At 67.3% G+C, this 111,593-nt stretch carries 109 protein-coding genes (1 of these 109 only partly in view); 46 read left to right on the top strand and 63 right to left on the bottom strand.

The features are described from left to right. The first annotated feature begins 51 nt into the window (after positions 1 to 51). Entirely contained in the window at positions 52 to 237 is a 186-nt protein-coding gene (locus tag GGR36_RS21950; RefSeq protein ID WP_183635468.1) for an oxidoreductase-like domain-containing protein, read from the top strand. Between the two features lie 3 nt (positions 238 to 240). Here the strand turns inward: GGR36_RS21950 and GGR36_RS14590 are convergent, their stop codons facing one another. Continuing rightward, on the bottom strand, positions 241 to 831 hold the full coding sequence (locus tag GGR36_RS14590; protein ID WP_183635466.1) for an HD-GYP domain-containing protein: 591 nt from the start codon (positions 829 to 831) through the stop codon (positions 241 to 243). A 155-nt stretch (positions 832 to 986) separates the two neighbouring features. Between GGR36_RS14590 and GGR36_RS14585 the strand changes: the two genes are divergently transcribed. Beyond that, positions 987 to 2,219: an HD-GYP domain-containing protein gene (locus GGR36_RS14585; RefSeq protein WP_183635464.1), complete on the top strand. Its 1,233-nt coding sequence runs from the start codon at positions 987 to 989 to the stop codon at positions 2,217 to 2,219. A gap of 6 nt (positions 2,220 to 2,225) precedes the next feature. Here the strand turns inward: GGR36_RS14585 and GGR36_RS14580 are convergent, their stop codons facing one another. From GGR36_RS14580 to GGR36_RS22130, 5 genes are all read right to left on the bottom strand, one after another. Continuing rightward, on the bottom strand, positions 2,226 to 2,723 hold the full coding sequence (locus GGR36_RS14580; RefSeq protein WP_183635462.1) for a RidA family protein: 498 nt from the start codon (positions 2,721 to 2,723) through the stop codon (positions 2,226 to 2,228). Beyond that, positions 2,720 to 3,328, bottom strand: coding sequence for a glutathione S-transferase (locus GGR36_RS14575; protein WP_183635460.1), 609 nt, complete (start codon positions 3,326 to 3,328; stop codon positions 2,720 to 2,722). The genes GGR36_RS14580 and GGR36_RS14575 overlap by 4 nt, the downstream gene beginning before the upstream one ends. Positions 3,329 to 3,348: 20 nt before the next feature. Next, a complete protein-coding gene (locus GGR36_RS14570) occupies positions 3,349 to 3,993 on the bottom strand; it encodes an alpha/beta hydrolase (RefSeq protein WP_183635458.1) in 645 nt (214 codons plus the stop codon). After that, positions 3,990 to 4,301, bottom strand: a complete 312-nt coding sequence (locus tag GGR36_RS14565; protein WP_183635456.1) for a (2Fe-2S) ferredoxin domain-containing protein — start codon at positions 4,299 to 4,301, stop codon at positions 3,990 to 3,992. Before GGR36_RS14565 ends, GGR36_RS14570 begins: the two co-directional genes overlap by 4 nt. A 235-nt stretch (positions 4,302 to 4,536) precedes the next feature. Then, the gene (locus GGR36_RS22130) at positions 4,537 to 4,665 is read right to left on the bottom strand and encodes a hypothetical protein (RefSeq protein WP_276510012.1); all 129 of its coding nucleotides are present in this window, start codon (positions 4,663 to 4,665) and stop codon (positions 4,537 to 4,539) included. Between the two features lie 22 nt (positions 4,666 to 4,687). Between GGR36_RS22130 and GGR36_RS14560 the strand changes: the two genes are divergently transcribed. Further along, a complete protein-coding gene (locus GGR36_RS14560) occupies positions 4,688 to 5,728 on the top strand; it encodes a polysaccharide deacetylase family protein (RefSeq protein WP_183635455.1) in 1,041 nt (346 codons plus the stop codon). Positions 5,729 to 5,743: 15 nt separating this feature from the next. Here the strand turns inward: GGR36_RS14560 and GGR36_RS14555 are convergent, their stop codons facing one another. Next, entirely contained in the window at positions 5,744 to 6,202 is a 459-nt protein-coding gene (locus GGR36_RS14555; protein ID WP_183635453.1) for a hypothetical protein, read from the bottom strand. 304 nt (positions 6,203 to 6,506) lie between these two features. Here GGR36_RS14555 and uvrA point away from each other — a divergent pair, with 304 nt between their 5' ends. Next, positions 6,507 to 12,209, top strand: a complete 5,703-nt coding sequence (gene uvrA / locus GGR36_RS14550; RefSeq protein WP_183635451.1) for an excinuclease ABC subunit UvrA — start codon at positions 6,507 to 6,509, stop codon at positions 12,207 to 12,209. 90 nt (positions 12,210 to 12,299) lie between these two features. Here the strand turns inward: uvrA and GGR36_RS14545 are convergent, their stop codons facing one another. Further along, positions 12,300 to 14,132 carry an SEL1-like repeat protein gene (locus tag GGR36_RS14545; RefSeq protein ID WP_221229592.1) on the bottom strand — a complete coding sequence of 611 codons (1,833 nt, stop codon included), beginning with the start codon at positions 14,130 to 14,132 and terminating at the stop codon, positions 12,300 to 12,302. Positions 14,133 to 14,493: 361 nt separating this feature from the next. On the opposite strand from GGR36_RS14545, the gene GGR36_RS14540 reads away from it, so the two are divergent. From GGR36_RS14540 to GGR36_RS14520, 5 genes are all read left to right on the top strand, one after another. Next, positions 14,494 to 14,742 (top strand): hypothetical protein, encoded by a 249-nt coding sequence (locus tag GGR36_RS14540; RefSeq protein WP_183635448.1) that lies wholly within the window; start codon positions 14,494 to 14,496, stop codon positions 14,740 to 14,742. Between the two features lie 246 nt (positions 14,743 to 14,988). Next, on the top strand, positions 14,989 to 15,432 hold the full coding sequence (locus tag GGR36_RS14535; RefSeq protein WP_183635446.1) for a glutaredoxin family protein: 444 nt from the start codon (positions 14,989 to 14,991) through the stop codon (positions 15,430 to 15,432). Between the two features lie 151 nt (positions 15,433 to 15,583). After that, entirely contained in the window at positions 15,584 to 16,174 is a 591-nt protein-coding gene (locus tag GGR36_RS14530) for a hypothetical protein (RefSeq protein WP_183635444.1), read from the top strand. Between the two features lie 224 nt (positions 16,175 to 16,398). Then, positions 16,399 to 19,323 carry a M48 family metallopeptidase gene (locus GGR36_RS14525; RefSeq protein ID WP_207064448.1) on the top strand — a complete coding sequence of 975 codons (2,925 nt, stop codon included), beginning with the start codon at positions 16,399 to 16,401 and terminating at the stop codon, positions 19,321 to 19,323. After that, a complete protein-coding gene (locus GGR36_RS14520; protein WP_183635443.1) occupies positions 19,320 to 20,036 on the top strand; it encodes a hypothetical protein in 717 nt (238 codons plus the stop codon). Before GGR36_RS14525 ends, GGR36_RS14520 begins: the two co-directional genes overlap by 4 nt. A gap of 76 nt (positions 20,037 to 20,112) precedes the next feature. On the opposite strand, the gene GGR36_RS14515 is transcribed toward GGR36_RS14520, so the two are convergent. The 4 genes from GGR36_RS14515 to GGR36_RS14500 form a co-directional block, all read right to left on the bottom strand. Further along, positions 20,113 to 20,880, bottom strand: coding sequence for an alpha/beta hydrolase (locus GGR36_RS14515; RefSeq protein ID WP_183635441.1), 768 nt, complete (start codon positions 20,878 to 20,880; stop codon positions 20,113 to 20,115). Between the two features lie 49 nt (positions 20,881 to 20,929). Next, the gene (locus GGR36_RS14510) at positions 20,930 to 23,209 is read right to left on the bottom strand and encodes a TonB C-terminal domain-containing protein (protein ID WP_183635440.1); all 2,280 of its coding nucleotides are present in this window, start codon (positions 23,207 to 23,209) and stop codon (positions 20,930 to 20,932) included. Between the two features lie 103 nt (positions 23,210 to 23,312). Next, on the bottom strand, positions 23,313 to 23,675 hold the full coding sequence (locus tag GGR36_RS14505; RefSeq protein WP_207064447.1) for a GFA family protein: 363 nt from the start codon (positions 23,673 to 23,675) through the stop codon (positions 23,313 to 23,315). An 85-nt stretch (positions 23,676 to 23,760) separates the two neighbouring features. After that, positions 23,761 to 24,651, bottom strand: a complete 891-nt coding sequence (locus tag GGR36_RS14500; protein WP_183635435.1) for a LysR family transcriptional regulator — start codon at positions 24,649 to 24,651, stop codon at positions 23,761 to 23,763. Positions 24,652 to 24,784: 133 nt separating this feature from the next. Here GGR36_RS14500 and GGR36_RS14495 point away from each other — a divergent pair, with 133 nt between their 5' ends. After that, positions 24,785 to 25,162, top strand: a complete 378-nt coding sequence (locus GGR36_RS14495; protein ID WP_183635433.1) for a cupin domain-containing protein — start codon at positions 24,785 to 24,787, stop codon at positions 25,160 to 25,162. A gap of 44 nt (positions 25,163 to 25,206) precedes the next feature. On the opposite strand, the gene GGR36_RS21675 is transcribed toward GGR36_RS14495, so the two are convergent. The 4 genes from GGR36_RS21675 to GGR36_RS14475 form a co-directional block, all read right to left on the bottom strand. Next, complete coding sequence (locus GGR36_RS21675; RefSeq protein WP_207064446.1) at positions 25,207 to 25,713, bottom strand: GNAT family N-acetyltransferase; 507 nt, start codon at positions 25,711 to 25,713, stop codon at positions 25,207 to 25,209. A 140-nt stretch (positions 25,714 to 25,853) separates the two neighbouring features. Beyond that, on the bottom strand, positions 25,854 to 28,052 hold the full coding sequence (locus GGR36_RS14485; RefSeq protein WP_183635431.1) for a S8 family serine peptidase: 2,199 nt from the start codon (positions 28,050 to 28,052) through the stop codon (positions 25,854 to 25,856). 168 nt (positions 28,053 to 28,220) lie between these two features. Further along, complete coding sequence (locus GGR36_RS14480) at positions 28,221 to 30,860, bottom strand: TIM-barrel domain-containing protein (protein ID WP_183635429.1); 2,640 nt, start codon at positions 30,858 to 30,860, stop codon at positions 28,221 to 28,223. A gap of 131 nt (positions 30,861 to 30,991) precedes the next feature. After that, positions 30,992 to 31,675, bottom strand: coding sequence for a GNAT family N-acetyltransferase (locus GGR36_RS14475; RefSeq protein WP_183635428.1), 684 nt, complete (start codon positions 31,673 to 31,675; stop codon positions 30,992 to 30,994). Positions 31,676 to 31,914: 239 nt separating this feature from the next. Between GGR36_RS14475 and GGR36_RS14470 the strand changes: the two genes are divergently transcribed. Both GGR36_RS14470 and GGR36_RS14465 read left to right on the top strand, forming a co-directional pair. Next, entirely contained in the window at positions 31,915 to 33,054 is a 1,140-nt protein-coding gene (locus GGR36_RS14470) for an ABC transporter substrate-binding protein (protein ID WP_183635427.1), read from the top strand. A 116-nt stretch (positions 33,055 to 33,170) separates the two neighbouring features. Beyond that, the gene (locus GGR36_RS14465; RefSeq protein WP_183635426.1) at positions 33,171 to 33,518 is read left to right on the top strand and encodes a hypothetical protein; all 348 of its coding nucleotides are present in this window, start codon (positions 33,171 to 33,173) and stop codon (positions 33,516 to 33,518) included. A 45-nt stretch (positions 33,519 to 33,563) separates the two neighbouring features. Here GGR36_RS14465 and pssA read toward each other — a convergent pair whose 3' ends face one another. Then, the gene (gene pssA, locus GGR36_RS14460; protein WP_183635425.1) at positions 33,564 to 34,181 is read right to left on the bottom strand and encodes a CDP-diacylglycerol--serine O-phosphatidyltransferase; all 618 of its coding nucleotides are present in this window, start codon (positions 34,179 to 34,181) and stop codon (positions 33,564 to 33,566) included. An 18-nt stretch (positions 34,182 to 34,199) separates the two neighbouring features. Next, positions 34,200 to 34,946, bottom strand: coding sequence for a polyphosphate--glucose phosphotransferase (ppgK, locus tag GGR36_RS14455; protein ID WP_183635424.1), 747 nt, complete (start codon positions 34,944 to 34,946; stop codon positions 34,200 to 34,202). 167 nt (positions 34,947 to 35,113) lie between these two features. Here ppgK and GGR36_RS14450 point away from each other — a divergent pair, with 167 nt between their 5' ends. Both GGR36_RS14450 and GGR36_RS14445 read left to right on the top strand, forming a co-directional pair. Further along, positions 35,114 to 36,253: an SLC13 family permease gene (locus GGR36_RS14450; RefSeq protein ID WP_183635423.1), complete on the top strand. Its 1,140-nt coding sequence runs from the start codon at positions 35,114 to 35,116 to the stop codon at positions 36,251 to 36,253. Then, positions 36,250 to 37,134, top strand: a complete 885-nt coding sequence (locus GGR36_RS14445; RefSeq protein ID WP_183635422.1) for a trypsin-like serine protease — start codon at positions 36,250 to 36,252, stop codon at positions 37,132 to 37,134. Before GGR36_RS14450 ends, GGR36_RS14445 begins: the two co-directional genes overlap by 4 nt. Before the next feature lie 54 nt (positions 37,135 to 37,188). Here the strand turns inward: GGR36_RS14445 and GGR36_RS21670 are convergent, their stop codons facing one another. The 3 genes from GGR36_RS21670 to GGR36_RS22125 form a co-directional block, all read right to left on the bottom strand. After that, entirely contained in the window at positions 37,189 to 37,800 is a 612-nt protein-coding gene (locus tag GGR36_RS21670) for a PEPxxWA-CTERM sorting domain-containing protein (RefSeq protein ID WP_207064445.1), read from the bottom strand. Between the two features lie 334 nt (positions 37,801 to 38,134). Beyond that, positions 38,135 to 39,049: a LysR family transcriptional regulator gene (locus GGR36_RS14435; protein ID WP_183635421.1), complete on the bottom strand. Its 915-nt coding sequence runs from the start codon at positions 39,047 to 39,049 to the stop codon at positions 38,135 to 38,137. A 10-nt stretch (positions 39,050 to 39,059) separates the two neighbouring features. Further along, complete coding sequence (locus tag GGR36_RS22125) at positions 39,060 to 39,182, bottom strand: hypothetical protein (protein ID WP_276510011.1); 123 nt, start codon at positions 39,180 to 39,182, stop codon at positions 39,060 to 39,062. 138 nt (positions 39,183 to 39,320) lie between these two features. Here GGR36_RS22125 and GGR36_RS14430 point away from each other — a divergent pair, with 138 nt between their 5' ends. Both GGR36_RS14430 and GGR36_RS14425 read left to right on the top strand, forming a co-directional pair. Beyond that, complete coding sequence (locus tag GGR36_RS14430; RefSeq protein ID WP_183635420.1) at positions 39,321 to 39,962, top strand: NAD(P)-dependent oxidoreductase; 642 nt, start codon at positions 39,321 to 39,323, stop codon at positions 39,960 to 39,962. Positions 39,963 to 39,986: 24 nt separating this feature from the next. Continuing rightward, positions 39,987 to 40,682 (top strand): DsbA family protein, encoded by a 696-nt coding sequence (locus GGR36_RS14425; protein WP_183635419.1) that lies wholly within the window; start codon positions 39,987 to 39,989, stop codon positions 40,680 to 40,682. A gap of 17 nt (positions 40,683 to 40,699) precedes the next feature. On the opposite strand, the gene GGR36_RS14420 is transcribed toward GGR36_RS14425, so the two are convergent. Beyond that, positions 40,700 to 41,461 (bottom strand): substrate-binding periplasmic protein, encoded by a 762-nt coding sequence (locus tag GGR36_RS14420; RefSeq protein ID WP_183635418.1) that lies wholly within the window; start codon positions 41,459 to 41,461, stop codon positions 40,700 to 40,702. Between the two features lie 212 nt (positions 41,462 to 41,673). On the opposite strand from GGR36_RS14420, the gene GGR36_RS14415 reads away from it, so the two are divergent. The 9 genes from GGR36_RS14415 (at position 41,674) to GGR36_RS14375 (ending at position 49,655) form a co-directional block, all read left to right on the top strand. Further along, entirely contained in the window at positions 41,674 to 42,339 is a 666-nt protein-coding gene (locus GGR36_RS14415) for a TetR/AcrR family transcriptional regulator (RefSeq protein WP_183635417.1), read from the top strand. Next, complete coding sequence (locus GGR36_RS14410) at positions 42,336 to 43,292, top strand: HlyD family secretion protein (protein ID WP_183635416.1); 957 nt, start codon at positions 42,336 to 42,338, stop codon at positions 43,290 to 43,292. The genes GGR36_RS14415 and GGR36_RS14410 overlap by 4 nt, the downstream gene beginning before the upstream one ends. After that, entirely contained in the window at positions 43,289 to 44,263 is a 975-nt protein-coding gene (locus GGR36_RS14405) for an ABC transporter ATP-binding protein (RefSeq protein WP_183635415.1), read from the top strand. Before GGR36_RS14410 ends, GGR36_RS14405 begins: the two co-directional genes overlap by 4 nt. Before the next feature lie 81 nt (positions 44,264 to 44,344). Beyond that, positions 44,345 to 45,484 (top strand): ABC transporter permease, encoded by a 1,140-nt coding sequence (locus GGR36_RS14400; RefSeq protein WP_183635414.1) that lies wholly within the window; start codon positions 44,345 to 44,347, stop codon positions 45,482 to 45,484. A gap of 107 nt (positions 45,485 to 45,591) precedes the next feature. Further along, complete coding sequence (locus GGR36_RS14395; RefSeq protein WP_183635413.1) at positions 45,592 to 45,996, top strand: hypothetical protein; 405 nt, start codon at positions 45,592 to 45,594, stop codon at positions 45,994 to 45,996. 253 nt (positions 45,997 to 46,249) lie between these two features. Beyond that, positions 46,250 to 47,671, top strand: a complete 1,422-nt coding sequence (locus GGR36_RS14390; protein WP_183635412.1) for a circularly permuted type 2 ATP-grasp protein — start codon at positions 46,250 to 46,252, stop codon at positions 47,669 to 47,671. A gap of 5 nt (positions 47,672 to 47,676) precedes the next feature. Beyond that, complete coding sequence (locus GGR36_RS14385) at positions 47,677 to 48,624, top strand: alpha-E domain-containing protein (protein ID WP_183635411.1); 948 nt, start codon at positions 47,677 to 47,679, stop codon at positions 48,622 to 48,624. Positions 48,625 to 48,635: 11 nt separating this feature from the next. Beyond that, positions 48,636 to 48,818 carry a hypothetical protein gene (locus GGR36_RS14380; protein ID WP_183635410.1) on the top strand — a complete coding sequence of 61 codons (183 nt, stop codon included), beginning with the start codon at positions 48,636 to 48,638 and terminating at the stop codon, positions 48,816 to 48,818. 102 nt (positions 48,819 to 48,920) lie between these two features. Then, positions 48,921 to 49,655 carry a proteasome-type protease gene (locus tag GGR36_RS14375; protein ID WP_183635409.1) on the top strand — a complete coding sequence of 245 codons (735 nt, stop codon included), beginning with the start codon at positions 48,921 to 48,923 and terminating at the stop codon, positions 49,653 to 49,655. A gap of 45 nt (positions 49,656 to 49,700) precedes the next feature. On the opposite strand, the gene GGR36_RS14370 is transcribed toward GGR36_RS14375, so the two are convergent. From GGR36_RS14370 to GGR36_RS14250, 25 genes are all read right to left on the bottom strand, one after another. Further along, positions 49,701 to 50,759 (bottom strand): branched-chain amino acid ABC transporter permease, encoded by a 1,059-nt coding sequence (locus GGR36_RS14370; RefSeq protein WP_338086702.1) that lies wholly within the window; start codon positions 50,757 to 50,759, stop codon positions 49,701 to 49,703. Between the two features lie 4 nt (positions 50,760 to 50,763). Then, positions 50,764 to 51,660 carry a branched-chain amino acid ABC transporter permease gene (locus tag GGR36_RS14365; protein ID WP_183635408.1) on the bottom strand — a complete coding sequence of 299 codons (897 nt, stop codon included), beginning with the start codon at positions 51,658 to 51,660 and terminating at the stop codon, positions 50,764 to 50,766. A gap of 18 nt (positions 51,661 to 51,678) precedes the next feature. Further along, positions 51,679 to 52,902: an ABC transporter substrate-binding protein gene (locus GGR36_RS14360; protein WP_183635407.1), complete on the bottom strand. Its 1,224-nt coding sequence runs from the start codon at positions 52,900 to 52,902 to the stop codon at positions 51,679 to 51,681. 72 nt (positions 52,903 to 52,974) lie between these two features. After that, positions 52,975 to 53,691, bottom strand: coding sequence for an ABC transporter ATP-binding protein (locus GGR36_RS14355; protein ID WP_183635406.1), 717 nt, complete (start codon positions 53,689 to 53,691; stop codon positions 52,975 to 52,977). Beyond that, entirely contained in the window at positions 53,684 to 54,436 is a 753-nt protein-coding gene (locus GGR36_RS14350) for an ABC transporter ATP-binding protein (RefSeq protein WP_183635405.1), read from the bottom strand. Before GGR36_RS14350 ends, GGR36_RS14355 begins: the two co-directional genes overlap by 8 nt. Positions 54,437 to 54,554: 118 nt before the next feature. Continuing rightward, positions 54,555 to 56,654: a D-(-)-3-hydroxybutyrate oligomer hydrolase gene (locus GGR36_RS14345; protein ID WP_183635404.1), complete on the bottom strand. Its 2,100-nt coding sequence runs from the start codon at positions 56,652 to 56,654 to the stop codon at positions 54,555 to 54,557. Positions 56,655 to 56,724: 70 nt separating this feature from the next. After that, entirely contained in the window at positions 56,725 to 57,465 is a 741-nt protein-coding gene (gene phbB / locus GGR36_RS14340; protein WP_183635403.1) for an acetoacetyl-CoA reductase, read from the bottom strand. Between the two features lie 48 nt (positions 57,466 to 57,513). Next, the gene (locus GGR36_RS14335; protein ID WP_183635402.1) at positions 57,514 to 59,115 is read right to left on the bottom strand and encodes a malonate decarboxylase subunit alpha; all 1,602 of its coding nucleotides are present in this window, start codon (positions 59,113 to 59,115) and stop codon (positions 57,514 to 57,516) included. Positions 59,116 to 59,342: 227 nt separating this feature from the next. After that, positions 59,343 to 60,812 carry a sigma-54 interaction domain-containing protein gene (locus tag GGR36_RS14330; protein ID WP_183635401.1) on the bottom strand — a complete coding sequence of 490 codons (1,470 nt, stop codon included), beginning with the start codon at positions 60,810 to 60,812 and terminating at the stop codon, positions 59,343 to 59,345. Between the two features lie 258 nt (positions 60,813 to 61,070). Then, entirely contained in the window at positions 61,071 to 63,038 is a 1,968-nt protein-coding gene (locus GGR36_RS14325; protein WP_207064443.1) for a tetratricopeptide repeat protein, read from the bottom strand. 168 nt (positions 63,039 to 63,206) lie between these two features. Then, positions 63,207 to 63,653 carry a response regulator gene (locus GGR36_RS14320; protein WP_183635400.1) on the bottom strand — a complete coding sequence of 149 codons (447 nt, stop codon included), beginning with the start codon at positions 63,651 to 63,653 and terminating at the stop codon, positions 63,207 to 63,209. Between the two features lie 214 nt (positions 63,654 to 63,867). Further along, a complete protein-coding gene (locus GGR36_RS14315) occupies positions 63,868 to 64,416 on the bottom strand; it encodes a type II secretion system protein (RefSeq protein ID WP_183635399.1) in 549 nt (182 codons plus the stop codon). Further along, entirely contained in the window at positions 64,413 to 64,787 is a 375-nt protein-coding gene (locus GGR36_RS14310; RefSeq protein WP_183635398.1) for a type II secretion system protein, read from the bottom strand. The genes GGR36_RS14315 and GGR36_RS14310 overlap by 4 nt, the downstream gene beginning before the upstream one ends. Before the next feature lie 2 nt (positions 64,788 to 64,789). Next, a complete protein-coding gene (locus tag GGR36_RS14305; protein ID WP_183635397.1) occupies positions 64,790 to 65,263 on the bottom strand; it encodes a type II secretion system protein in 474 nt (157 codons plus the stop codon). After that, entirely contained in the window at positions 65,263 to 67,278 is a 2,016-nt protein-coding gene (locus tag GGR36_RS14300) for a secretin N-terminal domain-containing protein (protein ID WP_183635396.1), read from the bottom strand. The genes GGR36_RS14305 and GGR36_RS14300 overlap by 1 nt, the downstream gene beginning before the upstream one ends. Then, the gene (locus tag GGR36_RS14295; RefSeq protein WP_183635395.1) at positions 67,271 to 67,774 is read right to left on the bottom strand and encodes a hypothetical protein; all 504 of its coding nucleotides are present in this window, start codon (positions 67,772 to 67,774) and stop codon (positions 67,271 to 67,273) included. The genes GGR36_RS14300 and GGR36_RS14295 overlap by 8 nt, the downstream gene beginning before the upstream one ends. Continuing rightward, the gene (locus GGR36_RS14290) at positions 67,771 to 68,328 is read right to left on the bottom strand and encodes a hypothetical protein (RefSeq protein ID WP_183635394.1); all 558 of its coding nucleotides are present in this window, start codon (positions 68,326 to 68,328) and stop codon (positions 67,771 to 67,773) included. Before GGR36_RS14290 ends, GGR36_RS14295 begins: the two co-directional genes overlap by 4 nt. After that, positions 68,325 to 68,831, bottom strand: coding sequence for a hypothetical protein (locus tag GGR36_RS14285; RefSeq protein ID WP_183635393.1), 507 nt, complete (start codon positions 68,829 to 68,831; stop codon positions 68,325 to 68,327). Before GGR36_RS14285 ends, GGR36_RS14290 begins: the two co-directional genes overlap by 4 nt. Further along, positions 68,828 to 69,568, bottom strand: a complete 741-nt coding sequence (locus tag GGR36_RS14280; RefSeq protein ID WP_183635392.1) for a hypothetical protein — start codon at positions 69,566 to 69,568, stop codon at positions 68,828 to 68,830. The genes GGR36_RS14285 and GGR36_RS14280 overlap by 4 nt, the downstream gene beginning before the upstream one ends. Next, complete coding sequence (locus GGR36_RS14275) at positions 69,565 to 71,250, bottom strand: GspE/PulE family protein (protein WP_183635391.1); 1,686 nt, start codon at positions 71,248 to 71,250, stop codon at positions 69,565 to 69,567. Before GGR36_RS14275 ends, GGR36_RS14280 begins: the two co-directional genes overlap by 4 nt. Further along, entirely contained in the window at positions 71,247 to 72,416 is a 1,170-nt protein-coding gene (locus GGR36_RS14270; protein WP_183635390.1) for a type II secretion system F family protein, read from the bottom strand. The genes GGR36_RS14275 and GGR36_RS14270 overlap by 4 nt, the downstream gene beginning before the upstream one ends. Before the next feature lie 12 nt (positions 72,417 to 72,428). After that, positions 72,429 to 72,869, bottom strand: a complete 441-nt coding sequence (gene gspG, locus GGR36_RS14265) for a type II secretion system major pseudopilin GspG (RefSeq protein ID WP_183635389.1) — start codon at positions 72,867 to 72,869, stop codon at positions 72,429 to 72,431. Between the two features lie 115 nt (positions 72,870 to 72,984). Further along, the gene (locus tag GGR36_RS22120) at positions 72,985 to 77,706 is read right to left on the bottom strand and encodes a carbohydrate binding domain-containing protein (RefSeq protein WP_183635388.1); all 4,722 of its coding nucleotides are present in this window, start codon (positions 77,704 to 77,706) and stop codon (positions 72,985 to 72,987) included. 672 nt (positions 77,707 to 78,378) lie between these two features. Then, on the bottom strand, positions 78,379 to 78,837 hold the full coding sequence (locus GGR36_RS14255) for an outer membrane lipoprotein (RefSeq protein WP_183635387.1): 459 nt from the start codon (positions 78,835 to 78,837) through the stop codon (positions 78,379 to 78,381). Between the two features lie 124 nt (positions 78,838 to 78,961). Continuing rightward, positions 78,962 to 79,618, bottom strand: coding sequence for a glutathione S-transferase family protein (locus GGR36_RS14250; RefSeq protein ID WP_183635386.1), 657 nt, complete (start codon positions 79,616 to 79,618; stop codon positions 78,962 to 78,964). A gap of 193 nt (positions 79,619 to 79,811) precedes the next feature. Between GGR36_RS14250 and GGR36_RS14245 the strand changes: the two genes are divergently transcribed. Continuing rightward, positions 79,812 to 80,720 carry a LysR family transcriptional regulator gene (locus GGR36_RS14245; RefSeq protein ID WP_183635385.1) on the top strand — a complete coding sequence of 303 codons (909 nt, stop codon included), beginning with the start codon at positions 79,812 to 79,814 and terminating at the stop codon, positions 80,718 to 80,720. A gap of 21 nt (positions 80,721 to 80,741) precedes the next feature. On the opposite strand, the gene GGR36_RS14240 is transcribed toward GGR36_RS14245, so the two are convergent. The 4 genes from GGR36_RS14240 to GGR36_RS14225 form a co-directional block, all read right to left on the bottom strand. Continuing rightward, entirely contained in the window at positions 80,742 to 81,278 is a 537-nt protein-coding gene (locus GGR36_RS14240; RefSeq protein WP_183635384.1) for a chromate transporter, read from the bottom strand. Continuing rightward, the gene (locus tag GGR36_RS14235) at positions 81,275 to 81,838 is read right to left on the bottom strand and encodes a chromate transporter (RefSeq protein ID WP_183635383.1); all 564 of its coding nucleotides are present in this window, start codon (positions 81,836 to 81,838) and stop codon (positions 81,275 to 81,277) included. Before GGR36_RS14235 ends, GGR36_RS14240 begins: the two co-directional genes overlap by 4 nt. 127 nt (positions 81,839 to 81,965) lie before the next feature. Continuing rightward, a complete protein-coding gene (locus tag GGR36_RS14230) occupies positions 81,966 to 82,661 on the bottom strand; it encodes an ankyrin repeat domain-containing protein (RefSeq protein WP_183635382.1) in 696 nt (231 codons plus the stop codon). A gap of 215 nt (positions 82,662 to 82,876) precedes the next feature. Beyond that, complete coding sequence (locus tag GGR36_RS14225; protein WP_183635381.1) at positions 82,877 to 83,653, bottom strand: ferredoxin--NADP reductase; 777 nt, start codon at positions 83,651 to 83,653, stop codon at positions 82,877 to 82,879. Between the two features lie 154 nt (positions 83,654 to 83,807). Here GGR36_RS14225 and GGR36_RS14220 point away from each other — a divergent pair, with 154 nt between their 5' ends. After that, positions 83,808 to 84,146 (top strand): antibiotic biosynthesis monooxygenase family protein, encoded by a 339-nt coding sequence (locus GGR36_RS14220; protein ID WP_183635380.1) that lies wholly within the window; start codon positions 83,808 to 83,810, stop codon positions 84,144 to 84,146. Here GGR36_RS14220 and GGR36_RS14215 read toward each other — a convergent pair. From GGR36_RS14215 to GGR36_RS14205, 3 genes are all read right to left on the bottom strand, one after another. Next, complete coding sequence (locus GGR36_RS14215) at positions 84,143 to 85,387, bottom strand: multidrug effflux MFS transporter (protein ID WP_183635379.1); 1,245 nt, start codon at positions 85,385 to 85,387, stop codon at positions 84,143 to 84,145. The genes GGR36_RS14220 and GGR36_RS14215 overlap by 4 nt on opposite strands. A 75-nt stretch (positions 85,388 to 85,462) precedes the next feature. Further along, positions 85,463 to 86,860, bottom strand: coding sequence for a M28 family peptidase (locus GGR36_RS14210; RefSeq protein ID WP_183635378.1), 1,398 nt, complete (start codon positions 86,858 to 86,860; stop codon positions 85,463 to 85,465). Positions 86,861 to 86,915: 55 nt separating this feature from the next. Next, positions 86,916 to 87,962 (bottom strand): CobW family GTP-binding protein, encoded by a 1,047-nt coding sequence (locus GGR36_RS14205; RefSeq protein WP_183635377.1) that lies wholly within the window; start codon positions 87,960 to 87,962, stop codon positions 86,916 to 86,918. 107 nt (positions 87,963 to 88,069) lie between these two features. On the opposite strand from GGR36_RS14205, the gene GGR36_RS14200 reads away from it, so the two are divergent. Next, positions 88,070 to 88,870: a YaeF family permuted papain-like enzyme gene (locus tag GGR36_RS14200; protein ID WP_207064442.1), complete on the top strand. Its 801-nt coding sequence runs from the start codon at positions 88,070 to 88,072 to the stop codon at positions 88,868 to 88,870. Positions 88,871 to 88,939: 69 nt separating this feature from the next. Here GGR36_RS14200 and GGR36_RS14195 read toward each other — a convergent pair whose 3' ends face one another. Further along, complete coding sequence (locus GGR36_RS14195; protein ID WP_183635376.1) at positions 88,940 to 89,689, bottom strand: energy transducer TonB; 750 nt, start codon at positions 89,687 to 89,689, stop codon at positions 88,940 to 88,942. A gap of 443 nt (positions 89,690 to 90,132) precedes the next feature. Here GGR36_RS14195 and GGR36_RS14190 point away from each other — a divergent pair, with 443 nt between their 5' ends. Continuing rightward, a complete protein-coding gene (locus GGR36_RS14190; protein WP_183635375.1) occupies positions 90,133 to 91,146 on the top strand; it encodes a hypothetical protein in 1,014 nt (337 codons plus the stop codon). Positions 91,147 to 91,174: 28 nt separating this feature from the next. Here the strand turns inward: GGR36_RS14190 and GGR36_RS14185 are convergent, their stop codons facing one another. Together GGR36_RS14185 and GGR36_RS14180 are read right to left on the bottom strand one after the other, a co-directional pair. Next, positions 91,175 to 92,755: a GGDEF domain-containing protein gene (locus GGR36_RS14185; protein WP_183635374.1), complete on the bottom strand. Its 1,581-nt coding sequence runs from the start codon at positions 92,753 to 92,755 to the stop codon at positions 91,175 to 91,177. An 84-nt stretch (positions 92,756 to 92,839) separates the two neighbouring features. Then, positions 92,840 to 93,388, bottom strand: a complete 549-nt coding sequence (locus GGR36_RS14180; protein ID WP_183635373.1) for a cytochrome b — start codon at positions 93,386 to 93,388, stop codon at positions 92,840 to 92,842. Positions 93,389 to 93,540: 152 nt separating this feature from the next. Here GGR36_RS14180 and GGR36_RS14175 point away from each other — a divergent pair, with 152 nt between their 5' ends. Together GGR36_RS14175 and GGR36_RS14170 are read left to right on the top strand one after the other, a co-directional pair. After that, on the top strand, positions 93,541 to 94,128 hold the full coding sequence (locus GGR36_RS14175) for an ACP phosphodiesterase (protein WP_183635372.1): 588 nt from the start codon (positions 93,541 to 93,543) through the stop codon (positions 94,126 to 94,128). Positions 94,129 to 94,240: 112 nt separating this feature from the next. Next, positions 94,241 to 94,678: a pullulanase-associated domain-containing protein gene (locus GGR36_RS14170; RefSeq protein WP_183635371.1), complete on the top strand. Its 438-nt coding sequence runs from the start codon at positions 94,241 to 94,243 to the stop codon at positions 94,676 to 94,678. Positions 94,679 to 94,732: 54 nt separating this feature from the next. Here the strand turns inward: GGR36_RS14170 and GGR36_RS14165 are convergent, their stop codons facing one another. Continuing rightward, positions 94,733 to 95,977, bottom strand: coding sequence for a DUF1615 domain-containing protein (locus GGR36_RS14165; protein WP_183635370.1), 1,245 nt, complete (start codon positions 95,975 to 95,977; stop codon positions 94,733 to 94,735). 85 nt (positions 95,978 to 96,062) lie between these two features. Here GGR36_RS14165 and GGR36_RS14160 point away from each other — a divergent pair, with 85 nt between their 5' ends. Then, positions 96,063 to 96,281: an RNA-binding S4 domain-containing protein gene (locus GGR36_RS14160; protein ID WP_183635369.1), complete on the top strand. Its 219-nt coding sequence runs from the start codon at positions 96,063 to 96,065 to the stop codon at positions 96,279 to 96,281. Further along, on the top strand, positions 96,278 to 96,595 hold the full coding sequence (locus GGR36_RS14155; RefSeq protein ID WP_221229591.1) for a DUF3301 domain-containing protein: 318 nt from the start codon (positions 96,278 to 96,280) through the stop codon (positions 96,593 to 96,595). Before GGR36_RS14160 ends, GGR36_RS14155 begins: the two co-directional genes overlap by 4 nt. A 15-nt stretch (positions 96,596 to 96,610) precedes the next feature. Here GGR36_RS14155 and GGR36_RS14150 read toward each other — a convergent pair whose 3' ends face one another. Next, positions 96,611 to 97,180 (bottom strand): hypothetical protein, encoded by a 570-nt coding sequence (locus GGR36_RS14150; RefSeq protein WP_183635368.1) that lies wholly within the window; start codon positions 97,178 to 97,180, stop codon positions 96,611 to 96,613. Positions 97,181 to 97,343: 163 nt separating this feature from the next. Here GGR36_RS14150 and GGR36_RS14145 point away from each other — a divergent pair, with 163 nt between their 5' ends. The 3 genes from GGR36_RS14145 to GGR36_RS14135 are packed head-to-tail and all read left to right on the top strand — an operon-like array spanning position 97,344 to position 99,624. After that, on the top strand, positions 97,344 to 98,285 hold the full coding sequence (locus tag GGR36_RS14145; RefSeq protein ID WP_183635367.1) for an isoaspartyl peptidase/L-asparaginase family protein: 942 nt from the start codon (positions 97,344 to 97,346) through the stop codon (positions 98,283 to 98,285). Next, entirely contained in the window at positions 98,282 to 98,689 is a 408-nt protein-coding gene (locus GGR36_RS14140) for a VanZ family protein (RefSeq protein WP_183635366.1), read from the top strand. Before GGR36_RS14145 ends, GGR36_RS14140 begins: the two co-directional genes overlap by 4 nt. Further along, a complete protein-coding gene (locus GGR36_RS14135) occupies positions 98,674 to 99,624 on the top strand; it encodes a DMT family transporter (protein WP_420847493.1) in 951 nt (316 codons plus the stop codon). The genes GGR36_RS14140 and GGR36_RS14135 overlap by 16 nt, the downstream gene beginning before the upstream one ends. A 27-nt stretch (positions 99,625 to 99,651) precedes the next feature. On the opposite strand, the gene GGR36_RS14130 is transcribed toward GGR36_RS14135, so the two are convergent. Beyond that, positions 99,652 to 100,401: a GGDEF domain-containing protein gene (locus GGR36_RS14130; RefSeq protein ID WP_183635365.1), complete on the bottom strand. Its 750-nt coding sequence runs from the start codon at positions 100,399 to 100,401 to the stop codon at positions 99,652 to 99,654. A gap of 126 nt (positions 100,402 to 100,527) precedes the next feature. On the opposite strand from GGR36_RS14130, the gene GGR36_RS14125 reads away from it, so the two are divergent. Continuing rightward, positions 100,528 to 100,920: an S-adenosylmethionine decarboxylase family protein gene (locus GGR36_RS14125; RefSeq protein WP_183635364.1), complete on the top strand. Its 393-nt coding sequence runs from the start codon at positions 100,528 to 100,530 to the stop codon at positions 100,918 to 100,920. Here GGR36_RS14125 and GGR36_RS14120 read toward each other — a convergent pair. Then, positions 100,911 to 101,879, bottom strand: a complete 969-nt coding sequence (locus GGR36_RS14120; protein ID WP_183635363.1) for a helix-turn-helix domain-containing protein — start codon at positions 101,877 to 101,879, stop codon at positions 100,911 to 100,913. The two genes, GGR36_RS14125 and GGR36_RS14120, sit on opposite strands and share 10 nt — an antisense overlap. Before the next feature lie 99 nt (positions 101,880 to 101,978). Here GGR36_RS14120 and GGR36_RS14115 point away from each other — a divergent pair, with 99 nt between their 5' ends. From GGR36_RS14115 to GGR36_RS14105, 3 genes are all read left to right on the top strand, one after another. Next, on the top strand, positions 101,979 to 102,404 hold the full coding sequence (locus GGR36_RS14115; protein WP_183635362.1) for a rhodanese-like domain-containing protein: 426 nt from the start codon (positions 101,979 to 101,981) through the stop codon (positions 102,402 to 102,404). After that, positions 102,397 to 102,633, top strand: a complete 237-nt coding sequence (locus GGR36_RS22325; protein WP_183635361.1) for a DUF1272 domain-containing protein — start codon at positions 102,397 to 102,399, stop codon at positions 102,631 to 102,633. Before GGR36_RS14115 ends, GGR36_RS22325 begins: the two co-directional genes overlap by 8 nt. Positions 102,634 to 102,737: 104 nt before the next feature. Continuing rightward, on the top strand, positions 102,738 to 104,132 hold the full coding sequence (locus GGR36_RS14105; protein WP_183635360.1) for a DUF1996 domain-containing protein: 1,395 nt from the start codon (positions 102,738 to 102,740) through the stop codon (positions 104,130 to 104,132). A gap of 292 nt (positions 104,133 to 104,424) precedes the next feature. Here GGR36_RS14105 and GGR36_RS14100 read toward each other — a convergent pair whose 3' ends face one another. Next, complete coding sequence (locus GGR36_RS14100; protein ID WP_183635359.1) at positions 104,425 to 105,369, bottom strand: LysR family transcriptional regulator; 945 nt, start codon at positions 105,367 to 105,369, stop codon at positions 104,425 to 104,427. 126 nt (positions 105,370 to 105,495) lie between these two features. Between GGR36_RS14100 and GGR36_RS14095 the strand changes: the two genes are divergently transcribed. The 6 genes from GGR36_RS14095 (at position 105,496) to GGR36_RS14070 (ending at position 110,773) form a co-directional block, all read left to right on the top strand. After that, on the top strand, positions 105,496 to 106,644 hold the full coding sequence (locus GGR36_RS14095) for an iron-containing alcohol dehydrogenase (protein WP_183635358.1): 1,149 nt from the start codon (positions 105,496 to 105,498) through the stop codon (positions 106,642 to 106,644). Positions 106,645 to 106,702: 58 nt separating this feature from the next. Continuing rightward, positions 106,703 to 107,287, top strand: a complete 585-nt coding sequence (locus GGR36_RS14090; RefSeq protein WP_183635357.1) for an NAD(P)H-binding protein — start codon at positions 106,703 to 106,705, stop codon at positions 107,285 to 107,287. After that, positions 107,284 to 108,702: an MFS transporter gene (locus GGR36_RS14085; protein WP_183635356.1), complete on the top strand. Its 1,419-nt coding sequence runs from the start codon at positions 107,284 to 107,286 to the stop codon at positions 108,700 to 108,702. Before GGR36_RS14090 ends, GGR36_RS14085 begins: the two co-directional genes overlap by 4 nt. A gap of 29 nt (positions 108,703 to 108,731) precedes the next feature. Beyond that, on the top strand, positions 108,732 to 109,157 hold the full coding sequence (locus tag GGR36_RS14080) for a (R)-mandelonitrile lyase (protein WP_183635355.1): 426 nt from the start codon (positions 108,732 to 108,734) through the stop codon (positions 109,155 to 109,157). A gap of 34 nt (positions 109,158 to 109,191) precedes the next feature. Next, a complete protein-coding gene (locus tag GGR36_RS14075) occupies positions 109,192 to 110,190 on the top strand; it encodes an aldo/keto reductase (RefSeq protein WP_183635354.1) in 999 nt (332 codons plus the stop codon). 412 nt (positions 110,191 to 110,602) lie between these two features. Next, positions 110,603 to 110,773, top strand: a complete 171-nt coding sequence (locus GGR36_RS14070) for a hypothetical protein (protein WP_183635353.1) — start codon at positions 110,603 to 110,605, stop codon at positions 110,771 to 110,773. A gap of 129 nt (positions 110,774 to 110,902) precedes the next feature. Here the strand turns inward: GGR36_RS14070 and GGR36_RS14065 are convergent, their stop codons facing one another. Next, positions 110,903 to 111,593 carry the 3' portion of a hypothetical protein gene (locus GGR36_RS14065; protein WP_183635352.1) on the bottom strand. The gene runs 35 nt beyond the window's last position, so the window shows 691 of its 726 coding nt (coding positions 36-726); the start codon falls outside the window, past its right edge; its stop codon occupies positions 110,903 to 110,905.

The following is a 111,593-nucleotide window of genomic DNA, read 5'->3' as shown; positions in this document are numbered from 1 at the left end:
TGACCCCGTGCCGGTAAGCTTCGCGCTGCCGGCACATTCACTTCTCGCACCGTGACCCACGACGACGTTTTCGACCCGCAACCTGAGCCCCCCGAACCGCCGCACGATGGAGAATGCTGCGAGAGCGGCTGCGGCGAGCAATGCGTGTGGACCCGCTACAACGCAGAGCGTGCCGAGTTCGAGCGGCAGATCACCGCCTGGCGCGCCCGCCACCCGGCGGACGCACACTTCCGCTGAACGCTACATCGCCCGCAAGGGGCTGCGCTCGATCAGCCGGGCGAAGCGGTCGAACAACCAGGGGTCGAGCTTCACGCCACGCTCCTGCTCCATGGTTGCCATCGTCGAGTGGTGCGGTTGCGCGTCGCGATACACCCGTCGGGTCGCGATTGCGTCGTAGGTATCGGCCATCGCGATGATGCGTGACACCACCGGGATCGCCTCGCCGGCGAGCCGGTCGGGGTAACCCTGCCCGTCGAACTGTTCGTGATGGTGGCGGATCGCCAGACCGACCGAGTCGGCACGCGATACGCCCAGCGACGCAAGAATGCGCTGGCCGCGCTCGGGGTGGGTGCGCATCGTCGCCCAGGACTCGGCGTCGAGCGGCCCCGGATTGTGCAGCACATGATCCGGAATGCCGAGCTTGCCGATGTCGTGCAGGCAGGCGGCGCTGTGCAACACGCGCAGATCGCGCCCGTCAAGGCCGCAACTGCGACCGAGCAGGTCGGCCAGCGCGACCACCCGCTCGCAGTGCGCGCGGGTGCCTTCGTCCCGCTCGCCCAGGGCGGTGACCAGGGTCCGGGTGACGCGGTGGGTGATCGGATCGTGACGCATGTTTCGGTGGGGGGAGCGGCTGATGGTGGGAGATTACACGCTGCAAAGCGCGACCGGGTTCGGGATTGAGCCGCAAATGCCCGGCCGACGCGACTTTCGCATGCTGTAATGGGGTATGGGCCGGGCACGGCCGCCACCGCAATCGGGAGGGACACATGCAGGTGATGCTCGCGGATATGGTGTTTGCCTTGTCCGAGGCCGTCGATCTTGTCGGTGTCGACGACGACCTGCATGGCAGGCGGGTCGCGGTGATGGCGGCCGAATGCGCGCGCGAGCTGGGCTACGACACGGCCCACCGCTGGCGCCTGCTGCACGCCGGCATGCTGCACGACTGCGGTGTTTCCTCCACCCGGGTGCATGCCAACCTGGTGAACGAATTCGACTGGCACGGCGCGCAGGCGCACTGCGTGCTCGGCGAGGCACTGCTGGCGAGTATTCCGGTGCTGGCCGATCTCGCGCCGATCGTGCGCTGGCACCACACCCACTGGTCGGCGATGCCGCCAGGGCTCGATCCGGACGTGGCACGCGACGCCAATCTGATCTATCTGGTCGACCGCGTCGACGCGCTGACCGCACCCAGCTACGGCGCGCCCGACTACCTGCTGGCCAAGGAAGCGAGCCGCCAGCGGATCGCTGCGGCTTCAGGGCGCGAGTTCTGCCCCGCACTGGTCGATGCCTTCCTCGCCGTCTCGCGCCGCGAGGCATTCTGGCTCACGCTGGAGCGGCGCCACCTCACCCGCTACCTGAACCACGCTGCCGCAGAGAGCCTGCAAGGCGAACTCGACCTGGCCGGCATGCTCGCGCTGGCGCGCGCCTTCTCGCAGATCGTCGACGCCAAGAGCCCGTTCACCGCTGAACACTCGCTCGGCGTTGCCCGTCTCGCACTGCATCTGGCGCAGCGCGCCGGGCTCGATCAGCCGACCTGCGCACGCATCGAAATCGCCGCCCTGCTGCACGATATCGGCAAGTTGCGGGTGCCGGACGAGGTGCTCGAAAAGCCGGGGCCGCTCGATCCGCAACAGCGCGCCTCGATGCTTTGCCACAGCTTCGAGACCTACCAGATCCTCAGCGCGATCCGCGGCTTCGACGACATCGCACTGTGGGCCTCGTGCCATCACGAAAAGCTCGACGGCTCGGGCTACCCCTTCCACTTCGAAGCCGGCGAGATTCCGCTCCCGGCCCGCATCATCGCGGTGGCCGACATCGCTCAGGCGCTGGTGCAGAACCGGCCCTACCGCGGCTCGATGCCGGACGATGCGGTGATGGCGCACCTTCAGAAGCTGGTCGCCAATGGTTTGCTCGATGGTGAGGTCGTCGGCCTGCTCGACGCCGATTGCGCGGCCTCGCTGGCCATCGCGCGCGGCGCGGCGGCCAGCGCGCTGCACTGAGACGTCTCAGGCCACGCTGGGCCGAACCGCCGCGGTGAGATCGATTTCGACCGTCGCGTCCTTCGGCAACTGCGCGACGCCGACCGAGGTTCGGGTGTGGCCGCCATCCGGTGCCAGCAGCGCATACAGGATGTCCGACGCGGCGTCGGCGACCTCGCTCTGCTGTGTGAAATCGGCTGCCGATTGCACGAACACGTTCATCCGCAGCACCCGCACGAGGCGATCCAGCGAACCGATTTGCTGGCGCGCGATCGCCAATGCGCGCAGCACGCAGATGCGGGCGGCGCGACGGGCATCCTCCAGCGACACCTCACCTGCGCGGCCGCACACCGCGAGCTGGTCGCCGACGCGCGGGATCTGGCCGCTGATGTAGAGCGTCTCGGCATGAAGCACCGCCACTTCGTAGCGTGGCACTGCGCGGAAGGGCGTGTCGATGTCGAGTCCGACTTCCGCTGCCAGCTGCCGCAGGGTCTCGTCGCGGCTCGAGGGTGCGGACGTACTCATGCCGGCGGTTGCGTTTGCACGAAGGCCGGGCGTGCAAGCAGCATGGCACCCCAGGCGGCCAGGGCCGGATAGCGCGACGCCAGATCCGCCTGCGGAAAGCGGAAGTTGAGCCAGCCCCACATGCAGCCGACGGCAATGTCGGCCAGCGTCATTCCGCTGCCGACGAACCAGTCACGGCCGGCGATGGCGGTGTCGAGTGCGGCGAGGCCGTGTTCCACCTTGCCCCAGTGCCGCGCGCGCCAGGCCTCGCTCTGCTGAGCGGCGGGGCGACGAGCTTCGAGCAGCACCAGCACGCCGGCATCGGTAATGCCGTCGGCGAGCGCTTCCACCTGTTTCACCTCGACCGCCGCGAGGCGATCGGCCGGCAGGAAGTAGGGCGCGGCGGCGAGCGTTTCGAGGTACTCCGCGATCACCGGCGAATCGAACCACGCGCGGCCATCGTCCGCGATCAGCGCTGGCACCTTGCCGAGCGGGTTGTGCTGGCTGACCATGTTCGCCGGCTCGTGCGGGTTGTCGGGAATCAGCGCGAAGGGCAGGCCCTTTTCGTGCAGCAGCACGCGGATCTTGCGGGCATAAGGGCTGGTGAGCGAGGCGATCAGTCGCATGAGAGGTCTCCGGAAGGGTGCTACTCGCGCCAGGCGCGCACGATGATGTCGCGCAGGATGTGAAGGCGGGTGTGGAAGAAATGGTCCGCGCCCGGCACCACCACCACCGGCACCTGCAGCGGCTCGGCCCAGGCCAGCACGTTTTCCAGCGGCACCGTTTCATCGCGATTGCCGTGGATCACGATGGTGTCGGGCGTGACCGCCTCGGTGTCGTAGGTGCGCGCGCCTTCGATGAAACCCGACGCGGTGCCGACCAGGATCAGCCGCTTCACAGGCCGCCCGGCTGCGGCAAGCCGTTTTGCAACGCGGGTCTGCACGAAGGCGCCGAAGGAGAACCCGGCCAGCACCAGCGGGCCATCGCCGTACTGCGCCTGCGCCCAGTCGATCAGCGCCAGCAGGTCGCCGGATTCGCCGTCGCCATGGTCGTGCGTACCGGCGCTTTCGCCGACGCCGCGAAAATTCGGTCGCAGCGTGCAATAGCCCAGATCGCGCAGCGTGCGCGCCAGCGTATGCGCGACCTTGTTGGTGTTGGTGCCGCCGAAGAGCGGGTGCGGGTGGGCGACGATCGCGAGCCCGTGCGCGCCTTCGGGGGTGTCACGCAGCACCTCGATCTGGCCCGCCGGCCCATCGACGAGCAGCTTTTCGGTTGCAAGTGCCTTCCTCATTTGAGCTTCAGCCGTTCCACAACCTTCCCGCCGACGATGTGCGAGTCGATGATTTCATCGATGTCAGATTTGTCGACGTAGGTGTACCAGGTCTCGTCCGGGTACACCACCAGCACCGGCCCTTCGTCGCAGCGGTCCAGGCAGCCGGCCTTGTTCATGCGGACCTCGCCCGGCCCGTTGAGTTTCAGTGCCTTGATGCGGTCCTTCGCGTAGGTCTGCAGTGCGACCGCGCCGTGGTTGGCGCAGCAACTTTCGCCCTCCGGGCGCTGGTTGCAGCAAAAGAAGACGTGGTGCTTGAAGTAGCTCATTCGCAATCTCCGAAAGTGGCAATTATCGCGCAGCCCGCGTCACGACGGGTGTCGCGGGGCCGGCAAGGCGCTGTCACGGCAGTAACGATTCTGACGATTTTGACGACTCAGGCGGCCGCCTGACGCCTGCAAACCGGGATGCCTGACAGGCGCGTTCTGCCATTTGCAGCGCGTGGGTGCATTTCCCATTCCCCGTAATCCGGGTGCGGCGTTCGTGTGTTTTTCCCGGGGCCCCTCACGCGCGCATCGGGAAGCGCGCCGCAATGCCAATTAGTTCCACTTGCGGCGTCTTCAATTTCCCTAAAGTTGGGAAATCCGTCGATCCATTCGGCTCACCTGACCACAGGCAGGCGATGTCCAGCACCGCAGCCCTCATCGAGAAGCGCATGACTGTGCCAAAAGCCCAGCCGCCCGTTTGCCCGGCCGTAACCCGCGTCTCCCCGCCGCGTGCGGATGCGCCGTGCACCGACGTCGTGCTGGGTTTCGACGTCGAGGTCTGGGCCGACGGCTGGGGCAACGTCGATGCCACCGTAGGGGCCGCATTCCGGCGGCGCATCTACGGCCACTCCCGCGAATCCGGCGCCGGTCTGCAGGCGGCGCTTCGCATACTGAGCGAGAACGGGCTGCACGCGGTCTTCTTCGTCGAGCCCCTGTTCGCCGCGCGCGTGGGTGAAAGCTACCTCGCCGAGATCGTGGAACTGATCCTGCGCCACGGACAGGAAGTCCAGCTGCACATGCATGCGGAATGGGCCTATGAACTGCGCGACCGCCAGTTCCGCGGCGTCACTCTGCTCGCCCGCACCCGCAACATCTCCGACCTGCCGGTTGAGGCACAACGCACCGCGATCCGGCTCGGGCTCGATCTTGTCGAAGGTTGCGGCGCCCCACGGCCGATCGCCTTCCGCGCCGGCAGCTACTACTTCCGGCGCGAGACCCTCGGGCTTCTGGCGGAAAACGGCATCCGCTTCGACTCCAGCCTCAACCTCAGCGAGAGCAGATCGGGGCCGGATCTCGGCGAATACCGCGTGCCGCGGGTGAGCGCCATCGACGGCCTGATCGAAGTACCGATCGCGCAGGTCGTGCCATGGGTAATGCGCGCCCGCCAGGCGCAGATTGGGGGCTGCGGACTGGCCGAACTTACCCGTTTGGTACGCCATGCCGCCGACACGCAGTCGGGGCCGGTCGTCATTGTGTCGCACAACAATGAGATGCTGCACCGGGTGAGCGGTCGGCCGGACGCCTATGTCGTGCGCCGTTTCGAGGCCTTCTGCCGCTGGCTCAGCCGCACGCCGGGTATCCGCACCACCGGCTTCACCGACATGAGCGATGCGGTGCTGGGCGGCGACGTCCCGGTGCTGCGCCACGCCCCGCTGGCCAACCTGGCGCGGGACATCGAGCAGCGCTGGCGTCGCTGGCGCTACTACTGAATCCGGCCCGCGACCTCAGTCGTCGCCGTGGCCCTTGCCATGGCCTTTACCCTTCCCCTGGCTGTTGCCTTTCCCGTTGCCGTGTCCGTGACCGTGCTCATCGTCGTAGTCACCGCCGTGATGGTCCCCATCGCCATAGCGGGTGCGATAGGCCGGGACATATTCCCGTTCGTACCAGTCGCCATGCACGAAGAAGACCGGGCGTCCGCAGGCGCGGTATTCGTCGCAATGCTTTTCCCAGTGTTTTTCGTGGCCGGGGGGCACGCGCAGGTACACCGGCCCGCCGTAGCTGTGTCCGCGGTCGATGATCACCGGCTGCGGATAGATCACCCGCGGCTGCGGGAAGTTGCCGATGTCGATCTGGCCGTAGAAGCCCGGCTGGCCGATGCTGATCGACACGCCGACATCGGCGGCCAGCGCCTGGCCGGCGCCCAGCGCCAGCGCGACGGCGCAGAGTGATTGCTTGAAGGACATGCGTTTCCCCCGTGTTGGTTCGTTTCTGGCGGGTTCCCACCCGGGCGCCGCCCCAGAGTGCGGAACCTTCCCGCCATTTACGGCATCAACGTCCAGGCGGCACAGGGTGATGACGCAGCCACCGTAAGCGAAAATTCGCCGGCCGTCTGTGCGGCGCCTGACTGCGCCGGCTTGAAGCGCTGGCCGGATCGGCCCAGCATGGCGGGCTTCCCGGTGATGGCTGCGCCAGCTTCTGCGCATCGCGCAATTAACTGTTATTTTATACAGCCATACCCGCCTCCTGCATCAGAAAGCCAGGCTAGCCATGACGACCCCCGGTCCCGACACGATCCAGATCCGCGGCGCCCGCCAGAACAACCTGAAGAACCTCGACCTCGACATCCCCACCGGCGAGCTGGTCGTGGTGACCGGGCCGTCCGGTTCGGGCAAGAGTTCGCTGGTGTTCGACACGCTCTACGCCGAGGGCCAGCGGCGCTACGTCGAGACCTTCTCGCCCTACGCGCGGCAGTTCCTCGACCGCATGGACAAGCCGCAGGTGGACCGCATCGACGGCGTGCCGCCCGCGATCGCCATCGACCAGACCAACCCGGTGCGCACCTCGCGCTCCACGGTCGGCACGATGACCGAGCTCAACGACCACCTGAAGCTCTTGTTCGCCCGCTGCGGCCACCTGCACTGCAAGCGCTGCGGCGCGCCGGTGAAGCGCGACAGCTCGGAGAGCATCGCGGCGGCGCTGGCCGAGCGTACCCAAGCTGAAGACCCGCGCCTCGCGCTGGTCGCGCCGGTGGCGATTCCGGCCAACTTCAGCGAGGCCGAGATCCGCGCCGCGCTCGAAGCGCAGGGTTATGCGCGGATGCAACCGGTGGGCGAGCGCACGATGGCGGTGGTGGTCGACCGCTTCCGCTTCTCCAACGCCGAGCCCGCACGTCTGGCCGAGGCGCTGGAGGCGGCGCTGCGGCTCGCGAACGGCCGTGTCGAGGTGCATGTCGGTGGCGAGGTCGTGGCCGATGCGAGCAAGCCGGTCTGGAAGTTCTCCAGCGATCTGCACTGCGCCGAGTGCGACATCCACTACGCCGACCCCACGCCGGCGCACTTCTCCTTCAACAGCGCGGTGGGCGCCTGCGAGGCCTGCCGCGGTTTCGGCCGCGTCATCGGCATCGATCCCGGCCTGATCATCCCCGACGAGTCGAAGAGCCTCGCCGATGGCGCGATCAAGCCCTGGCAGACCGAGAGCTACAAGGAATGCCAGACCGACCTCGCCAAGTTCGCCAAGAAGCGCGGCGTGGCGATGGACATCCCCTGGCGCGACCTGCCCGAGGAGCACCGCCGCTGGGTCTTCGAGGGCGACGAGGGCTGGGTGAATTGGGACAAGTCCTGGCCGGGCAAGTGGTACGGCGTGCGCCACTTCTTCGACTGGCTGGAGACCAAGGCCTACAAGATGCACATCCGGGTGCTGCTGTCGCGCTATCGCGCCTACACCCCCTGCACCGTGTGCGACGGCGCGCGGCTCAAGACCGAGCCGCTGCTGTGGCGCGTCGGCAGCCGCGAAGAAGCAGATCGCGCGCTGGCGCCGAACCTGCGCCGCTTCCGTCCGCACGGGGTAACGATGCGCGCCGAGGTCCTCGACACGCTGCCCGGCCTGAACGTGCAGGACGTGATGCAGCTGCCGATTGCGCGCGCCAAGCAGTTTTTCGACACCCTCGCGCTGCCCGGCGCACTGGACCAGGCGACCGAGCAGCTGATGGGCGAGATCCGCAGCCGCCTCGGCTTCCTCTGCGACGTGGGGCTGTCATACCTCACGCTGGACCGCCAGAGCCGCACGCTCTCCGGCGGCGAGGTGCAGCGCATCAACCTCACCACCGCGCTGGGCACCTCGCTGGTAAACACGCTCTTCGTGCTCGACGAACCCTCCATCGGCCTGCACCCGCGCGACATGGACCGCATCAACGGTGTCATGCACCGCCTGCGCGACGCCGGCAATTCGTTGATCGTCGTCGAGCACGACCCGGCGGTGATGTTCGCCGCCGACCGCATTCTCGACATCGGCCCCGGCCCGGGCAAGCAGGGCGGCGAGATCGTGTTCTGGGGCTCGCCTGATGAACTGCGCGCACGCACCGACACGCTCACCGCGCAATACCTCGGCGGCCACCGTCGCGTCGATGCCGGCCTCACACCGCGCGAAGTCGCCGACTGGACGCCGCGCCTCACGCTGCGCGGTGCAAGCGCGAACAACCTGCGTGGCGTCGACCTCGCGCTGCCACTGCACCGCTTCGTCGCGGTCACCGGCGTGTCGGGCTCGGGCAAGTCCACGCTGATCCAGGACGTGCTCTACCCCGCGCTGCAGAAGCATTTCGGCGAAGCCACCGAAGCGCCCGGCGCCTTCGACGCGATTGACGGGCTGGACGAAATCACCGGCGTCGTCATGGTCGACCAGACGCAGATCGGCAAGACCACGCGCTCCAACCCGGCCAGCTACGTCGGCGCCTTCGACAGCATCCGCAAGCGCTACGCCGCGCTGCCCGAAGCCGCACAGCGTGGCTACACCGCAGGCACCTTCTCGTTCAACGCCGGCGACGGCCGCTGCCCCACCTGTGGTGGCAACGGCTTCGAGCACGTCGAGATGCAGTTCCTCTCCGACGTCTACATCCGCTGCCCGGACTGCGACGGCCGCCGCTTCCGCGCCGAAGTCATGGAGGTGAAGCTCGAAGGCAGATCGATCGCTGACGTGCTCGACATGACGGTGGCCGAAGCGCTGGACTTCTTCTCGAAGGACGGCGAACTCGCCCGCGCGCTGCAGCCGCTGGTCGACGTGGGGCTGGACTACCTCACGCTCGGCCAGCCCGTGCCCACGCTCTCCGGCGGCGAGGCGCAGCGCCTCAAGCTCGCAGGCCACCTCGCGCAGACCGCCGAGGCGCTGTACCGCAAGGGCGCGGCGAAGAAGAAAGCTCCGGCGAAAGAGCACCTGCTGTTCCTCTTCGACGAACCCACCACCGGCTTGCACTTCGATGACGTCGCCAAGCTGCTGCGCGCGCTCTCCAAGCTCGTCGATGCCGGCCACTCGGTGCTGGTGATCGAGCACAACCTCGATGTGATCGCCGCCGCCGACTGGGTGGTGGACCTCGGCCCCGAGGGTGGCGACGGCGGTGGTGTCATCGTCTTCGAGGGCACCCCGTCCGCCCTGCAGCAGTCCGACACCCACACCGGCCGCGCGCTGGCCGATTACCTGGTGCGCCTCACCGCGCCCGCGCAGCTCGGCAAGGCCGCAGGCAAAGCCAAGCGCGTGGGGGCCGCTGCGGCGGCTAACGACGTGAGCGCCCGCCTCGTCGCCGAACCGAAACACCGCTACCTGCCCGCGCGGCGCGACGCCATCGGCGTGGTGCGCGCACGTGAGCACAACCTGAAGAACGTTTCGGTCGAGATTCCGCACCGCCGCTTCACCGTGGTCACCGGCGTGTCGGGTTCCGGCAAGTCCACGCTGGCCTTCGACATCGTCTTCGCCGAAGGCCAGCGCCGCTACCTCGAATCGCTCAACGCCTATGCGCGGCAGTTCGTGCAGCCGGCCGCCAAGCCCGATGTCGACGCCATCCACGGCATTCCGCCCACGGTGGCGATCGAGCAGCGCACCAGCCGCGGCGGGCGCAAGAGCACGGTCGGCACGCTCACCGAAATCCACCACTTCCTGCGCCTGATGTTCGTGAAGCTGGGCACCCAGCACTGCCCCGACTGCGACTGCGCGATCGAGCCGCAATCGCCAGACGCCATCGCCGCGCGCCTGCTGCGCGACTACAAGGGCCGCGAGGTCACGCTCGCCGCGCCGCTGGTCATCAACCGCAAGGGTCTCTACACCGACCTCGCGAAGTGGGCCGCCAGCAAGGGCTACGCCCAGCTGCGGGTGGACGGCGACTTGCTGCCCACCAAGCCCTGGCCGCGTCTGGACCGCTTCAAGGAACACATCATCGAGCTGCCGGTCGCTACGCTGAAAGTCGGCGCCCGCAACGAGGCCGAGCTGCGCGACGCGCTCGCCAAGGCGCTGGAGTTCGGCAAGGGCGTGCTGCACCTCATCGACGGCGAACAGGTCGTTGTGTTCTCCACCAAGCGTGCGTGTCCGAGCTGCGGCATCAGCTTCCCGGAACTCGACCCGCGCCTCTTCTCCTACAACTCCAAGCACGGCTGGTGCCCTGACTGCATGGGCACCGGCAACACGCTGCCCAAGTGGCTGCGCGACGCGATGCGCGACCCCGAGGGCGACGCCACCGCGGCCGAGTTCACCGGCCTGCGCTACGAAGGCGAAGCGGGCGAAGACGAAGAGGTCGAGCCCGAAACTGAATGCGCCGCCTGCGAAGGTGCGCGGCTTAACCCCACCGCGCTGGCGGTGCGCTACCGCGACAACAGCATCGCGGACTATGCGCACCTGTCGGTCGAAGGGCTGGCCAACTGGATCGGCACGCTCAAGCTCGCCGGCCGCGAGGCCGAGATCGGCCGCGACATCGTCGCCGAACTCAAGTCGCGCCTCGCCTTCCTGAAAGACGTAGGCCTCGGCTACCTCGCGCTCGATCGCGCCGCGCCCACGCTCTCGGGCGGCGAGGCGCAGCGCATCCGCCTTGCCTCGCAGCTGGGCACCAACCTGCGTGGCGTCTGCTACGTGCTCGACGAACCCTCGATCGGCCTGCACCCGCGCGACAACGCCATGCTGCTCGACACGCTGCACGCGCTCGAAGCCAAGGGCAACACCGTGGTCGTGGTCGAGCACGACGAAGAGACCATCCGCCGTGCCCACCACGTCATCGACATGGGCCCCGGCGCCGGCACGCGCGGCGGCAACATCGTCGCGGAAGGCGATGCGGCGGCGCTGATGGCGGTGCCCGAATCGGTCACCGGCCGCACGCTGCGCGCGCCGCTCGCGCACCCCCTGCAACCGGCGCGCAAGGTCGATGCCGAGACGCCCATGGTCACCGTCGAAGGCGCGGCGCTGCATAACCTGAAGAACGTCACCGCGCAGATCCCGCTCGGCCGCCTCATCGTCGTCACTGGCGTGTCGGGTTCGGGCAAGTCCACGCTCGCGCGCGACGTGCTGCACAAGAACCTGCGCCGCCTCGTCGCCACGCAGGCCTTCAACAGCCGCACCAAGGGCGCCAAGGTGGTGCTGGAAGGCTGCGAGGCGGTCACCGGCTGGCAGCCGGTCGGCCGCGTGCTCGAAGTCGACCAGACCCCGATCGGAAAAACGCCGCGCTCCTGCCCGGCCACCTACATCGGCTTCTGGGACGCCATCCGCAAGCTCTACGCCGACTCCGAAACCGCGCGTCTGCGCGGCTGGGCGCCGGGCCGCTTCTCCTTCAACACCGCCGGCGGCCGCTGCGACGCCTGCGACGGCCAGGGCCAGCGCACCGTCGAGATGAGTTTCCTGCCCGACGTCAAAGTGCCGTGCGACGTCTGCAACGGCGCGCGCTTCAACACCGACACCCTCAGCGCCACCTGGCGCGGCAAGAGCATCGCCGACGTGCTGGCGATGGAGATCGACGAAGCCGTCGACTTCTTCGCCGCCCACCCGGTCATCCAGCACCCGCTGAAGCTCTTGCAGGACGTCGGCCTCGGCTACCTCACCCTCGGCCAGCCCTCACCCACGCTCTCCGGCGGCGAAGCGCAGCGCATCAAGCTCGTCACCGAGCTGGTCAAGGTCAAGACCGACCCCGCCGCGCGCGCCCGCGCCAGGACCCCGCACACGCTCTACGTGCTCGATGAACCGACGGTGGGCCTGCACATGGCCGACGTCGAAAAACTCATCCACGTCCTCCACCGCCTCGTCGACGCCGGCAACACCGTGCTCGTCATCGAACACGACCTCGACGTCATGGCCGAAGCGGACTGGATCGTGGACCTCGGTCCCGAAGGCGGCGACGGCGGCGGCGAAATCGTCTTCGCCGGGCCGGTGGCGAAATGCGTCAAGGCGAAGACGCATACGGGGCGGGCGTTGAAGGGGTTTCTCGCTTCGCGGGTGCGACAAATGTAGGTTGGGCTGAGCAAGGCGGAGCCCAACGGTTTTCGAACGACCGGCCGTGGTGGGGGCGTTTGGCTTCGCTTGCGCAGTCCAAGCAGCGTGCTAGGGTCCTGACATAGTTGTGGGCTCACTCCGGCGCTCCAGCGTATCGCCGGGACGCCACGCTTCGGCCAAGCGCCGCGCCTCTTCGATTTCCGTGGCAGTCATCCGGTTGATTACTTCGGCGACCTCGTGGTCGGCGTCCGATTGAGGACTACCTCCTTTGTTCGCAATGATCAGCCAAGCGTATCCGGTAACGGTGTCTTTTCGGACGTCACGCCCGGTCAGGAACTGCGCACCAAGGACGCGTTGGGCGTCGGCATAACCGCCTGTTGCAGAAATCGTCAAATAACGCAGAGCAGTGACGCTATCCAGTTCGACACCTGTTCCGCTGGCATACAGTCGAGAGAGGTGAAAGCTAGCCTCGGCGTCATTTTGGTCCGCGGATTTTCTGAACCATTCGGCGGCCAATTTTGCATTCTGGTCAACGCCAAACCCGTCACGATATGCTCGTCCGAGATTGCTCTGCGCTTCCTTATTTCCCGAGTTTGCCGCTTTGCGATACCACGCTATCGCTTGGCTGGGGTCCATAGGAACTCCCAACCCATTTTCGTAAATATGGCCGATATTGTTCTCGGCGCTCGCGTTGCCGTCGGCGGCCCCCTCGATAAACAGACTGAGCGCTTTTCCGTAATCTTGACCGACGCCGCGGCCCTTCATGTACGCCATGGCTAGGCTTCGTTGTGCGCCGCGATCTCCTTGGTCTGCGGCTTTGCGGAACCACGCAACCGCCTCCACTAAGTCTTGTCCAATGCCAGCACCATCGCGATAGGCACGGCCGAGGCAAAACTGGGCATCGCGGTCGCCCTGTTCCGCAGACTTCCGGAACCAGAAGACGGCTTCTTTCAGGTCCAAAGTTACGCCATGCCCTTTCAAGTACATCATGCCAAGGTTGAATTGTCCGACGGCATCTCCACTCTCCGCAGCTTTGCGATACCAGGACGCAGCGATCGATTGATCCTTAGGAATGCCTTTGCCTTTGTTATACATATCGGCAAGGTTGATCTGTCCATCTGCACTGCCTTGCTCTGCCGCCCTGCGATACCACTCGACCGCTTTGTGGTCGTCTCGCTCTACGCCAAGGCCCCGTGCATAGCTCAAACCTAAGTGATACTGGCCGCTGGCGTGACCTTGTTCAGCGGCTTTACGGAACCAGTATGCCGCGCGAGAGAAATCTTGAACGACGTTTTCGCCACGAACGTAGCAAAGGCCGAGTAAGTTTTGAGCATCGCTGTTCCCTTGTGCAGCGCTCTTCTGAAGCCAGTTCATCCCAGCAGCAACGCGCTCTTCGCTGACCATGGTCTCCTTACGAAGCATCGCAAGGTTGACCGCAGCGCGTACGTCGCCGCTATCCATTGCCTTCTCGTACCACATGGCCGCTTGTTGAGGGTTATGCGCGACACCTACCCCGGTGTCGAAGAGCACGCCAAGGTTGAAAGCTGCGCCACTGTGTCCTTGCGCGGCTGCCTTTCGCAGCCACTCGACGGCGAGTGCTTGATCCTTTACAACGCCGCGGCCATGGGAATAGCAGACGCCTAGCGCGTTTTGCGCTTCTGCGTGCCCACTTTCGGCGGCCTTGCGGAACCACTCGGCAGCAGTGCGTGCGTTTGGCGGAACGCCAATGCCTTCCAGATAGAGCACGCCAAGCACGTATTGCGCGTGGGTGTTCCCCTCTTCTGCTGGCTCTATCAATTCAGTCGGTGTTTGCTCCCCGGTGACCCGAGAAAGATCAAAAGTGGGTTGATCAAAACGAGCCTGCGCCCCGCTGAGAGCAACGAGGCACCAGATAAGTGTTGCACCAAGGTGCAATAGAGTGCGCTTGATTAGCGAATTCATGAAAGGCGAGTTGATGGACAATTGATATGCGCTGCTTCTGGCAAGAAAGACGACGTTTGGCGTGCTATTGAACATGTAGTGCGTTTGCTAAGGCAAACCCAGCCTTCACAGCGACAAATAGCACATGGGGGCATCCCACTGGAACCTTAGTTCCGTGGTCCAGTGACATTTGTTCCGTAAATGCGATGTGCCCTCGACGGGCTAGCCCTGTATGGCTGGTCGTTTCGACCCGCGCTGGCCGAGCCCGCTAGCTGTGCGCGCCGGACGATGACGCGGCGCAGCCGATGCCGCGCCGGGTGCGCATATGATTCGTCCCTCGCCCAGCGCAATAACATTGCGCCCGCCAAAGAAGGGACACCTCTTGCTGAACTACTTCCTGCCCGTCCTCATCTCGCTTGTTTGCCTGTTCACGGCCACCGGCCTGGCGAGGCACTTCACCAAATCGGCGGCCTTACGAAGCACGCTCTCCGTCGTCCTGGTGATCCTCGGGCTGCTGATCTCGTTCTTCTTCTTTTTCGGTCTTGGCACCCTGCGGCGCGGCCATCAGCAACCGGCCCCGACGCACGGCAGCATTGAAGCGCCCGCGCTGCATTCACCAGCACAATCCTGATTCCCGATGTGGCAACTCGGTCCCGCGCAGCGTGCCATTGGTGACGCTGTAGCGAGCCGGGCGCAACAGAGCCTTGCTGGGTGACGGTCACCCGTTTGTTGCATCGATGCGCGCGCCATTGGATGATTGGCGCGAACTATTCCGAGAGCGTGTTCATGCGAACAGAACCTGCCGCCGAGCGTGGCGCATCCGTCGAGTTGGTCAGCAAAGGCCCGTCAGCGCGGACCGTGTGTGCGAGGCAGCGCCATGGCTGAGACCTCGCGCAAACCGTCATCACGCACGGCGTTTCGTGCGGCATCTGCGAGCGCCCGCAAGGACAAGGGATTTTCCCTGCTGGGCTTCCTGTTGCTGCTTTGCCTGGGGTACGGCATTTATGCGTTCGCTTTCAAACCCGGCAACAAGGCGGCAAAGGAAGAGACCGAAGCAAGTGCGCCCGCGGCGCCGCAGATCGTGATCTACACCGGCTCGTCGTGCGAGCCGTGCGACCGTGCCAAGGTTTGGCTGACGCAGCGGCATCTGGCCTTCGACGAACGCAATGTCGATACCTCATCGGCGTACGAAGACCAGTTGAAGCAGTACAAGAGCCGCATCGTGCCGGTGATCGTGATCAACGGCGAACCGCAGTACGGCTTCTTGCCGGCGTATCTGGAAGACGCGTTGAAGAACCCGGGAAAACCGCGCCGCGATTGAATCAGGCTGATGAACCCGGCGCGCGGCGCGCCGGTAGCGCCTGAACTCTGCGTCGCAATGTGCGGCGAAAGTGGGCCGCACCGCCATCGCCCCGAACCCGCCCTTCCGGCACAAACCTAGTTCCGGACGAGGGCCAGCATCTGGATTCCGCATGTCATCGATCAACGGCATTGGCACCACCTATATCGGTTGTTCTGCCATCGGGCGAGACGGCTCGTATGTGACGACGAAGTGGCTGAGCATCGTGATGCCGATCGTCCCGCTGGGCTCGTACCGGATCCTTCCGCAGTCCCACGAAACACGCCATTTCCCGATCTACCATTCGAGCGCCGAGTTCCTGGCCACGCCGGTGCCGCTGTGCTGGTTGCACCTGCTGCAGGTGTACGGCACCTATCTCGCGATCGTCGTGTTCCTGTCCGCCATCGATCTGGTGGACCGCAACAACGCGGCGGGCCGCGTGGCGCTGCACCCGTTTCTTTCCGCGATCCTGGCCGCGGCGTTCTCGGTGCTTGCGGTTCGCATCACCCGCGGCATACGGCGGATCGGCACGCTCACGAACATCATCATCCTGCTCGCGGTGCTGACTTTCTCCTTCCTGCTCGCATCGGGCATGTCGAAAGTGCCGGAGCAATCCTGGAAGACCATGTACTTCTTCTGGGGTGGCTACGCCTTGTTGGCGCTGATCGGTTTTCCCGGCGGCAAAGGGGCCGGGCATGCACAGCGAAAACCCTCGCGGCGCTGACCGGTGTTCGCCCCGCCCAGCGCCCCGCCGACCCTGCCTGCGGGGTTGTCGCCGCCGCTGGGTACCGCGAGCGACCTCAAGCGTGGCCCAGACCACCGGCGCTGTAGGGCCAGCAAACGAAATCATGGAAATGTTCAAGATTGTGTAAAAACATCGGCCCGGGTTGATTGGCGCAAACCGGCGCGAAAGCTCGCGCTGCAGAATGCCCGGTTGATGCGTAGCCCATGTCGACGGGAAGCAGCCGCCCACGTCGCTGCGCGCCCATCGACCTCTCTCCCCCGACCGACATGGACGACCTCTACCCTGCTGGCCCCTCTGAAGTTCCGAAAGACCTGACGACGCCTTCGCCCGCCTACTGGCTTCAGGCCTGGCTGGCGACGCTGAGTTTGGTCGTGTTCGTGCTGGGCTACTTCGCTCTCTCGGGCTGGTTCGTCTACACCGCCTGGCGCACGCTGGCCGAGCAGGGCAGCAGTTCGGAAGGCAGCTTCATGAACCAACTGGTCGGCTGCTCGTCGGCCTTCCTCGCGCTGTTCATGCTGAAGGCGCTTTTCTTCGTGAAGCGCGGTGGCGCGCCGGACGCCGTGGAGATCACCGAGGCGGAACAGCCGCGCCTGATCGCCTTCCTGCATCGCCTTGCGGACGAGGCCGGTGCGCCGCGACCGCGCAAGGTCTTCGTCTCCGCTCGCGTGAATGCGGCGGTGTTCTACGACTTGTCGATCCTGAACCTGCTCTTCCCGTCGAAGAAGAATCTGGAGATCGGGCTTGCGCTGGTGAATGTGCTGAGCCTGAGCGAGATGAAGGCGGTGCTGGCCCATGAGTTCGGCCACTTCGCCCAGCGCAGCATGGCGATCGGCAGCTGGGTGTACATCGCCCAGCAGGTGGCCTCGCATGTGATCGCCAAGCGCGATGCGCTGGACGAACTGCTGCAGTTCATCGCGTCGATCGACTTGCGGGTGGCCTGGGTCGGCTGGCTGCTGCAGTCGATCGTGTGGTCGATTCGCTCGCTGATGGACATGCTGCTGCGGGTGGTCGTGCTGGCGCAGCGCGCCTTGTCTCGCCAGATGGAGTTCCAGGCCGATCTGGTCGCGGTGTCGCTGACCGGTAGCGACGAACTCGTTCATGCGCTGCACAAGCTGCAGGCTGCCGATGACGCCTGGAGTCGCACGCTCGGATTTGCGAACGCGCAGATCGGGCAGGGCCGTATCCCGCACGACCTGTTCGAGGTGCAGACCACCGTCATTGAGAAGATGGCGCGGATTCTCGATGATGAACACTATGGCCAGGTGCCGCCCACCGGCGAGCGCCCCGAAGCGCATCGCGTGTTCGCGAACGGCTTCGCGCGGCCGCCCCAGATGTGGTCGAGCCACCCCGCGAACGCAGACCGTGAACAGAACGCCAAGCGCAGCTACCTGCAGGCCTCGCACGACCCGCGCAGCGCCTGGTTGCTGTTCGATGACGCGGAGAGGCTGAAGGCGCGCGTGGTGGCGCTGATGACAAGCAAGCTGGCGGCCGAGCCGGCCACGCGCGAAGCCACGCTTGCGGCGCTCGATGAGCGCTATGGCCTGCTGCAGTACCAGCCGTGCTATCGCGGCGCCTACCTTGGCCGTTCGCTGACCCGCTACGCCAAAGACCCGGCCGAGCTGTATACCGACGCGGTGCGCCCCGGGCAGGTGCCCCAGCTGCTCGACACCCTCTACAGCCTTGCGCTCGCCGATGATCTGACCCACCTGCGCGAGTTGCTTGAAGAGCGCGCCATGCTGCGCGCGGTACATGGGACGGTCTTCTTGGCCACCGGCGGGCGCATCGTGTTTCGCGGCCGGGAGATTGCGCGCAAGCGGCTGCCCGAAGCGATCAAGGCGGTGGAGGCCGAAGCGGAGGCGGTGCGTGCCCGCGTATTCGCACACGACCGCGCCGTGCGGGCTACGCATCTGGCCGCCGCAGAACTCGTCGGCAACGGCTGGCGCGAGTACCTGATCGGCCTGATCCGCGTGCTGCACTATGCCGAGCACACCCTTGCCGATCTGCACGATGCTCACGGGCTGATGGGCAACGTGGTGGCTGCTGTCGCCGCGCGCGGCAAGGTCAGCTCGTCGGGGCTGTCGCGACTGCTGACAACGGCGAACGTGCTCTACGGCGTGCTTGACGAAATCCATTCGCGAAAGGTGGATGTCCGGCTAGACGCCACGCTTTGCGAGCGGCTGGAAATCAACGCCTGGAGCGAGGCGCTGGAGGAGTTCAAGCTCGTACCGGCGAGCAAGGAGAACCTCAACAACTGGATGCAGGCGATCGACGGTTGGGTTAACGCTGCGGCTGGTTTGCTCTCTGCACTGGAAACGCAGGCGCTCGAAGCCTTGCTCACTGCCGAAGCGGCGCTTGCTACGCACGTTCGCCAGGGGACGTCGCCCCCACCCGCCCCTGAACCGAGCCGAACGCCGAAGAACTACGAGCCGCTCATCCCGGGTTCCGAACGCCCACGCCAGACTAGGCAGGATCTCTGGAGCCGCTTCCAGACCGCCGATGGGCTGCTTGCGAGCATCGGGCGTGTGGCCGTTGCGGGCGGCATCGTCGCTTCGGTGCTCGGCGCCGGCATGCTTACCGCCAGCAATTCGACCCTGAGCATCTACAACGGCCTGGGCCGTCCAGTCAGCGTGAAAGTGGGCAACCAGTCGGTCACCGTCGCTGCCTTTTCGGCGACGGAGCTTTCGATCCCGATCAGCGGCCCGCTGCCAGTCGAAGCGCGCAGTGGCGACGGCCGCCTGATCGATAGCTACCAGCCCGATCTGAGCGGACACGGCGCCCACTACGTCTACAACGTTGCCGCTGCGAGCCCCCTGGTCGAATGGACCGCGTCCTACGGTTCAGCCCCCAAGGTGCCGCCGCACATGCTGGGCGCGCGGCACTGGTTCAGTACCCATGTCGACGTCTACTTCGGCGACGCCCCGCAGAGCGTGAGCACCAAGGGGAGTGGCGCCACGCGCACCGTGCTCAGCGGTGTCGGCGAACGTGAGCCACGCGAACAGCTGGGCCTGGTCGAGCAGGACGACGAGCGCATCCGCATCGTGCGCCTGCACGCGCAATGGGATGAACCACACCAACCGAACACCGAGCAGTGGAAGACGATCGCGCAGCGCGTCGGCACGGGTTCATGAGCGGCTGTACTCGAACCATGCAACGCGGGTCACCCAGAACTGCGCTGCATGACCGGATCGTGTCGAGCCCCGCGGTGCCGAGCGGTTTGCACGACGGCGCCTCTGCTGATGCAAACCGCGGCGATCACTGGCCCGATAGCGTGTTGTTGACGAACAGAAAAGGAGCGCATTTCGTGCGATGGTTTCTTCTTCCTCTCGTGGTTCTTGTCGCGCTGCCTACAGCGGTTGGCGCGGTGCAACCGGGCACTTCGGCCAGGCCCGCGCAGCCTCCCTACCCGAAGCTGCTGACCCGCGCCGAACTCAGGGCGTGCATGCTGCGCGAACGGGACATCGATGCCCGCAGCGCGGCGCTGGAAGCGGAGCGCGCCACGCACGACGAGGCGCTGGCACTTGCGGTGGCGGAGGCCAAGGAACTCGCCAGGGAGTTGAGCGCTGTGCCGCCCAGCGACGAGTCGGCGGTCGATCGTTACAACGAGAAGCTCGGCAAACATAACAAGGTCGTCGATGCGATCAACAAGCAGGCTGCCGCCCTGAACGCGACCTTGGTGACGATCCAGGCGGATTCGGTCGACTACATGAATGACTGCGCAACAAAGGTCTTCCACAAGACCGACGAGGACGCGCTGATCAAGGAGCTCGGGCCACGCACGAAGCCCCGGCCCGCGCGGCCGCCGGAACCGACGCCGGCGCAGTCCCGGTCGACAGCGGTCTAGACGAGACGCATCAGCCTTGCCCCAGATGCGGCGGGTTGTGCCTTTGGCCAACCTGCCGTGTGCCTTCGCGTGTTGGTCAATTCCCCGGCGCCTTGATCCACGCGCCTATCACCCCCACCGCCTCGCGCTCCATGCCGATATAGCCGTGCCAGTGCAATGCCTCGCAGACGTTGCCTGTGGGGTTGTCGCCGCCGCTGACCATGACGAGCTTTTTCACGCGCGCGTTTGTCAGGCCGCGCAGGATGGCCGGTACGAGGCCGGGATCGCAGACCGGGCAGGCGTCCTTGCTGTGGTGGAGGACGAGTGTCGGCATGGTGACGGCGGCGAGGTTCTGCGTCGGCACCGCGCCCGGCTTCTTGCTGCTGACGACGCTGGAACTCAGTACCAGGCCGGCGATCTGGTCGCCATGGCGGATCGCCGCGGCGGTGGCCGAGACGGTGCCGCGGCTGGTGCCGACCAGCCACACCGGCAGCGGCGACTGCTCGCGCACGAAGGCCAGCATGCGCGCGACGTCCGTCATGTGGGGCTCGGCGATGCGGTCGGCGTAGTCGAGATCCTGCGAATCACTCGGGCGGCCGAAGATCGCGACGTTGAAGCCCTGCGCGACGAACTCGGCCTCGCTGCGCACGAGGAAGTTGCGGCCGGTCGGCTTGCCGTTTTCGACCTGCCCGAAGCCGCCACCCCCGCCCGGGAACAGCAGCACCGTGGCGGAGGCGCCCGGCGTCGCTTCCCAGAATACGGTGGTGGTGATGCCCTCACGCGTCGGAACGCGGAACAGCGTGCCGTCGGCGCTGGCTGTGGCCGCGCAAAGGCTGAGTACGATGCACAGGACGATCCGGATCATGGCGTCTCCAGGTCAGGCCTCGTCACGGCTGCGGCGTGCCCGGGCCTGCTCAGTACAGCCGCACCGCGCTGTCGAATTGCCAGGTGCGACGGATCTCGACCACGTCGTACTGGCGCGCGAGGATGGGCGGGAAAGCGGGGTAGGGGGCGTGGCTTTCGATGATGCGGCGGATCGCGTTGTCGACGTCGGGCGAGCCGCTGGAAACGGCGAAGTTGATCGACTCCACCGTGCCGTCGCTGCGCATCGCGACGGTGACCATGGGCGGCGTGTGCGGGCGTTTTGCGAGATCGCGCGCGGTGTCGACCGGGGTGTTCATCTGGATGCGGCGGGCCCAGGCTTCGGCGTACTGCACCAGGTCGACGTTCGGGTCGCTGCGGCCCCACAGCCGCACCCGCCGCGCGGTGCTGAGCGAGTAGGGCAGGCTGTCGGGCGTGCGGGTGCTGGCCTTGGCGGCGTCGCGCTGGGCGGCTTCTTCGTCGAGCTGGCGACCCATCGCGCGGCGTCGCGCTTCGCGGCGTTCGTTCTCTTCCTGCTCGGCCTTGGCGGCGGCAACGCGCGCCGCTTCACGACGGGCGGCTTCCTGGCGTTCGCCCTCCGCCTTGGCCGCCGCCACCCGTGCGGCCTCGCGCCGTTCGCCTTCGATTCGATCCGCTTCGGCGCGTGCTGCGGCCTGGCGGGCATCTTCGGCCCGCTTGGCTTCCGCCTGCGCGGCGGCGATGCGCGCCGTTTCACGACGCTCGGCCTCGACACGTGCGGCTTCCGCAGCGGCTGCAGCCTGGCGGGCTTCCTCTTGTCGCGCCGCTTCGGCCTTTGCCGCGGCAACGCGCGCCGCCTCCCGACGTTCGGCTTCGAGGCGTTCGGCCTCGGCGCGAGCGGCGGCCAGTCGCGCTTCTTCCTGCCGCTGGGCTTCGAGTTTCGCCGCGGCGACACGGGCGGCTTCGCGACGTTCGGCTTCAAGGCGTTGTGCTTCGGCGCGCGCGGCCGCTTGCCGCGCATCTTCGAGTCGCTGCGCTTCGGCCTTGGCGGCGGCGAGTCGTGTGGCTTCGCGGCGTTCCGCCTCAAGCCGCTCCGCTTCCGCGCGCGCCGCGGCCTGGCGGGCGTCCTCCTGGCGTTGGGCTTCGAGTTTGGCGGCGGCCAGCCGCGCGGCTTCACGACGCTCGGTTTCCTTGCGCTCTGCATCGGCGCGCGCGGCCGCCTGCCGCGCCGCCTCGACCCGCTGCGCCTCGGCCTTTGCGGTGGCGAGCCGGGTGGCCTCGCGGCCTTCCGCTTCGAGTCGCTCGGCCTCGGCGCGCAGGGCCGCCTCCCGCGCTTCTTCAAGACGCTGGGCTTCGAGTTTTGCCGCCGCCAGCCGTGCGGCTTCGCGTCGCTCTGCTTCGAGGCGCTGGGTTTCGGCACGCGCCGCGGCCTGACGGGCTTCTTCCTGTCGGGCGGCTTCGAGCTTGGCGGCGGCGGTGCGCTCGGCGTCGCGCTGCTCGGCTTCGAGCCGCCCAGCTTCCAGGCTGGCCGCGGCCACGCGTTCGGCCTCGCGGCGTTGGGCGGCGAGGCGTTCGGTTTCGGCGCGCGCCGCGGCTAGCCGCGCCTCTTCCAGGCGCCGCGCTTCCAGCCTGGCGGCGGCGAGCCGTTCCGCTTCGCGACGTTCGGCGTCGAGGCGCGCGGCGTCGGCGCGTGCGGCCTCCATCTGTTCCGCCAGGCGTTGTGCCTCGCGCGCAGCGGTGTCGACTTCGGGTGGCTGGGGCTCGGGCGCCGCCGGCGCGACGTCGGCGCGCGCGACGGCGCTGTCGTCCGGGCGCGGTGCGTCCGGCGCGTCGGTGCTGGGCGCGTGCGGGCCGAGGACACCGCCCGGGCTGGAGACCGCAGGCGGCGTCGGGACGAAGAAGGCGGGGTCGTCGGCGCGTTCCACCGCGATCACGGCGACCCGCGGCACTGCGCTTGGCGCTTCGGCGGGCAGGGGCGTTTCGGCCATCTGCTGGTTGCCGGAATCGGGTGTGAAAGCGGCTGGCGCTCGGGGGATCAGGGTTTGCCGGGCAAGGTTCAGGGCGGGCGCCGCGGCGTTCGCTGCGGATGCCGCCGCAGCGGCGTTTTCTGCCTCCCCGACCGAATCCGGCCATTGCGATGTGGTAAGCGGCGGGAGCGCCGTTTGCCCGTTCTCGACCGGCGCCGGCCGCAACACGACATGCAGATCCGGCACGGTGGCCCAGCGCTTCTGCCACGGGAATACCAGGCCCGGCAGCCCGAAGCCCTGACCGCCGAAACTCAGGCTCAACAGCATCGCGTGCGCGAGCAGTGAGATCAGCAGCGAGAGGGTCAGCCGTCTGCGTTCAGCGTTCATGCATCAGCCAGGCAAGGGTTGCAGCCGGCGCAGCCGTCAGGCGCGCCGCCCGCGCTGGAGCGCGGGAACGGCAAGCATAGTGCCAGATGTCCGTTCAGGCACGTCAGGGCATCGATGCGCCGATCGCCTGCCGTACCGGGATGCCTGTCGGGTCGAAGCCATCGAGGCAATGGACGTTGATGCCAAAGTTGTCGGGCGTCACCCGCTTGCGGTGGAAGGTGTAGATGCCGCAGACCTTGCAGAAGAAGTGGCGCGCGGTGCGGGTGTGGAACTGATATTCGGTGAGCGAGGCTTCGCCGGCCAGCAGGCGGAAGTGGCTTTCATGCACCTTCACCATCAGCGCGTTCTTCTTGCGGCAGATCGAGCAGTCGCATTGCGTCAGCTCGGGGAAGTCGGTGTCGATCTCGAACTGCACGGCGCCGCAGTGGCAACTGCCGCGGTAGGTCTGCATCGGGCGGGAAGACATGAGGCGGGTTCCTTGTGAACGGGTTCGGTCGGGCCGGCCGCTAGCTGGCGATTCGAGGGGGCGGTACGCTGCGGCCGGGGCGATTCTACGGAGTTCGCAGGCCTTCAAGGGTTTCGATCAGCGCGCGCACCCGCGCCGGCTGCAGGCGGCCAGATGGCATCACGATGCTGATTGGCATGCGCGCGGGGCGATAGTCGGCAAGCACCTCCACCAGGGCGCCGCGGGCCAGTTCGTCGCGAATCATGTTGTCCGGGATCTGCCCCAGGCCCAGCCCCTGCAAGACCAGCGCGACCATGCCCTCACCGTCGTTCACCTGGATGCGGTGCGTCGGTTCCAGCGTGATCTCGCGCGGCCCTTCGCGCAGCTGCCAGGGGCGGTTGCGCCCGCTCGTCGGCATGCGGAACAGGATGCCGGTATGCGTGGCGAGATCCCCCACCTTGCCGGGCGTGCCTTGCGTGGCCAGGTAATCCGGGCTGGCGACCAGCATCAGTTGCTGCCAGTCGAAACGGCGTGCCACGAGCGAGGAATCGCGCAGCTCGCCCACCCGCACGGCGGCGTCGAGGCCGTCGCGCACCAGATCGGCATAGTCATCGCGCAGCCGCGCGTCGAGGCGCAGTTGCGGGTGCTGGCGCAGCAAGCCCGCCAGCAGTGGCAGCAACACCCGGCGCCCGTAGGTGATCGGCATGTCGATGCGCAAGGTGCCGCTGATTGCGCCGCGCGTGCCGGCTGCATCGGCGTAGAGGTCTTCGAGTTCGGCCAGCACCCGTTCACAGCGCTGAAAGAGCCGTTCGCCATCCGCCGTGAGGTTCACCTGCCGGGTGGTGCGGTGAAAGAGCTGCACGCCGAGCGATGCCTCCAGCCGCGCGACACTCTTGGCAACGGTGGAAGGCGTCCCGCCGAGATCCCGTGCAGCCGCGGCAAAGCTGCGCCGGCGCGCTGTCTGGGCAAATGCGACGAGTGGATGCAAGCCTTTCATGAGTGTCCGATTCACGAAAAACGTTCGGCAATGTTACGACACTCGCGCATCTACCGAATCACCGCTCGGCTGCGGAAAATGGCCTCCATCCAAGGCGCCCTGGATATCCCCGATTCCCACTCAGGAGCAAGCCATGAACGTGATCGAACAATCCCGCCCGACCTCCACTCCCATCCCCGGCGTGGCGCATGCCACCTGGGTCGGCCATGACGAGGGCGTGTCTCAACTGTCGATGTGGCGGCAGACGCTGCAACCCGGCGCGGCGACCCCGCCGCACCGCCACGACTGCGACGAAGTGGTGCTGTGCCTGTCCGGTTGGGGCGAGCTGGTGGTGGATGGCCAGACGCAGCGCTTCGGTGCCGACAGCACCGTGGTGCTGCCGCGTGGCCGCGACCACCAGATCTTCAACCCCGGCCCGCAGCCGCTTGAGATCCTCGGCGTGTTCGGCGCATCGCCGGTAGCCACCTTCCTGCCCGACGGCAGCGCCATCGATCTGCCCTGGCGCAGTTGAATGCCGCAGGGGGGGGCTGGCACAGCACCGGCCCCCTGCCCGGATCAGGATGTGGTGAGCCCCTTGGCCAGTCGCACCATCATCGTGCCGGTCAGGTCGTTCGGGCCGCGCTCGGCCTCGCTGTAACCGTTACGGGCGTAGAGCCCGATCAGCGGCCGGTTGGTGGACGAGGTCCAGGTGCAGCACTGCGGCACCCCTTGCGCGCGGAACCACGCCTCTGCGCATTCGAGCAGCGCCTGCGCGACGCCGTGGCGGCGGAACGCGGGCAGCACATAGGTCGTCGAGATCAAGCCGAACATGCCGCTGGCGTCGTGCTCGATGCGGAAAATCGTGTGCCCGGCAACCGTGTCACCGTCCGCCAGTGCCAGCACCACCCGTGCGCGGGTGTTGGCAGGGTCGAGGTGCCAACGCACCCGGTTTTCAAGCCACGCCATCGTGTACATAGCGGCGCCGCGCTCTGCGCCTTCCACCTCGACCAGCGTGTCGCGCATGCGTTGGGCGACGAGCGCAATCTCGTCGGCGTTGAATGGATCGAGGTCACGTAGCTGCATCGGGCGCTCCGAACGGGAATCGCGCGCAGTGTAGTCGCTGTCCGCCGGGGCAGCGTTGCCCCCGGTGCCAAAGCGAAGCTCTTTGCGCGGCGGGCACCGGGGAAGGAGTGGGGCGCCCGAGACTGGGTGCCCCGTGAGGCTTACTTCACCAGGGTGTAGAGCACTGCATGGGCGACCGGCGTGCCGCCGCTGCTGATCCACAACACGGCCTGTTTGCCACCTGCTGTTGCGCCTTGTGCGGCGTTGGTGCTGACGCTGACAGTGGTGCTGGCGCCGGCGGCCAGGGTCACGCTCGGTGTCGAGACGCTGAAACCGACGCCGCTGCCACTGACCGGGCTGACGGCGAGCGAGTACGTCTGCGCCGCGCCGCTGAGGTTGGTGAGCGTGACGGTGGCGGAACGCGTCTGGCCGCTGCCCGAGGGCTCTGCACCGAATGAGACGCTGACCGGATCGAGCGCGACCTTGGCATTGACCGCCGCGGCGAGGTTCTCGCGGCCGGCGCCGGCGGTGTTGCCGTCGTAGACGATCGTGCTGCCGTTGCTTGCGGCCTTCAGCACACCCCAGTCTGCGGTGTTCACGATGGCCGAACGCACGTTTGCGGCAGACCAGTCCGGATGCTGCTGGCGCACGATCGCCGCCGAGCCGGCGAGGTGCGGCGTGGCCATCGAGGTGCCCTGGAAGAAGGCGAAGCAGGGCGGGGCGCTGCAGAACTGATGCGGGATCGAACTGAGCACGTTGACGCCGGGCGCGACGACATCCGGCTTGACGCGCACATCGACATCGGTCGGCCCCTGGCTGCTGAAGCCGGCCATGATGTCCGCGTTGGCGCTGCTGGTGAGGAAGTAGGCGGCGCTGTTGCTGATTGTCGTGGCGGCACCGGCAGCGGACTTCAGCGACATGCCGTCCTCCAGCGCGACCATGTAGGCGGGGATCGTCGGCTGCCCCGCGGTGCCGTCGGTGCCCATCGCGATCGGCGTGCCGGCAACGTTGTTCGACACCACCACGGCGGCGGCGCCGGCGCCCTGCACATTGCGGATCTTGGTCGAGAAGCTGCAGCTGCCGCGCGTGATCAGCGCGATCTGGCCGCTCAGGCTGCCGGCAGGCAGCGCCGAACACGCGGTGCTGAGGCCGTTGACGCTGCCGGTGACGACGGCGAGCGGGGCCGTCAGCGGCGCGGTAACGGTGCCGAAGTCGCCGGTCGCACCGCCGTAGCTGCCACCCGCCGCGCTGATCGGTACGCCAACGAAGTGCGGCACCGTGCTGGCGCCGGCGGAGAGCGCGCGGGCCGCCATGCCCGGTGATTCGACGGTGGAGAAGCCGGGGCCCGAATTGCCGTTGGCCACCGCGACCACCATGTTCGCCTGGTCGAGGTTGTCCACCGCGACGGTCAGCAGATCCTGCGCGCCATGCGAGCCGCCACCCAGGCTCATGTTTGCCACGTCAAAGCCGTCGGCGTAGGCGGCTTCGAGCGCGTTGAGGATGTCTTCCGAGCGCGCGTTGGCGAGGTCGCCCGGGAACACGTTGTAGTTGCCCAGCAGTGCGCGCGGTGCGACACCCGAGATCCCGTACGGGATCGTCACGTTGCCGACCTTGGCCGGCGTTGCGTAGTTGCACGCCACCGTGCCGGCGACATGGGTGCCGTGTTCGCCCACCGCTTCGGCGGTATAGCCGCGCTGCGGCGTGCGGTTGCTGAAGACCTTGGCGGCGATCACCTTGTTGTTGGTGAAGCTGCGGTCGCCGACCTGGGTTTGCGCCGGGTAGCCGGTATCGGCAAAACACGGGTGGGTGGTGTCGATGCCGCTGTCGACGATTGCGACGCGGATGCCATCACCTGCCGTGGCGCTGCCGCCCGCCGTGGCCCAAGCGGCCGGCGCCGAGATCAGCGCGAGATCGGGGTCTGCCGCGCTCGGGTAGTAGAGCGCCTGATACTGCGCGGATTTCACCATGCTGGTGCCCGACACCTGCGCCAGGCTGGCGCCATTGAGCTGCACCGCCACCGCATTCAGGGCGATATCGAATTCGCCGGTGACCTTGGCGCCGGGCACGTTCGCGCGCAGCCAGGCCTTGTAGTCGTTGCGCAGCGCGGAGAGCTGGGCACGGTACGCCTTCACGTTGGTGTTGCCGAAGTCGATCTTCTTGCCCTTGGCGGGCTTGGTCTTCACGTAGGTCGAGAGCGGATCGCCGTTGAGCACCACCAGCGCGACGCTGGTGTCCTGCGTGGGGCGCGCGGCGGTGTTGTCGCTGTTCTGCCCGGCCACCGCTGGTACGCTCAGCGCACCGAGGCCAAGGGCGGCGATTGCGGTAGCCATCGCCGCCATGCGGAAGGCGTTTCTTGTCATCGTGAGGATCCTCTCTGTGGACGTGAAGCGGCGTGCCGGCACCGGATGGGCACCAGCCCGGTGAAAGGACCCAGCCTAGTGATCGCTGCGCTGCGTCGTCCATGGGCGATCCCGAGAAAATGTGAAAAATTCCCGGGGTTGTCTGGGCAGCAGACTGCCCTGGCCCCTTTACCGCAGCGTCGCGGCTCCCGCACCGTTGGCATCGAGCGGCAGCGTTTCGGTGTGCAGCCGGCCCGCGAGCCGCACCCCGATCGTCGGCGAGGGGCCTTGCATGCCCTGGTGCGGCGTGTGGATCGATAGCGTGCGGGTGGCGTCAGACCAACGGATGGCGCGAGTGGTGTAGGCGCCGCGCTCGTACGCGTAGCCGTCGCCATCGTCTTCGTACAGCGTGAACGCGGCGTCGGCGCCGGGATAGACCACCAGCTCGATCGGCGCGCCGCGTTGCGCGTCGCTCTGCGTGACGACCGGCCCCAAAGGCAGGACGCTGCCGGCGCGCACGAACAGCGGGATGTGCGAGATCGGCGTCGGCACCGTCAGCGTTTGCCCACCGGGGTGGCGCGCGCCGCTGTGGAAGTCGTACCAGTCGCAGCCGGCAGGCAGGTAGACGCGGCGCTCGGCCGGCACCAGCTCGGATTTGGGCGCATGGCCGGGGCGGCGCCACGAGAGGCTCATCTGCGCGGCGCCGTGGCGGTGCAGGTGCTCGACGCGTAGGCGGATCTTCGTGCCGGCGGCGAGCGTCCGGCGGAGCGTGGTGGTCTGCATGCCCTGCGCCTGCCACGCGTCGATCACCGGTTCGTCGTCGAACCACATGCGGCGGCCGTCGTTGCCGTAGAGCAGGAACTCGTAGTCGCCGCTGTCGGGTACGGTCAGTTCGGCATCCCAACGCAGGCGGTAGCCGGCGAAGGGCAAGCCCGGCGGCGGGCCGCCGGCCCAGCTGCCGTTGAGTTCACCGACCGGCTTGGCGAACACGGCATCGTCGGATGCTTCATCGGCATAGCCGCGCCAGATCAGGCCATGCCCGCCCTCGGGCGCGCGCAGGAAGTCGGCCGCGACGATCTCCGCTTCGCGGCGCGGCTCATGGAACATCGGCGCGAGCACCGGGCAGACCAGGATCGCCGGGCCGAACATGAACTGGTCGGCGATGGCGTAGGTGGCCGCGTCGTCGCGGAAGTCCATCGCCAGCGGGCGCATCGGCGTACCCCCTTGCGAAGTGACGTCCCATGCCAGCGAATAGATATACGGCAGCAGCCTGTAACGTAGTTGCGCGGCGGCGAGTAGCGCGTCGTAGGCCCAGCTGCCGGCTTCGCCGAAGTGCCAGGGTTCTCGGGCGGTGTTGGTGCCGTGCGAGCGGAACAGCGAGCAGAACGCGCCGTACTGGAACCAGCGCACATAGAGCTCGCGGTAGGCCGGGTCGCGATTGCCGTCGGGGAAGCGCGCGCCCAGGCCGGTGGTGAAGAAGCCGCCGATGTCGGTGGTCCAGTACGGCATGCCGGCTGCCGCGAAGTTCAGCCCCGCCGCCACCTGCTCGCGCAGCACATTCCAGGTCGCGGCGATGTCGCCCGACCAGCTCGCCGCCGCATAGCGCTGCTGCCCGGCAAAGCCGGAGCGCGACAGCGTGAACACCCGTTTGCCGTTGTTCAGTGTGCGCTGGCCTTCATAGACGCCGCGCGCGGTGAACATCGAGTAGCCGTTGAGCACCCGGCGCCAGCTGCCCAACGCGGTGTCGCGCTGCGCGTAGCAGGCGCGCACGCCGTCCATCGGGTCGTGGGTGGAGACGAATTCCGGCTCGGTGCCGTCCATCCACAAGGCGTCGACACCCTTGTCGATGAGCCCGCGCTGCACATGCTTCCAGTAGATTGCGCGGCCGCGCTCGCTGAAGGCGTCATAGATGTGGCCCTGGGCCCAGTGCGGATACTCGAACAGCTCGCCGGCAGCTTTGAGTTCGTCGAACAGCGCGCAGCCCTCGCCGACCACCGGCCACAACGTCGTCATCAGGCGCAGGTGGTGCACGTCGTGTAACTCGCGGATCATGCCCTCGGGGTCGGGGAAGACCTTGTCGTCCCATTCCATGCTGCTCCAGGGCTTGTCGCCCCAGTACTTCCAGTCCTGGATCAGCGCGTCGATCGGGAACCCCAACTCGCGGAAGCGGCGTGCGGTGTCGAGCAACTCGGCGCGGTCGACATAGCGTTCCTTCGATTGCCAGAAGCCGTAGGCCCAGCGCGGGAACAAGGGTGCGGCGCCGGTGAGCTGGCGGAAGCCGGCGACGATGCGGTTGAAGTCCGGCCCCCAAATCACGTAGTAGCGGATGCCGTTGGCGCAGTCAGTCTCGAAAGTGAAGGTATCGCCCCTGCTCGAAAAGCGCGTCAGCGCCATCGAATCCCACAGGATGCCGTAGCCCGCGGTCGAGACGAGAAACGGCACCGCGATGCCCTGGTTCGACTGCGCCAGCAGCACCTCGCGATTGCGCCAATCCCATGCGCCGCCCGGATACTGGCCGAGGCCGTAGAGCGCGTGCGCCGGATCGGCACGGAAGGTCTGCGTCACCCACAGGCCTTCTTCGGACGCCGACCAGTGCCGGGCGCTGTCGGTGAGGCATACCCCCTCGCCGCGCGGGCCGAAGGCGAGCTGTTCTCGGTCGGCCTGCACGGCGAAATCGGTAGGGCCGTCGAAGGCTGGCTGGGGCAGCACGCACAGCGAGGGGGCGAGTGAGAGCCCGTCTGGCTCGACGCTCACGCATGCGATGTTCGGGGCCAAGGCGCGCACCCGCACCTGCGCGCCGGCGAGGCGAAGATCAAGGTGAGGTGGCACGTGGTGTCCTCCGCATCGAAGATCGCCAGCTTAGCCCTTGGCATGCGCGGTGGCGCGATCCGGATCAAGCAGTGTGTTGTGCGCGCGGGCCGGGTTCGCGACCCCAGCCACGGTTTGCCTGCGGTCGGCGATCAGGCGGCGTTGCGCGCGATGACCGCGACGAACATCTCGGTGCGGATCTCGAAACCGAGGCTTTCGTACAGGGCAATGGCGGCCTGGTTGCTGCGCCACGCGTGCAGGAAGGCCTGCTCGCCGCGCGCCTGGATGGCGGCGCCGACCGCGGTGGAAAGGCGCCGCGCGAGGCCCTGACCGCGGGCGTCCGGGTGGGTGCAGACACCGCTGACTTCGGTGTAGCCGGGCAGGCGCATCCGTTCGCCCGCCATGGCGACCAGTCGGCCATCGACGCGCACGCCAATGAAGCGGCCCATGCAATGGGTGCGCGGCAGGAAGGGGCCCGGTTCGGTGAGCTGCGCGAGGGCCAGCATTTCGGGTGCGTCTTCGTCGGTGAGGATGTCGATGCCCTCCATCGACGCGAGCGGGGCGAGGTCGCGGGTGGCGAGCATCTGTACACCGCGCGCCTCCTTGAGCGCGACGCAGCCGGGCGGGATCGCCACCGGCGTGGTCTGGATCACGTACACCGGGGCGCCGGGTGATGTCAGCTCGGCCAGTGCGGCGAGTGCATCGGGGCTGTTGTCGCGCGCGGCGGCGAAGACGTTGACGTCCGGCGCGAAGCGGCGTGCGAGCGGGCCGCCAAGCGACAACGCGGCATGATGGGTGGTCAGGCTGGCCCACACGGGCTGGTCGGGCGGATGCATCGCGGGCGTCCTCGCAAGGCGGCAGTCAGCGCGCACCTTACGCCAAAACACGCCGCGGCGACGCTGGGCCGTATGCATGATGAATCCGCCACACCTGGCATCGAAAAATGTCATTTGCGTGAAATTCACCTGTTCTGCCTCAAGGTTGGCGAATCTTCGATCCGATACGGTCAGGGTCCCCCATCAACCCCGTTCGCCGCGCCGTTGCCGCCGTGCAGCGCCGGCAAAGGATGCCGACCATGACGCCCCCCCTCCGTAGCGCCCTGTTTGCATTTGCCCTGAACCTGATCGTCCCTGGCCTGGCCCAGGCTGCCGAAGCACCCGGCATCACCGACAAGGAAATCCTGATTGGCCAGACCGCGGCCCAGACGGGCCCCGCCGCAGACCTGGGGCGCGATGTGCGCCTTGGCATCGAGGCTTACTTCAAGGAAGTGAACGCCAAGGGCGGCGTGAACGGGCGGCAACTGCGCCTGGTCTCGCTCGACGACGGCTACGACCCCGAACGCGCCGCCGCCAACGCCAGACAGTTGATCGAGAAGGACAAGGTCTTCGCGATGCTGGGCAATGTCGGCACGGCGACCGGGCTGGCCGTGCTGCCCTTGATCAACGAGGCCAAGGTGCCGCTGGTCGGCCCCTACTCGGGGGCCGAGTCCCTGCGCGGGCCGGAGAGCAGCCTCATCTTCCACGTGCGTGCCAGCTATGCCGATGAGGCGCAGGCGATCATCAAGTCGATCGCCAATCCGGCTGGCCGGCGCCTTGCAGTGTTCTATCAGAACGACGCCTTTGGAAAGTCGGGCCTTGCCGACGTGGAGAAGGAACTCAAACGCCTGAACGTCGCGCTGGTCGCGAAGGCGACGGTGGAGCGCAACTCGACCGATGTGGCCGCGGCGGTTGATGCGATCACCAAGGCCAACGCCGATGGCGTGATCATGATGAGTGCGTACAAGTCATGCGCTGCCTTCGTGCGCGAGATGCACAAGCGCGATCCGCAGTCCTTTACCCAGTACTGGGCCGTTTCCTTTGTCGGTGGCAAGGCATTGGCCGCGGAATTGGGGCAGGACGCGCGCGGCGTTGCCGTGTCGCAAGTCGTGCCGTTTCCGTGGGGCGATGTGATCCCGGTGGTGCGCGAGCATGCCAAGGCGATGCCGGCGGACGCGGTGTCGTTTGCCACGCTCGAAGGCTTCATCGACGCCAAGGTGCTGGTTGAAGGCCTGAAGAAGGCCGGTCGTAACCCGACCCGCGAAGGGCTGGTGCAGGCGCTGGGCAGCGCAGGCAAGATCGACGTCGGCGGCTTTGCGGTGCAATTCGCGCCCAATGACCACAAGGGTTCGCACTATGTCGACCTGACCATGATCGGGCGCGGCGGCTTCATCCACTGAGTGACGCGCGCTCAACGCGGCGCGGGCATGGGTCCGGCGCCGCGTTTGACGGATAATCCCGGCTTCGCGCGTGGCTGTTCGAGCCCGCCGTACTCCATTAGCCACGGGAAGCTTCGATGCGTCTGTTGCCTCGTTTGATGTCCGCGATGATGCTCGCCACGCTGAGCGCCACTGCGGGTGCTGCGCCGGTCAAGATCCTCGGTTTCGACGACATGTCCTGCGTGGCATGGAACGCATCGAAGAACGACGCCGAGGTCCGCGCCCAGCAGATCGCCTGGGTGCGTGGCTTCCTCAGCGGCCACAACTATGCACGGCAATCCGAGCAGGTCTCGGTGGTGTCCGCGGGCACCGTCGAGACCTTCGTCAATCGCCACTGCGGCGAGAAGACGCGCAGCACGCTGGCCGAAGCAGCGCAGCGCATGAGCGATCAGTATTCCGGCCGCAACGCAGCGATCACCAAATGAAAAAGGCCGCGCGAGCGGCCTTTCTTCTTTGACGCGGCGGCGGGATCAGAGCTTCGGAATGCGGATCCGGCTGATCATCAGCGAACCGGAAATCGCAAACATGAGCGCCAGCGGATGCAGGTGGAAGCCGAAGATTTCCACTTCGCCGCCCCACATGTCTGCCCGCAGCGCCCCGTTGGCCGCTGCCGCCGCCAGCACCGCCACCAGCGCGAACGAAGTGGGGATCGGCGTGCCTTCGAAGTACTTCACCTTGCCCGAATCGTCGGCGAGCGATTCCGCGGTGACGTTGTAGCGTGCGAGGCGCGACACGCCACAGGCGACGAAGAAGACCAGGATGATGCGGTCGTAGAGCCCCTGCATGCCGGCCGCGTAGGCGATCGCCGCCGGCGCGACGCCGAAGGAAATCACGTCCGCCAGCGAGTCGAGCTCGCGCCCCATCGCCGAACTCTTCTGCCGCCAGCGCGCGATGCGCCCGTCCAGCACATCGAACACGAGTGCCAGCGGGATCAGACCGCAGGCGAAGAAGAAGTGCTTCACGTCCTGATACTGCAGGTAGGACATCGCCGCAAACAGCGCGCCGACACCGCAGAAGGCATTGCCGAGCGTGAACCAGTCCGCAAGGTGGAACTCGCGGATCATCGAGAAGGGTTTGGGTTTGTTCATCGCGTTGCCTTGCGTCGCTCAGCGCGGCAGTTGGGATTCGGAATACAGTGCCGCGCCGACGATGCCCGCCTGGTTGAGGAAGCTTGCGGCCACCACCGGCGCGCGCACGGTGATCTGCGCGGCGTACTTCTCCAGCTTTGCACTCGCGCCGCCGCCAAGGATCACCAGATCCGGCCAGAACAGCGCTTCCATGGTCGTCAGGTAGCGGTTGAAGCGCTCGCCCCACTGCTTCCACTTCAGGCCCTCGGCGTCGCGCACCGCTTCCGATGCGTAGTGCTCGGCTTCCATGCCGTTCTTCAGGTAGATGTGACCCAGCTCGGTGTTGGGCAACAACTGGCCGTTGGTGAAGAAGGCGGTGCCGAGGCCGGTGCCGATCGTCACGATCAGCACCACGCCACGGTGATCCTTGCCGGCGCCAAAGCGCATTTCGGCCATGCCGGCCACGTCGGCGTCGTTGGCGACGAAGCAGGGGCAGCCGGTCTGTTCGGAGAAGTAGTCCGCGACCGAGAGGCCGATGAAGGCGCTGTCGATGTTGGCGGCCGTGCGCGCGATGCCGTGCTGGATCGCGGCCGGGAAGCCGATGCCGACCGGGCCGTTCCAGTCGTGCTGCTGCACCAGTTGCCGCAGCGTCAGGCCCACTGCTTCGGGCGTGGCGGGCTGTGGTGTCTGGATACGCACGCGCTCGGTCAGCAGCTCGCCGGTTTCGGTGTCGACGATCGCACCCTTGATGCCGGACCCGCCGACATCCACTCCCAGGATCTTCAAGGTGTTTTCCCCAAGTCTTTAGCGGCGATTGCCGCAGCGCCCCGGATTATCGCCGACGCGGCCGCTTGCGCGTGCATCATCCGGATCAAGCTTTGTAGCGACCGCGCCGGGGCCCGGGCAGCACGGCCGGCACGTAGAATCCCGCCAGGCAACCCGCGTACCGACCCATGCACCGCCTGCTCCTGATCCCTGCCCGCATTGCCGCCCGCCTGCGTCAGGACGAACTGCTGCTGATCCTGCTGCTGTTGTGTGTCGGATTCAGCTTGCTACACCCGGCGGCCGTCGCCGCTTACCCGCGGCTGGTGGATTGGCCGACCATTGCGGCGCTCGCCGGCCTGTTGCTGCTGACCACCGGGCTGGAGGAGAGCGGCTTCCTGCAGCATGCCGCCTTCCATGTGGTAACGCGCATGCACACCGAGCGCCACCTCGCGCTGCTGCTGGTTGGCGTGTCGGCGGCGCTGGCAACGGTGCTGACCAACGACATCGCGCTCTTCATCGTGGTGCCGCTGACGCTGGGGCTGCACGGCATGGCCCAGTTGCCGACGGCGCGGCTGGTGATCTTCGAGGCGCTCGCGGTGAATGCCGGCTCGGTGCTGACGCCGATGGGCAATCCGCAGAACCTGTTCCTGTGGCATCGCTCCGGCGTTTCCTTCGGCAGTTTCGTCGCCGCGATGGCGCCGCTGGCCGCGATCCTGCTCGGCGCGCTGCTGCTGCTCACCGGCCTCGCCTTCCCGGCGCGCCGCATCGACACCCATGAGGACATCGCGCCGCCGCCGCTTGCGCGCCGGCTGCTGTGGGTGAGCCTCGCCCTCTACCCGGTGTTTCTGCTCCTGCTCGACGCGCACCAGCCCTGGCTGGGTCTCGCGCTGGTCGCTGCGGTATTCCTGCTTGCCTTCCGCGCGGTGGTGCGCGAGGTGGACTGGGCCTTGATCGTCGTGTTCGTGCTGATGTTCATCGATTTGCGCCTGCTCGCCGAACTGCCCGCGGTGCGCGACGCAGTGGCGACGATCGGCCTGCACGATCCGCAGCGCTTGTACGCAGCCGGCGTGCTGGCTTCACAGGTGATCAGCAATGTGCCCGCGGCGATCCTGCTTGCCGAGCATTCCGCGCACTGGCAGGTGATTGCGTGGGCGGTGAATGTGGGCGGCTTCGGCTTGCTGGTCGGCTCGCTGGCCAACCTGATCGCGTTGCGAATGCTCGGCGACCGCCGCGCGTGGCTCGGCTTTCATCTCTGGTCGCTACCCTTCCTCGCCGCCGTTGCGGGGCTGGTATGGGTGTGGCTGTTCATGGTGCGAGGTTTCGCGTGATCGCTGTGCGCGGCATGGCTGCCGCGATGCTGCTTGCACTCTCGGCTCCGGCGGCGGCGATCATCGGTGGGCTGCCCGACGGTGACGAACCGGATTCGCCTGAACGCCGTGTCGACCCGGATGGCTGCGACTCGCCCTGGGCCGGTGTCGTCAGCGTGCTGATCGGCAACGGCGTGTTCTCCGGCGTCGTCGTCGGCGAGCGCTGGGTGCTCACCGCCGGCCATGTCGCGGCCGGGCGGCGCCTGAGTCCCGGTGACGTGCGGGTGCGCGTGCCCTGTGGCCCCCTTACCGGGGGCGTGCTCGAGGTCGTGCCGCATCCGGGCTTCGCCGGCTACAAATCCGATCGCATCAACTTCGACGATCTCACCTTGTTGCGCTTGCGCGAGCCGCTACCGGCGAAGGTGCCACGCTACCCGCTGTTCGATCGCCCACCGGCGCGTGGCATCGTGCTGACGCTGGTCGGCTATGGCGGTGGTGGCAACCCGCGCGATGGCGTGACGGTCGGCGCGCGTGCCGACACCAAGCGCGTCGGCGAGAACGTTCTGGATGACTGGGTCACCCGTCCCGGTCAGGGCCCGGTGGCCTATGTGTGGGACTTCGACGGCCCCGACCCGGCGACCAGTCTTCTCGGCGGGCCGAGTCTGGGCAATCGCCGCGAGGCGACGGTCGCAGGTGGGGACTCGGGCAGCGGGGCTTTTGTGCGCGACGGCGATCAATGGGCGCTGGTCGGCATCAACACTTTCCAGATGCAACTGCCGGCCAGGCCACCGAAGATGTCTTCGGTGCCACCCAAATTCGGGTCCGGGGGTGGCGGCATGCTGATTGCGCCCTATGCCGCCTGGATTCGCGGCGTAATCGGTACGCCGGAACCTGAGCGCTGAAATGAAACGGGGCGCCCGAAGGCGCCCCGCTGCATCAGGCAGGCCTGATCGGGATCAGCGGCCGCGACGACGGCGCGCGGTTGCACCGATCACGCCGAGGCCCGCGAGCAGCATCGCGTAAGTCTCGGGTTCCGGCACCGCATGCACGGCGCTCAGCGTGAACGTCACATTGCTGCCGCCAGTGCGTACCGACTCGAAAGTGTAGGTATCGCTGTGCGCACCCGGGTGCGAGAGCAACGTGGTAGCGCTGGTGGAGAAAGTGCCGATGTTGCTCTGCGTCCAGACGTATTTATACAGGTCACCGGTGGCGGCATCACCGCTGTGAGGGGCGGTAACGTGCTGGGCGTCGACGCCGGCGGCGAGCAGCGAGAACGAACCGATGTCGGGGATCGTGACGCTCTTGTTGAAGGCTGCGAGGCTGACCGTCCAGTTGGTCAGCTTCGGGTCGGACAGCAGGCTCAGCGATGAACTGGCGTTCACGAGGTCCCAGGACCACTGGACCTTGAGGTTGGTCGCGGTGTCGGTGATGACGGTCGGCGTCAGGTCAAGCGTGGCGAGTGCGGGCAGTGCCGACGGTTTGACGGCGCGGGGCGCCGCGATGGCATTGCCTGCCACCAGCGCGGACGTGGTGAGTGCAAGCAGATAGGCGAGGGGTTTGAGTTTCATGTACTGCTCCCGTTAAGTGCGGCGTGATCTTTGCCGGGAAGTATTTGATAAGAGGCTAGATTGCCGCGGTGACGGCGCTGCCTGTCCGTTCGGCTTAGCACGTTTGATGCCACCTCGGTCGGCGGGTATGCCCTTCACTGCATGCTCGCGCAGTCCTGTCGCAACGGGGTGACGACAAAACCCCCGGCGTCACGGGCCGTTTGGCGGTATCCAGACGACATCCACGACAAATTCTTTGGTGCTTCGCAACAATATCCGATTGGGATATGACACGCGGCCGAGTGTGGTGCAATCGCGAAGTGTAAATTCTGTCGACGGGTTTGCCCCGGTTGGGCTAGGCCGGATTGCGGGTGACGACGGACATTCTCGCATCGAGGTAGTGCCGCAATGCCTCGATTGCGTGCCGCACCTTCGCCGGTTGTGCATCGCGTTGTGGGGTGACCGCCCATACCCCGACCGGCGGCAAGGTCCATTCGGGCAACACCCTCGCCAGCGCGCCGCGGGCGAGATCGTCGCCCACATCGGCATCGACCTCGCGCGCGATGCCCAGCCCCAGGCGTGCCAAGGCCAGCGTCGTCTGCTGGCTGTCGCTTGCGATGCGACCCTTGAGGCGCAGTCTGCGCACGTCGCCCCCGCGGCTCAGCACCACCTCCTGCGGTTCGCCCAAGGGTGTCAGCAGCAGGAAGTCCGCCCGCGTCAGGTCTTCCGGTTCGCGCACCGGAGCGTTCTGACTGATCCATGCCGGGGACGCAACCAGCACGCCCTGCCATTGCGCGAGACGCCGCGCGACCTGGCTGGAATCGCTCAGGGCGCCGACGCGGATCGCCAGATCGATGCGCGATTCGATCAGATCCAGCCGCGCATCGGTGGCGAAGACCCGCAGCGTCAGTTGCGGATTGGCGCGCAGCAGCGGCGCGAGCGCCGGGCCTAGGTGGGCGCTGGCGAAGCTCATCGGTGCCGTGACCCATAGTTCGCCGACTGGCGCGTCGCGCTGCTCGGCAAGGCGCTGTTCCGCCCGTTCTGCCGCGGCCAGCATCTCCGCGCAACCTTCGTAGAAGCCGCTACCCGCGGCGGTCAGCGTGAGGCGGCGTGTCGAGCGATGCAGCAACACCACGCCGGTGTCGGCCTCCAGCGCGCGGATCTGCTGACTGACCGCCGACGTGCTCAGCCCCAGCGCCCGTGCGGCGGCGCTCATCGAGCCGGTGTCGACCACGCGGGCAAAGATGGCCATGGCGCGCAGGCGATCCATACCCGCCACCTCAGCCAAGAACCTGCGTGAGGGCGCCGCGGCCGTCGGCAAACGCGACCGCCGTGATCGCGATCGTGTCACCCGGCTTCAGCGGGGGTGGAAAGCGGAGCGTCGGAGCGTGATCGTCTTTCATGGGGATGCCGCTGTGAGCGTGAAGCATGGCTTCACAATGTTTGCATTCTAGGGTGGCTAATCGCGACTTTGTGAAGCGGATATCGTTTGCTCCGTCGCACCGCATTCGTCGGTGCATCGAACGCAAAGGAATCCGGACATGAACATCGCACTCATCGGCGCCAGCGGCTTTGTCGGCGCGGCCCTGCTCCACGAAGCCCTCAGCCGCGGTCACCAGGTGACCGCCATCGTGCGCGACACCACGAAGCTGCAGCCGGCGCCGCAGCTCACCGTCGAAGCGGTCGATCTGTTCGACGCCGCCGCGCTCGCCGCCGCGCTACGCGGCCACGATGCGGTGATCAGCGCTTACAACCCGGGCTGGGCCGAGCCCGAGATCCGTGCCCGCTCGGTGGCCGGCGGTGAGGCGGTGCTCGCGGCCGCCAAGTCGGCTGGCGTGCCGCGCCTGCTGGTGGTCGGCGGTGCGGGCAGCCTTGAAGTGGCGCCCGGTGTGCAGGCAGTGGATACGCAGGACTTTCCGCCGCAGTGGAAAGAGGCTGCCCTGGGCATGCGCGATTTGCTCGAACGCCTGCGCGGCGAGCAGGGCATTGCCTGGACCTACCTCTCGCCGGCCTTTGAGCTGTTCCCAGGCGATCGCAGCGGGCACTATCGCCTGGGCGGTGATCAGGCCTTCTTTGATGCGCAAGGTCACAGCCGCATCTCGAACGCCGACTATGCTGTGGCGCTGATCGACGAACTCGAACGCGCGGCCCATACCGGGCGCCGTTTCAGCGTTGCCTACTGATCCGATCCCGAAAGCGAGGCCGCGGTGATCCTGCACTATGTTTTCGACCCGTTCTGCGGCTGGTGCTACGCCGCGGCGCCGCTGGTGCGGGCCGCGCGCGCGGTACCCGGGCTGCAGGTGGTGCCGCACGCCGGCGGCATGATGGCCGGCGCACAGCGCCATTACGCCATCGCCTTGCGCGACTACGTCGTGCCGCACGACCGGCGCATCGCCGCGATGACCGGCCAGCCCTTCGGCGATGCGTATTTCGAAGGTCTGCTGCGCGATCCCGACGCGGTGTTCGATTCGCTGCCGCCTACGACGGCGCTGCTGGCGGCGGCGGAACTGGGTGGCGATGCGGCAGCGCTCGACCTGCTGGCGCGGCTGCAGACGGCGCACTATGTCGAGGGGCAGCGGATTGCCGAGACGGCAGTGCTGGCGCGGTTGGCGATGGAAACGGGGCTGGACGCGGCGGCCTTCGAATCCGCGTTTGCGCGGCAGCTCGGCGCCGCAACACAAGCGCATATCGCAGCCAGCCGCCAGATGCTGGCGCTGGTGGGTGCGCAAGGCTTCCCGACCTTCATTCTGGCGGGCGAGGGGACGCTCCAGCGCATTGACCACAGCGTTTTCCTAGGACAACCGTCGGGCTTCGCGGCGCGGCTCACTGCCCTGCAAGGAGCGGTTGCATCCCCGGGCGCGGCCGGCGCAGGCTGCGCAGACGGTGCCTGCCCGGTGCCCTGAGGCGATCGCAAAGGGGATTACTGCAGCCTGTAGCGCTCCAGCAACTGCTGCATCGTGCCGCGTCGCCTGAGGTTCGCCAGCGCGGCGTCGAATTGCGCCATGGAGATGCCCGACCCGCGTCGCAGCAAGCAGTACAGAGGCGTGCTCGACACCACCAGCGGCGAGGTCTGCAAACCCAGCCACTTTGGGTCCTGCGATTGGAGGTACTCCAGCGTGAGCGCGCGCACCACGCTGTAGTCGCTGCGTCCGAGCAACTGCTTTTCAAGCATCACCGCCTCGCTCGGCGCGTCCTCGCGCGTGATCCGCTGCTGCCGGAACAAGGGTTCGAGCAGCGGATAGCGATAACCGATCACGGTGCCGATCGATTGCCCGGCGAGATCCTCCAAGCGTTTGACCGTCGCGGCCCTGGGGCCACCGACCAGGCGTTCTTCCACGCTCAGGATTTGCTGGTCCGACCATTGGTAGGCCTGCAGCAGGTCCTTGTTTTCCCATTCCGGCGAACTGAAGCAACGCAGGTCGATCTGCTCGTCGCGGACCAGCAAGTCCACGCGCATCGGCGGCAAAACGGTGAAGTCGATCGGGCGCCCCAATTCGGCGGCCAGCGCGCGGTACCAGTCATGAATCACGCCTGCCTCCAGTCGCGTGCCGCCGGCGTCGCGCACAAAGCGGGCGAACGGCATGTTCCAGCCCTCCGATACTGCGACGTGCAGCGGCTGGCCGAGCGCGGCGCGGCTCGACAGGGACACGACCAGCAGGAGCAGGCTTGCAATCAGGCGCATCGGGCGACCAGCGAAGCGGATTGAGCAGAGCATAACGAGCTTGCGGCTCTGAAACTACCGCGCAACTGCAATTCGAGCAGCGGGCGGCCGGTCGGCTCGGGGATGTCGGCCAGAAGGGCTCCCGGTCACTTGCCCGCTCGTCTGATGTGCGGTGCTTGACGCGTTGGAAATTGTTTTCTAAAGTGCAATGGAAAACATTTTCCACTTGCGCGATGCCAAGCACCCCCACCACCACCCAGCGCACCCCGCCCGGCGAAGAAACCCGCACCGCCCTGCTTGCCGCGGCGACCGTGATCTTCATCGAGGAAGGCTTTCGCGCCGCCCGGGTGCAGGACATTGCGCAGCGCGCCGGGGTGCGGCTGTCGGCGATCAACTACCACTTCGGTGGCAAGGACGGGCTCTACCGCGCCGTGTTGCAGCACCACGCCGAACTGGCAGTGAGCCGCACGCCCTTCCCGCCTCCCGACCCCACCCATCCACACGCAGCCTTCGAGGCCGCAGTGCGAACGCTGGTGCGGCGCTTCCTCGACCCCGCAAGCGAAAGCCGCATCGCTGCGCTGATGCTGCGCGAACTGGTGAACCCGACCGAGGCGCTGGGCATGATGATCGAGCGCTTCACGCGCCCGCAGATGCAGCAGTTCCGCCCCATCGTGGCCGCGGTGCTGGGCCCGCGCGCCAGCGAAGAACAGGTCGCGCGCGCGATGTTCAGCGTGCTCAGTCAGTGCATGGGCTATATCTCGGCGCGGCCGCTGGTCGAGCGCCTGATGCCGGTGGCCCTCGCCGGCGACGATCTGGTCGAACGCATCGCCGCCCACATCACGCATTTCAGCTGGGGCGGCCTGATCGCGCTCCGCGATGCGCTGGAGAACCCGACATGAATGCCCGTCCGCTCATCCTCGCGCTGTTTGCGGCAGCGAGTCTGGCCGCATGCAGCGCGCCACCCGAAGCACCCATGCTCGGCTACGTCGAGCTCGAACCGACCCGCGTGGCCGCGCCCTACGCCGGCAGGCTGGTGAAGCTGGCAGTCACGCGCGGTGGCAGCGTCGCCGGCGGCGGCGCGCTCTTCGCGCTGGACGCAGACGTCGAACAGCCCGCGCTGCTCGAAGCCCGGGCGCGCCGCGAACAGAGCGCGGCGCAGGCGGCGGATCTGGCCACCGGCAAGCGCCCGGCGGAACTCGACTCGCTGCGCGCCCGCGTCGCCGCGGCCGAATCGGCGCTGCGGCTCGCCGAGCAGGATCTGCGCCGCCAGCAGGATCTCGCGACGCAGGGCTTCCTCAGCCCGGCCACGCTTGATGGCCTGCGCGAACGGGTGCGCAGCAATGCCGCGCAACTCGCGCAGGCCAGCGCCGACCTGCACGCCGCCGAGCTGGCCGGGCGCGAGGCGCAGCGCGCTGCAGCCGCTTCCGCCATCAAGGTCGCTGAAGCACAGCAGGCGCAGGCAGCGGTGCGCTTGGCGCTGAAAACCGTCAACGCCCCTGCAGCCGCAAGGGTAGAGGACACCTATTACCGTGAAGGCGAATGGGTGCCTGCCGGGACGCCGGTGGTGAGCCTGCTGCCGGCGGGCAGCACCAAGCTGCGCTTCTACATTCCGCAAGCGCGCCTGCCCGAATTTCCGGCCGGCAGCCGGGTCGAGGTGCTGTGCGACGGCTGCCGTGCGCCGGTCGCCGCACGCATCACCTGGGTGGCCTCCAGCGCCGAGTTCACCCCGCCGGTGATCTACTCGAAGGACAACCGCGCGAAGCTGGTTTACATGGCCGAGGCGCGCCCCGAAGGCGAGGCGCACCTGGCGCCGGGGCAGCCGGTCGAGGTGCGCGCCGGGGCACCGAAATGAACAGCGTGGATGGCCTGATCACGCCGCTCGACATTCCGCCCGAGCAAGTGGCGGTCGATGTCGAGGGCCTCACCAAGCGCTTCGGCGACAAGACAGTCGTCGACCAGCTCTCGATGCGGGTGCGACGTGGCGAGGTGTTCGGCTTTCTCGGCCCCAACGGCAGCGGCAAGACCACCTCGATCCGCATGATGTGCGGGCTGCTGACGCCGGATGCCGGCAGCGGCCACACGCTGGGCTACGACATCCTGCGCGACACCGCCGCGATCAAGCGTGAGGTCGGCTACATGACGCAGCGTTTCGGGCTCTACGAAGACCTGACGATCCGTGAGAACCTCGACTTCGTCGCCGGCATCTACCGCATGGACCGGCGCCGCCAGCGGGTGGACGCGGCGATCGAGCGGCTCGGCCTGACGGCGCGTGCCAACCAGCTCGCTGGCGGACTCTCCGGCGGCTGGAAGCAGCGCATGGCGCTCGCCGCGTGCATGCTGCACGAGCCGAAACTGCTGCTGCTCGACGAGCCGACCGCCGGCGTCGACCCGAAAGCGCGCCGCGACTTCTGGGAAGAGATCCACGCGCTCGCCGCCGAGGGCATCACCGTGTTGGTGTCTACCCACTACATGGACGAGGCCGAGCGCTGCCATCGCCTCGGCTACATCGCCTACGGACGCCTGCTCGCGCTCGGCACGCCGCAGCAACTGGTTGCGCACAGCGGGTTTGCCACCTGGCATGTGCGCGGCAACGATGTCTCCGCGCTGGCCGCGACGCTGCGCCAAGCGCCGGGGGTCGACATGCTCACGCGATTCGGCAACACCTTGCATGTCAGCGGCACCCGGGCCGACGTGCTCGCCGCCGCCATCGCACCTTGGCGTGACAAGCCGGAACTGGTGTGGGAAGCCGCCGAGCCGCAACTCGAAGACGTGTTCATCCACCTGATGGGGCAGTCACGCGACAACTTCCAGGAGGCGCGCTGATGGAACGCCCCCCACGCTCATTGCATTCGCTGCCCAGCGAGCGGGCCCCGGCCGCCCTGAAGCGCGTGGTCGGAGGCTGACATGGCAATCGGCGGACTCTCGCTCGCGCGCATGCTGACGGTGATGCGCAAGGAATTCATCCAGTTGCGGCGCGACCGGCTGACCTTCGCGATGATGATCGGCATTCCGCTGATCCAGCTCACGCTCTTCGGTTTCGCCATCAATGGCGACCCCAAGCACCTGCCGACCGTCGTCGTGGCCGGCGAGCAGAGCGCGGCGGCGCGCAGCATCACCGCCGCAATGACGCACAGCGACTACTTCGACATCGTCTCGACCGCGGCCACGGCCGATGAGGCCGAGCGCCTGCTGGCGGAAGGTCGAGTGGCCTTCGCGGTGACCATCCCGGCCGATTTCACGCGCAAGCTGGTGCGCGGCGAACGCCCGCAGCTGCTGCTCGACGCCGACGCCACCGACCCCACCGCCACCGGCAATGCGATCTCGGCGCTGACGCAACTCGCGCCGACGGTGCTGCGCTACGACCTCACCGGGCCGCTCGCCGCACGCAACGGTGGCCAGCCGCCCTTCGAGCTGATCGTGCAACGCCGCTACAACCCGGACGGGCTCACCGCGTGGAACGTCGTCCCCGGCCTGATGGGCGTGATCCTGACGATGACCATGATCATGATGACCGGCGTCGCGCTGACCCGCGAGGTCGAGCGCGGCACGATGGAAAACCTGCTGGCGACGCCGGTGCGCCCGGTCGAGGTGATGCTCGGCAAGATCCTGCCCTTCATCCTCATCGGCGGGGTGCAGGTGGTGCTGATCCTGCTCGCCGCGAAGCTCTTGTTCCATGTGCCCTTCGTCGGCGCGCTGCCGCTGCTGCTGCTCGGCGTGCTGGTCTTCATCGCGGCCAACCTGATCGTCGGCATCACGATATCCAGCGTGGCGCGCAGCCAGTTGCAGGCGATGCAGATGACCTTCTTCTTCTTCCTGCCCTCGATCCTGCTGTCCGGCTTCATGTTCCCCTTCCGCGGCATGCCGGGCTGGGCGCAGGTGATCGGCGAGGCGCTGCCGCTGACCCACTTCATGCGGCTGGCCCGCAGCGTGATGCTCAAGGGCAACGATTTCGCGCTGGTGTGGGAACACCTGTGGCCGCTGCTGGTGTTCATCACCGTGGTGCTTGCCGTGGGGCTCAAGCGCTTCCGCAAGACCCTGGATTGACCGCGGGACAAGGTCGCCAGCAAGGGCCCGCGATTGATTCGCGCGACATCCGGCTTGCGCGTACGCCCGGTCGTGGCAGCATTCGCAAAGCCCCATGAGAGGAAACCATGCGACCGGCATTTCGCATCGCCTTGCTGATCGGCGCCACGCTGTGCGCAGCCTTGGTGGCCCTGTTCGGCGGCAGCTTTTCGCTCGCGGTCGAACCGCACAACCCGGCCAGCGGGCTGTCCGCGTTCTGGCTGTTCACAGGCCTTGCGGTCGCTGCGCCATTCTGGGTGTCGACGCTGATCCCGTCGCGCTATCCCAACGTGCTGCGTCGCTGCCGCAAAGCCTGCGCGCTCGGCTTGCTGCTGCTTGGCGGCCTGTTTGGCAGCATCGTCGTGCACCACCTGCAGCGGGGCTTGTCCGCGTTCGCCGAGGCGCCGCATCCTGCCTTTGTCCAGGGGGCGGTGCTGACGCTCAGCTGCCTCGGCGGACTCCTGATCCTGCTCTGGCCTGAACGGCGTCGCTAGCTGGCGCGGCGATACGCGCGCGGCAACCGGCGCATCGCCGGCGCGAGCTTGCACCCCCGCGGTGCATCGAAGGCTTTGGGCGCTCCGTGCGCTACCTTGGTGCAATTCCGCGGTTCGATGGCTTGATTCCGGTGCCACGCGTGGCCGTTTGCGCGGCGGAATGGTGAATCTTCCACGCGGATGCGGGGTGGCACGTTTCTCGCAAAGCTCTGGGGCCGGCCCGCAACGACGCGGGCCGTACGCGGAGGCGAGCATGGGAGCAAGTGGGGCGTTCTTCGACGAAATGAATAGTGCCGACGGGACGACCCGCGCGCACTACGAAGCCTTCCAGCGGTGGCTGGAAAGCACCGCGCCGGATCGCATCGAACGCAAGCGGGCACAGGCCGACGCGCTGTTCCGGCGGGTTGGCATCACCTTTGCGGTGTATGGCGAAGCGGCAGGCACCGAGCGGCTGATTCCTTTCGACCTGATCCCGCGCATCATCCCGGCCGACGAGTGGCAGCAGCTTTCCGCCGGCCTCAAGCAGCGCATCCGCGCGCTCAACGCCTTCCTCCACGACGTCTATCACGGGCAGGAAATCCTCAAGGCGGGCCTGATCCCCGCCGAGCAGGTGCTCAATAACGCGCAGTTCCGCCCTGAAATGTGCGGCGTCGATGTGGCGGGGGGCATCTACTCGCACATTTCCGGTGTTGATATCGTGCGCGCCGGCGCCGGCGAGTTCTACGTGCTGGAAGACAACCTGCGCGTGCCTTCCGGCGTCTCGTACATGATCGAGGACCGCCGCATGATGATGCGGCTCTTCCCCGACCTCTTTGCCAAGCACCGCATCGCGCCGGTCGAGCACTACCCCGACCTGCTGCTCGATACCCTGCGCACCGTCGCGCCGCAGGGCATATCCGACCCGACCGTGGTCCTGCTCACGCCGGGCAGCTACAACAGTGCCTACTTCGAACACGCCTTCCTCGCGCAGCAGATGGGCATCGAACTGGTCGAGGGGCGCGACCTCTTCGTCACGAACGAAGGCGTCTTCATGAGCACCACCCGTGGCCGTCGCCGGGTGGACGTGATCTACCGCCGCGTCGACGACGACTTCCTCGATCCGCTCGCCTTCCGCAAGGATTCGATGCTCGGTGTGCCGGGTCTCTTCGGCGCTTACCGCGCCGGCAAGGTGACGCTCGCCAACGCGATCGGCACCGGCGTCGCCGACGACAAGTCGATCTACCCGTACGTGCCGGACATGGTGCGCTTCTACCTCGGTGAGAAGCCGCTGCTCAACAACGTGCCGACCTACATGCTCAGGAAGCCCGATGACCTGGCCTACACGCTGGAGCATCTGCCGGAGCTGGTGGTCAAGGAAGTGCACGGTGCCGGCGGCTACGGCATGCTGGTCGGGCCCGCGTCGACCAAGGCCGAGATCGAAGCCTTCCGCGAGCGCATCATCGCCGCGCCGGAGAAATACATCGCGCAGCCCACGCTGGCGCTGTCCACCTGCCCGACCTTCGTCGACGCCGGCATCGCACCGCGCCACCTCGATCTGCGACCCTTCGTGCTGTCAGGCAAGGAGATCCGCTTCGTGCCCGGCGGGCTGACCCGCGTCGCGCTCAAGGCGGGCTCGCTGGTGGTGAATTCCTCGCAGGGCGGGGGCACCAAAGACACCTGGGTTCTGGAGGCCTGACGCTTATGTTGTCCCGCACCGCCGACAACCTCTACTGGATGGCGCGCTACATGGAGCGCGCCGAGAACCTCGCCCGCATCCTCGACGTGCACCACCGCATGTCGCTGTTGCCGCAGAGCACCGGCGAAATCGAACGGCAATGGACCGCCACGCTCGACATCATGGGCATGCTCGGCAGCTTCCGCGAACGCCAGCTCGCGATCAACACCGATGCGGTGATGCACTTCATGATGTTCGACCGCGACAACCCGTCGAGCATCGTGTCCTGCCTGCGCGCCGCGCGCGAGAACGCCCACACCGTGCGCGGCACGCTCACCTCCGAACTGTGGGAGGCGATCAACGCGACCTGGCTCAAGCTCAACGACTTCGCGCCCTCGCGCCTGCTCGAAACCGGCCCCACCGAGTTCTTCGAGTGGGTCAAGCATCGCTCGCACCTGTCGCGCGGCGTCACCGTCGGCACCATGCTGCGCGACGAGGCCTTCCACTTCACCCGCCTCGGCACCTACATCGAACGCGCCGACAACACGCTGCGCATCCTCGATGTGAAGTACCACCTGCTGCTCGGCGCACACGCACCGAACGATTCCGCGGTCGACTATTACCAGTGGAGCGCGCTGCTGCACTCGGTGTCGGCCTTCGAGATCTACCGCCGCGTGTATCGCGACCAGATCACACCGACCCGCGTTGCCGAACTGCTGCTGCTGCGGCCCGACATGCCGCGTTCGCTCGCCTACTGCATGCGCGAGGTGTATGGCCTGTTGCAGGCGGTGGCCAACGGGCGCTCCTCCGAGACCCAGCGCCGCGCCGGCGAACTTGAGGCCAGCCTGCGTTTTGGCCGCATCGAGGAACTGATCGCCGACGGCCTGCACGAATACCTCGACACGGCGCTGCACCGCATCCTCGATCTGGGTCAGCGCATCTCCGACGACTTCCTGGTTCCCGTCACCACCTGAGGAGGCTTGCCATGAACGAATCCCGCCCGTCGCAAACGCCGTCCACCCGCCCCGCCTACCAGAGCGCACCGCTGCTTGAACTGTGGCGCGACCGCCTCGAAGACACCCCGGTCGGGCTGCAGGCTGAAGCCGGTCGATTCTCGCCCGAGCCCTGGCAACTGACACCGGCCGAACGCAGCGCGCCGCCTGGCTAAGCCCCCCCGGCGGTGGCCGCGTGCGGCCGCCGCCCATTGCCGCTGGCCGCCGAGCGCCAAGGCGGCGACAATCCCGCCTTTACGCGACTCACCCCGAATCCCATGACCTACTGCGTCGGCATGCTCCTCGACGCTGGCATCGTGTGCCTGTCCGACTCGCGCACCAACGCCGGCGTTGATCACATCAACTCCTTCCGCAAGCTCAACATCTTCGAACGCCCCGGCGAACGGGTGATGGTGCTGATGACGGCCGGCAATCTCGCGATCACCCAGGCCATCGTCACCATGCTCAACGAGCGCCTGACGAGCACCGAAGGCGCGAGCCTGTGGAGCGTGCCCAACCTGTTCGAGGCGGCACGTCATGTCGGCGACACCATCCGCGAGGTACACCGGCGCGACGCCGAATCGCTGCAGGCTTTCGGTATCGACTTCTCCGCCAGCCTGATGCTGGCCGGCCAGATCCGCGGCGAACGCCCGCGCCTCTTCAACATCTACGCGGCCGGCAACTTCATCGAAGCCACGCCCGAGACGCCTTACTTCCAGATCGGCGAATCGAAGTACGGCAAACCGATCATCGACCGCGTCATCACCCGCGGCACCACGCTCGACGAAGCCACCAAGTGCGCGCTGATCTCGATGGATTCGACGATCCGCTCGAACCTCTCGGTCGGCCTCCCGCTCGACCTCGCGCTGATCCGCAGCGACGAGTGCCGCATCTCGCTGCACAAGTCGATCAACCAGCACGACCCCTACTTCAGCATCGTGCGCAGCGAATGGGGCCAGGCCCTGCGCGACGCCTTCAACGCGCTGCCGAATCCGGACTGGTCGAAGGACTGACGCCGTCGGTGCGGCGGGCCGCGGCGCGGCCCGACACGGGCGCCCTCACAGGTTCAGGTTGCGCTTCATCACATGCTGCAGTTCGCCGACGATGCCGCGGCGGAAGAGCAGCACGCAGAAGATGAAGATCAGGCCCATCACGACTTGCGCCGAGGTGATCGCGCGCAGCCATGCCGACACTTCCGCCGCCTGGCCGATATTGGCGAGCCAGGATTCGACGCCGGCCACGGTGAAGGCGCCGACGATCGGGCCGGTGACGGTACCCATGCCGCCGAGCAGCGTCATCAGCACCACCTCGCCCGACATCGTCCAGCGGATGTCGGTCAGCGTCGCCGCTTCGAGCACGATGGCCTTGAGCGAACCGGCGGTGCCGGCGAGCGCGGCCGACAGCACGAAGGCCAGCAGCTTTACCCGTTCGACCTTGTAGCCGAGCGACAGGGCGCGCGGCTCGTTCTCGCGGATCGCCTTGAGCACCGCGCCAAAGGGCGAGTGGATCGCGCGATACACCACCGCGAAGCCCAGCAGCGCAACGACCAGCGCGAAGTAGTAGCGGGCGCGGTTGCTCTCGATGCTGACCAGCCCGAACAGCGCGGTGGCGGCCTTCACGCCCTGCATGCCGTCTTCGCCGCCGGTGATCGGCGATTTGAGCGCGATGAAGTACACGATCTGCGCCAGCGCCAGCGTGATCATCGCGAAGTAGATGCCCTGGCGGCGGATCGCGAGACTGCCGAACAGCGCGCCGAGCAGGCCGGCGGCGAGCGTGCCGGCGACGACGCCGAGTTCCGGACCGAGGTGCAGGTCGCGCACGACATAGCCGCAGACATAGGCGGCGCTGCCGAAGAAGGCCGCGTGGCCGAACGAGAGCAGGCCGGCGTAGCCGATCAGCAGGTTGAAGGCGACCGCGAAGAGCGCGAAGCACACCAGCTTGGCGAGCGTGACCTCGTAGAAGAGGTAGGGCGCGATCAGGCCGGCGAGGGCGAGCCCGATCCACAGACGTTTGTCCATCATGTACTCCAGGTGCGACGACTTGCCTTGCGGCAGGGCGGAAGGGGCGAGGGTGGGTGCGCTGGGCAGCGGCAGTGCCGCGGTGTCGGGCGGGGGCATCGCGTCATTCCTTGCCGAACAGGCCGGCGGGGCGCAACAGCAGCACGATCGCCATCAGCACGAAGATCACCACATCGGCGGCTTCCGGGTAGATCACCTTGGTAACGCCCTCCACCATGCCGAGCAGGAAGCCGGTGGCGACCGATCCGATGATCGAGCCCATGCCGCCGATCACCACGATCGCGAAGACCTTGATGATCATCTCCGCGCCCATCACCGGGCTCGGTTGCACGGTGCCGACCGCGAGCACGCCGGCGAGCGCGGCGAGGCCGACGCCGAAGGCGTAGGTCAGCGTGATCATCAGCGGCACGTTGATGCCGAAGGCGCGCACCACGTCGGGCTTCTCGGTGCCGGCGCGCAGGTAGGCGCCGAGCTGGGTGCGCTCGATCATGAACCAGGTGCCAAGGCACACCGCCAGCGACACGCTCACCACCCACAGCCGGTACTTCGGAAAGATCATGAACCCCAGGTCGGTGGCGCCCTGCAGCACCGGCGGAATGCCCGGATAGGGCTCGCCCGAGGTGTTGAAGAACTGCGTGAACAAGCCCTGGATCACCAGCGCGATGCCGAAGGTGAGCAGCAGCCCATAGAGGTGATCGAACTGGTACAGGCGGCGCAGCATCGTGCGTTCGATCACCACCCCGAGCAGGCCGACGACCACCGGCGCCACGATCAGCGACGCCCAGTAGCCGATCGCCAGATCCGGCGAACCGAGCCAGCCGCCGAGCAGGGTCAGGCCGATCAGCGCGACGAAGGCGCCGAGCATGTACAGCGCGCCATGCGCGAAATTGATGATGTTGAGCAGGCCGAAGATCACTGCCAAGCCCAGACTCAGGATCGCGTAGAACGCACCGTTGTACAGCCCCAGCATCGCCTGCTGCAGCACCTGTTTGAATTCCATGGGCGTCGCTCCGGCGGCTTACTTCTTGACCAGCGTGCAGGTGCTCTCGGCCAGCGGCTGATAGGCCTGCTCGCCGGGGATCACGCGCAGGATCTGCTCCAGATCCCAAGCGCCCTTCGAGGCCTTCGGCTCCTTCACCTGCGCGAGGTACATGTCGTGCACCAGGCGGCCGTCGGCGCGCAGCTTGCCGTTGCGGATCACCTCGTCGTTGATCGTCATCTCGCCCAGCACCGCGCGCACCGCGTCGGCGTCATCGGTACCGGCCTTCTCGACCGCCTTGAGGTAGTTCTTCACCGCCGAGTAGACGCCGGCCTGCGACATCGTCGGCATGCTGCCGGCGCGCTTCATGAAGGCCTCGCCGAACTTGCGCGTCTGCGCGTCGTAGTCCCAGTAGTAGCCCTCGGTGAACTTCAGGCCCTGCGCAGCGTCGAGGCCCAGCGCCTTGATGTCGGTGATGAAGATCAGCAGGCCGACCAGGCTGCGGCCGCCGCCCACCACGCCGAACTCCTTCGCCTGTTTGACCGCGTTGGTAAAGTCGCCGCCGGCGTTGGCCAGCGCAATCACATGCGCACCGGTGGCCTGCGCCTGCAGCAGGTAAGACGAGAAGTCGGCGGTGTTGAGCGGGTGCTTCACCGAGCCCTTCACCGTGCCGCCGTTCTTCTCGATCTGCGCGCGGGCGTTGGCTTCGAGCGACTGGCCGAAGGCATAGTCGGCGGTGATGAAGGTCCAGTCCTTGCCGCCGTCCTTGATCACTTCGGCGGCGACGCCCTTGGCCAGCGCGAACACGTCGTAGGCGTAATGGATGCCGTAGGGCGTGCACTCCTTGTTGGTCAGCGCGGTCGAGCCGGCACCGGTGTTGATGGTGATGCGCTTCTTCTCCGACGCGAGCTTCTGCACCGCGATGCCGACGCCGGAATTGAGCAGCTCGGTGATCATGTCCACCTTCTGGGTGTCGATCCACTGCCGGGCAGTCGCGGTCGCGATGTCCACCTTGTTCTGGTGGTCGGCCGAAACGATCTCGACCGGCATGCCGAGCACCTTGCCGCCGACCTCGTCCACCGCCATCTGCGCGGCGATCACCGAGCCCTTGCCGCCGACCTGCGCATACACGCCGGACATGTCGGTGAGCACGCCGATGCGTACCACGCCGTCCGAAATCTTCGCGCCGTCGGCCGCCGTGGCGGGCAGCGCGGCGCTTGCACACAGGGCCGCTACCAGCCCGCAGATCACAGTCTTTTTCATCTTCGTCTCCTCCGTTGAGTGCGATGGCCGCTGCACCGCCCGGCCGATACCGGATGGCGGCGGCCCTTGTCTTCAGACGCCGAGATAGCGCCCGAGCTTTTCTGAATTGCTGTCCAGTTCCTTGGCGGAAATCTCGTCCACCACCTGGCCGTGATCGACGATGTAGTGGCGGTCTGCCAGCGGTGCGGCGAAGCGGAAGTTCTGCTCCACCAGCACGATGGTCAGGCCGCGCGCCTTGAGCTTTTCGATCGCGCGCCCCATCGCCTGCACGATCACCGGGGCGAGGCCCTCGGTGATCTCGTCGAGCAGCAGCAGGTTGGCGCCGGTGCGCAGGATGCGGGCGAGCGCCAGCATCTGCTGCTCGCCGCCCGAGAGCCGCGTGCCGCAACTCGTCGTCAGGCGTTCGCGCAGGTTCGGGAACAGCTCGAAGATCTCGTCGACGCTCATGCCGTCGCTGCGCACCACCGGTGGCAGCATCAGGTTTTCGCGCACATCGAGGCTGGAGAAGATCGCCCGCTCCTCCGGACACCAGCCCACGCCCAGATGCGCGATGCGGTGCGTCGGCATGCGCACCGTCTCGCGCCCGTTGATCGTCACCGAACCGGTGCGCCTGCTCACCAGGCCGAGGATCGCCTTCAGCGTGGTGGTGCGGCCCGAACCGTTGCGGCCCAGCAGCGTTACCAGCTCGCCCTTGCCGACCTGCAGGTCGACGCCATGCAGTACATGTGCCTCGCCGTAGAAGGCGTGCATGTCGCTGACGCGCAGCATTTCCTTGCGTGGATCAAGCATGCGCAGTCCCCATGTAGGCTTCCATCACCGCGGGGTTGTTCGACACCTCCGCATAGCTGCCCTCGGCGAGCACCGCGCCCCGCTGCAGCACGGTGATGCGGTCGGCAATGCTGGCGATCACCTTCATGTTGTGTTCGACCATCAGCACGGTGCGGTTCGCCGCGACCTTGCGGATCAGTTCGGTGATGCGCGCGACGTCTTCGCCGCCCATGCCCTGGGTGGGTTCGTCGAGCAGCATCAGTTCGGGGTCCACCGCCAGCGTTGTCGCGATTTCGAGCGCGCGCTTGCGGCCGTAGGCGAGCTCGATCGTCACCGTGCGCGCGAAGTCGGCGAGGCCGACTTCTTCAAGCAGCGCCATCGCCCGTTCGTCGAGCGCCTTCAGCGCCGTGTCCGGCCGCCAGAAGTGATAGGTCAGCCCGAGCTTGCGCTGCAGCGCGACGCGTACGTTTTCCAGCACCGTCAGGTGCGGGAACACCGCCGAGATCTGGAAAGAGCGGATCACGCCGCGCAGCGCGACTTCAGCCGGCGCTTCGCGGGTGATGTCCTCGCCCTTGAAGAGGATCTGCCCCGACGTCGGCGGCAGGAATTTCGTGAGCAGGTTGAACACCGTCGTCTTGCCGGCGCCGTTGGGGCCGATCAGGGCGTGGATGTCGCCGCGCCGCACCGAGAGGTTCACCTTGTCGACCGCGGTAAAGCCCTTGAAGGCCTTGCACAGGTCTACGGTTTGCAGAATCACGCCTTCCATGAAGCCTTCCTTGCCCGGCGGCACAGCCCTCGGCACGCCGGTGCGAAAGAGTCAGAAAAAGGGCGGGCAAGCCGGGGCTTGCCCGAAGCTCAAGACACCACTGGAGAGAGGTGGGCGCTCAGTCCGGCACCGTCAGCGTCTTGCCGGCGACGGTGATGGCATCGGCGGCCGCCGGGCTGGCCTGGATCGGCGGCAGGTTGCTGCTCGCGATGGCCGGCGCGGCGCCAGGGCTGCCGCCGCGAGGCGTGGTGCGCACCACCTGCGAGGGCGGCAGGGCCGCGCCTTGCTTCAGATGCGCCCACATCGCGTTGAGCGCCTGCTGGCCGTAGTAGTGCAGCGGAATCAGCCGCGTGTCGTAGCCGGGCACTGACAAGAAGGCGTCGAAGTGGTTGGCGTTGGTGACCTCGATGTAGTGCAACCCCGACTTCGCGCCTTCGACGATCTGGTTCGCCGCGTAGTAGGCACGCGAGCTGTGGTTCACCGGCACCAGCGCATCGCTGCGGCCGTGCACGATCAGCGCCGGCTTGCCATGCAGGTCGGCACTGCGGCGGATCTCGCCGACGCTCTTCTGCACCGTGGCATTGGTGGTGAGCAGCTTGCGCAGGCACTGCGCGCCGTCAAAGTCGTAGTCCGCCTTGCCGGTGCTGGGCGAGGCGGCCAGCGTGTAGTTGATCGGGCCGTTGCTGGCGAGCGCGGTCACCACGTTGATGCCCGAAGTCGGCGGCACGCCGTTGCCAAGCCCGAAGATCTTCGCCATCGGCGAAGTGGCCGGCGCGGTCGGCACGCCCGAGGCGTTGGTGGTCGCGAAACTGTAGCCGCACAGCATGTCGGTCACCGACGCCTTGGCATACGCGTTGGCATAGGTCAGCGCCACGCCCATTGTCGCGTTCAGGCCGAAGTGCGACGCGTGCAGCAGGTCGGAATCGGGTAGCCAGCCGTAGGCGCGCAAGCGCAGCTTGGCGTCTTCCGCCTGCTCGGCGGTGGTGGCGCCTGTGACCAGTCCGGCTCCGGCCAGCGCGGCGCAGCGGTTGGCGGCCTGCGTCGCGAGTACGGTGACCCCGTAGGGCTGGCTCGCGTTCGACGGCGCCTGCGCGGCGCAGGGCTGCAGCAGGTTGGCGTAGGTGAAGTAGTCGTACAGCGGCAGCCCGGTCACCGGCTGCACCGTTGCGCCCTGCTGGATCACCATGCCCGCCGGGGCCGGCGGGTAGAGCTGCGGTTCGCCCACCACCACCGCGTCGATCAGGCCGGCGGTGTCCTGCTCGGCGGCGGCGATGGCCGCGCCACCGCCGTTCGACACCGAGGCCGCGATCACCAGCGTGTTCGACGGCACCACCGTGCGCACCAGCGCGCCGGGCGTGTAGGTGGCCGGCGTGCCGTAGCGCTCGTTGAGCACCCAGAAGGCGAACTCGACCGCGTTCAGCGTGTAGCGGCCCCAGTCCTTTTCCGGGTTGCGCTGCGAATGCGCGTGCTTGAAGGCGTAGCGGAAGGGGTTGGTGGTCGAGAAGGCCTGGCGCGCCGCATCGGTCAGGTCGGCCGCGAAGTGCGCGTTCTTGCCGGCCACGTCGGCCTTGGTGAGGCGGCCGTCGAGCAGCGTCACCGTGTTGCTGTCGAGCTCGTGGGCGCCATTGCCGCTGCCCTTGTCGGTATAGGCCACCGCGCAGCCGCGCTTGAGGCCCCATTCGCCGGCGGCGCTGATCGCGCCATACACCCCGCGCGAACCGCTGGACGTCGCGGTGACGATGCACGGCGACTTGGCATCGAAGCTTGCCGGCACCTGCACCATCAGCGCCACGTTGTCGTGCCCGCTGCCATCGTCGGTGTAGGCGAGGTATTCGGTGCCGGCGATCTTGCCCTCGCCGAGCGTGTCATTACCGGTCAGGTCGATGTTCGGCCCGTACAGGCGCGAGAATCCGCCGTTGACGGTGATGTCGACCAGCGCGCGATAGTTGGTGTAGATCGCCAGCCGACGCAGCTCAGCACTGGTGGGATTGGCCGGGTCGGCGATTGCCGGTGCGGTGGCGAGCTTCAGCCCGCTCACGCCCAGCCCGGCGGTCAGCAGGTCGTCGCTGGCGCCGTCGTAATCGGCCCGGGTCACGCTGGCCGAGAGCCACGCGGGGCGTGTGTTCAGATCTTCCTGCGGGGTGTAGTGATCGGTACCGCAGCCTGCCAGCGCAGCGCAGATGCAGGCGCCGGCCACCGTGTAACGGGTGTGATGCATGGTCTCCTCCTTGTCGGGATTGGGGTGTGAGGCGCCCGTCTTTTGCGGGCTGCCTCACGTGCGCTGCGCGTCAGCCCATGTGCAGGCCGCCGTTGATGTTGATCGTCGCGCCGGTGATGTAGCCGGCCAGATCGGATGCGAAGTAGCGCACCAGCCCGCCGATCTCTTCCGGGGTGCCGAAGCGCTTCATGGGAACGGTTTCGCGGATCGCCTCGCGCACGTCGTCGCGGATCGCCATCACCATCTCGGTGGCGATGTAGCCGGGGGCGATTGCGTTGACGGTGACACCCCTGGTGACGAGTTCCTGCGCCAGCGCCTTGGTGAAACCGAGCACGCCGGCCTTGGCGGCGGAGTAGTTTGTCTGCCCGGCCTGACCCTTCACGCCGTTGACCGAGCTGATGTTGATGATGCGGCCCCAGCCGCGCTCGGCCATCATCGGCGAGATGTGGTGGGTGACGTTGAAGAGGCTGGTGAGATTCGTCGCGATCACCGCGTCCCACTGCTCCTTCGCCATCTTCGGGAAGAACTTGTCGCGGGTGATGCCGGCGTTGTTCACCAGCACCGCGATCGGGCCCAGTTCGGTTTCGATCTTGCGCACCATCGCCGCGCAGCCCGTGTAGTCCGACACGTCGGCCTCGGCGACGTGGAAGTCGTAACCCGCCGCGCGTTGCGTCGCCAGCCAGTCGGCCGCCGGCGCGAAAGCGGGCAGGCAGTTCGCCGCCACGGTGTAGCCCTCGTCGGCCAGCGCGCGGCAGATCGCGGTGCCCAGCCCCCCCATTGCCCCGGTGACCAGGGCGACCTTCTTCGTCATCGTGCTTCCTTCGTCATGCAAGGCCGGCCCCATGCCGGCGTGGTTGAACTAGCGGGCGCACAGGCTCAGCACGTCTTCGCGCAGCCCCATGGTCGCGGTGCCGAACAGGCGCGGGTCCATCGTGCGCAGGTGCTTCGCGATCGCCGGGCGGAAGTCCATCTGCGCCAGCACGTCGCGTTCGAGATCGATGCCGGGTGCGATCTCGATCAGCTCCGGGCCGTCGGGCCCGAGCCGGAACACCGCGCGCTCGGTGATGTAGCGCACGCGCTGGCCGCGCCGCAGCGCGTACTCGGCGCTGAAGGTGATCTGCTCGACGGCGCGCACGAACTTGCGGGCACGGCCTTCGCGCACGATGCGCAGGCGGCCGTCTTCGATCGCCACCTCCAGCCCGCCGGCGGTGAAGGTGCCGACGAACACCACTTCGCGGGCGCTCTGGCTGATGTTGATGAAGCCGCCCGGCCCGGTGAGCTTCGAGCCGAAGCGCGAGACGTTGAGGTTGCCGCGTGCATCGGCCTCCGCAAGCCCGAGGAAGGCGATGTCGAGCCCGCCGCCGTCGTAGAAATCGAACTGGCTGGGCTGGTCGATCAGCGCCTGGATGTTGATGCCGGCGCCGAAGTTCAGCCCGCCCTGCGGCACGCCGCCGATCACGCCGGGTTCGGTGGTGAGCGTCATCAGGTGGGTGACGCCTTCCTCTGCGGCGACGGCAGCCACGCCTTCGGGCATGCCGATGCCGAGGTTCACGACCGCGTGCGGCGTCAGTTCCATCGCGGCGCGGCGCGCCACGATCTTGCGTTCGCTCATCGCCAGCGGCGGCAGCGATTCGGCCGGCACGCGAATCTCGTTGGCGAGCGCCGCGCTGTAGGGCTCGGCGAAGGTCTGGCGGTGGTAGTCCGGGTGTTCCGCCACCACCACCGCATCGACCAGGATGCCGGGGATCTTTACCTGGCGCGGGTCGAGCGAGCCGCGTTCGGCGATGCGCTCCACCTGCACGATGACGATGCCGCCGCTGTTGTGTGCCGCCATCGCAATGGCCTGCGCTTCCAGCGTCAGCGCCTCGCGTTCCATCGTCACATTGCCGTCGGGGTCGGCGGTGGTGCCGCGGATGATGCCGACGGTGATCGGGAAGCCCTTGTAGAACAGGCACTCGCGGCCGCCGAGTTCGATCCGCTCGACGAGGTCTTCGGTGGTGATGCGGTTGACCTTGCCGCCGCCCAGGCGCGGATCGACGAAGGTGCCGAGCCCGATCGGCGACACCGTGCCCGGCTTGCCGGCGGCGATGTCGCGGAACAGGTGGGTGATGATGCCTTGCGGCAGGCTGTAGCCCTCGATGCGCTCGGCCACCGCCAGCGCCTGCAGCTTGGGCACCAGGCCCCAGTGGCCGCCGACCACGCGCCGCACCAGCCCGTCGTGGGCGAGGTGGTTGAGGCCGCGCGAGACGCCGTCGCCCTGGCCGGCGGCGTACACCAGCGTCAGGTCACGCGGGCTGCCGTGGCCGTCGGTATCGCGGGCGGCGAGAAAGCGCTGCTCCAGTGCCACCGCGATGTTCTCGGCAAAGCCGGCGCCGATGAAGCCGCCGGTCGCGACGGTGTCGCCGTCCGCGATCAAGCCCACCGCCTGGGCCGCGCTCATCAGCTTGTGCCCGTGTGTCATCCGCCATGCGCGTGCCTGTTCCCGCCCTGCCATGCTGTCCCCCGAGCCTGGCGCCACCCTGCGGGCGCCGTGTGCCGGGTGCTTTCAGCATGGCCTGTGCCACATGGCGCAAGTGCTTGTTGGCTAAGGGGAAAGCGCGCAACGCGCGGCGCTGGCGGGCGCGCAGATGTCTCAAGTGCGAGACGTCGCGCCGCGACGACTGTCCCGAAAGCGGGACGATGCGAATCTCAGCTCTGGGTCATCAGCCCGACCGCGTGCATCCGCCGGTACAGGGTGGCGCGTCCAATGCCCAGTCGCCGCGCCGCTTCGGTGGCGCTGCCCTTGCAGGCGGCCAGCGCACTGCTCAGCAGTGCGTGTTCGGCGTCGCGCATCGCGTCCTCGTAACGCGGAATCTCGTCCGGCGTCATGCTGCGGGCGGCGCTTACCGTGGCGGCCGCGGGCAGCGCGCGGACCACCGGCGCGCCAAGGATCGGCGCGATGTGCTCGGCGCTCAGCCGCGTCGCTTCGCACATTGCCACCGCGCGTTCGAGCACGTTGCGCAACTCGCGCACATTGCCCGGCCAGGGCCGCTGCGCCAGTTGCTGCAGGGCCGAGGCGTCGAACTCGCGCGGCGTGGTGCCACTGCGCAGGGCGATTTCTTCGAGCAGTGCCTCGGTCAGCAGCGGCAGATCCTCGATGCGTTCGGCGAGGCTCGGCACCTTGAGCGTGATCACGTTGAGCCGGTAGTACAGGTCGGGCCGGAAACGCCCGGCCGCCACCAGCGACTCCAGCTCGGCACAGGTCGCGCCAATGATCCGCACATCCGCCTTCACCACCCGGTTCGATCCGAGCGGCTCGAATTCCTGGTCCTGCAGCACCCGCAACAGCTTGGTCTGCAGCGCCAGCGGCATTTCGCCGATCTCGTCGAGGAACAGCGTGCCGCCTTCGGCGAGCTGGAACTTGCCTTCGCGCGCGCGCTTGTCGGCGCCGGTGTAGGCGCCCGGCGCCACGCCGAAGAACTCTGCTTCGAGCAGCGCTTCGGGGATCGCCGCCACGTTCAGGCTCACGAAGGGCCGGTGCGCGCGGGCCGACGCGGCGTGGATCGCGTGCGCGAGGATCTCCTTGCCGGTGCCGGTCTCGCCCAGCAGCAGCACCGGCGCATCCACCGCCGCTGCACGCCGCGCCACATGCTTCACCTGCAAGGCGCGCGGGCTCGCGCCGACGAAATTCGACAGCGTGTACTTGCTGCGCCGCGCCGCCGCCAGCGAGGCCCGCGCCGCGCGCAGTTCATCCTGCAGCGCGACGTACTTCGAGAACAGCGGCGCCAGCGGCTGCAGGCGGTCGAACAGCGCAAAACCGATCGCGCCGATCAGCTTGCCGGTCTCGTCCTTCAACGGCAGCCGGATCACGACGAAGGAATCGGTGCCGGTCTCCAGCACATCGAGCAGGATCGGCTGGCCGGTGCGCACCACCTCGCGCATCGACGAGGTCGGGATCACCTCCTCGATCACCCGCCCGATCGCATCGCGCGGGTCATGCACCCCGAAGCGCGCCGAGTAACGCGCGTTGATCCACACGATGCGACAATCCGCATCGATGATCAGCGTGCCCTCGCACAGCTCGTTGAGCGCATCGAACAGCGTGCGCATCGCCTGCTGCCGGATCTCGCCAAACCCCGAAAACCAGCCCTCGAACTTCACCGCCTCCACGCCCGGCATCGCCCGCCCCCTGAAAGTGCTGGGGCGCAGCTTAGCGGGAACGGGCGGTGTTGTCTCAATGCAGAGACGGTGGGTTGGGCGTCTGACTGATGTGATTCGCACCTAGAGCTGGTTCTGAGGGCGTTGTTGAAGCCTTGATCTACTTGCAGCGTGAGCGGCGGTTCCCGTCTTGATCGAGAGCGACCCAAAGCCGTACGTCGGCCCTGGTTCTGCAGAACGTCCGCTATTGGTTTCGCAACACGTAAGTGCAGGTCGGGATCAGTGGGTGTTCGCGCGAATCCGCGCTGCACGATCCTCCAAGGCCTGTGCCTCTGAACTGCGCTCCGTTGCCCGATACAAGGCTGCAAGATTGTCCAGGCTCATCGCGACATTGGGATGTTCAGGACCGAGAGCTTTCTCCAAGGTGGCCTGTGCGCGCAGGTAGAGCGGCTCCGCCGTGGCGTAGTCGCCCTGCGCTGCATAGAGCCAGGCCAAATTGTTCAAGCTCGCCGCCAAGTCCGGATGGTCCGGACCGAGTGTTTTCTCCCGGATAGCGATTGAGCGCTTGTAGAGGGGCTCTGCTTTGACGTAGCTGCCTTGGCCCGCGTAAAGGGCGGCGAGATTGTTCAGGTTCGTAGCGACAACTGGATGATCCAGGCCGAACGCGGTCTCCAGGATTGCGAGCGAACGCTGGTAGAGCGGCTCTGCCTTGGCGTAGTCGCCCTGCGCCCTGCACAGTTCGGCCAAGTTGTTCAGGTTCTTTGCCACACTGGGGTGCTCAGGGCCGAGCGCTGACTCCGAGATCGCCAGCGCCCGCCATAGAAGCGGCTCTGCCTTGGCATACTCGCCCTCGTGGTCGTACAGCACGGCTAGGTTGTTTAGGCTCATCGCCACATCGGGATGGTCAGGGCCGAGCGTTCTCTCGAGGATCGCGAGCGAGCGCCTGTAGAGCGGCTCCGCCTTGGCGTAGTCGCCCTGAGCCGTCCAGAGCTCGGCCAAGTTGTTCAGGTTCCTTGCTATATCTGGATTGTTGGGCCCGAGCGCCTTCTCACGGATCACAAGCGAGCGTTGGAGGATAGGCTCGGCCTTGGCGTAGCCGCCCTGCAGCATGTACAGCTCGGCTAGATTGTTCAGGCTCGTCGCGACACTGGGATGGTCAGGGCCGAGCGCCTTCTCCTTGATCGATAGCGAGCGCAAGTAGATCGGCTCCGCCTTGGCATAGTGGCCCTGTAAAGTGTAGAGCCATGCAAGATTGTTCAGGCTCGTCGCGACACTGGGATGGTCGGGGCCGAGCGCCTTCTCCTTGATCGATAGCGAACGCTTGTAGAGCGCCTCCGCCTTGTCGTAGTCACGCTGGGTGTCGTAAATCCCTGCCAGATTGTTCAGGCTTGTTGCCACCTCGGGATCGTCAGGGCCGAGCGTTTTCTCAAGGATCGCGAGCGAGCGCTTGTAGAGTGACTCCGCCTTGGCGTGGTCGCCCTGGGCTTCGTAAAGCGCTGCCAGATTGTCCAGGCTTGTCGCAACGTCGCGATGGTCCGGGCCAAATGCTTGTTCACGGATTGCGAGCGAGCGCTTGTAGAGCGGCTCTGCCTTTGCGTAGTGACCCTGTAATGTGTAGAGCCCGGCAAGATTCTTCAGGCTCGTCGCGACACTCGGATGGTCAGGGCCGAGCGCTTTCTCAACGACCGCGAGGGAACGCTTGTAGGCTACCTCCGCTTTGGCATACTCGCCCTCGGCTTTGAGTAGACCAGCCAGATTGTTGAGGTTCGCCGCCACATCCGGGTGGTCCGGACCGAGTGCTTTCTCCTGGATCGCAAGAGAGCGTTTGTAGAGCGGTTCTGCCTTTGCGTAGTGACCCTGTAATGTGTAGAGCCCGGCAAGATTCTTCAGGCTCGTCGCGACACTGGGATGGTCAGGGCCGAGCGCTTTCTCAATCACCGCAAGGGAACGCTTGTAGGCTGCCTCCGCTTTGGCGTACTCGCCGATACCATCGTAAATCGCCCCTAGATTGTTCAGACTCGTTGCCAAATCGGGATGTTCGGGAGAAACATTCTGCTCGGCGACTTGCAGCGCCTTTTGAGCCAACACCAAAGCACGGTCGTACTTGCCCGCGCGGTAGAGCTCGATCGCTTCACTGCTGAGAGTGCCCCATTCAGTGCCGGCGCCTTGTGAGTCGGCAAGAGCCGGCAGCCCAAAAATCACGCCAAAAACTAGGGCAACGAGTGAAGCGAACTGCTTGGGTTGCATACAACGATTTCCTAATCGGCAAAGGACAAAGTGCCTCGGCACCGAAGCGTATCCAAGCGAATCCAAATCAAAAGCATTTGGGCGTCTTGCGTGACGTGTCGATGGCAGAACTGACGGTGGCAAACCGCAAGTCGAGATCCTACGGGCCGACTGCTTCGATCGAAAGTCCTATTGGAGGGTGCCCGCTGCCGCATAAGGGTTAGCGACATGCGCCGCTTCAAGTGCCTCTTCGAGTTGCCTGACGTAAAACCGAATGCTCAACAGGTTCCGGATACGAGGCAGGAACTCGTTCTTGTCGATGGGTTTCGTGAGGTACTCATTGGCTCCGCTGTGCAGCGCCAAGTACCTGACCTCTCGCTCTTGTGCAGCGCTCACCATCACGATTGGTACTGCAAAGTTACGCGGAACGGCGCGGAACCGTCGGATCAGTTCTATGCCGTCGATTCCTGACATGGCGTAGCCCACGACAAGAAGATCGGGTTGGTGTTCAACGCAGTGCGCAAGCCCTTCCGTTGGGTTGTGGAAGCATAGGGTTTCGCAACCTTCGAGCCTGTTACAGAGTGCCTGCATCAATGCGACGTTGATGGGTACTTCATCGATGATCACAACCTTCATGGACTTTACCTCGGTACTCGCGGATTTTGACTGGATGGACGAAGTGGCGAGACGACGACGATCCTGCACACCTCGTCGATTTCCCACTTCGCAACGAGCGCCAATTCTCGCCTGACAGCCTGAGGGACTCCTCGCTGCCTAGCGCTTTCCTTTTGTCTCAGGTCAGAGAACAGCTTGGGCTTGGCGAACCGGGCATTGTGGGGAGGTGTCTGACCTACTGCACCGGCGCGGATGCAGCCGGGTTCGGCACTGCGGCTGCTTTCGCGGCCGCCGGGTCATAACCGAACCGCCACGCCGAATAGCCGCCAGTTTGTGCCGGCACCTGCGGCGCGATGGCGCCCGGCGGGGTGGGGGCGCCGACGGTGGCGGGGGCGAGGGTGCGTTGGGGTTTGCGCATCGGTTCGCCATCGGCGATTACGGCGACGCCCATGATGCCGCCGCCGGGGGCGGGGATGGGTGCCCAGTCGGCGCGGCCGGTGAGCGGGTTGCGCGGGATGCGGCGCAGGTGCCGCACGGTGCCAGGGAAGCGCGGGTCGCGCAGCAGTTCGCGCAGGTCGCGCGGGAAGGCAGGTGCGCCTTGCGGGCTTTGTTCGTAGAAGTGGCGGAAGGCGCGGCTGAATTCGTCGCCGAGCGCCTGCAACTCGGCTTCGGCATTGCGCTGGGCGACGGTGCTGGCGAATTCCATCGTCTTCGCGGCGACGGCGCCGAGAATCGCCAGCAGGATCAGGATGCCGATGTAGTTGAAGCCGCGCTGGCGCTTCATAGCTCGGAGAAAGGTCGGCCGTCGCGGCTGCTGCCGCTTGCGCTGCTGTGCAGGTCGTACACGCCGCCCATGCGGCCGTTGGGCGGGGGCTCGATACGCCATGCGGTGCGGCTGTCCGCTACCGGGTCGAGCGGCAGTTCGCGCAGGTAGCGGCGGTCCACCAGCACTTCGAGCGATTCGGGGTAGCGGCCGCGGTCGGCGAAATGCTTGTCGATCGCGTCGCGGGTGGTGCGCAGGTTTTCCACCAGCACCCGTTCCTTCGCCAGCTCGGCGCTGCCGAGGTAGCGCGGCAGCGCGAGCGTGAGCAGCAGCGCGACGATGGCCAGCACCACCAGCAGTTCGATCAGCGTGAAACCCCGCGTGCGCGCCATGCTCACCACGCGTTGTAGGGGCTGCCGTCGAGCCCGATGCCGGGCGACTGCGAGAAGACGTCGAACACATCTTCACCGGCGCGTGGGTGGTCGGGGTCGCTGGCGTAGCTGCGGGTGGCCCAGGTGGCGGCCGCGTCAGCGTAGGTGTCGGGGTTGGTGGGGTCGCGCGGGATGCGGCGCAGGAAGTAGAGCTTGCCGCCCTTGGGCGACTTGGCGTCGGTGACGCCCTCGACCAGCGCAGCGAGTTTGGGCGGATAGCCGGAGCCACCCGCCTTCAGTGCGATGCGGCCGTCGTCGCTGGCCTGCTTGTAGGCGTCGATGGCGTTGCGCAGGGTGCGCAGCGCGGTACGCAGTTCGGCTTCGCGCGCACGTTGCAGCGCCAGCTCGGCTACCGGCACGACGAGCGCGGCCAGCAGCGCCATGATGGCGAGCGTCACCAGCAACTCAATCAGCGTAAAGCCGCGCGTGCGTCGCATCACGGTGCGGGGGCGTTGCCCAGCGCGAAGCGGTATTCGCGCACCGGGGGTTCGGTGCCGGCGGGTGTGATGGCGGGGGGGGCGGCGAGCATCAGGCTGCTGCGCAAGGCGAGCCGGCCGTCGCCGCTGCGCGCGTTGGGGGCCGCCGCGGGTGCGGTCGCAGCCGGTGCCGGCGTGGGTGTCGCGGCCGGCGCCGCAGGGGCGCTCGGCGGTGGCGGCGGCACGACCGGGCCGTTGTTCGCCGGCGTGGCCGGAATGTCGCCAAAGCCCAGCGGCTTCACGCTGCCTTCGGTGCCGGCTTCGAATTCGGCATCGCGCGCTTGCGGCCGCGACGCCGGCCGCACGATGTGCGGCGTGATCGACAGCACCACTTCGGATTGCTGCGAGTCGTCGGTCTTCGAGCCGAACACGCGGTCCAGGCCCGGAATGTCGCCGAGGCCGGGGATGCGGCTGCCACCGCTGGTCTGGCTGTCGTTGATCAGGCCGGCGAGCACCTGGTTCTCGCCGTCGTGCAGCCGCAGCATCGTGTCGGCGTTGCGGGTGCCGAGTTGATACAAGGTGGTGCCGTCTTTCTGCTGGGTGCGGTCGATGATGTTGCTGACTTCCAGCGCCATCTTGATCGTGACCTCGCCGTCGGGCGACACGGTGGGCTCGACTTCGAGCTTGAGGCCGACATCGAGGTAGGTCACCGAACCCGCGACGAAGCCGGTCGAGGTGGCGGTGTTGGTGAGGTTGGGCACCTTCTGGCCGACCACGATCTTGGCCTTCTCGCGGTTGAGCACGCGGATGCGCGGGTTGGCCAGCACCCGCACATCCGACACAGTGCGGTTGGCGTTGATCACCAGCGGGTCGATCGTTGCGCCGATGCTGTCGCCGTTCAGGTGCAGCAGGTCGTTGAGGGTGAGCGTCTTGCCGTCGCTCGCGAGCGGCGTGAGCGAGGCCTTGCCCGGGTACTGGATGCCGAGCTGGGTGAGCCGCGTGCGCTGCACTTCGAGGATCTCGACTTCCAGCATCACCTCGGGCGGCGCCTGGTCGTGCAGCGCGATCAGCTTTTCGGCCATGCGCAGCGCTTCGGGCGTGTCGCGCACGATCAGCATGTTCTGCTTGTCGTCGACGACGATGTCTTTCGATTTGAGGATGGTGCGCAGCGTGTTGGCGACGTTCTTCGCGTCGCCGTTGGCGAGCACGAAGGTCTTCACCGACAGGGCCTGGTAGTCGCGCAGCTTCTGCGTGGTGGCCGGGAAGATCAGCACCGAACTCGAATCGAGCACCCGCTGTTCGAGCTGGTTGGTCAGCAGCGTCATCGACAGCGCGTTGGCGACGGTGGTGTTGCGCAGGAACAGCGTGGTGCGCTGGTCGCCGCGCACTTCGCGGTCGAGCACGAAGTTCAGACCGGATGCGCGCGAGATCACCTCGAACACCTGGCGCAGTTGCGCGTCGCGAAACTCGATCGAGATCGGCTTGCGGAAGGCTTCGGACAAGCGTTGTTCGCTGGCGCCACGCGGCTGTGCGCGGCGCTGCTCGATCTGCCCGTTGAGTTCGATCGCCGAAGGGTAGCCGGGGTTTTCGCTCAGCACGATGCGCAAGCGGGCTTGCGCGCCTTCAAGGTCGCCCTGCGAAAACGCGCTCTGCGCTTCGGCGACGTACTGCGCATGCCGGTTGTCGCGCTCCATCGCCCGCAAGCCGCGGATCGCGCGCGGGTTGTTCTCATCGGCGCGCAGCACCCGCATGAACAGCGGCGCCGCTTCGCCACTGCGGCCGGCGGCCTGCGCGCGTTCGGCGTCGGCCAGCCACAGCGCCACCGCCTGATCGCGCGCCTTCAGGTAGGTGAGGCGGTACTCGGCGTTGTTCGGGTCGGCCGCGAGCGCAGCGCGGTATTGCTCCAGCGCGGCTTCGTACTGCTTCTGCTCGGCCAGCTCGCTGCCGGCGCGGAAGGCCTTCTGCCCCGCGCATCCGGCGAGCAGCAGCGCGCTCAGCGCGAGGGCGGCGGTCCATCGGGGGAATCTGTTATTCATTGAAGTCGGCACCAATCGCCAGCGTCTGTCGTTGTTTGGTCGGGACGTACTCGAGTTCCATCACCGGCGGGCGGATTGCCACCACCTGCCAGTTCGCATCCAGCCGCTCGCCCGCGTGCGCCACCAGGCTCGCATCGCCGTAGGCGAGGAAGACTTCCCACTTGCCCGCGGCCTGTTGCTTGCCGATCACCGCAAAGGGCGGTGTTGGCGTCACTGGTTCGGCCGGGACCACCGGCGGCGGCGGCGGGGGCGGCGGCGCGGGTGGGCGCACCGGCGCGAAGAAGCTGTCGGAGGTGGTGCCGTAGCCCTCGCGCGGCGCGATGGCGAGGATCTCGGGTGACGTGCCCGCCCGCGTGGGGATGGCCGCCGGCGCGACGCCACGCCGCGCCACCGCCTGCACCACCTCGTCGCGCGGCGTGCTGCGGTCGACCACCACCAGCACCGCGAGCAGCGCAAACACCGCGAGCAGGATCAGCGTGCGGCGATCGGCCTTCATTCGCGGGCCTCCAGCAGCAGCACGAAGGCGAGCTGCGCTTCGACCGTGTCCTGCATCGCCGATTCGCGTTGCAGCTCGATCTTCTCGAGTGCGAGGCCGGGGTAGCGTTCGAGCAGGCTGAACGCGAAGCGGCGGATCACCGTGGGTGAGCCGGTCACCGGCAGAGTCAGATCGAAGCGCGCGAAGCCGGCCGGTGTCGCCGGGTTGCTGCGGTAGTCCACCCGCGCCGGCTGCAAGCCCGCTTCGGCCGCGGCGTTCCACAGCGCGCGGGCGACTGCGGTCTTCTCGGCATCGGGGCGCAGCACCGCGCGGAAGGGGGCGAGCGGGTCTTGCGGCGCGCTCGGTGCCGGCGCACCGGCCGCTTGCGTGCTGCGCGCGGCGAGCTGCGCAAGTTCGCGCGATTGCGCCGGCAGCAGTCCCAACACGAGCCAGGCGGACGCGGCGGCGAACAGCGTGCCGAGCGCGATCCACAGGCCATGCCGTGCGAGCGCGAGTTCGAGCGCGAGGCGCATGCGCGGTGCGCTGAGCCGATCGCGGAAGGCGCGCGCGCTCATGGTTGCCACTCCAGATCGAGCGTGCTCTGCAGCCGCGGCGGGGTATCGAGCCGGGTCTGGTTGACCGGCTTCACCTTCACGAAGGGCGCCTGCTTGGTCAGTGCGTCGGCAAAGTCGAACAGCGCGTCGGCGCGTTCGCTCTCGGCCACCACCCGCAGCGTGCGCTGCGACGCGCGGGGTTCGATGCGCAGCAGGGCGACGTCGTCGGGGCGGGCGGATTGCAGGCCGTCGAGCAACGCGGGCCAGGGCAGGTTCAGCAGCGTGATCGCGTCATTCACCGCCTCGGCCTGCTCGGCCGTCGGCGGGGTGAAGGGCGCGACCGGCGCTGGGGCTGGCGCAGCCGCGGCCACCTGCGCACGCTGCACCTGCAGCGCGGCGTTCTGCCGCCATGCGCGGTGCGCCGCGACGCTGGTGACCAGGGCAAGGGCCAGCAGCGCGATAACAGCGAGCGGGCCGGGCCGCAGTCGCGCGGCAGGGGCGAAGTCGATGCGCACGCGGCTCATACGACACCTTCCGCGGCGAAGGGCATCGTGCGCCCGCTGGCGACGACGGGGCTGCCGTCGTCGAGCCAGGGCGGCGGCGCCTCGGCGCCGAACAGCCACACCGGCGTGCCGGTCGCGTGATCGGCTTGCCGTGCCGCTTCGCGGCTGAGGGCGGCGCCGAGTCCGCCCGCGTCGCGGCGCGTTGAACGCACGGCGACACAGTGTTGCTGGTGGAACAGGCCCATCGTCAGCGTGTCGCCGTCGCTGCTGGCGAGCCAGTGCGGCTTGCGCGCGTCGCCGACCGGCTGACGGCTGCACCACACCCACAGCGGCTGCAGGCGGTGCAGACGGCGGCGGGCGTCGGCAAGGCCGGCGCGGATCGCGTCGGCGGTGTCGCGGCGCAGCGCGCAGACGAGGTCGCTGTCGCCGAGCAGCGCACCGTCGCGCTGCAGCAGCCAGTCCGCCGGGTCATCGCCGAAGGCGCTCGCGAAACGCGCGGCGATGCTGGCGTCCAGTTCGGCGCGGCCCTGTATGCCGGCCGCGCGCGGCAAAACCAGGTAGCGGCAATGCGCGTCGCTGACCACCACTTCGATACCGCGCCAGCGCGTCGCGGTGCCGGCGAGTTCGGCGCAGGCACGGCGCAGGCCGGCTGCCGCGTCGAAGTCGCGGCGCTGCGGCACGCCGAGCGGGCTCGCCAGCGCGGCCTGCGTGCGGCCGACCCAGAGCTGAGGACGAGCGGGAATGAGCGGGCGGGTCATGCGCTGTCCTGCAGGGTCACGCGCAGCACTTCCTGCAGCGTGGTGTCGCCGCGCAGGGCGAGGTTCAATGCGGCGTCGCGCAGGCTGCGGGTGCCGCCACGGGCGGCGGCAGCCTTCACGGTAGTGATGGATTCGCGCGCGAGGATCGCTTCGCGCAGCGGGTCGGTCAGCGTGAGGATCTCGGCGATCGCATGGCGGCCGCGATAACCGGTGCCGCGGCAATCGCCACAGCCGCGCCCGCGCAGGAAGCGGTGGTCGCGGTGCGCGTCGGGCGCGAAGCCGAGCAGCGCGCGTTCCGCCTCGTCCGGCACATACTCGACCGCGCAATGCCGGCACACCGCACGCAGCAGCCGTTGCGCCCAGATGCCGTTGAGCGCCGACACCAGTGCATGCGGATCGACCCCCATGTGGGCGAAGCGCGAAAACACGTCGAACACGTTGTTGGCGTGCACGGTCGAGAGCACCAGGTGGCCGGTGAGCGCGGACTGCACCGCGATCTCGGCGGTCTCGGCGTCGCGGATCTCGCCGACCATGATGGTGTCCGGGTCGTGGCGCAGGATCGAGCGCAGGCCGCGTGCGAAGCTGAGGCCCTTCTTCTCGTTCACCGGAATCTGCAGCACGCCGGGCAATTCGTATTCGACCGGGTCTTCGATCGTGACGATCTTTTCGCGCCCGGTACGGGTTTCGGAGATCGCGGCGTACAGCGTGGTGGTCTTGCCGCTGCCGGTGGGTCCGGTGACCAGCAACATGCCGTAGGGCAGCGCCGAGAGGCGGCGGATGCGCGCGAGCGAATCGGTATCGAAGCCGAGCAGATCGAGCGTGAGGGCCTGCCCTTCGGGCACCAGCTGGCGTTTGTCGAGAATCCGCAGCACCGCGTCTTCGCCGTGGATGCTGGGCATCACCGAGACGCGCAGGTCGGTGGTGCGACCGCCGGTCGACACGCGGAAGCGGCCATCCTGCGGCAGGCGGCGTTCGGCGATGTCGAGTTCGGCGAGCACCTTGATGCGTGAGATCGCCTGCTCGGCCAGCGTGCGGCCGGCGATGCGGGTGGCGACATCGAGCACGCCGTCGATGCGGTACTTCACTTCCATGCCGGCGGGGCCGCATTCGAAATGGATGTCGCTGGCGCCGGCACGCAGCGCGTCGTACAGCGTGGAGTTCACCAGCCGCACGACCGGCGAGCCGTCTTCACTGATCGACACCAGCGAAAGCTCTTCGCCGCGCGTGTCGTGTTCGCCGCTGCCGTCTTGCTGTGCGCCGCTGTCGAGTGCGCGTGCCGCGGCTTCCGCGGCGCCAAGCAGTGCGCGCAGATCCGCTACCGCCGCAACGGCGAAGCGCACCGGTTGGCGGTAGCGCGCTTCGATCCAGTTGAGCAAGGCGGTGTCGTAGGGGTCGCCGATGACCACCTGGGCGACGCCATCCAGATGCACTTCGACGCAGCCGCGGGCGAGCGCGCGCGAGAGCGGGATCGTCGTCCAGTCCGCCACCGCAGCGAGCAACTGGTCGCTGTCGAGGTAGGGCAGGTGCAGCGACTCGGCGACGCAGCGGGCGGTGTCGCGGGCGTCGAGCGCGAGCTGTTCCGCCAGCACTTCGAGCAGCGCCTGGCCGCGGCTTGCGGCCAGCTCGCGGGCGTTGCGCAGGCTCGCTGCGGTGAGCAGCGGCAGGGGCGGGCGCGCGTTCATTGCAGGCTCCCGGCAAGGTCGAAGATCGGCAGGTAGAGCAGCACCACGATGACGCCGACAGTGATGCCGATCGCGGCCATCAGCAGCGGTTCGAAGAGGCGCGAGAAGCGGTCGATCCAGCGGCCGAGTTCGGCGTCGTGGTGGCGCGCGGCGCGGATGAACATCTCGCCCAGTCGCCCGCTGCGTTCGCCGGCACGCAGCAGGCGCAGCGCCACCGGCGTCACCAGTTCGGCCGCGCCGAGCGCATCGGTGACCGCTTCGCCGCGCCGCAGGCCGCCGCCGACGGTGCGCAGGCGCGGCAGCATCGCGGGGGTCGCGACGCCTTCGGCGAGCGTGAGTGCCTGCAGGGCAGGTAGCCCCCCGTTGAGCAGCGTGCCGAGCGCGAGGTAGAGCTGCGCGATGCGGAAGAGTTCGACATGCGGCCCGAGCCAGGGCAGGCGGCGCAGCGCGCTCTCGACCCGCCCCTGTTGCCAGGCACTGCGCAGGGCGAGGCCACCGCCGACCAGCAGCACCGCGAGGCCGAGCCCCACCGCGCCCGCGTTGGCGGCGACGAAGCTGCCGAGATCGAGCATCTGCTGCGAGAGCCAGGGCAGCTTGTGCGCGCTGCCGCGATACACGGTGGCGAACTTGGGCACCACATAGCCAAGCAGGAACAGGCTCACCGCACCGCCGACGCCGGCCAGCACCGCCGGGTAGATCAGCGCGCCGCCGATGCGTTGCTTGAGTGCATCGAAGCGGTTGCGGTATTCGAGGTAGCGGGCCAGCGCGTCCTGCAGGTGGCTGGTGCGTTCTGCGGCGCGGACGAGGCCGATGAACAGCGGCGGGAAGTCTTCGTCGGCCGCGGCGAGGGCCTGCGAGAAGGATTGCCCTTCGCGCAGCCGTGCCAGCAGTGCGCGGGTGACGCGCTGCGATTCGCCGGCGCCGCCGCGGGCATCGAGCGCTTCAATGGCTTCGGCCAGTTCGAGGCCGGCGTCGAGCAATTCGATCAGCTCTTGCGCGAACAGCGCGATGTCGAAGCGGCTGCCGCGCTTCTTTGCCGCGCGGCTGACCGAGAGCGCGGTCATCTGCCGTGCGGCGACGAGCCGGCGTGCCTCGCCTTCGTCGAGGGCGTCGACGACCAGGGTCTCAACCTGTTCGGCGCTCAGGGCGCGGACTTCGAAACGCATGCTGCGTGTTGCTCAGGGCGCGACGATGTCGGCGTCTTCACCGCTGCCGCCCGGCGCGCCATCGCGACCGAGCGAGAGGATCTCGTACTCGCCGCGGCTGCCCGGTTTGCGGTACTGGTAGGGGTTGCCCCAGGGGTCGCTGGGGATGTCCTTGAGCAGGTAGGGGCCATTCCAGCGCTTGGCGTCGGCGGGGGCGCGCAACAGCGCCTGCAGCCCGATCGCCGCGTCCGGGTAGGTGCCGACATCGAGCCGGTAGGCGTCGAGCGCGCGCGAGAAGGCCTCGATCTGCGCCTTGGCGGTGGTGACCTCGGACTTGGCGACATGGCCGAAGACGCGCGGGCCGACCAGTGCGGCGAGCATGCCGATGATGGCGACCACGACGAGCAGTTCGAGCAGGGTGAAACCAGCCGCAAGGCGGCGACGGGCGGGGGGATGAATCGCAATCTTCTTCATGCTGCTGTGCTTCCGGTGAGCCGTTTGCGCAACAGGCCGATACCCGCTGCGCAAACGGCACCGCCTCTTGCGGGGCGGTGCCGCGCCGGGCCGCTCGCGCGGCCCGGGTGATGCATCAGAACTTGAAGTTGCCGTCGCTCTGACTGATCGTGCCACTGCAGCTGGCCGGCGTGGTGAATTCGCGGTTGCCAGACGTGGTCGTCTGGTTGCTTTCCCACACGGCGGTCGAGCCGTTCCACTTCACATACTTGTACTGGATCGCGGTACCCGCCGGAACGGTGACCGTTCCGCTCCACGGCACGTTGGCGCCGGAGCCCTGGATCGTCAGCGCGAAGCCTGATCCGGGTGCCCAGTTGCCGAGCGTGGTCTGGTTGCCGACGACGTACAGGTTCTGCCCGACTACCGTGGCGGCATTGGCGATCGTGAAGGTCACCTGGCAGCCCGGCGCCGGCGTGGTCACCGACAGCGCCGTGCTGGCCGCCGAGGTGTTGCCGACCGCGTCGTACGCCTTCACCGTGTAGCTGTAGGTGGTGCTGGCCGCGACGGTGGTGTCGGTGTAGCTGGTTCCGGCGACCGTGCCGATCTTGGTGCCGTTGCGCCAGATCTCATAGCCGGTCACGCCGACATCGTCGGTCGAGGCGGTCCAGGAGAGCGAGACGCTGCTGGCGGTGGCGGCGGTCTTGGTCAAGGCGGTGGGAACCGTCGGTGCCGTGACGTCGCCCCCGGTGCAGGGGTTGGTCTTGGTCACCACCCCGGCGTTGATTGCCGAGATGCCGCTGGTCAGCTGGTAGTTGTTGCCACCGTTGTTGTCCCAGGTGCCCGAGCCGTTGTTGAAGACTGCCTGCAGGGTCGTTGCTGCACCCAGCGAAACGGTCTGCATCTTCCAGCCGGTACAAGCGGGGTCCATCGGCACGCCGGGCACCGCCGTCCAGCTGCCACCCGTTGGGGCGTAGTGGATGTTGGTGGTGGTCCAGCCGGTCGGGATCTTGTGATAGACCGTCGCGGTGTTGCCGCCCGAGGTGGTGACGTTGAGCGCAGTGCTCGCCGCCGAGGTGTTGCCCACCGCATCCTGCGCCTTCACCGTGTAGCTGTAGGTGGTGCCTGCAGCCAGCCCGGAGTCGGTGTAGCTGGTCGCCGCGGTGCTGGCGATCTGCGTGCCGTTGCGGAAGACCAGATAGGTCGCGACGCCGACGTTGTCGGTCGAGGCGGTCCAGCTGATCGTGGCGCCGGTGGTGGTGACGCTGGATGAACCGAGACCGGCCGGCACGGTCGGTGCCTGGGTGTCGGTCGGGGCCGGCGTGGTGACGCTGACGCTGGCGCTCACCGCCGATACGTTGCCGGCCGCGTCGTAGGCCTTCACCGTGTAGGTGTAGGCGGTCGAAGCAGTCAGGCCGTTGTCGGTGAAGGTGGTGCCGGTGGTGACGTTGCCGACCTGGACGCCGCCGCGATACACGTAGTAGCCCAGCACGCCGACGTTGTCGGTCGAAGCTGCCCAGCTCACGCTCGCGCTGTTCGCGTCAATCGCCTTGCCGGTAACGCCGCTCGGCACGCTCGGCGCGGTGGTGTCGGCCACGCAGGGGCTGGTACCGCTGGTGACGGCGCCGTTCTCGACGACCTGGATCCCGGTACCCAGCGCGTAGTTCTTGCCGCCGTTGTTGTCCCAGGTGCCGGAGCCGTTGTTGAAGGTCGCCGCGAGGCCGGTCGCCGAACCGAGGTTGGCGGTGTACATCTTCCAGCCGGTGCAAGCCGCGCTCATCGGCACGCCGGGCACAGCGGTCCACGATCCGCCGGTGGGCGAGTAGTGGATGTTCACCGCGGTCCAGGTGCTGGCGGGCTTGTAGTACACCGTGGCGACGTTGCCGGCCAGCGTGGTGGCGCTGGTGGCGGTGCTCGCCGCGCCGGTGTTGCCGGCCGCGTCCTGCGCCTTGACTGTGTAGGTGTAGGTGGTGGAGGGCTGCAGGGCGGTGTCGGTGTAGCTGGTGCCGGTGACCGTGGCGACCTGCACGCCGTTACGCAGCACGATGTACTGCGCGACGCCGTAGTTGTCGGTGGCGGCGGCCCAGCTCAGTGCGACCGAGCTCGAGGTGATGCCCGAGGCCACCGGCGTGCCGGGCGCGCCCGGTGCGACAGTGTCCGGCGCCTGCGTGGTGACCGACAGCGTGCCGCTCTTGCCCGACTGGTTACCCGCCGCGTCCACGGCGAGCACCTGGTAGGTGTAGGCCGTCGAGGCGGTGAGACCGGTGTCGGTATAGGTCGGCGTGGCGCTGGTGGCGACCATCGTGCCGTTGCGGAAGACCTGGTAACCGGTCACCGCGACGTTGTCGGTCGAGGCGGCCCAGCTCAGTGTCACGCTGCGGTCGGTGGTCGTGGTGGCGGTCGGCGTGCCCGGCACGGTCGGCGCGGTGGTATCGACGACCAGGAAGGGGTACACCCCTTGCACGGTGCCGTTGATGTCTTCCACATAGCCCGAGCCGGTGGCGCTGGCGGTGTAGGTGCCGGCGCCGACGTAGACCTGCTGGATTTCCGACTTGGTGACATTGCCCTTGGTGTCGGTCATCTCGACGTAGTAGTCGAGCAACTGGTCGCGGTAGTCGGAGATGTAGCTGTAGTACAGGTTGCCGATCTCCTGCGCGGGCAGTACGGCGAGCGTGTCCTGGGTGGTCTTGATCCAGGGCACGCCGTTCATCGCCGGCTTGAGGTCGCGCATCTGCATCGGATACGCCTTCCACGCGCTGACGCTGGACGGCGTGATCGACAGCCCGGCCTTGCCCACCATGGCGGCGGGGTCATAGACCTTGTAGGTGTCGTCGCTCGCATCGATCGTCTTGGTGGCGTGGGTGCGCACCATCACCTTGGCACTGGCGATGCCGGAGACATCGTAGCCGTAGGTGTAGATCGCGAAATCCTTGCTGTAGTGCTGGACCGTCCAGCCCTCGGCCTTGGAGCCATTCACCGAGCCGGGGTTGTACGGATAGCGCTGCGGCCACCACACCGACGGACCGGTCTTGTCGTTGGCGATGTTCGCTGTGACGTAGGGCTTGGAGAAGGCGAGCGAGTTGTTCATCGCCAGCGTTGGCTTGACGCTGTCGTCCTTGTTCTCGTCGTAGTAGCCGAAGCCCGAATCCATGGCCGGCAGCAGGAAGTACCACGCGAGTTCCGCAGGGTTGGCGCCGCCTGCGTAGTCCTTGCTGGCATCACCCTTGACCGGGTAGGACAGCATCCACGGGTTGAGCTGGTTGCCCGGGTAGGTGATCTGGTTGTCCAGCGCGGTGCTCGGCGACCAGTAGGTCGGGTGCGCATCCAGCCAGATCTGCTCGGCGGTCTTGGCGTAGTTCTGTGCGGCCTGCAGCAGCGCGAAGTTGCGCTCCAGGTAGTGCCAGCCGTATTCCAGCGACACCGTGGCGCCTTCGGCAACGCCCTTGAGGTTCTTCTTCGGCGCGAGGTTCATGCCGGTCGCCGTGTTGAAGGCGGAGAACTGACCGCTCCAGATCAGCATCGGCAGATGCCAGTGATACCAGGTCGGGTCGGAAGAGGAGTCCCGTGTGTCGACCCACGAACCGTCCTGCACGTGTTGTACGTCGGTGCTGGGGATCGGGAACTTCTTCAGATATTCGTCGATGCCGAGGCAGTAGCCGTTGCCAGCACAAGTGGCGCTGTAGCCGGCGCGCCACGTGTCGAGCGAGCCGGCGCGGCCGCCAGAGTTGTCGCCGTCGTGCGCGACCACGAAGAACTGCCGCGGTTCGATCGACGCATAGGGGACGTCTTCATCCACGGTGGTGGAGCCGTCCCAGCCTTCGAGCCAGGAACCGTTCTGGCTCACCGGGATGCCGGCGATCTGCGAAACCGCGCCGGTGGCCGGATCGACATGGCGCACATAGTGCGGCGTCGAGGCGAAGGGGAACTTGTTGATGATGTTCTGCTGCTCGTGCGCCATGCCGTTGGCGACCCAGGCCCCCACCGACGAGGTGTTGCGCAGGTCGGCGCGGTTCGGCGGCGAGATCAGCGTGTCGCCGGTCGCGTCATAGGTCGCGAAGGGATAGTCCTTCAGCGTGCGCGAGAAGTGGTTGTTGCCCATCACCGACCATTGCACACCCAGCTTGGCGAGCACCGGAATCAGGCGCTCCGAGAAGCCCAGCTCGGTCGGGAAGAAACCCTTCGACGAGACGAAGCTGCTGCCGAGGAAGTAGGACTGCGCCAGTGTGGCGTTCTGGTAGATCAGGTCCTTGAGGAAGTAGTCCGATCCGACCAGCGGCCCCATCGAGTGGTGGCCAGTGAAGTGGATCGTGTCGAGCGTGCGGTAGCCGTTGGTGGTCTTCAGGCTGTTGAAGCTGTTGGTCCACGACGTGCCCCAGCTCGGGTTCGTGTAGCCCGGCACGTTCTGCAGGTTCTCGAGGCTGTTGACGTTGTTGATGACCGCGCCGGACATTGTGACGTGCACTTGGCCAGCACCGCCGGCAAAGCTCTGCAGCTCGCTCGCGACCGTCTGCGGCCACCACTGGTAGGCACCGGTCTTGGCGTCAGGTGTGTAGTACGAGACCAGATCGTCGTGCGGCATGATGCCACCGCCGGCCGAGGCGGGCAGGTAGTAGCTGTAGCCGGCCGGGGGGCTGTTCTTCAGGTTGATGACCTGGCCGTCGTACATGTAGCGGACCGGCGAACCCACTGCGGTCGCGTTGTACGTCGCATTCACATCGACGCCATAGAACGGCCAGAAATTCGGCATGTGGTTGTGATACACGTGCGCGGCGGGGATGCCTGCCTCCACCTGCGCCACGGGCATGCTGCCGGCGAACACGGCCGCCAGACAGAACGCGATGGGCTTCATGCGAAAACGCATGTTTGTCTCCTTCAGAACCTGCTGTTGTTTTGGGCCTGCTCCGCTGTTGCGACGGGTGCTGCCCCGGTCCGCTACGGCGGCCGGCGAGTGTGGTTGAAGGGCCTTGCGGGGGGCGCATCGCGATGCCGGAGCAGGTGGCATGTCGTCGATGCGTGCAAGGCGTCAGCAAGCTGCCCGGTCTGCGGGCAAGCCACGCAGACCTGGAAACCGCTGGGGCCGTAGGCCTAGCGCAGGTGTCGACGCAATCGTGCGGAGATCCCGGCGGGTGGCCGGAGAAGACGACAGGGCGCCCGGTGGGGCGAAGAATCAAGCGCTGCGCGCGCGCACTTCAGCTGCATGGCGGAACTCCACGGAACTTGCCTGGACCGTTTCTGGAGAAGCCTCACCACGACGCGCTTGCCACCCGGGAGGGTGACACGTGGTTCCGGAACGGAGGTGCGGGCGCCTTGCACGACGCCTCATTGATTGAGGCGGGAGTAGATCAATAAATTTATTGGATTACAAGTTTTCTTTATGACGCAGCGCGGCGTTTCATTTCCGCGTAAAACCCCTGAATGCGCGCAAAATCGGCGTCAACGCAGCATTTGCGCGGCGCGGCAATATGACCATGGTATTCGCCGAAATCGAGCGGGTGTGATCCAGATCAAGGGCGCCGATTGTGCTCACGGAACTTCAGCGGCTCACGCGATGCGTGCCGCCGCTCGACAACAGACGCACCTTGTCGCCGATGCGGAAATCGTCCTGCGGCGAGGCCTCCTGCACCACCGCGATGGTGTCGCCGCGCGCCATCTTCAGCGTGATCTCGACGCCCTGCTTGCGGGTGGCGGACTCTTCGATCGCCGATCCGGCCACGCCGCCGGCAACCGCGCCCACCACCGCGGCGATGTCCGAGCCCTTGCCGGCACCGACGGTGCTGCCCGCGATGCCGCCGATCGCGGCGCCGGCGATGGCGCCGATCGGCGACTTGGTGCCTTCCAGCACCACCGGTCGCAGCGCGACGATCTCACCGTATTCGACGGTCTGGATCCGGCGCGCTTCGTCGCGCGAATAGCTGTCGCCCGACAGCGTGGACATGCAGCCGCCAAGCGCCACGCAGAGTGCGGCAGCCGCGGGGAAAAAGAATGCTTTCATCGAAACTCTCCTGATCCGGCCGTGCGTCATGCGGCGCCTCAGCCCGCCTGTCCGTGATGGTACCTGCGGCTACAACGCCGCAGGGGGCGGACACGCTGACCCGCGGCGCCGGCGCGCGCGGACCTCAGGCGGCTTTCAGGCTCAGCGAGGCGTGGACGGTGGCGAGCCGTTCGGCAAAGGCGGGCGTCAGCTCGGGCATCGGCACGAAGCCCGGCAGTGCGGCCACACGCGCCAGCCAGTCGCGCACGCGCGGGAAGGGGGTCAGATCGATCAGCCCATGGTGCGCGACCGACAGGTAGGGAAAGACCGCAATGTCGGCGATCGTCGGTTCGTCGCCGACCAGCCACTCGCCCAGTGCAAGGGTGCGCGACATCGCCTGCAGCAGGCGGGTGCTGCGGTTGCGCACCTCGTCCGACGGTGCCTCGCCGCGAAAGATCACCGCCACCCGCGCGGCGGCCGGGCCGAACTGCACTTCGCCCGCGGTTGCGGCGAGCCAGCGCACGACCTTGGCGAGCCCTTCCGGGTCGAGCGGCAGCCAGTGCTCGGCGCCATAGCGCCGGGCGAGATAGACTAGGATCGCCTGTGAATCCGAGAAGGTCTTGTCACCGTCCGAGAGCACCGGCACCTGGCCGAAGGGGTTCAGCGCCAGCATTTCCTCGGTCTTGTGCTCGCCCTGCGCGAGGTTCAGTTCGCGCGTCTCGTAGGGCAGGCCGAGCAGGTTCAGGAACAGGCGGACCTTGTGGCAGTTGCCGGATTGCGCGTAGGTGTAGAAGGTGATCATGGCGGGGCCTCCATGGACTGAGGGGCGCAGCATGCGCCGCGGATTGTTGAGCGCGTGTGACAGCAGCCGTAGTGCGGGTCTGCGGCTGGCGGCAGGCCAATAGGGGAGGCGCGCATCATCGATCCATTTGCTCGGCGAATAAATGGCGCTTGACGGAATGGATTGTTTTGCAATCCGGATCAATAATCCGGCCATGGACAAGCTGCGCGAGATGGAAGCTTTCGTACGCATCGTCGAGGCCGGTAGCCTGACCGCGGCCGCCGACGCAATGGCGCTGTCGGCACCTTCGATGGTGCGCCTGCTTGCCGGGCTGGAGCAGCGGGTCGGCGTGCGCTTGCTCAACCGCACCACGCGCCGCCTCGCGCTGACCGCCGAGGGGCGGGATTTCCACCTGCGCTGCCAGCGCATCCTGGCCGAGATTGGCGAGGCAGAAGCGGCGCTCGGGCAACCGGGCGGTCGCGCCCGCGGCCCTTTGCGGGTGACGGCGCCGGCGCTTTTCGGGCGCATGCACCTGATGCCGCTGGCGGCCACCTTCACGCTGCAGCATCCCGAAGTGAACATCGAAGCCTTGCTGTTCGACCGGGTGGTGGACATGGTCGAGGAAGGCGTCGATCTGGGCGTGCGCATCGCGCACCTGCCCGATTCCAGCCTGATCGCCCATCCGGTGGGCGAAGTGCGGCGCCTGTGGTGCGCCAGCCCGGGCTACCTCGCCCGCGCCGGTGAACCCCGCCACCCGGCCGAGCTCGCACGCCACGCCTGCCTGCGCTTCACCGTGGTTACGCCGCGCGCCGAATGGCAGTACCTGGACAACGGTATCCGCAGTGAAGTGCTCGTCAGTGGCCCGCTGTCGAGCAACCAGGCCGGCCCCTTGATCGACGCCTGCGTCGATGGCGTCGGGATCGGCATGTTCCTGTCGTATCAGGTTGCCACGCTGATCGCCGAAGGCCGCCTGAAGCCTATCCTCACCGCGTTCTGCCTGCCGCCGGTGCCGGTGAATGTGGTGTATCCGCAGGCGCGCCTGCTGCCGGTACGCACACGCCTGTTCGTCGAATGGTTGCGCGCGGCGCTGCCGGCGCGGATCGGCGCGGCGCCTGCCGGCTGAGCGCGCGCCGGCCTGCCGGGCTCAGTGCTGCAGCCAGAGCCCCAGCGGTGCGGCGGCGGCGAGTATCCACAGCGGGTTGAAACGCGCGCGCCAGTAGATCGCTGCCGCCCCCACCGCGAGCGCCCAGCCGCGCCAGTCCGACGAGGCGGTCTCGGCGACACGCCAGCCGCTGCCGAGTACCAGGCCGATCGTGACCGGCGCGAGGCCGCGCTCGATGACCCGACGCAGCGGCGCGTCGCGAAAGCGATCCCACACCCGGCCCACCGCGAATGCGAGCGCCGACGACGGGCCGCAGATGCCGAGCGTCGCCACCAGCGCGCCGGGCAGTCCGCCGAGCTTCCAGCCGACCAGCGTCACCACCAGCACGTTCGGGCCCGGCGCGGCGGCGGCGATGGCGAACAGGGTTGCGAACTCGGGGCCGCTCAGCCAGTGCTGCAGTTCGACGGTTTGCCGGTGCAGTTCCGGCACGATCGCGTTGGCGCCGCCCACCGCGACCAGCGACAGCGTCGCACAGCGCAGGAAGAGTTCGGTCAGCGTCGGCGCGCTTGCGGCACTCATCGGCGCGCCTGCCGCGCATCGAGCCATGCGAGCGCAACGCTGCACGGCGCCGCGACCGCAAGTACCTGCAACAGCGGCCACCGTAGCCAGGCGATCGCGACAAAGGTGGCGGCGCCCACCACGGCCGGCCACCAGCGGCGATCGAGCTTGCGTGCCAGCTTCGCGCCGGTGGCGAGGATCAGGCCGGCGGCGGCCGCGGCCACCGCGGCGAGCATCTGCTGCAACCACACCTGTGCGGCGAAGTGGCGCCAGGTTTCAGCCAGCAACAGCACGACCAGCAGCGAGGGCAGCAACAGGCCGGCGGCCGCCGACAGTGCGCCGCGCCAGCCGGCGCAGCGCGCGCCAAAGACCACCGAGAGGTTCACGGTGTTGGGCCCGGGCAGCAGTTGGCCCAGCGACAGCAGTTCGGTGAAACCGGCCTCATCGAGCCAGCGACGTTCCTCGACCAGCATGCGGCGCGCCCAGGGCAGCACGCCGCCGAAACCGCGGATGCCAACGGTGAAGAAGGCGAGGAACAGCGCGAGGCAGGTCGGGCGAGGGGCGTCGGGCGGCGATGTCATGGTGCGCGTCGTGAAGGTGAGGCCCGCCACCGCAGGCGCCGCGCGCCGGGTGCGGGGGCCTCATCCTGCCCGGATGCTGCTGTTCTGGCTACCGCCGCAGGCGCGGCGGGCGTTGCTCGCGGCGCCGTCAGACGGTGTCGGCCTGGCGGGTGCCCGCCTCGGCCTGGGCCGCCAGAATCGCGACCGCGGCGCGCTGCCCTTGCTGCAGCGCGCGCCCCATCGCGGTGAAGCCGCGATTGTCCTTGAGCGTGGCGTCGGCGCCGGCGCGCAGCAGGCGCTGCACGATCGCTTCGCGGCCGTACATTGCCGCCTCGTGCAGCGGCGTCCAGCCGTTCGCGCACTGCGCATTCACGTTCGCGCCGGCGGCGAGCAGCAGGGCGACCACGCCGTCGTAGCCGTTGCGGGCCGCCCAGTTGAGTGGCGTGGAGCCATACACATTGCGTGCATTGAGGTCGGCGCCGGCCTCGAGCAGCACTTCGACCAGCAGGGTGTGGCCATCGCCGGCGGCCCAGAACAAGGGCGTGCTGCCTTCGCAGTCGCGTGCATCCGGCGTGGCGCCGGCGGCGAGCAGGCGTTGCGCGATCCCCAGGTCGCCGTGGCAGGCTGCGGTATGCAGCGCGCGGCGGCCGAAGCGGTCGGCCAGTTCCACCCCGGCACCGGCCTCGATCAGCACTGCCACGCTGTCTTCGCGGCTGGCCTGCGCGGCCAGATGCAGCGCGCTCTGGCGGAACTCGTCGAGGGCATCGACCGCCGCGCCATCATCGAGAAGATGACGGACCTCGATTGCCGTGCCGCGCTCGGCAGCTTTGTGCAAGGTGTTCATGGTTGTCTCTGTGGGCAGCTTTTATGGGTATTGCCGGCGGGTCGCGGCTGCCGCGATCCCGCCCGAACGCCATTACCCGCCCTCTGCGCCGCCTTGTCCTTGTCTTGCCGCAAATACCGTTTGCGGGCATTGGTGGCAGCCGACGCACGGCAAGAAAAAGCCCGGCGCTTGGCCGGGCTCTTCTTGACGCTGCATCCGGCCTGCGCCGGTGTGGCTTACTTCTCGACGAAGGCGTGCTCGATGACGTAGTCGCCCGGCTCGCCGATGCGCTTGGACATCTTGAAGCCGCGGCGGTCGAGCAGCTCGCGCGAATCCTTCAGCATCGCCGAACTGCCGCAGATCATCACGCGGTCGACCGCCGGGTCGAGCGGGGGCAGGCCGATGTCCGCGAACAGCTTGCCGGACTCGATCAGGTCGGTCAGGCGGCCCTGGTTGCGGAACGGCTCGCGGGTCACCGTCGGGTAGTAGATCAGCTTCTCGCGCACCGCCTCGCCGAGGAATTCGTGCTGCGGCAGCTCGTGCTCGATGTAGTGCTGGTAGGCCAGCTCCGACACCGTGCGCACGCCGTGGATCAGCACAATCTTCTCGTACTTGTCGTAGACGTCCAGATCGCGGATCACGCTCATGAAGGGCGCGAGGCCGGTACCGGTCGAGAACAGGTAGAGGTGCTTGCCTGGCAGCAGGTCGTGCAGCACCAGCGTGCCGGTCGGCTTGCGCGACACCAGCACGTCGTCGCCGGGCTGGATCTGCTGCAGGCGCGAGGTCAGCGGGCCGTTCGGCACCTTGATGCTGAAGAACTCGAGGGTTTCCTCGTAGTTGGCGCTGGCGATCGAGTAGGCGCGCGTCAGCGGACGGCCCTCGACTTCGAGGCCCATCATCACGAACTGCCCGTTCTCGTAGCGCAGCGCGCGGTCGCGCGTGGTGGTGAAGGAGAACAGCGTGTCGTTCCAGTGATGCACGCTGAGGACTTTTTCGGTGATGTAGGCCGCCATGGTCGCAACGGGGGTGAATAATCGAAGGCCCGCATTGTACGGGTGCGGTGCAGCAAACCTAGGGCCGCGGCGGCATAAGATGCGACAAAATAGTAATAAAAGAAGCCCGCATTAGCGGTGTGGGTAATATAGAAGCCCTTGGGACGGAGGCGTTATGACTGAAGATCGCTTCGCAGCAACCCCGCAGCCGCCTTACTGGGCGGTGATCTTCAGCAACCAGCGGGCGGATGGCGATGCCGGCTACGCCGACATGGCGGCCCGCATGGTCGAACTGGCCGCGCAGCAACCCGGCTTCCTCGGCATGGAAAGCACCCGCGACGCGTCTGGCTTCGGCATTACCGTGTCTTACTGGGCCAGCGAGGCCGCGATTGCGGCATGGAAGGCCAACGCCGAGCACCAGGAAGCGCGCCGCCTTGGCCGCAGCCAGTGGTACGCCGGGTTCGAGCTGCGGGTGGCGCGGGTCGAGCGCGCCTACCGCATGCGCAAGGGCTAGACCGCCGCGCGCTGCCCCCGCCTGACGTCGATGCGGTAGCCCTTCCAGCACGCCCAACCGGCGAAGGCGAGCAGGAATGAAACGAAGGCTAGCCCGGCGACGCTGGCCATCGCGATCGGCGCGATCACGCCGGCCACGATCGCATTCGACAGGCTCGCAAGGCAGGCCTGCAGCGACGAGGCCATGCCCAGCCGTGCCGGGAAGCGGTCGAGCACCAGCAAGGTCACGCAGGGCGCGAGCATCGACCAGCCGAAGCCGATCAGACCCACCGGCAGGATCGCGCTGAACACCGTCGCCGGCATCGCGTAGTGGTACAGCGTGTTGGCCAGCGACACCGCGAGCAGGATGCCGAAACCCCAACGCACCTGCTTTTCGCGCGAGATCTTCCCGGCCAGCCGGCCGCTCGCCCAGGCGCCGCCCATGATGCCGCTGATGCCCCAGCAGAACAGCCAGAAGAATTGCGTCGGCGCCAGATGCAGGTGGTGGCCGAGCAGCATCGGCGCCGACAGGATGAACACGAACATCGCGTTGAAGGGCACGCCGGCGGCCAGCGTCAGCAGCAGGAAGCGCTTGTCCGACACGACCTGCCAGTAGCCGCGCGACAGCGCGAGCGGCGTGAAGGGCTGCCGCCGCTCGGGTGGCAGGGTTTCCGGCAGCGTACGTGCCGCCAGCACCAGCACCGCGCTGGCGACCAACGCCAGGAACCAGAAGATCGAGCGCCAGCCGAACCAGTCGAAGAGCCAGCCGCCGATGATCGGCGCGATCGCCGGCGCGACGCCGAAGAACAGCGTGATCTGGCTCATCAGCTTCTGCGCATGCACCGCGGCGAACAGGTCGCGCACGATCGCACGCCCGACCACGATGCCGGCGCCGCAACTCATGCCCTGCAGCACGCGGCCGGCGATCAGCACGCCGACATGGCCGGCGGTGGCGCAGACCACGCTGGCGAGCGCGAACACCGCGAGCCCGACGAACACCACCGGGCGGCGGCCGAAGCTGTCGGACAGCGCGCCGTGGAACAGCATCATCACCGAGAAACCGAGCAGGTAGCCCGACAGCGTCTGCTGCAAGTGCACCGGCGTGGTCGCGAGCCCCTGCGCGATGCCCTCGAAAGCGGGCAGGTAGGTGTCGATCGCGAAGGGGCCGAGCGAGGCCAGCGTCGCGAGCAGGGCGGCGAGCAGCCAGACAGGGCGGGTCCAGGTGGCGGCGGGGTGGAAATCGGGGGCTTCAGGTTGGGTCATGCTACGGCCTTGAAACGCACTCGCCGGCGGATTGCGCCGGCGAGGCGGTGATGCGGAAAAAGGTGTGCGGTCGTATCAGGGGGCGATGCCTGCAAAGCTGGCGATGCTCTCGTTGCCATCGCGGTCCACCGCGATCACGCCAAACTGGTAGTCGTCTTTCGACACGCCCTTGAGTGTCACCGTGGTCTCGCGGCCCAGCTCGCGCTGCTGCTGCCAGGTCGCTGCGGTGGTTTCCCGCCATACAACGCGATAGCCGGCGAGGTCCTTCTCGCTGCCGGCTTCCCATCTGAGCACCGTATCGTTGCTGAGTTCCCGTGTGTCCATCACGACCCCGCGCGGCGCCGCCGGTGCGCGGGCGAGGCTGGCCAACGCGGCCGCATTGGCGCGTGCCACCTTGGCGACATAGGCGAAGTCGACATACTCGACGCGGTCGCCATAAGGGTGTGCGTGTTCCACCCGCAGATCCTGATGCTGGTGGCGGAAATCTTCCACCGGTTCGGTGAACCGTAGCGCCGGGAAGCCGCGTTCGAGGAAGGGCAGATGATCGCCGCCGCGCAGGAAGCGGTCGCGGCGCCCGACCAGGCGCACGGTGAAATCCGGCTGCCAGCGTTCGGCGGCGCGCTTCACCGCACGTGCGAACTGGTGCGTCGGGGTATCGTGCTCGCCGCCGATCAGCGCGATCTGCGTCAGCTGTTTGCGTGCAGCCACCGCAAAGGCGTCTTTGCCGGGCTGGTTGCGCTCTGCCGCCAGCAGCTGCTTGACCATTGGCGTGAGGCCATCGGCGAAGAGTCGCACTTCGCCGCCGCGGCGCACGCCATCGTCGCCGAGCGGGCTGCCGATGATGTCGTTGGTGATCATGCCCTCGATGCGGGTGCCGGCAGCGGCGGCATCGCGCGCGAAACGGTCGGCGCCGAGCAGTCCCTGCTCCTCGCCGGCCACGGCAAGAAAAACGAGGGTCGCGTCGGTCGGCAGATCCGCCACCGCGCAGGCCATCGCCATGACTGCCGCGGTGCCGGAGGCATCGTCATTCGCGCCGGGCGCATCGGAACGGGCATCCATCACGTCAGTCGCGCGCGAATCGTAGTGCCCGCTGACCACAAACACGCGTTCGCGCGCGGCCGGGTCGAGGCCGGGGAGCGTGGCGACTACGTTGACGATCTCGGTCGGCGCGTCGATGCGCCGGCCGGGGGCTTCGATGTGGCTGGCGAAGCGGATTTCCAGGCGGCCCTTGCGTGCGGCGTTGCATCGTTCCAGCTCGGTCTTGATCCAGCGCCGCGCGGCGCCGATGCCGCGCGTGTCGGAGCCGGTCTCGCTCATCGTATGGCGGGTGCCGAAGGCAGCCAGTGTGCGGACACGCGCTTCGATGTCGTCAGCGCGGATGCGCTCGAGTGCAGTGCGGATCGCGGCGTCGTCGGCGTGGGCAAGGCAGGGTGCCGCTGCGATCAGCAGGGCGGGGAACAGGCGTCGGGTCACGGTGCGTCTTCCTTGTGGGAAGCCGCAAGGATAAGCCGGATCGGTGCCGGATTCCTCAGTCGGCGCGCGGCGCCACACCGCACATGGCGACGAAGGCCTTTTCGAGCGAGACGCGCGGAAGGTTGCGGGTGATGAACACCAGGCGCGTGTCGTGATCGGCGTCCGGCCACTCGGGCAGCGTGCTTTCCGGATAGCGTTCGCGTTCGACCGCATGGATCACCGTCGGCTTGGGTTCGCCGGCAATGGCGACGAGCCCCTTCAGCCGCAGGATGCGCTCGCCCACCACCTGCTGCAGCAGGTCGATGGCGTCGAAGAAGGCATTCCGGTCGAAGGGCGCTGCAAAGCGCAACACATGCGTGGCGATCGCCGCGTCGTGGGGGCCTGCAAGCGGTGCGGCACGGCCAAACACGTCGCGCCTGCGTGCGACCTCGGCGGCGCGCGCGGCGCCGAGCCAGGCCAGCACCGCTTCGCCGCGCTGTGCCGGGTCGTACTGCGCCATGCCCTGCAACAGGCCGGGCGGGATCCCGTCGAGGCGGCTTTCAAAGCGCGCCGCGGCGGGGTTGAGCTGATCGAGTTGCTGCGCGGCGAGGTCGAGTTCTTCGGCGCTGGCGATATCGCACTTGGTCAGCACGACCCGATCGGCCATCGCGATCTGGCGCTGAGCCTCGGGGTGTTGCGCCAGTTGCCAGGCGGCGTGGCGCGGGTCGAGCGTGGCGACCACGCCGTCGAGCCGGAAGCGGTGCGCGAGCCACGGGTCGCGCATCAGCGTGTGGATCACCGGGGCCGGGTCAGCGAGGCCGGTGGTTTCCACCACCACCCGGTCGAGGCGCGCCAGCGCGCCCTGTTCGTGCCGCAGGCTGAGGTCGCGCAGCGCGCGCGCCAGATCGCCGCGCACCGTGCAGCACAGACAGCCCGATTCGAGCAGCACAACTTCTTCGTCGATGCGCTCGATCAGAAGATGGTCGAGTCCGATCTCGCCGACCTCGTTGATCAGCACCGCGCAGCCGGCCATCGCCGGATCACGCAGCAGACGGTTGAGGAGCGTCGTCTTGCCGCTGCCGAGGAAGCCGGTGAGCAGGGTGAGCGGAATCGTCGTCGTCATCGCGGTCATTCTACCCACTGCCTCGCGCGCCCCATGAAGCGGTTCAGACTCTGGCGCTGCGGCACGCCGTCTGGTTCAATCGCGCGTCCATCCGAGAGGGTTTTGCCGTGTTCCAACGCTTGTTCCTGATGCTCGTGCTGTTGAGCTGTACTGCCTGCGCCACCCAGGTCGCCCGCGATCCCTTGCAGGCCATGGAACCCGGCGGCGAGAAGCCGATTGCCTTTCAGAACCCCAACCTGACGCCCCAACAAGGCGGCCTGCTCATCGGCTCGCAACTGCTACACGCCGGCGACATCCTCCTTTCGGCCGCGCACGGCGTCACTTCCGCCGGCATCCGCCTGTTCACGCTTGCGCCAGTCAGTCATGCGGCGCTGTACATCGGTGATGACCAGGTCGCCGAGGCGGTGGGCGAGGGGGTGCGCGTGCGCTCGGTGCGCGAGGTGCTGGACGAGGAATCGGTGGTCGTCGCCTTCCGCCACCCTGCGGTGGACGCGAGCGCTGCGGCGAAGATGCGCAGCTTTGCCCAGGCGCAGGTCGGCCACCCGTACAACTTCGTCGGTGTGCTGATGCAGGCGCCGTTTTCCGTCGAGCGCCGCGTGTGCGAGCTGCCGACGCTGCCGGCGTCCTTGCGCGATGCGTGCATCACCGGGCTGGCGACGGTCCAGCTTGGCTTCGATCGCGGCGACGACAGCCGCTTCTTCTGCTCGCAGTTCGTGCTGGAGGCCTACCGCGAGGCCGGCGTACCGATCACCAAGGCGGATCCGACCTGGGTCTCGCCGGCCGACATCCTGCACATGCGCGAAGGCGATGTGTCGTCGATCCGGATCGAGCAGCCGCTCAGCTATGTCGGCCACCTGAAGCTGCCGGAAGCCCAGCCGGCCCCGGTTTTGCCACCCAACGGCGCCTGAGCGCGCGGGCAGCGGCGGCAGCAAAGCAAACGGGGCGCATCGGCGCCCCGTTCTTCTTGTTCGCCGCGCTTATTCCGTGGCGTCGACCAGCTGAAGTTCCACGCGCTGCGGCACCACCTGCCCCGGCGGGTTGTAGCGCCATTGCTTGATCGCATCGAGCACCGGCTGGCGCAATGAAGGACTGCTGACCTGCAGCACCTCGGCGTCCGCCACCGAGCCGTCGGCGGCGACGTTGAAGCGCACGGTTGCACTCTGGGCGCCGCGCAGCTTGCGTTTGACCGCCGGCGCGATGTCCGGCTCCACCATCGTCACGAGGGTGGGTTGCGGCGGCGGCGCCGCCACCACGGCCTCCGGCGCCGGTGCGGCCGGCTTGGCGACATCCACCGCCGGGGTTGCCACCGCGACCTGTGCGGGTTCGGCGGGCGCATCGGACGGCTTGCTGTCGCCGCCGGGTTTGGCGGACGCCGTTGCCGGGGCTGCAGCCTTGGGCTTGACGGTTGCCGCGGTCGCCGCCGCGGCGGGTGCCGGCGCAGGCGGCGGGCTGGCGGGTTTGGCTTCCTTCGCTGGCGCGGGTTTTTTCTCCTTCGAGGCGTCCATCTGCAGGATGAAACGCATCGGCCCTTCCGCCTGGCGGCGTGTGGCCTCGGAAACCTCGCTTTCGGACATGACTTGCGGCATGGCCTTGCTGCCGGTCTGCGCCAGCGCCGGCGCTTGCCAGACTGCGATCACAAACTGGGCGGTAATCAGCGCCGCGATCTTGTGTTTTCCAGATACGCGCTGACCGACATACCCCTCCCGACCTGCCCTGATGCTCTTCAATCGAACGACTCCCCAGTTCAAGAATCCGTTGGTCGCAGCGGGTCGCCGCGGCCAGCATCGCGCCGAACGGTCTTCGGCGCCAGATTTGAGAGAAGCAAAAAATACGCCGAATACGGCGCACCGAATTCCTGGCCCCCATTTCGGTTCTCCGCCCCGGATGCTGGCTCGCGTCCCCCCGGAGGCAAGCCAAGCATCAGCACATGGGCCGGAGAAGGCACGATGGCCGGTCTGGTCTCCCCTTGGCCATTGTCGCGTGCAAGGCGTCCCGCTTACAACTTGCGCTGCATCAAATCGCGAAAATTGCGATTCTGAGTTGCGCCCTGCACCACGGCCGTGCGTGTCGCCCAGCGCGGGTGCCGTGCCCTGCTTGATCCAGATGCTGGCTGCGCCGCGCGAAGTGGATCAACATGGACACCTCTGGATGCAAGGGTGCGGGGGCTGACATGGGTTTGTTCGATTGGCTGCGAAAGCGCGAAGAGGCGACACCCGGTGCCGAGGCGGTTGCGCCGCAACTGGTGCGCGAGGCGACCGACTACCTGGTGCGCCAGACCGACCCGCGCCTTGCGTTGTGCGCAAGGCACTATGAACGACTTGCGCCCGGCATCGAGGCGACCATCCGCCACATCGTCACAGGCGTTCGGAGCCTGCCCGAACCCTGCGACGCGCACCCCGAGCACTGGGCAAGTTCGCCTGAGCTGGCGGCCTTCTTTGTTTCCGCCGATGATCTGACGACCGCCTTCAGTCGCTCCGAGCCCCTGCAGCGGCTCTTCGACGACAACCCGGTGCTCGATGTCGCGTACGCCACACTGGCGACCACGCTGATCGAGCGCAAGGGCCTCGGTATGGCGATGGAAGGCGAGATCCTGCGGCGTGATGTGGTGCAGACCAGCGTCAGCTTCACCAACCCGCGGGTGCAACTGGTGGCCAGCGAGCCCGATGAGCTGCGGCGGGCGATTGCCTACCGCATGTTCGAGGAACTCGCGATGGTCGCGCTCGAACGCATCGAGGCACTGCGCAGTGAACGCAAACAGCTGTCGGACGACCGCGCGCTGTTGCAGACGCGCCTGCAGATGCTGCACGGGCATGGCACCGGTTTCGACGTACAGCATGTGGAAGATGCCGACGGCCTGCAAGCCAGGATGGAAGAGAACACCCGCGCACTGGCCGCGGCGGGCGCCGGCGTCGATGCGCTGGAGCGCGAGCTGGACGTCGTGATTGGCGTGCTGCAGTCGTCCGCGGATCTGGTGACGATTCATCAGCGCACGATGCGGCTGACGGCGATGAACCTGCTGGTCGAAGGCCAGAGCAGCGAAGCCGTGCGCGAGATCCGCTTTGGCTGCGCACATGCCGAGCGGATCCGCCCGCTCACCCGCGCGGTGCTGCTGGTGCGCTATCCGCGCAGCGGCATGCGCAAGGTGACGATGAGCTTCGCCGAAGCGAGCCGTCTGCCGATCTGAAATCGGCCGCCCTGCGCGGTCGCTTGCTTCAATCGGGGATGCTGCGATCGGCCAGGGTGCAGCGGTTCCGGCCGGCGCGCTTGGAGGCGTAAAGCGCGTCGTCGGCAGCGACCATCAGTTCCATCATCGTCGGATAGGCCGGGAAATGCGCGATGCCGGCACTGAAGGTGGATGCGAACATGCCCTGATCGGTCTGATGGAAGATGCCGCCGAAGCCCTTGCGCAGGGTTTCGACACGCTCAAGGGCATCTTCAGGCGTGCTGTCGAACAGCACAACCACGAATTCTTCGCCGCCATAGCGGCCGACCACGTCCGAGCGCCGCATGCGCTGGCGCAGGAAGCGCGCGAGCGCCTTGATCACCTTGTCGCCGGTGGTGTGGCCGTAGGTGTCGTTGACCTGCTTGAAGTGGTCGATGTCGAGGATCGCGTAGCTGACCGGCACGCCCTGGCGGTCGGCCAGCAGCAGGGTTTGCTGCAACAGCGTCTTGGTCTTCACATGATTGAACAGCCCGGTCAGGCTGTCTTCCACCATCAGGCGGCGCAGGCCGCGGTAGCGCTCGGCCTTGCTGACCACGGCGTTGACCAGCTGCGCGGCCGAGATCGGCTTGGTCAGGAAGTCGTCGCCGCCCTGGCGCATCGCTTCCTGCTGCACTTCCTCGCTGGTCTCGCTGGTCAGGTAGGCGATCGGAATCGATTCGAAGGCCTTGTTCTGGCGGATGATGCGCGCCACTTCCAGCCCGGTGCAGCCGTCCATGTGGAAGTCCAGCAGCAGCACGTCGGGCGCGAAATCCATCAGGGTTTCGAGGATGCGCGAAGGTTCGCGCAGACCGCGCATGTGGATGTTCGGAAACTGGCTGAGAATGCGCTCGACCGTGGCCAGCACGGTGGGTGAATCGTCCAGCGCGAGTACGCGGTAGGGCTCGTCTTTGGATTCGAAGGCCAGCGGGTCGACCGCATCCACCAGCGTATTCACGGTCAGCGGCGCGACAAAGAAGCCTTGCGCATCATGGCGCACCGCCTGCAGGCGAACCTTGAAGCTGCCCTCGGGCGAGAGCGCAAACCACTTCAGGTTGCAGCGGTTCAGTTCGGTCACGACGGCCGAAGTTTCCTCGTCGAGGGTGCCGTCGAGCTCGGCGACCACGGCCACCGCGCGGTTCATCACCGCATAGCGCACGCCATGACGGAACTGGGTGAACACCTTGAAGGTGTAGCCGTAGTGCACCATCTGCGCCAGCAGCTCGTGGTACGGCGCAATTTCCTTGGCCAGCAACACCACCAGCGGCAGCGTGTCGTCACCGGCGCTGCGTTCCGGCGCACGGGCACGCTGCGAAAGCGCCGCGCGCACCGCGGCGAAGACGCCCGGCAGTAACTGGTCGACGCGCGCCTTTTCGGCATCGCCGGGCTGGCGCAGCGCGGTCAGCAGGTCCACCAGCGGCGCGATCGCCGTTTCCACTTCATCGAGCTCGCCGTCGCGGGCAAGCGCAGCGAGCCGATCGCAGTGCGACGCGAAAACCGACCACCGCGCGTTGTCATGGCTGGCCTGCCAGACAGGGCGCCAGGATTGCACCAGGGCGTTCCAGGCAGAGTGAAGCTCGACGCGGTTGATCATCGGCGGTGAGGGGCAGTTGGCGGAAACAAGACGAATTTACGACAATCCGGGCCGAAGCTTTTGGCCTGGACGCGCATCATCGCATTAACGCCGCGGCGGCAACATCCTTGTGAGCGTGTCGTCGCGCTGGATGCGGTGATGCACCACGGCAGCGGCCACATGCGCCAGCACCAGCAGGATCATCGCGTTGCCCATCAGCTCGTGCAGCGATTCCAGCGTTTCATGCAGATCATCGTTCGGCGCGATCAGCGCGGGCAGCGACACGCCGAGCAGGGTCACCACGTCGCCATGCGCCTGGCGCATCGCGATGCCGCTCAGCGGCAGGGCCAGCAGCAGGGCATAGAAAACGAAGTGCATCGCGTGCGCGAGGCCGTTCTGCCAGGCGGGCGGCGGCGGCGTGATCGATGGCAGCACTTGGGTGAAGCGCCAGAAGAGGCGCGGCAGCGTCAGCACCAGCACGAGTGCGCCGGCCTGCATGTGCAGGATCGCGGTGAGCGAACGTGCACTGCTGCCTTTCTCGAAGAAGTCGTGCGATTCGATCAGCCCGATGGCGGCGACCACCAGCAAGGCCGACAACCAGTGCAAAGCCCGTGCGACCGGCCCGAATTGCCGTTCCGTGTTCCCCAGTGACATGCGCTTCCCCCCCCCCGGATGATTGATGCGAACCCGCGACCCTATCGGCGCCATGCGCGAGCGACATTGACCTGCAACAAACGCCTGCTTATGCAGAATTTGCCCGATCGCGGCCTTGCGCGCACGCTCACGATGCCACCGATGGGACTCACGTGAATTATCTCGCACATGCCTTCCTTGCCGGCCCCGCAGCGGCCGATCGTGTTGGCGGCATTGCCGGCGATTTCGTCAAAGGCCTGCTGCCGGGCACGCTGCCGCCGGATCTTGCCGCCGGTGTTGCCCTGCATCGTGCGATCGACGTCTGGGCCGAGCAGCACCCGGCCTTCCGTGCCAGCCGCGCGCGGGTCAGCGCCGGGCGCCGACGCTACGCCGGCATTCTCGTCGACCTGTTCTACGACCACTTCCTTGCGCGGCACTGGCCGCGCTTCCATCCGCAGCCGCTGACGCGCTTCACTGCGGAAGTCTACGCCGCGGCGTCGGCGCGTGCGCACGAACTGCCGGTCCGTTTCGCTGCAGTCCTGCCGCACATGTGCGACCACGATTGGCTGGCGGCCTACCGCGAGCGCGCGCATGTGGCTGCTGCCCTCGACGGCATGAGCCGGCGCCGCGCCCGCCAACCCAACCCGCTGGCGGGTGCGATCGAGGAACTCGATGCCTGCCCCGCCGGATTCGAAGCCGACTGCCTGGATTTCCTGCCCGATGCGCTGGCTTTCGTTGCCGCCCGTCGCGCAGGGGCTTGATCGAGAGGGGCAACGGCAACTACGATCAGGTTCGCGGCGCAAATCCCTGCGACACTGTCAATATCAATCACCGCTACACCGTCAGATCCACCACACCCGAAGCCCGACCACCATGAAAAAGACAATGATCTCGCTGCTGGCCGTTGCCCTCCTCGGCACCTCGGTCGCTTACGCTGAAGAGCAGGACACCTCTGATCTGCCGGAAAAGCCCACCGGTCTGCAGCCGTGGACCTTGCGCGTGCACTACCAGCGCGACAACAAGGACTACGAGGGCTGGGGCGTTTATGCCTGGAAGGGCCCGCGCACCGGCGCGCCGAAGTGGCCCGGCAACTGGCGCTTCAACCGCAAGGACGCGTTCGGCGTGTTCTACGATGTGCCGCTGGGCGAAGGCGCGACGATGATGGAATTCCTCATCACCGACGGCAAGGGCAACAAGAACTGCCCCAACGATCAGAAGCTCGAGCTCGCCAGCTCGCTCGCCCAGAAGGGTCAGGAAGTCTGGCTGCGCCAGGGCGAATGCAAGATCCACGCGACCAAGCCGAAGAACTGATTCGCCTTTCTCGCCGCGCGAAAGCCCGCTGCCTCCACAGCGGGCTTTTTCGTTTCAGCGCGCCATGCAGCGCTGCCAGCGCCCATCCACCCGATGCGCGAACCATTCGGTGGTGAGCTTGCGGGTGATCTTCGGGCTTTCGAGGCGGATCTGCGGCATCTGTTCGCGCGGCACTGCGCGCCCGGCGGCGCGGTCGGCCAGCGTCATGACCCGCGACCAGGTCGGCGACTGCGCGAAGGCGTACTGTTTTTCCAGCAGCAGATCGCGGCGGATGTCGGCGGCGCTCAGGCCCAGCCTTGGCGCGATGCTGCGCAGCGCGGCTTCGGTATTGCTCTCCGCCTTCAGCGGCTTGCCGTCTTCGTAGCGCAGCAGGTCGCCGTCGAGCGCGAGCTGGCGTCCGCTCAGGCGCGCCACCGCCGCCTGGAAGGCCGCATCGCGCGCGGCATAACGGCCAGCGTTGAAATCCGCGAAGCGGTACAGCATCGAGGGGTAGTTCGCTGGGTAATCGAGCAGGATCGCGATGCCGAAGTAGACCCCGCCGCGGCGGGTGAACACCTCGTCGCGCACCGCGCCGTGACGCGGATACGGGAAGGTATGCGTGCTCAGGTGCTCTTCGGCGAAGGCCACCGACACCTGCATCGGCCCGCCGGTGCGGATCGGATTCTTGTTGCCCAGCGCCTTCGCGAATTCCGGTAGTTCCGCGACCATCTCGTTGAACAAGGCGTTCATTTCGCGCTCGGTGCGCAGTGCGTCGATGCGCTGGCCATAGGTAAGACCGTTGCGCGAGCGTTTGAGCAGGGCGAGGTCGACCACCACCGTCGGCACCAGATACCCCGCCGCCTTCTTGTACAGCTCGCTGCGCACGATGCGGCCCAGCCCCGGCACCGGTGGGTCGGCGACGAAGCTCGATTCCTGCTCGATCACCGAGATCGCGGCGCAGAAGTGCTCGCGCGTGGGCGGCAGCTGCAAGGCGGCGAAGGCACGGAAGATGTCCTCGGCCCAGCCCTGGCGATCCTGCGCCGAGGGCGGGATCAGACGCAGCAGTGTGGCGACGCCTTCGCGCTCGCTCGGATACGCCGGGCGTGGCGGCACCGCGGGAACTGGCGGCAAGGGCGTCGTCGGCACGCGTGCTGCCTCGCCCTGCGGCGCCTGTGGCGGCGATGCGGTGCTGCCTTCCACCGCTGGCGGCCGATCGGTCGCCGGGGGTGCCGCCACCGGGCCGGGCGGCGCGCTGACACAGGCGGCGAGCAGCAGAGGCGCGATGGGCAGGAGCAGGCTGGCGACGCGGGGGCAATGCATCTTCGGCGGGGGGTCGGGGCAGAGCCGCGATGATAAGCGAGCGGACGCGGTAAGCTTGGCGCCTTCCCGCTACGCCCGCACGATCATGGCCGAACATACCTTCCCGCTCACTCGCCCGCATGTCGCCTTGTGCGACCTGCTCAAGCTGCTCGCGCTCGCCGACTCCGGCGGTCATGCCAAGACCCTGATCGCGGAAGGTCTGGTCACCGTCGACGGCAAACTCGAAACGCGCAAGACGCGCAAGCTCACCGGCGGCGAGGTGGTGCGCCTCGGCGGCGAAACGATCCGGGTGAAGGCGACATGATCGACGCGTGGGAATTGGGCGCCCTGCTGTTGCTGGCCGGGGCGGTGTGGCTGTGGCTCGACAGCCTGCGCGCGCGCGATGCCGGCATCGTCGCCGCACGCAAGACCTGCGAACACGAAGGCGTGCAGCTGCTCGACGAGACCGTCGCGATCGCGAAGATCCGCCTCGCCCGCAACGACGACGGCCAGCTGCGCCTGCAGCGCACCTATCGCTTCGAGTTTTCCGACACCGGCAACAATCGTCGCAACGGTGAAGTCACGCTGGTGGGTGCGGAAGTGGTCAGTCTCTACACCGGGCCGCACCTGCTGCACTGAGTGTTTGGCGGCGCTTCAACGGCGGCGGTGTTGCCCCTGTTGCCCTGCTTGACCATTGCCGTCCATGCCGCCGTGCGGGCCACCTTGTTCGATGCTGTCGGCCAGCAAGGGCACAGTGGCTGGAAGCATCTCGTCGGCAACGCCACGCTGGCGTGCATCGAGCTCGCGATACAGCCGAGCGGCGGCATCGCTGAGCTGATCGAGCGCCGCGAGGCGATTGCGCAGCGGCGCGATGCGATCGTCGATGCGATGCAGCGCGTCGGCCTGCGCCGACTCGGCGTGCGGACGCTGCATGTCGCTCATCAGCGCCTGCAGGCGGTCGGTGTAGGCGAGCCAGTAGGGCTCCTGGCGGCGATCGAGCCGCAGCGCCTCGTGCAGCAGATCCAGTTGCAGCGCCAGCGTGTCCTGCGGACGGTTCATCCCGCCAGGCCCGCCCGCCATGCCGCCCGGTCCGCCGGGTCCCCCGCGTTGCGGGCGTGTGTCGCCCGAGGGCGGCCCGCCGCGACCCTGATCGGGGCCGCACTGGTTCGCGCAGCCGGTGGCGAGTGCACAGGCGAGCAGGGTGGTTGTGAGCGTGCGCAGCATGGTGACGTGACCGGTAGTTCGAGGATAGCCGCCACTGTAGTGGACGGCCCGGCGCGAACTGCGCCTCACCCGGGTGCAGATGCAAGCGGATGTAAGACGCGGACCCGGCGCGGCAACGCCGCACCTCTACAATCGCCGATCCGAAACCGATTGCAGGCATGACATGAGCTTTTCCATCGCCATTCACGGCGGCGCCGGCACGATCCTGCGCAGCGAGATCCAGCCGGAAGAAGAGGCGCGCATCCGCGCCGGCCTCGCGCATGCGCTCGAGCAAGGCCGTGCGGTCTTGCGCGCCGGCGGCGCCGCACTCGACGCGGTGCAGGCGGCGGTGATGGCGCTCGAAGACGACCCCTGCTTCAACGCCGGGCGCGGCGCGGTATTCAACGACGCCGGTTTTGTCGAACTTGAAGCCGCGGCCATGGACGGCGCGACCCGCGCCGCCGGCACGGTGACCGGCCTGCGGCGGGTGCGCAACCCGGTCTGCGCCGCGCGCGAAGTGATGCGCCGCACGCCGCATGTGACGCTCGGCTTCGAAGCCGCAGAGCGCTTTGCCGAGGCCTGCGGACTGCCGCTCGAAGACGCCGCGTATTTCCACACCGACAAGCGCTGGGCCGCGCTGCAGCAGGAACTGGCGCGCATCGCGGCCGGCGGCGACGCGTCGCAGGCCTCGGAGCAGGTCAAGCACGGCACCGTCGGCGCGGTGGCGCGGGACGCACAGGGCCGCCTTGCCGCCGCGACGTCGACCGGCGGTCGCACCGCGAAGATGGCGGGCCGTATCGGCGACACCCCGGTGATCGGTGCCGGCACCTGGGCTGACGAGACGGTGGCAGTGTCGGCCACCGGGCATGGCGAATCCTTCGTGCGCGGCGCGCTGGCGCATGAGATCTCGGCGCGCATGCGCCTTGCCGGCCAGTCGCTGGCCGATGCGGCAGAAGCCGTGGTGATGCAGGAACTGGGGGCGCTCGCCGGCACCGGCGGCATCATCGCGGTCGACCGCAACGGCACCATCGTCACGCCGTTCAACTGTGAAGGCATGTACCGCGCCTGGGCTGTTGATGATGCGCCGCCGCAGGTGGCGATTTACCACGAGGAGGCGCGGGCATGAGCGGCGAGCAGCCCGACTACCCGCGCCTGTGGTGGGGCATCGGCTGGGCGCTGGTGCTGGCGGTGATCGTGATGTCGCTGGCGCCCAAGGCGCCCGAAATACCCGGCGACCGCGGCAACTGGAGCGGCCACCTGATCGCCTACGGCACGCTCGGCGGCTGGTTCGCGCGCCTGATCCCCGGTGCGTCCGGCCGGTTGCGGCTGGTGGTGATTCTCGCCGCGATGGGGGTGCTGATGGAGATCCTGCAGGGTCTCAGCGGTTATCGCACCTACGATCCGCTCGACATGCTGGCCAACACCTGCGGCGCGCTGTTGGGCGTTGCGCTGTCGCCGCCGCGGGTGCCGAGCGGCCTGCCTCTGCTGGCGCGTTTTGTCGCGCGTGTCGTGGCGTGGTCGCGGCGGTGAAGCAGGGCCTGGTCGAGGGCGTGCTCTGCGCGCTGGGCGCCGGACTCTTCTGGGGGCTGGTCTTCGTCGCGCCGCGCATGCTGCCGGACTACCCGCCGACGATGCTCGCCTTCGGGCGTTACCTCGCCTTCGGTGCCATCGCCTTGCCGCTCGCCTGGCGCGACCGCGCGCGGCTTGCGAGCCTCACCCGTGCCGACTGGCGCATGGCCTTCGAGCTCGCGCTGAGCGGCAACATCCTCTACTACCTCTGCCTCGCCAGCGCGATCCAGCTGGCCGATGCGCCGCTGCCGACCCTGATCATCGGCACACTGCCGGTCGTCATCGCGCTGCTGGGTAATGCGCGTGACGCTACCTTGCCGTGGTCTCGCCTGCTGCCGCCGCTGGCGTTGATCGCCGCCGGCATCGCGCTGGTCAATCGTCAGGAGCTCGCGCGCCTCGCGCCCGGCGCGGGTCGCGACTACGGCCTGGGCCTTGCCTTCGCGCTGGCGGCGCTGGTGTGCTGGACCTGGTACCCGCTGCGCAACGCACATTGGTTGAAGCGCAACACACGACTCGGTTCGGGCACCTGGGCCACCGCGCAGGGGCTCGCGACGCTGCCGCTCGCCTTGGCCGGCCTTGTCGGCGTGCTGCTCGTGGCGCCGCCAAGCGGATTCGCCTTGCCGCTCGGGCCGCGCCCGTTTGCCTACCTCGGCCTGATGTTTGCGATGGGGCTGTGCGCGTCCTGGCTCGGCACCTTGTTGTGGAACCGAGCGAGCCGGGTGCTGCCCGCTGCTTTGGCGGGGCAACTGATCGTGTTCGAAACCCTGGCCGCCTTCACCTACGCCTTCCTGTGGCGCGGGGAGTGGCCAGCGGCGTCCGCTTTCGCTGGCCTCGCGCTGATGCTTGCCGGTGTGGCGGCCGCCGTGTGGGCCGTGCGCCGGCACACCCGCGCGTGACGACTCGGCGTCGCTGCTGCCTGGGCGCTATGCGCCGTGGCCGGCGAGGTCGGCGCGCTTGAGCAGGCTGTCGAGCGCTTCGTCGCCTGGTTCGATGCTGGCGGCCTGCGTGCGCGCCTTGACGCTGACTTCGCCGCGGGCATAGGCGACCGGTGCTTTGTGCAGTTCCTGCACCAGGCGCGACGCAACCAGCGCCGCCGATGCCTGATCGGTTTCCGGCAGCAACAGCGCGAAGCGCCCGTTCTCGAAGCGGGCGACCACATCAAGCGTGCGGGTGCCCCCGAGGGCGATGCCGGCCATGCGGCGCAGCACCGCATCGCTGCCCTCGTGGCCGTGATGCGACACGATCGCGGCGAAGCTCTCGATCTCGATATGCAGCACCGACAAGGGGTGGTGATAGCGCCGCGCGCGGTCGAACTCGCGCTGCGCCATCTGCAGGAAGAAGCGCCGGTTGTAGGCGTGGGTGGTTTCGTCGATCTGCGCCAGCCGCGCCAGTTCGAGGCGCATCCCCTCGAGCGTTTGCAGCAGGCGCACGAAGGGCGCGAAGCACATCGGCACGGCCAGCAAAGGCCCGAGCGCCGCGATCAGCAGGATCGTGAGGCCCGGCAGGCTGCCTACCAGCACATGCGCCGACAGGGTCAGCGCCAGCGACAGCAGCACCGCGAGCCCGGTCGCCAGCAGCATGCTGCGGCGCGGGCCGAGGTGGAGCAGCGTGTCTGCAACGTGCCCCATACCGCTTCCCGGGGCGGGTCGACCGATATCGTGCAGCGCATCCATGGGACCTCCTTGCAAGGTCGAGGCGGCGGGCCGCACGCGGCGTAGCCCGCAGACGCCGCCAGCATACTGCGAACTGGGGCCGCCGTGCTGTGGCACCATCGCGTTTGCCACACCCGGACTGCCCCGATGCACGGACTTCACCTCACCGCCGATCTGCTCGACTGCGCCTGCGACGACGCGTTGCTGTGCGACACGGCGGCGCTCGCGGCGCTGTGCCGGCGCGAGACCGCCGCCGCGGGCCTGACCGTGGTGGCTGAACTGTTCCACCGTTTCCCCGCGCCGCAAACGGCACCGGCCGGTATCACCGGCGTGCTGCTGCTGGCCGAATCCCACCTCGCGGTGCACACCTGGCCGGAACTGCGTGGCGTCACGCTCGATGCCTACGTCTGCAACTATTCGGCCGACAACTCCGCGCGCGCCGAAGCCTTGATCGAAGCGCTGCTGCGCCACTTCCAGCCGCAACGCCTGTGCCGCAACCGCCTGTTGCGGGGCGCACTGATGGCGCCGCCTCAGGCCTGAAGCGCGCGCATCCGGAAACGCTGCCGGTAGGCCGCGGGCGATAAGCCCACTTCGCGGCGGAAGGCGGCACGCAGCGATTCCGCCGAGCCGTAACCGCAGGCGCTGGCAATGTCGTCCAGCGTGGCGTCGCCCGATTCCAGCATGGCCCGCGCGCGGCCGATCCGCAGCTGGCTCAGCCAGGCCATCGGCGTCAGAGCGGTGGCGCCGTGAAAGCGGCGCAGGAAGCTGCGCTCGCTCATCGCGGCGCGCTCGGCGAGGCGTGCCACGCTCAAGGGTTCGGCCAGATGCGCCTCGGCCCACGCCAGCACCGCATCGAAACGCTCACTGCGGCGTTGCGGGTAGGCGGCGGGGATGAACTGGCGCTGGCCGCCGTCGCGGTGCGGGGTCACCAGCATGCGTTGTGCGACCCGGTTGGCGATCGCGCTGCCGTAGTCCTGCGCGATCAGGTGCAGGCCGGCGTCGATGCCGGCGGCGCTGCCCGCGGCAGTAAGGATGCGGCCTTCCTCGACGTACAGCACATCCGGGTCCAGCCGTACCTGCGGGAACAGCGCAGCAAAGCGCTCGCAATGGCGCCAGTGGGTGGTGGCGCGGCGACCATCGAGCAGGCCGGCGTGACCGAGCAGGAAGGCGCCGGAGCAGATCGACATGAAGCGTGCGCCGCGCGCATCGGCCCGTTGCAGGGCAGCGAGCAGGGCGGCGGGCGGAGGTTCGGGATCGGTGCTCCAGCCCGGCACCACGATCAGGTCGGCGCGATCCAACGCATCGAGCCCGGTATCGCTGGCAAGGCGCAGTGCACCGGCAGCCTGCGCCGGGCCGTCGCCGGTGAGCAGCGTGTCGAACTGGTACCAGGGCACGCCCAGTTCCGGTCGCGCGAGGCCGAAGAGTTCCGCCGCAATGCCCAGCTCGAACAAGGCGACGCGCGGATGCAGCACGGCGAGGACGTGGGGCGCGGTGTTCATGTTGGCGGTCGTGCACCGTTTTGTGTCAGTGCCGCCACTGTAAGCCTGCAAGCGGCGCTACGACAATCGCTGCACCTGTCTCGCCCAAGGAGTTCCGCCATGCCCAGCCATGTTGCCGCCACCCCCGCCGCATCGCCCGCCGACGCCGTCCGCCATTTCGCCGCCCGCCTCGGTTTCGAGACCGACTGCTGGGATGTGCATGCCAGCCTTGCCGAAGGCGCGCAGGACTTCGTGCTGCTCGATGTGCGCGGCCCGGATCTGTATGCCCGCGGCCATGTCCCCGGCGCGATCAACCTGCCGCACGGCAAGATGACCGAGGGCGTGATGCGCCGCTTCCCGGCCGACACGCTGTTCGTCGTGTATTGCGCCGGGCCGCACTGCAACGGCGCCAACAAGGCCGCGTTGCGGCTGGCGCGGCTGGGTTTGGCGGTGAAGGAAATGATCGGCGGCATCACCGGTTGGGCCGACGAGGGCTTCGCGTTTGCCACCGGCGAGCAGCCGGGCGAGGTCGCCGACCATGCTTGAGCTGCGCCCGAACTGTGCGTGCTGTGACCGCGACCTGCCGCCCGACAGCACGGATGCGCGCATCTGCAGCTTCGAATGCACCTACTGTGCCGACTGCGCCACGGGTCGCTTGCAAGGTTGTTGCCCCAATTGCGGCGGCGAACTGCTGGCGCGCCCGCGGCGGCCGGCGGCCAGGCTCGCGGCCAACCCGGCTTCGGCGAAACGGATGCTTGACCCGCGCCCGGGCTGAACGCTGCCGCAGCAGCTTGGATGCCGTTCGTCAGTCATTTGTCATGACTCGCGGCGGGCTCGCTACACTGCGCGCCCGCCCTGATCCCGACGGAGTGCCGCGCAATGTCCCCAGCCCCCCGCCAGAACCTGTTCCTCGCCGGCCTTGCCGTGCTTCTCGCAAGCTGCATCCTGGTCGTTGCCTGCGGCGGCGGCGGTGGTAGCGGGGCGGCCAGCAACGGCAGCGCTGCGGGCAGCGGCGCAGCGGCTGGAGGTGGCGCATCTGGCGGCAGCGGCGTGACACCCACGCCACAGCCGACGCCTGCGCCCCCGGCCCCCGGCGACCTGCCGGCCGAACGCGCCGTGCTCAACCCGGTCACGCCCACCGCTTGGTTGCCGTGCAGCCCGGAGTACTTCGGCGGCTGCGACTTCGAGGGCCTGCGCGAAATCCGCTACGGTACCGATGGCAAGTGGCTCATCAAGCGCTACCTCAACAGCTTCCCCGGCTGGCACTGCAGCGCGGCCAACTTCGGCAGCGACCCCGCGCCGGGCGAGACCAAGCGCTGCGAGGTCGCCAACATCATGCTCACCGGCACCATCGCGGCGCCCAACGTCTGCTACGCCGGCGGCATGTGCCCGCAGATCGACCTCAAGGCGATCCCGATGGGGTCCGATGGCTTTGCCGAACTGCGGGTGCAGCCCACCACCGACCTCGGCACGCCGTCCAGCGATGGCGTCGGCGCCTTCCGCACCATCTGCGGCTTCTCGCACATGGCCTTCGACGATCCGATCGTGTTCCCCGGCAAACCGGGCATGTCGCACCTGCACGCCTTCTTCGGCAACACCGGTGCGAACGCCTATTCCACCGCGCAGACCCTTGCCGGCAGCGGCAACTCCACCTGTGCCGGCGGCATTGCGAATCGATCTGCCTACTGGGTGCCGGCGCTGATCGACACCGTGAGCCACAAGCCGGTCGTACCCAGCGACCCGATCTGGTACTACAAGACCGGCTACGGCGGCGTGAAGGCCGCCGACGTGCGGGCCATGCCGGCCGGCCTGCGCATGATCGCCGGCGACATGAAGGCCAAGGGCGCGCAGGACGTCGCCAACTGGTCCTGCCGCAGTTCGCCGGAACACTTCGCGACGATTCCGAACTGCGCGGTGGGCGACAACGTGCAGATGTCGGTGCGCTTCCCGCAGTGCTGGGACGGCGTCAACCTCGACTCGGCCAACCACAAGAGCCACATGGCCTATCCCACCGGCAGCGGCTGCCCGGCCACCCACCCGGTCGCGCTGCCCGAGATCACGCTCAACGTGCTCTACCTCGTCCGCACCGCCGACGCGCCGCTGAACTGGCGCCTGTCGTCCGACGACTTGTCGCTGCCGGCCGGCTATTCGGTGCACGCCGACTGGTTCGACGGCTGGAACCCGGAGATCCGCGACACCTGGATCAAGCACTGCGACCAGGCCGCGGTGGATTGCCACGCCTACCTGCTGGGCGACGGGCGCACCCTTTATTGAGCCGCCAGCGGGGCGTTCTGCGACGCCCCTGCCGGTAAGCACACCTGAGCGAAGAGACCCCAATCTCAGGCGGCATGCTGCCTTCGCCGAGCGTGAACGGCCTGACTTCGTTTGAACTGCATGCTGCCGATGAACCGGCACTGCATGCTTTCTTCGAAGCGAATCCGGGCCTTTCGATGCGGTGAACGGTCAGCCGCCAGGCTGCAGGTAGTGCTTCCGCTGAATGGCTATTTGGGAGACGGCGTATCGGAAACCAGCCGGACGGTCTGCGCGCAGGACCTTTGCGCGGCCTTCAGGAAAAACGTCTGCTGGTGAGTTCCTCTGCGCTCAATACAAAGTCATTACTCCCGGTTAGCCGGTCGACCGCCAGATCGATGAAGCGCCGCACGCGCGCCGGCAGGGCACGGCTGCCGTAGTAGATGAACAGGCTGTAGCCGTCCGCCACATGCTCGGCCAGCAGCGGCACCAGTCGCCCGGCGCGGATGTGAGGCGCGGCCGTGGGCACGGCAAGCTGGCCGATCACTTCACCGGCCAGTACTGCGTGCAGTTCCAGCAGTTCGTCATTGGTGCTGAAAGCGGGCGACACCGGCCAGTCCAGCGTGCTCTCGTCGATCTTCAGGTGCCAGGGCACGAGGCGCCCTGTGCCGGGGTGGCGGAACACGCTACAGCGGTGTTGGTTCAGTTCATGGCGATTCTGCGGCACGCCGTACTTGCGCAGATAGCTCGGTGCGGCGCAAACGACCAGCTGCATTGGGAAGAGCCGGCGGGCAATCAGGCCTTCCTGCGGTGAAGAGCCGATGCGGAAGCCCACGTCGACGCGATCCTCGACCCAGTTGCCGATGCGGTCATCGAGCTGCACATCGGGCTGCACCTCGGGATACAGCCGGCAGTATTCCTGCAGTACCGGGCTGATCACCGGTTGCAGTACCGAGCGCGGGCCAACGATGCGCAATGGCCCGGCAAAGTCCTCGCGGGTCTGGCGCACGGCGAGCAGTGCCTGCTGCAGGCCGAGCAGGGAGGGCTGCGCCGCCTCCAGAAAACGCTGGCCTTCTTCGGTGAGCGCCATGCTGCGCGTGGTGCGGTGAAACAGGCGCACCCCCAGATGCTGCTCAAGCTGGCCCAGCGCCTTGCTGGCCGCCTGCGGCGAGATCTGCTGAGCCTCGGCGGCCTTGCTCAGACTGCCCAGCTCGGCGGTGCGGATGAAGGTGGTGATGGCGCGCAACTCGTTGATCGACATGACAGCACCCGGCTTATTTACAGTGATTGGTTGTAAATCATTCAATTCATATCCGTCTAGTTGAATGTTTGTGTGGATCCTAAAGTTCAGCCCATCAACTCAGCCTTCAATCCCAAGGAGAGACACATGGACAACTTTGTGTTCCACAACCCGACCACCATCGATTTCGGCACCGGCAAGGAGCAGCAGGTCGGCCAGCATCTGGCCGACCACGGCATCAAGAAGGTGCTGCTCACCTACGGTAGCGAGCGCATCAAGCGCGACGGCCTGTTTGACGCAGTGACAAAGAGCCTCGCCGCGCAGGGCATCGCCTGGGTCGAGTTCGGCGGCATCGTCAGCAACCCGGTGATCTCCACGGTGCGCGAGGCCATTGCGGTGGCGCGTACCCATCAGGTCGAGGCCGTGCTCGCCGTGGGCGGCGGTTCGGTGCTGGACAGCTCCAAGGCCATCGCGGCCGGTGTGCTGCATGACGGAGACGTGTGGGAGCTCTTCACGCGCGCCGCCACGATCAAGGCTGCGCTGCCGATCTTCAGTGTGCTGACGCTCGCCGCCACCGGCAGCGAGATGAACAGCGGCGCCGTGGTGACCAATGAAGAGACCAGGGAAAAGTTTGCGATTGGCTCGCCGCACACCTTCCCCAAAGTGTCGATCGTGAATCCTGCGCTGATGCAGACCGTATCGCGTGACTACCTCGTGTATTCGGCCTCCGACATCATTGCCCACTCGATCGAAGGCTACTTCACGGCCAAGGTGCAACCGCGCTTCCAGTCGCGCCTGGTCGAAGCGATCATCAAGACGGTGATCGAGACCACCGAGACCTTGCTGGCCGATCCCACAAACTACGGGGCGCGGGCCGAGTTCGCGTGGGCCTCCACGCAGGCGCTCAACGGCCTGATCTACTCCGGTACTGCCGGTTTCAGCTATCCGAACCACATGATCGAGCACGCGCTCTCGGCGCTGTTCAATGTGCCGCACGGTGCGGGCCTGTCGGTGATCATGCCGGCCTGGATGAAGTGGTACCACGGCCGCAACCCCGAGCAGTTCAAGCGCTTCGCCGAGGAAGTCTTCGGCCTGGACACCGCCGAGCAAGGCATTGCCGCGCTGGAGCAATGGTTCGACAAGATCGGCACGCCGACGCGCCTGTCGCAACTGGGCATCACCGAGGCCGACCTGCCGGCGACCATCGACAACGTGCTGGGCAACGCCAAGTGGTTCGGCATTGCCGAGATCTACACCCGCGACGTGGTCACCACCATCCTCAAGAACGCGCTGTAAGACAGCCGTTTCAGGCGGCCGTCATGCCGGCCGCCTGATGCGCTAACGAAAGCTTCCCATGCCACGCATCCTGATCCTCGGCGCGAACGGCCAGCTCGCGCGCAACACCGTTCCGTTCTTGCTGGAGCAGCCGAACGTTGAGCTGATCCTCTTTCTGCGCCGTGCGAAGCGGATCTCAAACCCGGACCCGGCGCGTGTGCGCATCGTCGAAGGCGATGTGCTCGACCAGGCCGTTCTGGAGGCTGCGATGCAGGGGCAGGACGTGGTTTATGCCAACCTCGCTGGCGCCATTGCGGAGCAAGCGCGCGTGATCATCGCTGCGATGCAGGCGACGGGATTGAAACGCCTGATCTTCATCAGTTCGATGGGGATCTACGGCGAAGTGCCGGGCGAGAAGTATCGCAGCGTGCTCGACCCCTACCGGGATTCGGCTGCGCTGATCGAGGCCTCGGATCTCGACTACACGATCCTGCGCCCGGGCTGGTTCACCCGCGACAAGTCGGTGAGCTACCAGCTCACGCAGAAGGGCGAAGCCTTCCGTGGGCACGACGTGTCGCTCAACAGCCTCTCCGACCTGATCGTGAAGCTGGCACTCGATCCGGCTTTGCATCGGCGCAGCAGTCTTGGCGTCAGCACGAAATGAACAATACGAACCCCCATCCCCATCGCGGCACCATCCTCGCCATCATCATGGCGAGCTACCTGATGCTGGTCGTCGACATCTCCATCGTGCTCACCGGCCTGCCGAAGATCCGCGCCGAGCTGGCCTTCACGCCGGCCAGCCTGTCGTGGATCCAGAATGCCTACACGCTGGCTTTCGGTGGCTTCCTGCTGCTCGGCGCACGCGCCGGCGACATCCTCGGCCGGCGCCGCATGTTCATCGTCGGGCTGGCCATCTTCACGTTTGCCTCGTTGGCGATCGGGACCGCGATGACCCCCGCGTGGATGATCGCCTTCCGTGCCGTGCAGGGTTTTGGTGCGGCAGTGCTGGCGCCTTCCACGCTGGCATTGATCGCCACCTATTTCGAGGAAGGCCAGGCGCGTAACCGTGCGCTCGCCTGGTACGCCGCGGCAGCCGGCATCGGCGCGACCCTCGGCCTGGTGCTGGGCGGTCTGCTCGCCGACCTCATCTCCTGGCGCGCCGGCTTCTTCATCAATCTGCCGATAGGCGCCGTGCTGATTGTCGGAAGCCTGCGTTACATCGGCGAAACGCCGCGCCATACCGGTCGTTTCGACCTGGCGGGTGCGCTGACTGCCACGCTGGGCATGTTCGCGCTGGTGTTCGGCATCGTCGAGGCCGCCGAAGCCGGCTGGGCCGCGTCGCTGACGCAGGGCGCCATCCTTGCCGGCATCCTGCTGCTCGGCGCCTTCCTGTGGATCGAGCAGCACGCTAGTCAGCCCCTGCTGCCGCTGGGCCTGCTCGGCGATGCCCAGCGCAACGGCGCCTATGTGGCGCGCCTGCTGTTTCTCGCCGGCATGGTGGGCTTCTGGTTCTTTACCGCGCAGTACCTGCAGGGCTCGCTGGGCTTTTCGCCCATGCAGGCCGGGCTGGCCTTCGTGCCGGTGACCTTGCCGCAGTTCCTCTCGTCGATCAGCGTGCCGCGCGTCACCCGCCGCTTCGGGCAGCGTCGTGTGCTGCTGGCCGGGCTCAGCCTGTGTGTGGTCGGCCTGCTGTGGCTGGGCCTGACGGCGGCGCGGATGTCGTATCCCGATGGTGTGATGTTGCCCATGATCCTGCTGGGCTTCGGTCAGGGCTGGGTGCTGGCGCCGCTCACGGTGGCGGGTGTTTCAGGGGTGGAAGGCCGCAACGCAGGCGCTGCATCTGGCCTCGTCAATGTCGCCCACCAGCTGGGCGCCTCGCTCGGGCTCGCCGTGCTGGTGGTGGTGTATGCAGGGGGCCACGCACCGGTGTTCGATGCTGTCGGCATGGCACGCCACACGGGTATCACCCTGCAGGCCGCCGCGCTGTTGCTGTTCGCAGCCCTGCTGGTGTCGGCGCGTTACCTGTTCCGGCGCCCGCCTGCCGTACTCAGCACCCCGGCGTCCTCACAAGCCTGACTCCCGATCGTGAGCCGAAAGGATTTTCCATGAAAGCGAATACAGACACTTCCGCTGCCGTGAATGTCGCCCGCGCTGGCAGTCACAAGACCTTTGCCGGTCCTGCCGAGTGGTTCACCGGCACAGTCAATGTCGAAATGCTCTTTACCGCGCCGGGGCCGGCCACCGTTTCGGGCGGGCTGGTGACTTTCCTGCCCGGCGCCCGTACCGCGTGGCATGCCCATCCGCTCGGGCAGACCCTGGTGGTGACCTCTGGTTGCGGCCGTGTGCAGCACTGGGGTGGGCCGATACAGGAAATCCGTCCCGGTGATGTTGTCACCATCCCGGCAGGCGTGAAGCACTGGCATGGCGCCGCGCCGGATACCGCGATGTCGCACATCGCGATCCAGGCGTCACTGGACGGAAAAAATTCCGACTGGATGGAAAAGGTCAGCGCCCAGCAATACGCCGGCTGAGCCGGGACTTCGAATTTTCCGTAAGGAGCACTACATGCAGAAACGCGCACTTGGCAACAGCGGTCTTGAGGTTTCAGCCATCGGTCTGGGCTGCATGAGCATGACCGGCGCCATCTATGGCCCTCCCGCAGATCGGTCGGAGATGATCGGCCTGTTGCGTGCCGCGCATGAACGTGGCGTGACACTCTTCGACACTGCCGAGGCCTATGGCCCCTTCGCAAACGAAGAACTGCTCGGCGAGGCGCTCGCGCCGATCCGCGATCAGGTCGTCATTGCCACCAAATTCGGCTTCGACATTGATCCGGTCACCGGCCAGCGAGGCCCGGGCACCAACAGCCGGCCGGCACACATCAAGGCGGCGGTCGAGGCCAGCCTGAAGCGTCTGCGTACCGATTACATCGATCTGCTCTACCAGCACCGTGTCGATCCGGCCGTGCCGATCGAGGACGTCGCCGGCGCCGTCAAGGATCTGGTGGCTGAAGGCAAGGTGCGCCACTTCGGCTTGTCGGAAGCGGGTGTGCACACGATCCGTCGCGCTCATGCGGTGTTGCCGCTTGCGGCCGTGCAGAGTGAATACTCGATGTTTTGGCGCGGGCCGGAGCTGGAACTGCTGAGCACGCTCGAGGCGCTGGCTATCGGGTTCGTGCCTTTCACCCCGCTTGGCGCCGGCTTCCTGACCGGCAAGATCGACGCCAGCACCCAGTTCGAGGCGGGCGACTTCCGCAACATCGTGCCGCGTTTTTCGCCCGAGGCCCGCACGCAGAATCTCGCGCTGGTGGAACTGCTGAAGAGCATCGCTGCCAGCAAGGGGGCCACGCCTGCCCAGATCGCGCTGGCCTGGCTGCTGGCGCAGAAGCCATGGATCGTGCCGATTCCCGGCACCACCAGGCTGCACCGTCTGGAAGAAAATCTTGGCGCAGTGAACGTGGAACTCAATGTGGACGATCTCGCCCGCATCCAGGCTCAACTCGCCGGCATCGTGATTCAGGGTGAGCGTCTGCCCGAAGCCATCCTGAAAATGACCGGTCTTTAACAGGCTGTGCCCAGATTCAACCGGCTCGTCCGGTATGTGCGTCGGCGGATCGAGACGCAGGGTTCGGTGATGATCGAATTTGGCAGTCCGAAAAGTAACGCATTGCAGACTGAGCCCGCCCGCCTGTCGAATGACCGTTAAGCCGAAGACTTGTCGATCAGCAATTGAGGTTTGTAGTCCCGCAAAGGGATGCGCGACGCCTCGGTCCGCGCGGTTCGATCCCGTGCCCGAATCCCTTGGGCGGGTGTGAATCCGGCGCCGCGAGAGTGCGCCGTCTGCGGCCGGTTTTCTGCAGCCTGTTCCGCGCCGGCTGCAGTTCATCGCACGCCGCTCGCGGCCATCAGGGCATTGATCCATCCTGCACTCAACGCAGCACCGAACGCTGCCCCCCAGTGAAAGACAGGAGATCGCCATGAACGCCCTTCGCATCCGCCCGACCCAAGCCCTCGTCGCTGCCCTGATCGCCTTTGCCGGTGTGGCTGGCACTGTCGGCACCACGGTGATCGGTTACCAGCAGGTCGCCGCGCAGGCTGCCATCCCGGCCAACGTGATGGTCGCTGCTGCGGGCCAGAACCGCGGCTGACGGATTCGCGCCGGGTGCGTCTAGGGGTTGATTACCGCGGTGCCAACGTCAAAACGCTGCTCCCCGTTGAACGCTGCAATCGTTGCAGCGCATACGAAGCACGGGCGTCAGGCCCGCAAAGGCAAGCAGTCACTGAGGCGGAATCTTGACCCCATTCAGGGAGACTGGGCGCGCGACAAAACTTTGCTGCAGCCACGTTTTGCCAAGTTCGAAAATCAGCGCATCGGTGGTGACGACGGGCGATGACCAGGTCGTGCCTTGGTCATCAGAAAACGACTGAAAAACGGCGTCAAAGATGCGCGTGTGAGCAAAACCCTCGTGCGTCTTATGCAAGGGCTGCTCATAAACCAGACGGCCGCCCATCGGCACGATGAAACCGAACTTCGGCGCCGCATCCTTGATGCCCGCTTCATCCATCTTCTGTCGCAAATGAGCAGGCAGTTCATTGGGGACAACATACACCCATGTAACATCGAGTTCTCCCCGAGGAAACTTTTCCCTGGAGGCCCACTTGCCTGTGGAGTAGCGAAACGTCATCGGACCGAGCGCCACGCCATTTCTGAGGCCGAAATGAGCACACGCTAACGCAGCATCGACGGCCTGCTTTCCGTAGTAGAAGACCGATATCGGGATATCGACCGGACCACCGTCCATTCCATGGTATTCCGCGTCCCAATCGCGCCGATCCGACTCTCGGGATGCATGAACCAGGGGCAACGGAACCAATGAGAAGTCATATCTGGAACGAAGAATGATCTTCGCGCCGTCGGGAAGCCGGCACTCGATTCGATCTTCTCGCCCGATAGCCATGACAGAAGGG

The organism is Niveibacterium umoris, assembly GCF_014197015.1.
GTDB lineage: Bacteria > Pseudomonadota > Gammaproteobacteria > Burkholderiales > Rhodocyclaceae > Niveibacterium > Niveibacterium umoris.
This window is presented reverse-complemented; position numbering and strand designations above follow the sequence as displayed.

Coding starts and splice junctions, on each gene's coding strand:
- GGR36_RS14185 (WP_183635374.1), bottom strand. CDS start 92,755: ATGATCAACCGCGTCGAGCTTCACTCTGCCTGGAACGCCCTGGTGCAA.
- GGR36_RS14305 (WP_183635397.1), bottom strand. CDS start 65,263: ATGCGACGCACGCGCGGCTTTACGCTGATTGAGTTGCTGGTGACGCTC.
- GGR36_RS14465 (WP_183635426.1), top strand. CDS start 33,171: ATGCGTCTGTTGCCTCGTTTGATGTCCGCGATGATGCTCGCCACGCTG.
- GGR36_RS14570 (WP_183635458.1), bottom strand. CDS start 3,993: ATGAGGAAGGCACTTGCAACCGAAAAGCTGCTCGTCGATGGGCCGGCG.
- GGR36_RS14285 (WP_183635393.1), bottom strand. CDS start 68,831: ATGAGCCGCGTGCGCATCGACTTCGCCCCTGCCGCGCGACTGCGGCCC.
- GGR36_RS14165 (WP_183635370.1), bottom strand. CDS start 95,977: ATGCATTGCCCCCGCGTCGCCAGCCTGCTCCTGCCCATCGCGCCTCTG.
- GGR36_RS14360 (WP_183635407.1), bottom strand. CDS start 52,902: ATGAAAAAGACTGTGATCTGCGGGCTGGTAGCGGCCCTGTGTGCAAGC.
- GGR36_RS14555 (WP_183635453.1), bottom strand. CDS start 6,202: ATGTCCTTCAAGCAATCACTCTGCGCCGTCGCGCTGGCGCTGGGCGCC.
- GGR36_RS21675 (WP_207064446.1), bottom strand. CDS start 25,713: ATGCAGCTACGTGACCTCGATCCATTCAACGCCGACGAGATTGCGCTC.
- GGR36_RS14295 (WP_183635395.1), bottom strand. CDS start 67,774: ATGAAGGCCGATCGCCGCACGCTGATCCTGCTCGCGGTGTTTGCGCTG.
- GGR36_RS14475 (WP_183635428.1), bottom strand. CDS start 31,675: ATGCATCCGCCCGACCAGCCCGTGTGGGCCAGCCTGACCACCCATCAT.
- GGR36_RS14270 (WP_183635390.1), bottom strand. CDS start 72,416: ATGCGTTTCGAAGTCCGCGCCCTGAGCGCCGAACAGGTTGAGACCCTG.
- GGR36_RS14220 (WP_183635380.1), top strand. CDS start 83,808: ATGACTGAAGATCGCTTCGCAGCAACCCCGCAGCCGCCTTACTGGGCG.
- GGR36_RS14290 (WP_183635394.1), bottom strand. CDS start 68,328: ATGAGCGCGCGCGCCTTCCGCGATCGGCTCAGCGCACCGCGCATGCGC.
- phbB (WP_183635403.1), bottom strand. CDS start 57,465: ATGACGAAGAAGGTCGCCCTGGTCACCGGGGCAATGGGGGGGCTGGGC.
- GGR36_RS14125 (WP_183635364.1), top strand. CDS start 100,528: ATGCACGGACTTCACCTCACCGCCGATCTGCTCGACTGCGCCTGCGAC.
- GGR36_RS14105 (WP_183635360.1), top strand. CDS start 102,738: ATGTCCCCAGCCCCCCGCCAGAACCTGTTCCTCGCCGGCCTTGCCGTG.
- GGR36_RS14505 (WP_207064447.1), bottom strand. CDS start 23,675: ATGTCTTCCCGCCCGATGCAGACCTACCGCGGCAGTTGCCACTGCGGC.
- GGR36_RS14500 (WP_183635435.1), bottom strand. CDS start 24,651: ATGAAAGGCTTGCATCCACTCGTCGCATTTGCCCAGACAGCGCGCCGG.
- GGR36_RS14410 (WP_183635416.1), top strand. CDS start 42,336: ATGAATGCCCGTCCGCTCATCCTCGCGCTGTTTGCGGCAGCGAGTCTG.
- GGR36_RS22120 (WP_183635388.1), bottom strand. CDS start 77,706: ATGCGTTTTCGCATGAAGCCCATCGCGTTCTGTCTGGCGGCCGTGTTC.
- GGR36_RS14415 (WP_183635417.1), top strand. CDS start 41,674: ATGCCAAGCACCCCCACCACCACCCAGCGCACCCCGCCCGGCGAAGAA.
- GGR36_RS14580 (WP_183635462.1), bottom strand. CDS start 2,723: ATGAGTACGTCCGCACCCTCGAGCCGCGACGAGACCCTGCGGCAGCTG.
- GGR36_RS14470 (WP_183635427.1), top strand. CDS start 31,915: ATGACGCCCCCCCTCCGTAGCGCCCTGTTTGCATTTGCCCTGAACCTG.
- GGR36_RS14545 (WP_221229592.1), bottom strand. CDS start 14,132: ATGAATTCGCTAATCAAGCGCACTCTATTGCACCTTGGTGCAACACTT.
- GGR36_RS14375 (WP_183635409.1), top strand. CDS start 48,921: ATGACCTACTGCGTCGGCATGCTCCTCGACGCTGGCATCGTGTGCCTG.
- GGR36_RS14180 (WP_183635373.1), bottom strand. CDS start 93,388: ATGTCACTGGGGAACACGGAACGGCAATTCGGGCCGGTCGCACGGGCT.
- GGR36_RS14485 (WP_183635431.1), bottom strand. CDS start 28,052: ATGACAAGAAACGCCTTCCGCATGGCGGCGATGGCTACCGCAATCGCC.
- GGR36_RS14115 (WP_183635362.1), top strand. CDS start 101,979: ATGCCCAGCCATGTTGCCGCCACCCCCGCCGCATCGCCCGCCGACGCC.
- GGR36_RS14145 (WP_183635367.1), top strand. CDS start 97,344: ATGAGCTTTTCCATCGCCATTCACGGCGGCGCCGGCACGATCCTGCGC.
- GGR36_RS14515 (WP_183635441.1), bottom strand. CDS start 20,880: ATGATCCGGATCGTCCTGTGCATCGTACTCAGCCTTTGCGCGGCCACA.
- GGR36_RS14235 (WP_183635383.1), bottom strand. CDS start 81,838: ATGACATCGCCGCCCGACGCCCCTCGCCCGACCTGCCTCGCGCTGTTC.
- GGR36_RS14205 (WP_183635377.1), bottom strand. CDS start 87,962: ATGACGACGACGATTCCGCTCACCCTGCTCACCGGCTTCCTCGGCAGC.
- GGR36_RS14225 (WP_183635381.1), bottom strand. CDS start 83,653: ATGGCGGCCTACATCACCGAAAAAGTCCTCAGCGTGCATCACTGGAAC.
- GGR36_RS22325 (WP_183635361.1), top strand. CDS start 102,397: ATGCTTGAGCTGCGCCCGAACTGTGCGTGCTGTGACCGCGACCTGCCG.
- GGR36_RS14350 (WP_183635405.1), bottom strand. CDS start 54,436: ATGGAAGGCGTGATTCTGCAAACCGTAGACCTGTGCAAGGCCTTCAAG.
- GGR36_RS14355 (WP_183635406.1), bottom strand. CDS start 53,691: ATGCTTGATCCACGCAAGGAAATGCTGCGCGTCAGCGACATGCACGCC.
- GGR36_RS22125 (WP_276510011.1), bottom strand. CDS start 39,182: ATGAAAGACGATCACGCTCCGACGCTCCGCTTTCCACCCCCGCTGAAG.
- GGR36_RS14250 (WP_183635386.1), bottom strand. CDS start 79,618: ATGATCACCTTCTACACCTACGCGCAATCCGGCAACTGCCACAAGGTC.
- GGR36_RS14275 (WP_183635391.1), bottom strand. CDS start 71,250: ATGAACGCGCGCCCGCCCCTGCCGCTGCTCACCGCAGCGAGCCTGCGC.
- GGR36_RS14230 (WP_183635382.1), bottom strand. CDS start 82,661: ATGAACACCTTGCACAAAGCTGCCGAGCGCGGCACGGCAATCGAGGTC.
- GGR36_RS14155 (WP_221229591.1), top strand. CDS start 96,278: ATGATCGACGCGTGGGAATTGGGCGCCCTGCTGTTGCTGGCCGGGGCG.
- GGR36_RS14530 (WP_183635444.1), top strand. CDS start 15,584: ATGTCATCGATCAACGGCATTGGCACCACCTATATCGGTTGTTCTGCC.
- GGR36_RS14075 (WP_183635354.1), top strand. CDS start 109,192: ATGCAGAAACGCGCACTTGGCAACAGCGGTCTTGAGGTTTCAGCCATC.
- GGR36_RS14400 (WP_183635414.1), top strand. CDS start 44,345: ATGGCAATCGGCGGACTCTCGCTCGCGCGCATGCTGACGGTGATGCGC.
- GGR36_RS14215 (WP_183635379.1), bottom strand. CDS start 85,387: ATGACCCAACCTGAAGCCCCCGATTTCCACCCCGCCGCCACCTGGACC.
- GGR36_RS14325 (WP_207064443.1), bottom strand. CDS start 63,038: ATGCAACCCAAGCAGTTCGCTTCACTCGTTGCCCTAGTTTTTGGCGTG.
- GGR36_RS14310 (WP_183635398.1), bottom strand. CDS start 64,787: ATGGCGCGCACGCGGGGTTTCACGCTGATCGAACTGCTGGTGGTGCTG.
- GGR36_RS14255 (WP_183635387.1), bottom strand. CDS start 78,837: ATGAAAGCATTCTTTTTCCCCGCGGCTGCCGCACTCTGCGTGGCGCTT.
- GGR36_RS14365 (WP_183635408.1), bottom strand. CDS start 51,660: ATGGAATTCAAACAGGTGCTGCAGCAGGCGATGCTGGGGCTGTACAAC.
- GGR36_RS14100 (WP_183635359.1), bottom strand. CDS start 105,369: ATGTCGATCAACGAGTTGCGCGCCATCACCACCTTCATCCGCACCGCC.
- GGR36_RS14590 (WP_183635466.1), bottom strand. CDS start 831: ATGCGTCACGATCCGATCACCCACCGCGTCACCCGGACCCTGGTCACC.
- GGR36_RS14085 (WP_183635356.1), top strand. CDS start 107,284: ATGAACAATACGAACCCCCATCCCCATCGCGGCACCATCCTCGCCATC.
- GGR36_RS14380 (WP_183635410.1), top strand. CDS start 48,636: ATGAACGAATCCCGCCCGTCGCAAACGCCGTCCACCCGCCCCGCCTAC.
- GGR36_RS14280 (WP_183635392.1), bottom strand. CDS start 69,568: ATGACCCGCCCGCTCATTCCCGCTCGTCCTCAGCTCTGGGTCGGCCGC.
- GGR36_RS14405 (WP_183635415.1), top strand. CDS start 43,289: ATGAACAGCGTGGATGGCCTGATCACGCCGCTCGACATTCCGCCCGAG.
- GGR36_RS14150 (WP_183635368.1), bottom strand. CDS start 97,180: ATGCTGCGCACGCTCACAACCACCCTGCTCGCCTGTGCACTCGCCACC.
- GGR36_RS14560 (WP_183635455.1), top strand. CDS start 4,688: ATGACTGTGCCAAAAGCCCAGCCGCCCGTTTGCCCGGCCGTAACCCGC.
- GGR36_RS14130 (WP_183635365.1), bottom strand. CDS start 100,401: ATGGATGCGCTGCACGATATCGGTCGACCCGCCCCGGGAAGCGGTATG.
- GGR36_RS14565 (WP_183635456.1), bottom strand. CDS start 4,301: ATGAGCTACTTCAAGCACCACGTCTTCTTTTGCTGCAACCAGCGCCCG.
- GGR36_RS14390 (WP_183635412.1), top strand. CDS start 46,250: ATGGGAGCAAGTGGGGCGTTCTTCGACGAAATGAATAGTGCCGACGGG.
- GGR36_RS14320 (WP_183635400.1), bottom strand. CDS start 63,653: ATGAAGGTTGTGATCATCGATGAAGTACCCATCAACGTCGCATTGATG.
- GGR36_RS14190 (WP_183635375.1), top strand. CDS start 90,133: ATGGGTTTGTTCGATTGGCTGCGAAAGCGCGAAGAGGCGACACCCGGT.
- GGR36_RS14330 (WP_183635401.1), bottom strand. CDS start 60,812: ATGCCGGGCGTGGAGGCGGTGAAGTTCGAGGGCTGGTTTTCGGGGTTT.
- GGR36_RS14160 (WP_183635369.1), top strand. CDS start 96,063: ATGGCCGAACATACCTTCCCGCTCACTCGCCCGCATGTCGCCTTGTGC.
- GGR36_RS14335 (WP_183635402.1), bottom strand. CDS start 59,115: ATGACACACGGGCACAAGCTGATGAGCGCGGCCCAGGCGGTGGGCTTG.
- GGR36_RS14140 (WP_183635366.1), top strand. CDS start 98,282: ATGAGCGGCGAGCAGCCCGACTACCCGCGCCTGTGGTGGGGCATCGGC.
- GGR36_RS14435 (WP_183635421.1), bottom strand. CDS start 39,049: ATGGATCGCCTGCGCGCCATGGCCATCTTTGCCCGCGTGGTCGACACC.
- GGR36_RS14395 (WP_183635413.1), top strand. CDS start 45,592: ATGCGACCGGCATTTCGCATCGCCTTGCTGATCGGCGCCACGCTGTGC.
- GGR36_RS14525 (WP_207064448.1), top strand. CDS start 16,399: ATGTCGACGGGAAGCAGCCGCCCACGTCGCTGCGCGCCCATCGACCTC.
- GGR36_RS14300 (WP_183635396.1), bottom strand. CDS start 67,278: ATGAATAACAGATTCCCCCGATGGACCGCCGCCCTCGCGCTGAGCGCG.
- GGR36_RS14385 (WP_183635411.1), top strand. CDS start 47,677: ATGTTGTCCCGCACCGCCGACAACCTCTACTGGATGGCGCGCTACATG.
- GGR36_RS14315 (WP_183635399.1), bottom strand. CDS start 64,416: ATGAAGCGCCAGCGCGGCTTCAACTACATCGGCATCCTGATCCTGCTG.
- GGR36_RS14170 (WP_183635371.1), top strand. CDS start 94,241: ATGAAAAAGACAATGATCTCGCTGCTGGCCGTTGCCCTCCTCGGCACC.
- GGR36_RS14120 (WP_183635363.1), bottom strand. CDS start 101,879: ATGAACACCGCGCCCCACGTCCTCGCCGTGCTGCATCCGCGCGTCGCC.
- GGR36_RS14240 (WP_183635384.1), bottom strand. CDS start 81,278: ATGAGTGCCGCAAGCGCGCCGACGCTGACCGAACTCTTCCTGCGCTGT.
- GGR36_RS14345 (WP_183635404.1), bottom strand. CDS start 56,654: ATGCATCACACCCGTTACACGGTGGCCGGCGCCTGCATCTGCGCTGCG.
- GGR36_RS21670 (WP_207064445.1), bottom strand. CDS start 37,800: ATGAAACTCAAACCCCTCGCCTATCTGCTTGCACTCACCACGTCCGCG.
- GGR36_RS14495 (WP_183635433.1), top strand. CDS start 24,785: ATGAACGTGATCGAACAATCCCGCCCGACCTCCACTCCCATCCCCGGC.
- GGR36_RS14370 (WP_338086702.1), bottom strand. CDS start 50,759: ATGCCCCCGCCCGACACCGCGGCACTGCCGCTGCCCAGCGCACCCACC.
- GGR36_RS14095 (WP_183635358.1), top strand. CDS start 105,496: ATGGACAACTTTGTGTTCCACAACCCGACCACCATCGATTTCGGCACC.
- uvrA (WP_183635451.1), top strand. CDS start 6,507: ATGACGACCCCCGGTCCCGACACGATCCAGATCCGCGGCGCCCGCCAG.
- GGR36_RS14070 (WP_183635353.1), top strand. CDS start 110,603: ATGAACGCCCTTCGCATCCGCCCGACCCAAGCCCTCGTCGCTGCCCTG.
- gspG (WP_183635389.1), bottom strand. CDS start 72,869: ATGAAGAAGATTGCGATTCATCCCCCCGCCCGTCGCCGCCTTGCGGCT.
- GGR36_RS14510 (WP_183635440.1), bottom strand. CDS start 23,209: ATGAACGCTGAACGCAGACGGCTGACCCTCTCGCTGCTGATCTCACTG.
- GGR36_RS14420 (WP_183635418.1), bottom strand. CDS start 41,461: ATGCGCCTGATTGCAAGCCTGCTCCTGCTGGTCGTGTCCCTGTCGAGC.
- GGR36_RS14585 (WP_183635464.1), top strand. CDS start 987: ATGCAGGTGATGCTCGCGGATATGGTGTTTGCCTTGTCCGAGGCCGTC.
- GGR36_RS14520 (WP_183635443.1), top strand. CDS start 19,320: ATGAGCGGCTGTACTCGAACCATGCAACGCGGGTCACCCAGAACTGCG.
- pssA (WP_183635425.1), bottom strand. CDS start 34,181: ATGAACAAACCCAAACCCTTCTCGATGATCCGCGAGTTCCACCTTGCG.
- GGR36_RS14090 (WP_183635357.1), top strand. CDS start 106,703: ATGCCACGCATCCTGATCCTCGGCGCGAACGGCCAGCTCGCGCGCAAC.
- GGR36_RS14245 (WP_183635385.1), top strand. CDS start 79,812: ATGGACAAGCTGCGCGAGATGGAAGCTTTCGTACGCATCGTCGAGGCC.
- GGR36_RS14080 (WP_183635355.1), top strand. CDS start 108,732: ATGAAAGCGAATACAGACACTTCCGCTGCCGTGAATGTCGCCCGCGCT.
- GGR36_RS14430 (WP_183635420.1), top strand. CDS start 39,321: ATGAACATCGCACTCATCGGCGCCAGCGGCTTTGTCGGCGCGGCCCTG.
- GGR36_RS14535 (WP_183635446.1), top strand. CDS start 14,989: ATGGCTGAGACCTCGCGCAAACCGTCATCACGCACGGCGTTTCGTGCG.
- GGR36_RS14575 (WP_183635460.1), bottom strand. CDS start 3,328: ATGCGACTGATCGCCTCGCTCACCAGCCCTTATGCCCGCAAGATCCGC.
- GGR36_RS14450 (WP_183635423.1), top strand. CDS start 35,114: ATGCACCGCCTGCTCCTGATCCCTGCCCGCATTGCCGCCCGCCTGCGT.